The sequence below is a fragment of the Kitasatospora sp. NPDC058162 genome (genome assembly GCF_042884005.1).
Lineage (GTDB): Bacteria > Actinomycetota > Actinomycetes > Streptomycetales > Streptomycetaceae > Kitasatospora.
This window is the reverse complement of record NZ_JBHVUS010000001.1, coordinates 1-90,443: the sequence shown is the minus strand read 5'-3', so window position 1 is coordinate 90,443 and position 90,443 is coordinate 1. Positions and strand designations below refer to the sequence as shown.

Below are 90,443 nucleotides of genomic sequence, written 5' to 3'. Positions count from 1 at the left end.
AGGGCTTGTGGAGGCGGACGATACGCTTTATGGCAACTTCTGGCGGTCGTCGGCGTTCTATGGGTCGGTGTACGGGGGGGTGTCGCCCGGGGGCCCGGGGGGCGCCCCGGAGCGACCGTGGGTCACTTGGCCTTGGGTTCCGGCTTCGGCTTCGCCTTCCCCTTGAGGGCAGGCGCGACCGCTGCGGCCTTGGTGAGGTCGAGCGTGAAGTTCTGGACTATCACGGCGCCCCGGTCACGCTCCGGGGTGCTGATCGGGTCGTTCTGAATGCTGCGTCGCTTCATGGATGTTCACCTCCTTCCAGCGGATCGGCGGGTACCCCGGGGCGGTCGCCCCGGGTCGACCGGGGGAGCGGTGCCGGCCAGGCGCGCCCGGCGAAGCGGACCATCGCGGCCAGCACCGATCGGTGGTCGGCGGTCCGGCGGCTGTAGTGGCCGCCGTCCACCCAGAGCAGTTCGTGCGGCAGCGCCAGCCGGCGCAGGTCCGCGGCGTACCGGGCGACCTGGTCGGGTGGGCAGCGCTCGTCGGTCCGCGAGGCGACCAGCAGGACGGGTGAGCGGACCTGGTGCACGTACGATCGCGGGTCGGCCGCGCGGTAGCGCTCGGGGACCTCCTCCGGAGCCCCGCCGAAGAGCTGCCGGTCGACCTCGCGCAGTGCGGGGGTGGTGGTGCGGTAGGCGGCGGGATAGTCCGCGATCGGCTGGGCGGCCATGCCGAGCGACCACAGCTCCGGCTGCGCGCCCATCGCCAGCAGGGTCAGGTAGCCGCCCCACGAGAATCCGCAGAGGCCGGTGCGCTCCGCGAGCGCCGTACCGTCGGCGACCAGCTCCGCGCGGACGGCCGCAAGGTCCTCGATCTGGGCCAGCCCGACCCGGTGGCCGTACTCGTGCTGCCAGCCGGCGCCGTAGCCGGTGGAGCCGCGGTAGTTGGTGCGCACCACCGCGTAGCCGTGGCCCACCAGGGCGTTCACCCGCGGGTCGAAGGAGTCCCGGTCGTGGGTGGCGGGGCCGCCGTGGACCAGGAAGAGGGTCGGCCACGGGCCGTCACCGGCCGGGGTGCTGACGAAGCTGTGGATCCGCCCGTACGGCCGGGCGGTCCAACGCCGGCTGCGGGAGGTGTCGCCCCGGTCCGGTTCGGGGTGGTCCGCCGCCGCCGTGTCGGGGCGCAGCAGCAGTGGGCGGGGCGGTGTCGACTCCCGGCTCCAGACGCAGTGCAGGGTGCCGTCCGGGGCGCAGGACAGGTCGTGGATCGTGCCGCCGGGCGTGGGGATCTCCCGGGTGGGCGGGACTTGCTGTGCTGACTTCTGTTCGGCTGGCCCCTGCTGGTCCGACTCGTCAGTGAGGAGGTCGGCGAGGAGGAGCCGGCTCCGCCCGGCCCGTTCGTGCTGGATCAGCACCTCGCGCGGCCCCCGGTACCAGCCGGTCGAGATCTCCGAGTCGAACGACAGCCCCGGGTGTCTTCGCAGGCCCGTGTCCGCCCGCCAGGTCGCGAGGGTGTACCGCTCGTCCTCCTCGACCACCAGGAGCAGTTCCGGTTCGCGCACCGCGAGCGGGTTGAACTCGATCGGCCAGAGCCGCAGCCGCTGGCCGCCGGCGAGCTGAACCGGGGGACCGTCCGTCCGGGCGTCCGTCGGCCACAGGACCACCGCGTCGTCCCCGTCGGGGCGTCCGCCGAGGGCGAGCAGCCGACCGTCCGGCGACAGGTCGGCCAGGCTCAGGTACCCCGGCGCCGAACCGACCAGCCGCGCCCCGCCCGCGGGCGGGCCGACGTAGCAGTGCGAGGCGTCGTCGACGCCGACGGCCACCGCGGCGAGCGCGCCCGTCCGGTCGAAGGCGACGCCGTAGGCCCGCCCGCGCGGCACGCCGTGCAGCGCCGCGCCGCCCGCGCCGCCCTCGAAGGGCTCCCGCCACCACCGGCCCTCCCCGGCGCCGTCGGCGTCGAACCACCAGATGGCGCCGCCGTCCGGCTCGATCTCGCTCAGGTGGACGCCCTCCGGCCGGTCGGTGACCACCCGGCGTTGATCCGTCCCGAGGTCCCAGGCCACCGCCTGCCAGCGCTCCTCGACGAGCCGCGTCTCGACCGCGCGGTCACCCGCCAGTGCGGCGAAGCCGGGGGACTGGAACGACTGCGTCATGGACCCGGCCCTTCCGGCTCGATGGTGGGAACAGACCGTGCTGAGCATCCCGGGCCGGTCGATCGGCGTGAAGGTCCGGTGAATCCACGTGAAGAAAAGGTCACTTGTGGAGGATCGCGGCCACTCTAGGAGGGCGTCGCGGCCGCGAACAGACCTTTCGCACAGATGGCCGAAATGCAGCTGAGATGAATGCCGACGGCTGTCCGCCCACAGGCCCGCTCCGACCCCGGCGGCGCGGGTGCACCCCTGGGGATGCGAGGGTGGGCCCGTGAACGAGACGATCATGGCAGCCGCCCGCGAACGAGCCGCCGGACACCGGCGCCGGTTCGACCTGCGCTTCGAGGCCTACTTCGACGCCCTGCCGGAGCGCCTCGACACACCGCCGCTCAGCCGCTTCACCCCGCGCTGCCTGGAACTGCTGCGGGACCTCTCACTGCGCGGCGGCAAGCGCTTGCGGGTCGCCCTGCTGTACGAGGCCGCCCGGCTGGTGACCACCGACCCGGTGCCCGGCCTGGCGGAGGCCGCGCTGAGCATCGAACTGCTCCAGACGCACGGGCTCGTCCACGACGACATCATCGACGACGCGCCGGTACGCCGGGGCGGCCCGTCCACCTACTACGCCTACCGCCGGGAGTTCCCGGCGGCGGAGCGGACCGCGCTCGGCCTGGCCGTCCTGGCCGGGGACCTCGCCGCCTTCCTGTCCATGCGGGTCCTGCTGGAGGCGGACGTACCGGCCGAGCTGCGCCAGGCGATGCTGGAGGTGCAGCTCAACGCCGGCGCCGAGACGGTGGCCGGCCAGATCGTCGACCTCGAGCGCGACTTCCGGCCGCTCCCGGACGAGGAGTTCCTGCACACCGTCTGCGAGTACAAGTCCACCCGGTACTCCGTGCTCGCCCCGCTGCGGCTGGGGCTGCTGGCCGCCGGTGCGGACCTGGCCGGGCACGACGCCCGGCTGCGTCGGTACGCGAGCCTGGTCGGCATCGGCGGCCAACTGCGCGACGACTACCTCGACCTGTTCGGCGACGACGACGCCACCGGCAAGTCCACCGGCGCCGACCTCCGTGCGGGACGCCGCAGCTACGCCGTGACCGCGCTGCTCGCCCGCGCGGACGAGGCGCAGCGGGCCCTGGTGGAGTCGGCGCTCGGCGACCCGCACTGCCCGGCCGGGACGGTCGAGCGCGTCCGCGAACTGGCCCGGCTGCTGGGCGTCGACGCGAAGCTCCGCGCCGACATGCGCCGCTGCGCCGAGGCGGCCCGCACCGAAGCCGAGGGCTGGCGCGCGCACTGGCGGGAGGAGGCCGTGGCCTTCTTCGAGGGCCTGCCGTTGGCGAACGTGATCCGGGAAGGGTGACCGGGCGGCGCTGAAGGGCTGGTCGGCGAGCTCCTCGACCGAGGCCGGTGGACGGCGGGTGGACGCGGGTGGACGGTGCTGCTGGACGCGCGTTGATCGCTCGTCTACCGGGGGACCCTACGGTCGGGGCGTTCGGCAGTTCCGTACCGCTCAGAAGGATTCCCATGATCGACCCGGCCGCACCGTCGCGCGGTGACACCCCCTGGATCGGCGACGATCCGCGCTTCACCGAGTTGCGCGCCAGCTACCGCAGGTTCGTGTTCCCGGTGACGGCGGCGTTCCTGCTCTGGTTCCTGACCTACGTCCTCTGCTCGGCCTACGCCCGCGGCTTCATGGCGACCAAGGTCGTCGGGAACATCAATGTGGCGCTGGTCTTCGGACTGCTGCAGTTCGTGTCGACCTTCGGCATTGCCCTGGCCTACGGCCGGTTCGCCGCCCGGCGGCTGGACCCGCTGTCCGGGGCACTGCGCGAAGAGGCGGCTGTCCGGTCGGGCAGCGAGCAGGAATTGACGGTGAGTCAGGCATGAGACAGCACCTTTCGGCCGCCGCGGCGGCGAAGTCGGCCTCGCACCAGGGCCTGACCATCGGCCTGTTCGTCGCCCTGGTGGCGGTGACCCTGGTCATCACCCTCTGGGCGCGCCGGAGCACCCGGGGCACCGGCGGCTTCTACACCGGTGGCGGCCAGTTCTCCGCGCTGCAGAACGGGATCGCGATCTCGGGCGACTACCTGTCCGCGGCGTCCTTCCTGGGCATCGCCGGGATCATCGCGCTCTCCGGCTACGACGGCTTCCTGTACTCGATCGGCTTCCTGGTCGCCTGGCTGGTCGCGCTGCTGATGGTCGCCGAACTGCTGCGCAACACCGGCCGGTTCACCATGGCCGACGTGCTGGCGGCGCGGCTGCGCAGCGGGCCGATGCGGACCGCCGCCGGGGTGTCGACCATCGTGGTGTCGATCTTCTACCTGATCGCGCAGATGGTCGGCGCGGCGACGATCGTCGGGCAGCTGCTCGACGTCAAGGGCGCCTCCGCGCAGATCTGGACCATCCTCGGGGTCGGCGCCCTGATGATCGTCTACGTCGTGGTCGGCGGGATGAAGGGCACCACCTGGGTGCAGATCGTCAAGGCGGTGCTGCTGATCGCCGGCGCGGCCGTGATGACCCTGTGGGTGCTGGCGAAGTACGGGTTCGACCTCAGTCACCTGCTCGGGGACGCCGCCTCGGCGTCCAAGAAGGGTGACGCCTTCCTCCAGCCCGGCCTCAAGTACGGGGCGACGGACGGCTGGTCGAAGCTCGACCTGGTCAGTCTGGGCGTCGCCCTGGTGCTGGGCACCGCGGCGCTGCCGCACGTGCTGGTGCGCTTCTACACCGTCCCCACCGGCCGGGACGCGCGGAAGTCGGTGAACTGGGCGATCGGCATCATCGGGGTCTTCTACCTGATGACCCTGGTGCTCGGCTTCGGCGCGGCCGCGCTGGTCGGCACGGCGACGATCAAGGCGAAGGACCCGTCCGGCAACACCGCGGCCACCCTGCTGGCCGAGCACCTGGGCGGGGGCGCGGGCACCACCGGGGGCTCCCTGATGCTCGCCTTCATCGCGGCGGTGGCGTTCGCCACCATCCTGGCGGTCGTCGCCGGGCTCACCCTGACCTCCTCGTCCTCGTTCGCCCATGACCTGTACGCCAGCGTCATCCGCAAGGGCCGGGCGACCGAGCGGCAGGAGCTGGTCACGGCGAAGATCGCGGCGGTGGTCATCGGCGCGGTCGCGGTCGCCCTGTCGATCTTCGCCCGGGACCTCAACGTGGCGTTCCTGGTGGCCCTGGCCTTCGCCATCGCGGCCTCGGCCAACCTGCCGGCCATCCTGCTGACCCTGTTCTGGAAGCGCTTCACCACCTTCGGCGCCAAGTGCGGCATCTACGCGGGTCTGGTCGCCTCGATCGGCCTGGTGCTGCTCTCGCCGATCTGCTGGGGCGGCGCGAGCAGCACCGTCCCCGCCGTGAAGCTGACGGCCGCCCAGGCGAAGGACTGCGGGGTGGACGCGGCCAGCAAGCAGGTCGGCAACGCCACGGCGCTGATCTCCTGCACCGCCACCGCGCCGGTCCCGCTGCAGAACCCGGGCGTGCTCTCGATCCCGATCGGGTTCGCGGCCGCCGTCCTCGGCTCGCTGGCCGGCGGCCGCCGGCGTCGGGACGAGGAGGCGGAGCGGCGCAGCTTCGAGGAGCTGGAAGTCCGCGCGCTCACCGGGGTGGGGCGGTAGCCATGACGACCGGATCCAACCTGGACGAGTTCCTCGCCGACCTCGAGCGCTACGCCGCCGCCGACGTCCTGACCGCCCAGCTCACCGCGGACACCCTGCGCAAGTACCTGCGCGCCGGGCTGATCGTCCCCGGCGACCTGTGCGCCGGTGACACCGAGGGCTATTCGCAGCGGCTGTTGTACGCCGGGCGCACCCACTCCGTGGTGGCCCTGACCTGGCTGCCCGGGCAGTTCACCCCGATCCACGACCACATCGCCTGGTGCGTGTCGGGGGTGCTGGAGGGCGTCGAGGTGGACGAGTCGTACCGGCTGTGGCGGCTGCCCAAGTCCGGCCGCAAGGTGCTGGCACCGGTCGCCCGGACGACCTGTTCGGCCGGCCGGGTGCAGTTCCTGGTCCCGCCCGACGAGGACATCCACCGGGTGTCGAACGGCGGCACCGGGCGGGCAGTCTCGCTGCACGTCTACGGCGCGGACATCTCGCTCAACATGGGCACGTCGATCAACCGGATCTTCGGACAGGAGGTGGTGGACCGCCCGCCGGACGGGGCCCGCCTGGTGAGCTGGCGGAGCCCGGAGGCCCTGGCCCCCTGACCGACGCCCGACCCCCGACCCGCGACCCGCGACGCGCGCTGACGACCCGTCGGCGCGCGTCGCCGTGCGCTCGCCCGTCTGCCGTCTGCCGTCTGCCGTCTGCCGTCCGCCCGTCCGTCCGTCCGTCCGTGGTGCATCATGTCCTCGATCCCAGGGGGTGTGATGGCGCTGTTCCCACCGAAGTGTCCGGTCGGTCCGGAGGAACGGGTCTGGATCGAGGAGTCGATGGCCTGGCTGGCGGCCGAGTTCGGCCTCGGGGTGCTGGAGCGCGCCCCGGTCCTGCCGACCGCCGAGTTCTTCCCGGGGCCCTACCGGGGCGACGAGGAGTCCGTCCGGGCCGTGATCGCCCGGCTCTGCGGCTATTTGGAGGTGGCGCCCGACCGTCTGACCGTCGAGATCGAGCCGGACGACGGCGAACAGGCCATGGTCGACGGCCTCCGCCTCAACCACAGCTCCCGCTCCGCCGCCGGGCACTACCGGCGCGAGAACGGGCGCCCGGTGATCGCCGTCGCCCAGCGCCAGGCCGCCCGCCCGGTCGCCCTGGTCGCCACCGTCGCCCACGAGTTGGGCCACGTCCGGCTCCTCGACGAGCAGCGGATCTCCCGGGGCCGGCGCGACCACGAACCGCTCACCGACCTGCTGACGGTGCATTTCGGCCTCGGCGTCTTCACCGCCAACTCCGCCTTCAACTTCAGCCGGAACGAACGGGGTTGGTCGTACTCCCGGCTCGGCTACCTGACCGAGCGGATGCTCGGCTACGCGCTGGCCTGCTACGCCCACCGGCGCGGCGAGACCAAGCCCGCCTGGTCCCGGCACCTCACCACCAACCCGCGGGCCCACCTCAAGCAGGGCCTGCGCTACCTGGGGGAGCACCCGCCGATCTCCTGACGGGGGCGGGATCCGGCCGTCTTGCGGCCGGGCCGCCGGCGGCGGTGAGCAGGGTGCGGCGGTTCGGCCGCGTGGCCGGTCCCTCGCTGTGACCCGTCGTCAGCCCCCGTGCCGTGACGGCTGGTTGCCCGCTCAGGATGCCCCGCCCCCGCGGGGCCGCGCCCGGGTTTTCGGCCGGACGGCCGGAAGTGTCGGTGGCCGAGACCTACGGCTTCCTCGCAGCCGGTCGGCCGGGGATACTGGGCGGAGGCGGAGCCTCCGGGCGCCCGGCGGAGGGGCGTCCTCACAGGTCACGCCACGGATTCCGGTCCGCGGGCAACCCCCGGGAGGGCACCGCCCGTTGGGCCCGATTTCAAATCTCGAGCACGTGTTTCACACATCCCCCTCATCGGGCGCCTCCGATGCTCTACATTGATTTTCGCGCCGCACCGTCGGCGCGAGGGGCGACACATGACGATCTACAGATCCATCGTTGCGCACTGCCGGTAATCGCGATTTCCGGCGGCAGGCGTGGGGTGTCCGAATCTCGGCACCCGTGCAGAAGTTCTGAGTGTGAAGAGCGCAACCGTCGACGTTTTCCCGCGCACTTCGGGATTCCGGTCGGACGTCAGGGTCCGTCGGTTCCCGGTGGGATGTTCACGCAGTGCTGGAATGGCCGGTTCGGCATTTCCGGGGGGTGCTGCCGTGTGCGGGTAGGAACAGTGCGGCGCGGGAGGCATGACCTCCCGAGGGGAGGAATCAGGTGCGGGAGGCAGCCGCCTTCCGGGGGGAGGAACCGTGTGGAGCGAGCACGTCGAACCCACTGACGACCTGGCAGGGGCGGGGGCTGTTGAGCAGAAGAAGGAGGAGGGAGAATTAGTCGGCCCGTTTCCGTCGGCGCGGGTGCGCCGCCCGAGGGGCGGGAAATTCAGCCGGTCCGAGATCGACTGGGAGCAGCAGTACCGCCGTACGGTGATGGTCAGCGATACCGTGGCCACCGCCTTCGTGGTGGCGGCCATCGGCGGATTCTTCGGGGTCCGGGACGCGGCCAACTGGCACGAGAAATGGGGAATTCTCGCCTTCGGCACCGAACTGCTGGTGCTGGGCGCGCTGGGGACGACCCGGGCGTGGGCACCGGCGGTTCTCGGCCAGGGGGCGGAGGAATTCCGCCGACTCGGCCGTTCGCTGTTCACGGCGGCCGTGGTCCTGGCGCTCGGCGGGATCGCCCTCTCCTCGCACAACATCAGGCTCTGGATCTTCGTCGCGATCCCGGCGATCACGATGGTCACCATGACCGAGCGCTATGTGCTGCGGCTGTGGCTGCACAAGCAGCGCAACCAGGGGCGGTGCCTGCGCCCGGTGCTCGCCGCCGGGAGTCCGGCCACGGTGCGCGACCTGATCGCCCGGACCCGCAAGTTCCCGCACCTGGGCTGGCGGGTGGAGGCGGTCTGCACGCCGTACGCGCTGGGGCCGAACGGTGACCGGCTGGACGGCGTGCCGGTGGTCGGCCGGCTGACGGACGTCGCCAACCACGTGCGCCGGGACGGCTACCGGGTGGTCGCGATCACGCCGGACCCGCACTGGTCGCCGGACCGGCTGCAACGGCTGGCCTGGAACCTCGAGGGCGGCGACGCCGAGATGGTCGTGGCGCCGGTGCTGATGGAGGTGGCCGGCCCGCGGCTGCACGTCGACGCGGTGCTCGGGATCCCGATGCTGCGGGTCAGCATGCCGGCCTTCACCGGCGCGCCCCGGGCGGTCAAGGCGGTCGTCGACCGGCTGGGCGCGGCGCTGCTGCTGGTGCTGTTCTCGCCGCTGATGCTGGGCGTCGGGCTGCTCGTCGCGCTGGACAGCCGCGGCGGGGTGTTCTACCGGCAGCACCGGGTCGGCAAGGACGGCCGCGAGTTCACCCTGGTCAAGTTCCGCACCATGGTGGCCGGGGCGGACCGGGCCAAGGCCGGGCTGGCCGACCGCAACGAGGGCGCCGGCCTGCTGTTCAAGCTCCGCCGGGACCCCCGGATCACCAGGGTCGGCGGAGTGCTGCGGCGGTACTCGCTGGACGAGCTGCCGCAACTGCTCAACGTGCTGGCCGGCTCGATGTCGCTGGTCGGTCCGCGGCCGCCGCTGCCGGAGGAGTCCGCCGCCTACGGCCCGGACATCCGCCGGCGACTGCTCGTCAAGCCCGGGCTCACCGGCCTGTGGCAGATCAGCGGGCGCAGCGACCTGCCGTGGGAGGAGGCGGTCCGGCTGGACCTCCGGTACGTGGAGGACTGGTCGCTCGCGCTGGACACGGTGATCCTCTGGAAGACGCTGCGTGCGGTGCTCCAGGGGCAGGGGGCGTACTGATGGCCATTGCTGGGGGGCGTCGTCCCATCGACGCGCGGACGGGCGGCCGCAAGGGCCGGCCCGAGGGGAGGAACGGGTCATGAGGGTCAGCGTCCTGGGGCTCGGCTACGTGGGCTGCGTGTCGGCCGCGTGCCTGGCCAGCCTCGGTCACGAGGTCATCGGCGTGGACGTCAACCAGGTGAAGGTCGACCTGGTCAACGAGGGCAAGGCCCCGGTGGTCGAGGAGCGGATCGGCGAGATGATCGCCGAGGTGGTGTCGTCCGGGGCGCTGCGCGCCACCGCCGACGTCCGCGAGGCGGTCCTGGGCAGCGACGTGTCGCTGGTCTGCGTGGGCACGCCCTCGGAGGCCAACGGCAGCCTGTGCACCACCTACCTGGAGCGGGTCACCGAGCAGATCGGTGCGGCGGCGGCCGAGAAGGGCGGGCGGCACACCGTCGTGTTCCGCAGCACCATGCTCCCGGGCACCTGCCTGGACCTGCTGGTGCCGATCCTGGAGAAGCACCTCGGCGGCACCGCCGGGGTGGACGTCGGGGTCGCGGTCAACCCGGAGTTCCTGCGCGAGGGCACCAGCGTGCGGGACTTCTTCGACCCGCCCAAGACGGTGATCGGCGAGCTCGACGCGGCGAGCGGCGACGTGGTCGCGGCGCTGTACGAGGGCCTGCCCGGCGAGGTGTTCCGGGTGCCCGTCCCGGTGGCCGAGGCGATCAAGTACGCGGACAACGCCTTCCACGGCCTCAAGATCGGCTTCGCGAACGAGCTGGGCGCGGTCTGCCAGGCGCTGGGCGTGGACTCGCACCAGGTGATCGACGTGTTCCTGGCCGACCGCAAGCTCAACATCAGCCCCGCCTACCTGCGGCCCGGCTTCGCCTTCGGCGGCTCCTGCCTGCCCAAGGACCTGCGCAGCCTGGTCCACGCGGCGCGCCGGGCCGACGTCTCGGTGCCGATCCTCTCCCACGTGCTGCCCTCCAACGCCGACCACCTCCAGCGCGCGGTCGAGCTGGTCGAGCGCACCGGCAAGCGCCGGGTGGGCCTGTTCGGCCTGTCCTTCAAGCCCGGCACCGACGACCTCCGGGAGAGCCCGCTCGTCGAGCTCGCCGAGCGGCTCTTCGGCAAGGGCTACGACCTGCGGATCTACGACCCCAACGTGCACCTGTCCCGGCTGCTCGGCGCGAACCGGGAGTACATCGAGACCAGGCTGCCGCACCTCGCGCAGCTGCTCGTGCCGTCCGTCGACGAGGTCCTGGAGCACGCCGAGGTGTGCGTGGTCGGGACCAAGGACGAGGCCGTGCTCTCGGCCCTGCCGCACGGCGACGGAGCGGTGATCGTCGACCTCGTCCGCCTTCCCGACGCCGAGGCGCGCCGGACCGAGCGGGGGTACGTGGGCCTTGCCTGGTGACGCATCGTTCGAGGACACGTCGGTTGATGACACGTCGTTTGATGACGCGGTCGGCGCCGACGGCCGGGGCCGGCGCGCGCTGATCCTGGTGGAGAACCTGTCGGTGCCCTTCGACCGGCGGGTCTGGCAGGAGTGCACCACGCTGCGCGACGCGGGCTGGACGGTGGACGTCATCTGCCCGCAGGGGACCAAGCGGGACACCGAACCCGAGGCGGTGATCGACGGGGTGCGGATCCACCGCTACCCCCTGCGGGCGGCCACCGGCGGGCCGGCCGGCTACCTCCAGGAGTACGGGGCCGCGCTCTGGCACACCGCCCGGCTGGCCCGCAAGGTCGGCCCGGTCGACGTCGTCCACGCCTGCAACCCGCCCGACCTGCTGTTCCTGCCCGCCCTGTGGCTGAAACGGCGCGGCGCGCGGTTCGTCTTCGACCAGCACGACCTGGTGCCCGAGCTGTACCTGTCCCGCTTCGACCGCGGCGAGGACCTGCTCTACCGCGGCGTCTGCGCGCTGGAACGGAGGACCTACCGGGCCGCGGACGTGGTGCTCTCCACCAACGAGAGCTACCGGGACGTCGCGCTGCGCCGCGGCGGCAAGCGACCGGAGTCGGTCTTCGTGGTGCGCAGCGCGCCCGACACCGACCGGTTCCAACCGGTGCCGCCCGAGGCGGAGTTGAAGCGCGGCAAGCCCCATCTGCTGTGCTACCTCGGGGTGATGGGCCCGCAGGACGGCGTCGACTACGCCCTGCGGGCGCTGGCGAAGCTGCGCGACGAGCAGGGGCGGACCGACTGGCACGCCGTGTTCGTCGGCGGCGGCGACACCTTCGACGCGATGGTGGAGCTGTCCCGGCAGCTCGGCCTCTCCGAGCAGGTGCAGTTCACCGGGCGGGTGCCGGACGCCGACCTGGTGCGCTACCTGTCCAGCGCGGACGTCTGCCTCTCCCCGGACCCGCGCAACCCGCTCAACGACGTGTCGACCATGAACAAGGTCCTCGAGTACATGGTGATGGGCAAGCCGATCGTCTCCTTCGACCTCCGGGAGGCGCGGGTCTCCGCCGGTGACGCGGCGCTCTACGCGCCCGCCAACGACGAGTCCGAGTTCGCCCGGCTGGTCGCGCTGCTGATGGACGACCCGGAGAAGCGGGCCCTGATGGGCAAGCTCGGCCAGGAGCGGATCAACGGGCCGCTCGCCTGGCGCAACTCCCAGCGCTCGCTGCTCGCCGCCTACGCGGCGGCCTGCGGGGACGGTGCTCCCGCGTCCGGGGGCGCCCGGCGCGGGGCGGGGAGAAGGCAGCGCCGTTGAACGAGGACACGATTCGCCTGGCCACGATCGGCCGGATCCTCCGTCGGCGGTGGCGGCTGCTCGCCGTCCTCGCCGCGGTGGGTGCGCTGGTCGGCTTCGGCAGCTCCCTGCTGTTCCCGCCGAGCTACACCACCTCGGCGTCGGTGCTGCTGCCGGGGGTGTGGCAGGAGCGCGAACTGATGACCCAGGCGGAGATCGCGACCAGTTCGGTGGTGGTCGACCGCACGGCCGCCGCGCTCAACTGGAGCGGGGTGAACGGCGTCAAGCTGCAGGACCGGGTCAGCGCCAGCGCGGCGGACGGGAACATCATCAAGCTCTCGGGCACCGCCGAGACCCCGGAGCGCGCCCAGCAGCTCGCCGACCAGCTGGCCAAGCAGTTCGTCGCCTTCGCCGGGCGGATGGCCGGCGACGGCACCGACCCCGGGTCGGCGCAGCCCGACCAGCTGCGCCAACTGGTGATCCAGACCGGCCAGCGGATCACCGACCTGGCCAACGCGGTCGGGCCGGGGCAGACCGTGGAGAACGTCCAGCTCCGCACCGAGCTGGAGAAGCTGCGCACCGCACTGCAGGACGCCGTCAAGAAGCTGGACCAGGTCGACCCGGCCGCCAACAAGGCCAACATGGTCGTCATGGGCTCGGCGGCCCGGCCGACCGGCCAGGCGCCGCCGACCAGGACCCAGCTCGTCGCCGCCGGGGCGCTGGTGTTCCTCCTGCTCGGCGTCATCGGCCACCTCACGGCGGCGCGGATGAGCCGTCGGCTGCGCACCGAACCGGAGATCGCCGCGGCGCTCGGCTCGGAACTGCTCGGCACCGTCGACGTCCCCGGCGGGCGGTCCCTGAGCCGCCCGGCGGCCGGTGGCCCGCGGGGCTGGATCCGCCGACTGCTGGGCACCGACGTCCGGTGGGACCTGCCGACCCCGCACGCCTCCGGCGACGAGGCCGGCCGGCAGCTCCGCTACCGCCGGGTGTGCTCCCGGATCCGGGAGCAACTGCCCGCCTCCCGAGGGCTGTTGGTGGTCGTCCCGGAGGGCGACGAAGCGGCCCGCCGGGCCGCGGACCAGCTCGCCGCCGAGGCGGGCAGCGATCCGCGGCTGCGGGTGGTGGGGGTGCCGGTCGCCCGGCCGCTGCTGCCGGACCGGGACGCGGAGTCCGGCGCGCTGGTCGTGCTCAGCGCGGGCAGCTGGACGGCGGGGGAGCTCGCCGACCTGGCGGGGGCGTGCGCGGACGCCGAGCACGAGCTCCTCGGTGTCGTGGTGGCCGGTCTGGTCCAGGACCGGCCGAAGCGCTCCGCCGGCCGCCGTCCGGGCACCGCCGAGCCGGTGCTCGCGGGCGCCGTCGCGTCGGGGGCCGCAACCGGTGAGGGTGACGAGGCGAGGAGAGATCCGGGGTGACGACGAGTACCACGGGGGAGTCGTCGACGGCCGCTCCACTGCTGGACCTCCACGCGCTGGTGGTCGCGGTGCGCAGGCGCCGCCGCCTCTGGTGCACCCTGGCGCTGCTCGGCCTGCTGGCCGGCGCGGCACTGGCGGTCCTGCGGCCGGCACCGCCCAGCGCGACGGCCAAGGTGCTGGTCGCCCACGCGGCGGACCAGCCCAACGACCCCGGCACGCTGATCCGCACCGACGCCGCCCTGCTCCAGACCACCGGGATCGCCGCCCAGGCCCTGCAAGCCCTCGGGTCCGCGGAGAAACCGGAGGACTTCATGAAGGAGTACGCCGGGACCGGCCTGACCAACAACCTCCTGGAGATCACCGTGACCGGCCACAGCGACGCCGAGGCCCAGGCCCGCGCCAAGGCGCTGGCCGAGGCCTTCGTCGCGGACCACGTCAAGCGGCTCCAGGACGCCGCCGACGCCGAGTCCAAGGCCCTGCTCGACCAGCGCGACCGGATGCGGCAGGAACTCGCCCAGGTCAACCAGCAGATCGGTGACGCCACGCCGCAGAGCGTGGCGAAGGGCGCGGCGAACCTGGTGTCGCTCTACGCCAGCCGGGACGAACTCACCGCGCGCATCAACGACTTCGGCCAGCGCGCCGCCGAGGCCAAGGTCGGCGCGCCCCGGCTGGTGGCCGGCACCCAGATCGTGGACGCCCCGCACGCGGTGAAGCTGTCCCTGGCCAAGACCGCCGCCACCGACGCCGGGATCGGGCTCGTCCTCGGACTGTTCCTCGGGATCGCCGTGGCCGCGGTCGGCGCGGTGGTGGCGGACCGCCCGGTGCTGCGCCGGGAGATCGCGGCCGGCCTCGGCGCCTCCGTCATCGCGGAGCTGAACCGGGTGCCCCGCCGCTCGCTCGGCCGCTGGCAGCTCCGCCGGACCAAGGCGGCCCGGGCGAGGGTCACCGCGACCCTGGCCCGTACCGTGCGCGGCTCCGCGGAGGCGGTGTCGCTGCTGGAACTGGGCTGCGCGCACAGCACCGGAGCGATCGCCCTGGACCTCGCCCGGGTCCTGACCGAGGAGGGCGGGCCGGTGGTCGTGGTCGACGGGCTGCCCGGACCGCAGCTCGCCAAGCGCGGGGCCGGGCCGGGGGAGCCGACCGTGGTCCGCGGCGAGGACGCCGAGGCCGTGCCCCCGCCGCAGGAGCGCCGGGTCGGCGTCGGCTCGGTGGCGCCCGGCACGGCCTGGACCGACCTGCGCCACCTCGGCGCCCGGACGGTGCTGGTCGTCCGCGCCGGGGCCGGCAGCGCCGCCTGGCTGCACACCGTGGCCCGGCAGCTCGCCGAGCAGCGCATCCCGGTGCTCGGCGTGGTGCTGATCGACCCCGATCCGCGCGACCGGACCGACGGCACCCGGTGGGACGGGCCGCCCGCCGCGCCGCCCGACCGCGACGAACGGCCCGCCCGGCTGATCCGGCTGGGCCGACGACGGACCGAACGACTACCGATCTGGACCGCACCGGTCCCGGACATCGACCAGGAGGCGAGGTAGGACATGTGCGGCATCGCGGGAACGTACCGGTGGCCGGACGGGAAGGCCGTCACCGACCTGCTCACCGACACCCTCGCCCACCGGGGCCCGGACGGGGCCGGCCGGTACAGCCACCCCCTCGGCGACGGCGAGGTGCACCTCGGGCACCGGCGGCTGGCCATCGTCGACCTGTCCGAGACCGGCGCCCAGCCGATGGCCAAGGACGGCCTGGTCCTGACCTACAACGGTGAGCTGTACAACGCCCCAGAGCTGCGCGCCGAACTGGCCGCCGCCGGGGTGCGCTTCCGCGGCACCTCCGACAGCGAGGTGCTGCTGGAGGCCTGGCGGCGCTGGGGCACCGACTGCCTGCCCCGGCTGCGCGGCATGTTCGCGTTCGGGGTCTTCGACGAGCGGACCGGCGAGCTGGTGCTCGCCCGCGACCAGCTCGGCATCAAGCCGCTGTTCCTGATCCGGCGCGGTGAGGGCCTGGTGTTCGCCTCCGAGCTCAAGGCGCTGGCCGCCGCCACCGGCGGGTCGCTGGAGGTGGACCACGGCGCGATGGTCGCCTCGCTGCTCTACTACTGGGTGCCGGACTCCCGGTGCGCGTACCGCGAGGCCGAGAAGCTGCCGCCGGGCAGCTGGCTGCGCTGCCGGCCCGACGGCCGGGTCGAGCGCGGCCGGTACTGGCACCTGCGGGAGGTCGCTGCCGAGGGCCGGGAGCGGGCCCGGGCCGGCGAGCTGCCGGACCTCGCCGCCATCGTCGAGGAGTCGACCCGGCGTCACCTGCTCTCCGACGTCCCGGTGGCGACCTTCCTCTCCGGCGGCCTGGACTCCAGCTACCTGACCGCGCTGGCGGCCCGCGACCACCCCGGGATCTCCGCCTACACCATCGGCTTCCGCGCCGAGGACGCCAAGTTCGAGGCGATGCCGGACGACCTGCGCTACGCCCGGCAGGTCGCCGAGCGCTTCGGCGTCGACCTGCACGAGATCGAGATCGCCCCGGACGTGCTGGACCTGCTGCCGCGGATGACGTACCACCTGGACGAGCCGATCGGCGACCCGGCCGCGATCAACACCTTCCTGATCTGCTCGGCCGCCCGGGAGGCCGGGGTCAAGGTGATGCTCTCCGGGATGGGCGCCGACGAGCTGTTCGCCGGCTACCGCAAGCACCTGGCCAACCAGCTGGCGCTGCGCTACCAGCGCGTCCCGCGGCCGCTGCGCCGCGGCCTGTCCGCCGCGGTGGACCGGCTGCCGGTGGCCACCGCCAACCGGGGGCTGCGCTCGGTGCGGTTCGCCAAGCGCTTCCTGTCCTTCGCCGACCTGCCGGAGGAGACGGCGTTCCGGCGCAGCTACACCATGTACGACCGGGCGGAACTGCTCGACCTGGTCGACCCGGACCTCGCCGGGACGGTCCAGGACGTGCTGGACGAGCACGCGGACGTCTACCAGGACAACGACCTCGACGACTTCGTCAACCGGATGTGCCTGGGCGACGCCCGGATGTTCCTGCCGGGCCTCAACCTCGCCTACACCGACCGCTCCAGCATGGCCGCGTCGACCGAGGTGCGGGTGCCCTACGTGGACGTCGAGGTGGTCAAGGCCGCGTTCACGGTGCCCGGCGACCGCAAGATCGTCGGACGCCAGGGCAAGGCCGTGCTCAAGGAGGCGGCCACCTCGATCCTGCCCCCGGAGATCGTGTACCGGCCCAAGGGCCTGTTCAGCGCGCCGCTGCGGGCCTGGATGAGCCGGGACCTGGCGCCGCTGGTGCGCGAGGTGATCAACGACGGCGAGCTGGTGCGGTCCGGGCTCCTGCGCCGCGACGCGCTGGCCCGGCTGGCCGCCGAGGACGCCGCCGGGCAGCAGGACTACTCCAAGCACCTGTGGCACGTGCTGACCCTGGAGTACTGGTACCGCGGCGCGACCTCCGGCACCGCCGCCCACTGAACTGCTCGGCGCTCACTGAACGGCTTAGAAGCTTAGAAGCAAGGGGACTTCCGGTGAAACAGGTTGTGCAGAACTACAAGAGCGGCGAACTGTCGGTGCTCGACGTGCCGGTGCCGGGGTGCAAGCCGGGCGGGGTGCTGGTGCGCAGCGCCTTCTCGCTGATCTCCACCGGGACCGAGATGATGAAGGTGTCCGAGGCCGGGATGTCGATGGTGGGCAAGGCCCGCTCGCGTCCGGACCAGGTGGCCAAGGTGATGCAGAGCGTGGCCACCAACGGGCTGCCCGCCACCTACCGCAAGGTGATGGGCAAGCTGGACTCCTACACGCCGCTGGGCTACTCGCTGTGCGGGGTGGTCGAGCAGGTCGGCGCCGGGGTCGACGACGTCAAGGTCGGCGACCTGGTGGCCTGCGCCGGCAACGAGCACGCGCTGCACGCCGAGTTGAACTGGGTGCCGAAGAACCTCTACACCCCGGTGCCGGACGGCCTCGCGCCGCAGCACGCGGCCTTCGGCACCGTCGGGTCGATCGCCCTCCAGGGCGTGCGCCAGGGCGAGCCGCAGCTCGGCGAGGTGGCGCTGGTGATCGGCCTCGGGCTGATCGGCCAGCTGGTGGTGCAGCTGCTGACCGCCGCGGGCGTCCGGGTGGTCGGGGCCGACCCCGACCCGGTGCGCTGCGAACTCGCCGAACAGCTGGGCGCGGTGGCCTGCGGCGACCCCGGTTCCGCGGTGGTGGAGACCGCCGTCGCCGAGCTGACCGACGGCCACGGCGTCGACCAGGTGTACCTGGCGGCCGGCGGCGGCAGCAACCAACCCGTCGAGCTGGCCGCGCAGTTGAGCCGGGACCGCGGCCGGGTGGTCGACATCGGCAAGTGCCGGCTCGACCTGCCGTGGAACGCGTACTACGAGAAGGAGCTGGACGTCCGGTTCTCCCGCTCGTACGGCCCCGGGCGCTACGACCCGGAGTACGAGCTGGCGGGCCGGGACTACCCGATCGGCTACGTGCGCTGGACCGAGCGCCGCAACCTGGCCTGCTTCCTCGACCTCGCCGCCCGCGGCCGGGTCGACGTGGCGCCGCTGATCTCCCACATCGCCGACTTCGACGACGCCGTGGAGACCTACCGGCGCCTGAAGGAGGGCGAGTTGAAGGCCGTGGCGGTGCTGTTCCGGTACGCCGGGGCCGAGCCGGAGCGGCCGGTACAGGCCCCGACGCTGACGGTGCCGGCGGTGCTGCGCCCCGGCAAGGCCGCCACCCCGGTCCGGCCCGCCGGGACGCCGGTGCGGCTGGCGTTCGTCGGCGCGGGGAACTACGCGTCGTCGATGCTGCTGCCGCACCTGGCCCAGCGCGAGGGCGTCGCCCTGTCCACGGTCGTCACCACCACGGCGCTGTCAGCGGCCAACGCCCAGCGCAAGTTCGGCTTCGACCAGGCGACCACCGACCTGGACGCCGTGCTCGGCGACGACTCCATCGACGCGGTGTTCGTGGTCACCCGGCACAGCTCGCACGCCGAACTCACCAAGCGGGCCCTGCTGGCCGGCAAGACGGTGTTCGTGGAGAAGCCGCTGGCCCTCACCGAGGACGAACTGGCGGGCGTGCTCGCGGCGGTGGAGGAGTCCGGCAACGACCGCCTCCAGGTCGGCTTCAACCGCCGGTTCGCGCCGCTGCTGCGGGAGGCCAAGGGCCGCTTCGGCACCCGCAGCGGCCCGGCCAGCCTGCGCTACCTGGTCAACGCGGGCCGGCTGCAGCACGGCAGCTGGTACCTCCAACAGGGCACCGAGGGCTCGCGGTTCGCCGGTGAGGGCGGGCACTTCATCGACACCGCGAGCTGGCTGCTGGGCGCCGACCCGGTCTCGGTGTACGCCGTCGCCCCGGCCGGCAACGAGGACCTGCAGATCGTGCTGCGCTACCCGGACGGCTCCACCGCCACCCTCAGCTACGTCACCACGGGTGCGTCGAGCTTCCCCAAGGAGACGCTGGACCTGGTCGCGGACGGCAAGGTGCTCAAGCTCGACGACTTCGTCCGCGCGTCGGTGTACGGCGGCAAGCGGTGGGTCAGCTCCCGGCTGCCCAAGGCCCGGGACAAGGGCCAGTCCGCCGAACTGGCCTCGTTCATCAAGGCCGTGCGGACCGGCGGCCCGATGCCGGTGCCGCTGGAGTCGCTGGTCGCCACCACGGCGGCCACCCTCGCCGTGCAGGCCGCCCTGGTCGGCGGCGCGCCGGTCACCCTGGCGAGGTCGCTGTGACCATGAGTCCGGGCTGGTACCTGCGACGGCTGTCCCGGATGGGACCGCAGGAGGTCGGCGGACGGGCGGCCGACGCGCTGCGCCGTCGGCGGTGGCGCTCGGCGCCGCCGCCCGGCCCGGTGGTGACGGGCGCCCGGTTCACCGCCGTGCTGCCCGCCGGGGCGCTCGCCGCCGTCCCGGCGGACGCCGCGAAGCGCCTGGTCGCCGAGGCCGACCGGCTGATGGACGGCCACGCCGAGTTCTTCGGGGTGGAGCGCCACGACCTGGCCGCCCCGGACTGGTGGCTCGACCCGAAGACCGGCCGCCGGGCCCCGGACGGCTACGCCTTCGACGTGCCGTACCGCAACGAGGACGCGGTCGGGGACATCAAGCAGATCTGGGAGCCCTCCCGGCACCAGTACCTGACCGTGCTCGCCGCCGCGTACGCGCTCACCGGCGACGAGCGGTACGCCGAGCGGGTGGCCGAGCACCTGCGGTCCTGGTGGGAGGCCAACCCGCCGCTGCGCGGCGTGCACTGGATCAGCGGCATCGAGCTGGGCATCCGGCTGCTGTCCTGGGTGTGGATCCGCCGACTGCTCGACGGCTGGCCGGGCGCGGCCGGGCTGTTCGAGGGCAACCCGGTGGCGCTGGAGCAGATCCGGCACCACCAGCGCTGGCTGGCCGCCTTCCCCAGCCGGGGCTCCTCGGCGAACAACCACGTGATCGCCGAGACCGCCGGGCAGTTCGCCGCGGCCTGCGCGTTCGACTGGTTCCCCGCCTCGGAGCGCTGGCGCGCCGACGCGCTGCGCTCGCTGGAGCGGCAGCTGCGCGCCAACACCTTCCTGTCCGGCCTCAACCGCGAACTGGCCACCGAGTACCACGGGCTGGTCCTGGAACTCGGCCTGGCCGCGCTGGCCGAGGCGGACGCCGCCGCCGTGCCCGTCCCCGGGACCGTCCGGCTGGTCCTGCTGCGGATGACCGACGCGCTCGCGGCCGTGGTGGACGAGCGGCTGCGCCCGCCCCGCCAGGGCGACGCGGACGACGGGCACGGCCTGGTCCTGGACGGCGCGGGCACCGACCGCTGGGGCTCGCTGCTGGCCACCGGGGAGGCCGTGTTCGGCCGGCTCCCCTGGTGGCCGGCGGTGACCGGCACCGACGTGCGCACCCCGCTGCTGGCCACGCTGCTGCGGCCGTACGCCAAGGACGGCACGGTGACCCGCCCGGCGGCCCGGCCGGTGCACTTCCCGGACGCCGGCATGACCGTGCTGCGCGGACCGGGGCAGGACGGACAGGGGGAGATCTGGTGCCGCTGCGACGGCGGCCCGCACGGGTTCCTGTCCATCGCCGCGCACGGCCACGCCGACGCGCTGTCCGTGGAGGTCCGCTACGAGGGGGTCGACGTGCTCGCCGACCCCGGGACGTACTGCTACCACGGGCAGCCCGAGTGGCGGCGGTACTTCCGCTCGACCCTGGGCCACAACACCCTGGAGCTGGACGGCGGCGACCAGTCCCTCTCCGGCGGCCCGTTCCTGTGGACCAGGCACGCCCGCACCCGCGTCCTGGTCGCGGACACCTCCGACCCGGCGGTGGCCCGCTGGTGCGCCGAGCACGACGGCTACCAGGACGCGGTGCACCGCCGCCGGGTGGAACTGGCGGCCCCGAGCCGGGAGTTGCGGATCGTCGACCAGGTGCGCGGCCCGCGCCGGGCGGTCCGGCTGGCCTTCCACCTCGGCCCGGCGGTCACCGCCGAGCTGACCGGCCACCGGGCCGTGCTGACCTGGACCAAGGACGGCGAGGACCGCTCCGCGGTGCTCGACCTGCCTGGGGAGCTGAGCTGGCGGGCGCACCGCGGCGAGAGCGAGCCGCCGCTGGGCTGGTACTCGGCCGGCTTCGGCCGCAAGGAACCCGCCACCACGCTGATCGGCAGCGGCTCCGCCGACGGCGGGCGGGAGTTCACCACCGTCCTCGGGTTCCGGGGCTAGCGGGTGATGGGGACGGTGGGGATCACGAGGTGGCGCCGGGCGGCGTCGGCGGCATCGGTACTGGTGCTGGCCCTGCTGGCGGCGGCCGGATGCACCAGCACGTCGGACGCCCCGCCGGAGCCGACCGCCGCGCCGTCCGGGGCCGTGACGGTGGCCCAGGTGTGCGCCCACCCCGAGGCCGGGCCGGCCACCGCGCCGGCCGGCGCGGTGACGGTCGACCCCGCTGTGGTCGGCGACCTGACGGCGAAGACCAAGAGCAGCCCCCCGAACACCACGTTCTGGCTCGCGCCGGGGACGCACACCCTCGAGGCGGACCGCTTCGCCCAGGTCGTCCCCAAGGAGGGCGACAGCTACCTCGGCGCGCCGGGCGCGGTGCTCGACGGCCACAAGACCAACCAGTACGCGTTCGGCGGCGGCGCCGGCAACGTCACCATCCGCTACCTGACCGTGCAGGGCTTCGTCGCGCCGCAGAACGAGGGCGTGGTCAACCACGACTCGGCCGACGGCTGGGTGGTCGAGCACGCGACGATCCAGCACAACTCCGGCGCCGGGCTGATGGCCGGCGCCCACCAGAAGGTCCGCGGCAGCTGCCTGCGCGCCAACGGGCAGTACGGCATGAACGCCTACAAGTCCGGCGCCCCGCTCGGCGACCTGCTGGTCGAGGGCAACGAGATCACCGGCAACGACACCGACCAGTGGGAGAAGCAGCAGCCGGGCTGCGGCTGCACCGGGGGCGTCAAGTTCTGGGCCGTCAACGGCGCCGACGTGCGCGGCAACTGGGTGCACGACAACCGCGGCACCGGGCTCTGGGCGGACACCAACAACAACGACTTCCGCATCGAGGACAACCTGCTGGAGGCCAACGACGGTGCCGCGCTGATCTACGAGACCAGCTACAACGCGGTCATCCGGAACAACACGATCCGGCGCAACGACTGGGTCGAGGGCCGCCGTTCCGCCGACCGCGGCGACTCCTTCCCGTTCGCCACCGTCTACCTGTCCGAGTCCGGCGGCGAGCCCCGGATCAAGGCCCGCACCGACAAGATCGAGATCGACCGGAACGTCCTGGAGGACAACTGGTCCGGCATCACCCTGTGGGAGAACGCCGACCGGTTCTGCAACAGCCCGGCCAACACCTCCTCCGGCGACTGCACCCTGCTGGTGAAGGACACCGGGCGCTGCGCCCAGCCGACCATCGCCAGCGCACCGCTCTACGCCGACTGCCGGTGGAAGACCCAGCGGGTGGACATCCACGACAACCGCTTCACCCTGGACCCGTCCGTCGTCGACTGCACCGACAAGTGCGGCCGGATGGCCGTGCTGGCCAACTACGGCACCTTCCCGGACTGGTCGCCGTACAAGGGCGAACCGGTGGCCGACGCGATCACCGGCAAGCAGCAGAACCGCTGGCACGACAACACCTACGTCGGGCCGTGGAGCTTCGTCGCCCACGACCCGAGCCACAGCCTCGACTTCGAGCAGTGGCAGGGCACGCCGTACCAGCAGGACCAGGGCAGCACCCTCAAGCCCCGGAACGGGGGGTGAGATGGGACGGGAACCCGCCCAGGAGGCGCGGCCGGCCGGCCCGCCGAAGACCGTCGAGCTGATCTGGGGGCTGCTGATCCTCAACACGCTCGGCTCCGCCGGCGCGCAGACGATCATCCCGCTGCCCCGCTCGCTGATCCAGATGGCCACCATGGGCGCGCTGGTCTCCGCCTTCGCGCTGGCGCTGCTGTTCAACCTGCGGCTGCGGCTGCGGGCCAGCGCCTTCCTGTCCCTGCTCACCGTGCTGCTGGTGCTCAGCGTGATCTCCAGCGCCAACCTGCAGTCCGGCTACGGCGCGCTGTTCCGCTGCTTCCGGCTGACGCTGTTCGTCGGCACCCTGTGGCTGCTCAGCCGCTGGTGGGACGGCAGCGGGACGTTCGTCCGGTTCCACATCCGGATGTACTTCGTGGTGCTGGTCTCGGTGGCCGCCGGGCTGGTCGCCTCACCGGGCGCGGCCTTCCCCGACGTCTACGGCGGGCGGCTGGTCGGCGCGCTGTGGCCGCTCACCCCGCCGCAGATCGGGCAGTACGCGGCGGTGATCATCGGGCTCACCGTGCTGCTCCTGCTGGACGGCCGGACCACCCGGGCGAGCGCGGCGGCGATCATCGTGCCCTCGCTGGTGCTGCTCGCGCTGACCCACACCCGGACGGCCACCCTCGGCCTGCTCATCGGGCTGGTGCTGGCGATCGGCTCGCTCGTCATGACCAGCGCCGCCGCCCGCCGGTTCTTCAGCTGGGCGGTGCTGGTCGCCACCGTGGTCGGGGTGGGCCTGAGTTCGCTGCTCCAGGCCTGGTTCCTGCGCGGGCAGAGCCAGGAGAACTTCTCCAACCTGACCGGCCGGGCCAAGGTCTGGGACGCCCTGCTGGCCGCGCCCCGGACGACCATCGAGCAGGTCTTCGGGATGGGCCTGGGCGACAAGTCCTTCGGCGGGCTGCCGATCGACAACAGCTGGCTGGCCGTCTACAACGAACAGGGCCTGGCCGGGGTCACCGTGGTGGCGCTGGTCTTCGTCGCGCTGGGCGGCGTGGCGCTGCTGCGGCCGCCCTCGCCCGCCCGGGCCGCCGCGATCTTCCTGATCAGCTACTGCGCGATCGCCTCGTACACCGAGGCCGGGCTCGGCGACGCCTCGCCGTACCTGCTGCACCTGACCGTGGCCGCCTCGCTGCTGGCGGCGCCGGCCCGGCCCGCGGGGCTCCCGGCGCCCGCGGTCCTCCCGACACCCGCCGCCCGTCCGACACCCGCTGACCGTCCGACACCTGCCGCGCTGCGGCGGGGCACCGCGCCCCGCGCCCGGCGAACGGAGCTCACCTGACATGCACGTCCTCGTGGTGCACAACCGCTACGCCTCGGCGCAGCCGAGCGGGGAGAACAAGGTCGTCGACCAGGAGGTGGGCCTGCTGCGGGAGGCCGGCCACCGGGTCGAGCTGTTCGAGCGGCGCAGCGACGACATCGCCCGCCGCTCGCTGCCGGGCAAGGTCGCGGTGCCGCTGCTGGTGCCGTGGAACCCGGCGGTGCGCACCGAGTTGGCCGCCAGGCTGCGGGCCGAGCGGCCGGACGTGGTGCACGTCCACAACGTCTTCCCGCTGCTGTCGCCCGCGGTGCTGGCCGCCTGCGCCGACGCCGGGGTGCCCGCCGTCGCCACGCTGCACAACTACACCCAGATCTGCCCGCCGGGCACCCTGCAGCGGGACGGCCGGCCGTGCACCGAGTGCGTCGGCGGCTCACCGCTGCCGGCCGTCCGGCACGGCTGCTACCGCGGCTCCCGGCTGGCGACGGTGCCGCTGGCGGTCAGCCTGGCGGTCAACCGGCGGCGCTGGTGGTCCGGGGTGGAGCGGTTCTTCTGCATCTCGGCGGCGCAGCGCGACGTCCTGGTGCGGGCCGGACTGCCGGCCGAACGGCTCGCGGTGAAGCACAACTTCGTGCCCGAGCCGGGGGCCGTCCGGACGGGCGAGGGGGAGCACCTGCTCTTCCTCGGCCGGCTCGCGGAGGCCAAGGGCGTGCGGCTGCTGATGGCCGCCTGGGACCGCCTCGCCGCCGAGGGCGGGGTCGGCGTGCCGCTGGTGATCGCGGGCGCCGGGCCGCTGGAGGCGGAGGTACGGGCCTGGGCGGCGGGCCGCACGGACGTGCGCCCGGTCGGCCTGTACGACCAGGAGCAGTGCCGGGAGGCCATCGCCCGGGCGGTCGCCGTGGTGGCCCCCTCGACCTGGCTGGAGGCCTTCGGCCTGGTGGTCGTGGAGGCGATGGCGGCCGGGGTGCCGGCCGTCGCGGCCGGGCACGGCGCCTTCGTCGAACTCGTCGAGGACGGGGTGACCGGGCTGCTGCACCGGCCGGGCGAGGCGGACTCGCTGGCCGACTGCCTGCGCCGGGTCACCGCCGACCCGGCGGTCAACCGGGAGCTGGGCCTGGCGGCCCGGCTCCGGTACGAGCAGGGGTTCAGCCCGACTGTCGGGCTGGACCGCCTGGTGGAGGGGTACCGGGCCGCGATCGCGGCCCGGTCCGGCGGCGCGGTCGGCGCGCCGCCGATGGGGAACGGAAACGCTGGCCCGCGGCGGGGCACCCGCGCGGGCAGGAATGGGAGCAGTCAATGACACGATGCCGACTGTGCGGCTCGACGGCGATGGGGAGCGTCGTCGACCTGGGGGCGACCCCGCCGTGCGAGAGCTTCCTCGCCGCCGACCAGTTGGACCGGCCGGAGCCGGCGTACCCGCTGCACCTGCGGGTCTGCACCGACTGCTGGCTGGCGCAGATCCCGCCGCTGATCACGCCCGAGGAGACCTTCACCCAGTACGCCTACTTCTCCTCCTACTCGACCTCCTGGGTGGAGCACGCCCGGACCTTCGTCGACGGCGCCGTCCAGCGGCTGGGGCTGGGCGCCGACTCCTTCGTGGTCGAGGTCGCGAGCAACGACGGCTACCTGCTGCGGCACGTGGTGGACGAGGGGATCCGCTGCCTGGGCGTCGAACCGTCGGTGAACGTCGGCGCCGCGGCCCGCGAGGCCGGGGTGCCCACGCTCACCGCCTTCCTGGACCCGGAGACCGGCGCCGCCGTCCGCGCCGAACACGGCCCGGCGGACCTGGTGGTGGCCAACAACGTGTACGCCCACATCCCCGACGTGGTCGGCTTCACCCGGGGGCTGCGCGCCCTGGTCGCCGACGACGGGTGGGTCTCGATCGAGGTGCAGCACCTGCTGACCCTGATCGAGGAGAACCAGTACGACACCATCTACCACGAGCACTTCCAGTACTACACGGTCGCCTCCGCGATCCGGGCGCTGGCCAGCGGCGGACTCACCCTGGTCGACGTCGAGCTGCTGCCGACCCACGGCGGCTCCATCCGGCTGTGGGCCCGCCCGGACGCGGCGGCCGGCGAGCCGACCGCGCGGGTGACCGAGGTGCTGGCCCGGGAGAAGGCCGCCGGACTCCAGGAGCTGTCCGGCTACACCGAGTTCTCCGCCCGGGTCGCCAAGGTCCGCCGGGACCTCCTGAAGTTCCTGATCGAGGCGGCCGAGCGCGGCGAGACCGTGGTCGGCTACGGCGCCCCCGGCAAGGGCAACACCCTGCTCAACCACTGCGGCATCCGGCCCGACCTGCTCCCGTACACCGTCGACCGCAACCCGTACAAGCACGGCCGGTTCACCCCGGGCACCCGCATCCCGATCCTGGCGCCCGAGCAGATCGCCGCCGACCGGCCGGACTACGTCCTGGTCCTGCCGTGGAACCTGCGGACCGAACTGGTCGAGCAGCTGTCCTTCGTGCACGAGTGGGGCGGCCGCCTGGTCTTCCCCATCCCGGAACTGAGTGTTGTCGAGGTGAAGGCATGAAGGTCGTCCTGTTCTGCGGCGGTTACGGGCTGCGGATGCGCAGCGGAGCGTCCGACGACGTGCCCAAGCCGATGGCGATGGTCGGGCCCCGGCCGTTGATCTGGCACGTCATGCGCTACTACGCGTACTTCGGGCACACCGAGTTCATCCTGTGCCTCGGGTACGGGGCGCACCACATCAAGAACTTCTTCCTCAACTACGAGGAGACGACGTCCAACGACTTCGTGCTGAGGGGCGGCAAGACCGAGCTGTTGTCCACCGACATCGCCTCCTGGACGATCACGTTCGCGCAGACCGGCATCGAGTCGCCGATCGGCGAGCGGCTGCGCCGGGTGCGCCACCACCTGGACGGCGACGAGATGTTCCTCGCCAACTACGCCGACGTGCTCACCGACGCCCCGCTGCCGGAGATGATCGACCGCTTCGCCGCACGGGACGCCGGCGCGTCGATGATGGTGGTGCCGCCGCAGTCCTCCTTCCACTGCGTGGACCTGGCCGAGGACGGCCTGGTCGGGGGGATCACCGCGGTGAGCGACATGCCGCTGTGGGAGAACGGCGGCTACTTCGTGCTCCGCCAGGAGATCTTCGACCACATCCCGGAGAACGGCGACCTGGTCGCCGACGGCTGCACCGAACTCGCCAAGCGCGGCCGCCTGGTGGCCCACCAGCACCGCGGCTTCTGGAAGCCGACCGACACCGTGAAGGAGCGGGCCGCGCTGGACGCCGCCTACGCCCACGGCGACCGCCCCTGGGCCGTCTGGGAGCGGGGGACCTCGTGATCCGGCTCGGGGCCGGTCCGCTGGACCGGATCGCCGCGGTCGGCGCGCACTGCGACGACATCGCGATCGGCGCCGGCGGCACCCTGCTGACGATGTGCCGGGCGCGTCCCGGGCTGCGGGTGGACGCGCTGGTGCTCTCCGGCGGCGGCGGCGAACGGGAGCAGGAGGAGCGCGCCGCGCTGGCCGCCTTCTGCCCCGGCGCCGACCTGCGGCTGACCGTGCTCAAGCTGCCGGACGGCCGGCTGCCCGCGCACTGGGAGGAGGCCAAGGCCGCCGTCGAGGAGCTGCGCGGGCGCACCGAGCCGGACCTGATCCTCGCCCCGCGCACCGCGGACGCCCACCAGGACCACCGCGGCCTGGCCCGGCTGGTCACCACCGCGTTCCGCGACCACCTGGTGCTCGGCTACGAGATCGTCAAGTGGGACGGCGACCTCGGCCGCCCGACGGCCTACCAGCCGCTGACCGCGGAGACCGCCGAACAGAAGGTGCGGCTGCTGCAGGAGCACTACCCCTCGCAGCGGCACCGCCCCTGGTACGACCGGGAGGCCTTCCTCGGTCTCGCGCGGATCCGCGGCATCGAATGCCACGCCCGCTACGCCGAGGCCTTCGACACCGCCAAGGTCACGCTCGACCTGGGCACGCCCGACCTTGCCACGCCCGACCTTGCCACGCCCGATCTCGGCACGCCCGATCGCGGCGCGCTCGACCTGGAGGGATGAACCTTGCGCGTACTGCTGACCGGACACCAGGGCTACCTGGGCACCGTGATGGCCCCCGTCCTCGCCGCCGCCGGACACGAAGTGGTCGGCCTGGACGCCGGCCTGTTCGCGGAGTGCGTCCTCGGCCCCAAGCCCGCCGACCCGCCCGGGCAGCGGGTGGACCTGCGGGACGTCACCGCCGAGCACGTGGCCGGGGTGGACGCCGTGATCCACCTGGCCGCGCTCTCCAACGACCCGCTGGGCTCGCTCGCCCCGGACCTCACCTACGACATCAACCACCACGCCTCGGTGCGGCTGGCGAAGCTGGCCCGCGAGGCCGGGGTGCGGCGCTTCCTGTACGCCTCGACCTGCTCCGTCTACGGCGCCGCCGGCGGCGACGAGCTGGTGACCGAGGACGCCCCGCTGCGCCCAGTGACCCCGTACGCGGAGTCCAAGGTGCGGGTGGAGGACGACCTGCACGAACTGGCCGACGGCGACTTCAGCCCGGTGTACATGCGCAACGCCACCGCCTTCGGCTACTCGCCCCGGCTGCGCGCCGACATCGTGCTGAACAACCTGGTGGGCCACGCGCTGCTCTCCGGCGAGGTGCTGGTGCTCTCCGACGGCACCCCCTGGCGCCCGCTGGTGCACGCCGCCGACATCGCCCGGGCCTTCACGGCCGCGCTGGAGGCGCCGCGCGAGGCGGTGCACGACCGGGCCTTCAACATCGGCAGCGAGGCCAACAACGTCACGGTCGCCGAGATCGCCGAGCAGGTCGCCGAGGCGGTGGCCGGCGCCCAGGTGGTGATCACCGGGGAGAACGGCGCCGACCCGCGCTCCTACCGGGTGGACTTCTCCCGGTTCCGGGCCGCCCTGCCCGGCTTCGACTGCGAGTGGAGCGTGAAGCAGGGGGCCGTCGAACTCGCCGAGGCCTACCGGAAGTTCGGGCTGACCCGGGAGGACTTCGAGCGGCGCTTCACCCGGCTCGCGGTGCTGCGCGAGGCCACCGGCGCCGGCGCCGTCGACGACACCCTGCGGTGGCGCCGGTGACCGGGGTCGGCGAGCAGATGCACGCCCTGGTGGAGCGGCTGTACCCGCTCTGCCGGAGCATCACCGGCGACGGGGTGCGCGCCACCCTGGACATCGTCGGCGAGTACCTCCCGCTCCAGGTGCACGAGGTGCCGACCGGGACGCGGGTGCTGGACTGGACGGTGCCGCAGGAGTGGAACATCCGGGACGCGTACGTCGCCGACAGCGCGGGCAACCGGGTCGTCGACTTCGCCGCGTCCAGCCTGCACGTGCTCGGCTACAGCGTGCCGGTGGCGGCGACCATGCCGCTGAGCGAGCTGCGCCCGCACCTGCACACCCTGCCGGAACACCCGAGCTGGGTGCCGTACCGCACCAGCTACTACACCCCGGAGTGGGGGTTCTGCCTGGCCCAGGAGACCCTGGACGGGCTGCCCGAGGGCGACTACGAGGTGCGGATCGACTCCACCCTCGCGGACGGCCACCTCACCTACGCCGAGCACGTCGTGCCCGGGCAGGTCGCCGACGAGGTGATCGTCTCCTGCCACGTCTGCCATCCCTCGCTGGCCAACGACAACCTGGCCGGCATCGCGGTGGCGGTCTTCCTGGCACGGGAGTTGGCGGAGCGCGAGCCGTACTACACCTACCGGTTCATCTTCGCCCCCGGCACCATCGGGGCGATCACCTGGCTGGCCCGCAACGCGGAGCGGGTGGAACGGGTCAAGCACGGCCTGGTGCTGGCCTGCGCGGGCGATCCGGGGCAGCTGACGTACAAGCAGAGCCGGCGCGGCGACGCGGAGATCGACCGGGTGCTCCGGCACGTCCTGCGCACCTCCGAACGCCCGCACCGCGTCACCGAGTTCACCCCGTACGGCTACGACGAGCGGCAGTACTGCTCACCCGGGTTCGACCTCGGCGTCGGCTCGCTCAGCCGGACCCCGTACGCCGGGTACCCCGAGTACCACACCTCGGCGGACGACCTGGACTTCGTCAAGCCGGAGGCGATGGCGGACACCCTCGCGGTCTGCCGGGAGGCCTTCGCCGTGCTCGACCGCAACCGCAGCTACGTCAACCTCAGCCCGTACGGCGAACCGCAGTTGGGCCGGCGCGGACTGTACGACTCGCTCGGCGGGCGCAGCGACGCCAAGCAGGCGCAGCTGGCCATGCTGTGGGTGCTCAGCCTCTCCGACGGCGAGCACAGCCTGCTCGACGTGGCCGAGCGCTCCGGGCTGCCGTTCGACACCGTCGCCGTCGCGGCCGCCGCCCTCCAGGGCGCCGAACTGATCAAGGCGTGACGCCGATGACCACCGAGGGGGTGAAGACGACGACCCCGGCCGGCCCGGCCGGGGAGCCGGCGCAGGCCCGGCCCGCCAGGCGGGGTGTGCTCGGCCGGGTGTCCTGGGGGCTGGCCGACCAGGCGGTCACCAGCATGATCAACTTCGCGGTGGGCATCTACGTCGCCCGGGAGCTGGGGGTGCACGCGTTCGGCGTGTTCAGCCTGGCCTGGCTGACCTACGGCGTGGTGCTCAACGTCTCCCGCGGGCTGGCCACCGACCCGCTGATGGTGCGGTTCAGCGGCGTGCCGGAGGCGACCTGGCGCGCCGCGGCGGCCCGGTCCTCCGGCACCGCGCTCGCCGTCGGCGGCGCCCTCGGCGCCGTCTGCCTGCTGGTCGGGCTCGGCCTCGGCGGCGACGTGGGGCCCGCGTTCGCGAGCCTCGGCGTCGCGCTGCCGGCGCTGCTGCTCCAGGACTCCCGGCGGTTCGCGTTCTTCGCGGCCGGCACCGGGCAGAAGGCCTTCGCCAACGACCTGGTGCAGGGCGTCGCCCTCGTCCCGGCCATGGTGGTGGCGGCCCGGGTCGGCACCGTGCCCGCCTTCCTGCTGGCCTGGGGCGCCGCCGCGGCGGCCGCCGCCGGGTACGGCTTCCTCCAGTCCGGCGTCCGGCCCCGGGTCACCGAAGCCCGCGGCTGGCTGCGCGAGCAGCGCGACCTCGGCAGCCGCTACCTGGTCGAGAACGTCAGCCTCAGCGGCGCCGGCCAGCTACGGGCGTACGGGCTCGGCGCGATCGTCGGGGTCGGCGCGGTCGGTGCCGTCCGGGGTGCCGAACTCCTCCAAGGGCCGTTCCTCGCCCTGCTGATGGGCCTCTCCCTGGTCACCGTGGCGGAGGCGGCCCGGGTCCTGCGGGAGGCGCCGCAGCGGCTCGCCCGGTTCTGCTTCCTGCTCGGCGGCGGACAGGCCGGCGCCGCGCTGCTGTGGGGCTCGGCCCTGCTGCTGATGCCCGACCGGGCCGGGCAGTTCGTCCTCGGCGACGTCTGGCACTCCGCCTCCCAGCTCATCCTGCCGGCCACCCTCGGCGTCGCCGGCGCCGGCCTCGGCAGCGGCGCGGCCGCCGGGCTGCGCGCCCTCGCCGCGGCTCGGCGCAGCCTGCGCTGCCAGCTGTTCGCCTCCGCCTGCTACCTGGGCGGCGGGCTCGGCGGCGCCGCCGCGGCCGGCACGGTCGGCTCCGCCTGGGGCGTCGCCGCCGCGACCGGCTGCGGCGCCGCCGTCTGGTGGCTCCAACTGCGCGCCGCCCTGCGCGAGCACCACCGCACACCCACCCCCGAAGTGAGGACCCCTTGACCGCCGTTCCCCGATTGAGCATCGGCCTGCCCGTCTACAACGGCCAGGAGTACCTCGCCGAGTCGCTCGACGCCCTGCTCGGCCAGACCTACGAGGACTTCGAGCTGGTCATCTCCGACAACGCCTCGACCGACGCCACCGAGTCCATCTGCCGGGAGTACGCCGCGCTGGACCCGCGGATCCGCTACCTCCGGCTGCCCCGCAACGTCGGCGCCGCGCCCAACCACAACTACGTCTTCACCCAGTGCCGCGGCGAGCTGTTCAAGTGGGCCTCGCACGACGACCTCTACGCCCGCGACCTCCTGCAGCGCTGCGTCGAGGCGCTGGACGAGCGGCCGGAGGTCATCCTCGCCCACTCCGGCCAGGCGGTCATCGACGAGCACGGCCAGGTGAAGGTCCCCTACGAGTACGGGCTCGCCACCGACTCGCCGCGCGCGCCCGAGCGCTTCCGCAGCCTGCTGTTCGAGCCCGGCGGTGACGACTTCTACGGGGTGATGCGGGCCGACGTGCTGCGCCGGGTCAAGCCGCACGACAGCTACCACCACGCGGACCGCACCTTCGTCGCCGAGATCACCCTGCACGGCCCGTTCCACCAGGTGCCGGAGCTGCTCTACTTCCGCCGCGACCACCCCACCCGCGCCGAGCGGGCCAACCCCTCCAAGCGCTCCCGCTGCGTCAACCTGGACCCGCGCCGGGCCGGCCCGCTGCACCCGACGCCCCGGCTGCTCGCCGAGTACGTCTGGGGCTTCGCCGCGGCCGTCCGCCGGGCGCCGCTGTCCACCGCCGACCGGCGGGCCTGCTACGGCCACCTGGCCTCCTGGATGACCAGCCGGGTGCGGCCGGGCGCCGGCGAGCGGGTCGAGGACCGCGCCCCCGTCGAGCCGGAGCTGCGCACCGTCTCGGTCGACGACCTGGTGGCCGGACGCGGCGGGAGGCGGCGATGACCGCTGCCGGAACCCCGGTGCGCGTCGGGGTGTTCGGCCTGCTCGGCTCCGGCAACCTCGGCAACGACGGCTCGCTGGAGGCCGTGCTCGGCTACCTGCGCGCCGAGCACCCGGACGCCGTGGTCGACGCGCTGTGCGGCGGACCGGAGGTCGTCACCGCCCGCTACCGCATCCCCGCGACCCGGCTGCACTGGTACCGCGGCGAGTACCGGACCGCCTCCCGGGCGGGCGCGGTCGTCGGCAAGGGGCTGGGCAAGCTCGTCGACGCCGTGCGCACCGCCGCATGGGTGCGCCGGCACCAGGTGGTCATCGTGCCCGGCATGGGTGTCCTGGAGGCCACCCTGCCGCTGCGGCCCTGGGGCTTCCCGTACGCGCTGTTCCTGCTCTGCGCCTCCGGCCGGCTGTTCGGCACCAAGGTGGCGCTGGTCGGCGTCGGCGCCGGCCCGATCGGCAACCCGGCCACCCGGGCGCTGGTGCGCTGGTCCGCCCGGCTGGCCGCGCACCGCTCCTACCGGGACGAGCTGTCCCGGGACGCGATGCGGGCGATGGGCGTGGACACCGCGCGGGACGAAGTCCACCCGGACATCGCCTTCGCCCTGCCCGCACCGCCCGCCCCGGACACCCCGGACAGGCGGGTCTGCGTCGGCGTCATGGACTTCCACGGCGGCGACGACGACCGCGCCCGGGCCGAGGAGATCCACCGGTGCTACCTCGACGGGACGACCCGCTTCGTCCGCGCGCTGGTCGAGGACGGCCGGCCGGTCCGGCTGCTCACCGGCGACGAGGTCGACGCCCGGGTGGTCACCGCGATCGTCGAGGCGGTCGGCTCCCCGCTGGTCACCGTCTCGACGGCGGCCTCGCTGGCCGAGCTGATGGCGGAGACGGCCGCCGCCGACGCCGTGGTGGCGACCAGGTACCACAACCTGGTCTGCGCGCTGAAGACCGGCACGCCCACGCTCGCCCTCAGCTACGCGGCCAAGAGCGACGCCCTGATGGCCCGGATGGGGCTGGACGCCTACTGCCACCCGGCCCGCGAGGTCGACGCCGACCGGCTGATCGAGCAGTTCCGGGAGCTGGAGAAGCACGCGACGGAGCTGCGGCAGACCCTCGCCGAGCGGAACCTGGCGGCCACCAGGAGCCTCGACCACCAGTTCACCGCCCTGACCGCGGCCGTCTTCCCGACCGGCCACCGCGTTACCGCCGACGTTACCGCCGACCACGCTCCATGGGAGACCTCATGAAGGTGACCGAAGTCCCGGCGATCGCCGGCGCCTACCTGTTCACACCGACGCCGTACGCCGACGAACGCGGCTTCTTCTGTCGCACCTTCGACGCCGAGGTGCTCCGCTCGGTCGGCCTCGACCCCGAGGCCTTCGTCCAGCACAGCGTCTCCCGCTCGGTCCGGGGCGTGCTGCGCGGAATGCACCTGCGCTCCGGCGCCGGCGAGGCCAAGCTGGTGCGCTGCTCGCACGGGGAGGTCTTCGACGTCGTCGTGGACCTGCGCCCCGGCTCGCCGACCTACCGCAACACGGCCTTCTTCGAGCTCTCCGGCGAGACCCAGGCCAGCGTGTACGTCCCGGCGGGCTGCGCTCACGGCTTCCAGGCGCTGACCGACGCCGACGTCTCGTACCGGATCGACCGCCCGCACGACCCGGCCGAGGACGTCACGATCGCCTTCGACGACCCGGAGCTCGCCATCCCCTGGCCGCTGCCGGCCACCTCGATGTCCAAGCGGGACCGGGAGGCGCCCGGCCTCGCCGAGGCCCTCCGCCACCAGGAAGGGTGAGTTCGGGATGGAACCCCAAGTGACCACCGAGCGCGAGGAGTTCGAGCTGCCCCGGTCGCGGGCGGCGAACGAGCGGCTGCACGCCCTGATCCCCGGCGGCGCGCACACCTACGCCAAGGGCGACGACCAGTACCCCGAGCACCTCGCCCCGGTCATCAGCCACGGCCACGGCGCCCACGTGTGGGACGTCGACGGCAACCGCTACGTCGAGTACGGCTCCGGCCTGCGCTCCGTCAGCCTCGGTCACGCCCACCCGCGGGTGCTGGAGGCCGTCCGGCGGGAACTCGACCGCGGCAGCAACTTCGTCCGGCCGTCCATCGTGGAGGCCGAGGCCGCCGAACGCTTCCTGGACACCGTGCCGACCGCCGACATGGTGAAGTTCGCCAAGAACGGCTCCGACGTCACCACCGCCGCGGTGCGCCTCGCCCGCGCCGTCACCGGACGCCCCAGGGTGGCCGTCTGCGGCGACCAGCCGTTCTTCTCCGTCGACGACTGGTTCATCGGCACCACGCCGATGTCCGCCGGCATCCCGGCCGCGATCACCGAACTGACCGTGGCCTTCCCCTACGGGGACCTCTCCGCCACCGAGGAACTGCTCACCCGCTACCGGGGCGAGATCGCCTGCCTGATCCTCGAACCCGCCGGCCACGCCGAACCGCCGCCCGGCTACCTGGCCGGCCTGCGCGAACTCGCCGACCGGCACGGCTGCCTGCTGGTCTTCGACGAGATGATCACCGGCCTGCGCTGGTCCGCCGCGGGCGCCCAGGGCCTCTACGGCGTCGCCCCCGACCTCTCCACCTTCGGCAAGGCGCTGGGCAACGGCTTCGCCGTCTCCGCGCTGGCCGGGCGCCGCGACCTGATGGAGCTCGGCGGGCTGCGCCACCCCGGCGACCGGGTGTTCCTGCTCTCCACCACGCACGGCGCGGAGACCCATTCGCTGGCCGCCGCGATGGCCGTGCAGACCACCTACGTCGAGGAGGGCATCACCGCCCGACTGCACGCCCTCGGCGAGCAGTTGGCCGCCGGCGTCCGCGAGGCCGCCGCCGCCGCGGGCGTCGCCGACCACGTCCTGGTCCGGGGCCGGGCCAGCAACCTGGTCTTCGCCACCCTCGACGAACTCGGCCAGCCCTCCCAGGAGTACCGCACCCTGTTCCTGCGCCGACTCCTCGCGGGCGGGGTCCTCGCCCCGTCCTTCGTGGTGAGCAGCGCCCTCGACGACGCCGACATCGCCCACACCGTCCACGCGGTCGCCGAGGCCTGCACCGTCTACCGAAAGGCCCTGGACGCCGGCGACCCCACCCACTGGCTGGGCGGCCGACCGGTGAAGCCGGTCTTCCGGCAGCGGGCCTGAGCTCTCCCCTCCCCGCTACCCGATCGACGAGCCAAGCGGCCACCGGCACCACCGCCAATGCGGTGCACGAGCCGCCCGGTGTGTCGGTCGGGTAGCGCGCACTCGGCGTCACCTGCGCCCACCCCATGTCAGCCCCGCCCACTGGCCAGGGGCCGTACGCTATGCGGATGGAGCGAGCAGCGGTGACTTCGTTTCGTGCGGTGGTCTTCGATTTCTTCGGCGTCCTGACGTCGAACATGGTCGAAGTCATCACGTGGTTCGAGAACCGGGAGCGGATCGCCCCGGGGACGTTCCTGCGCGCCTGGTCCGACCCCCGGGGGCAGGACCTGTTCCGGAGTCTTGAACTCGGCCGAATCAGCCAGGAGGACTGGAACACCGGGTTCGCGGCCCTGATGGGTGTGAAGCCGGACAACCTGCTGGCGAGGTACCTCCACGACGCGTTCCCGGCGTATCAGGTTCTTCAGATCGCGCGGCAGGCCCGTGCGGCGGGGGTGCGGACGGCGGTACTGTCCAACAGCCTCGGTCGGCAGCCCTACGACCCGTACGCCGGCTTCGACCTGCACGGCACCTTCGACGCCGTGGTGTTGTCGGCGGAACTCGGTGTCCGCAAGCCCGAACCCGAGGCGTTCCAGGTTGTGCTGGACCGCCTCGGCGTGAGCGCCGAGGAGTGCCTGTTCGTGGACGACAGCGAGGAGAACCTGATCGCCGCCCAGCGGCTCGGCTTCACCCCTGTGCTCGGGCTGGACGAGGACGTGGTCGCCCGGCGGCTACGCGAGCTTCTGCGCCTGCCCGGCCTCTAGGAAGTCGCGGACCGCCGCGTGGGCGGTGTGCGGAGCCAGCTTCTCGCGCAGGCCCCGCAGTTGGGACGCGGAGCGCGCGGAGTCGACCGCTCCGAGGCAGGCCGCCGCGTGCCGCCCCGTGGCCACGGCCGCGTCCAGGTCGTGCAGTGCGAGGTGCGCCTCCGCGGCGCGGGCGAGGTAGATGGCGTGGCTGCGAGGGTACTGTTCGTCACCCGGGTACGCCTGCATGCCGGCCTCGAAATGCCGCAGGGCCCCGGCAGGGTCTCCCAGTTCCAGAGCGGAGGAGCCGGCGATCATCTCGATCTCGCCGTAGTCCACCCAGTACAGGAAACCGGGGTCCTCCTCACGCCGTCCCTTGTCCAACGCGGCGCGTGCGAGGTGAAGCTGGTGCTTGGTCTCCTCCTTCGCCCCACCCTTCGACCACGCGCGGGCGGCACGGGCGGCGAGCATCGCCTCCATCCGCGGGGTGCTCCGGCCGCGAACCTGCGTGCGGGCCGTGTCCACGAACGACACCGCCCGCCCGGCCAGGCCGGGGGAGGAGTAGCACTGAATGGCGGCGAAGGACAGCGTGTAGGCCCCGGCGACCACATCGCCGCACTCGGCGGAGGCCCGCAAGGAGGCGTCGAAGTAGGACTGGGCAACCCCCACTCGTCCCTGATCGAAGGCCGCCCAGCCGACCTGGCGGGCGGCCTCGGTGGTGATCGCGTACAAGCGCGACAGCTGATCGCCCTTGTACCGTAGGGACTTGATCGCCGCCACCGCCAGGGCAAGGTCGCTGCGCGCGGCCGCGAAAACCTCACCGCTGCCGAGTTCGTCGTCCACGTGGCGCAGGAGCTGGAGTCGGCCCTCCAAACCCGCCAGCACGGACGAGCCGTCCACAGGCGTGGCCCGTGGCTCGAGGAGAGTGCGCCCGATGGCCGTGACCCAGTTGTTCGTCGACGCTGACAGGGCAACGCCGGCAGCAAGGAACCCTCGGCGATCCACTCGTCTTCCCTCCATCAGGCTTGTGAGAACCGCCAGAGTCGCCCCGGCTCGGTTCCAAGAAACGTCCACAGGCCCGGCGTCGGCAAGAGCCGCGGCAAATCTTCCGCCGGTGTCGAGGACCCTGTCGTAGGCAGCGGCCACCGACTCGGTCACCCGGCGATTGCCGTTCTCCACGTTGCGCAGGTACGCCACGCCGAACCCGCTGACACGAGCGAACTCGGTCCAGCCCGTACCGGAAGCGCGGCGGGCTTGCCTCATATCGTGGCGCAGTTGATCGGGCATCAAGGCGCTCCTCCGGGATGGGATCGCTTCTGGATCGCGCCACATCATTGTCACCAGGGCGCTGGCGGTGTGTGATCGGTTCCGTACAGATCGCAGTGGTCGCCGTCCGGTCATCAGGAGCAGAAGCGTTGACCCCGGCGCGCGCCGGCCTGTCCACGCCTTCCTGATGTCACGTCAGCGGGGGGTCTGGACAGCCTCCCGTTCGATCCCGTTCCGAGGTATTCCGCCATGCTCGAAACCTGCTCCACGCCCCGCCGCCCCCGCGCGTTCGCGGCCCGCCTCGACTCCCTCGTCGAGGCGGCCCCCCACGCCCGCCACCTCCTCCGGGCCTACCTCTCCGGCCTTCCCGGCGGCCTCCTCTACTCCGACATCGCCGAACTCCTCCTCGGCGAACTCTTCGCCAACGCCGTCCAACACTCCGACGCCCCCGACGACCGGCGCATCGAGATCCGCTTCGCCCTGATCAACAACCTCCTCCGCATCGAGGTCCACGACGCCGGCAGCGGCCGTCCTACCCTCCGACCTTCCACCACCACCGACGAACACGGACGCGGCCTCCACCTCGTCAACGAACTCGCCGAACGCTGGGGCTGCTGTCCCCGCGCCGGCGGCATCGGCAAGTTCGTCTGGATCCTCATCGCCCCCGCCCTCGTTCCTGCCGTCTGAAGGCGCGCCATCGATGCAGCCGCCTCCCGTCGACTTCTGCACGCACTCGCCGGACTGCCGGTCCCAGATCGGAGCGGCCCTGTGCCTCACTACTTCTTCCAAGGGAGCACGTTGAGTACGACGAAGGTTCAGATGCGCATCACCCCCGGAAGGACCCCGAAGCCGTGACCAGTTCACTTCCCGCTCCCGCCGACCGCCTCGAAGTCCTCGAAGCCGCCACGCTGTGCCTGGTGGAGACGGCCGCGCCGACCCTCGCACCGGAGCACCGCGCCGCCATGGAGCAGGCGTGGGCGAAGGCCGTTCAGGCGAACCCCGACCTGTTCGACGGCCCGGCGGTGGTGTGCACCGCCACCGGGTACGACGGCGACACCCTCGTCCTGTCCTGGGCCCCGGTGACCTACCGGTACTTCGCGCTGCGCCGCGTTGCGGGGGCGCCCCAGGTGTCGTCGGTGTTCGTGACCGTCGCCCAGCCGACCGACGAGGGCCGCCTGGTCGTGGGCCGCATGTCCGCCTGGACCGCCGCGCCCGGACGCTGGCAGCTTCCCGGCGGGAACGTGGAACCGCCCGTCGGCACCGGAGTCCTGGACGAGGCCGAGTTGCGCAACCAGGCGTGCCGGGAGCTGGCCGAGGAGATCGGTGTGCCCTCGACGCCCCGGGACCTGACGCCGTGGGCGGTCACCTGCGGCGAGAACGGCAACATCGGCGTGCACTACGAGGCGCCGCCGCTGCCGCAGCAGGCCGTGCGCGAGCGGTACGAGGCGCTGGTGCGGGCGGAGACCGTCGCCGGCCGCGCACCGGAGCTGGACCGGATCGCTCTCGTGGACGGTGCGGCCGGCGAGTTGGAGGGTCCACATGCGGACTACCTCGACGTCCTGCTCCATCGTTACAAGGCGAGGACCCATGGATGACACCCGCGCCCCACGGTGGCTTCTGGAGGCAGCGGCGCAGCTGCGGGCGGCCGAACAGTCCAGCCTGCCCGCCGCCCCGCTGGCCCAGAGCTGCCCCGGGCTGACGCTGGAACAGGCGTACCGCGTTCAGACGGCGGCGATCAGCAGCCGCCTGGCCGGCGGAGCCCGCCTCGTCGGCCACAAGATCGGCCTGACGTCGGCGGCGATGCAGGGGCAGATGAGGGTGAGCGAGCCGGACTCCGGCGTGCTCCTGGAGGACATGGCACTGCCGAGCGGCGGCGATCTGCCCGCGGCCGGCCTGCTCGCTCCCCGCATCGAGGCTGAAATCGGCCTCAGACTCGGCCGTGACCTCCGCGGTGACGACACCGACGACCAGACGGCGCGCGCCGCCGTCGCGGAAGTGTTCCTCGCCCTCGAAGTGATCGACACCCGGTACGGGAACTGGGCGATCACCCTGGAGGACAGCGTCGCCGACAACGCCTCCGCCGCCCGCTTCACCACCGGCGAACCCATCCCCTTCCACCCCGACATGGACCTGGGCCCGGTCTTCGTCACCGTCCGCGTCGACGACCAGCCGACCTGCGCCGGCTACGGCCGGGACGTCCTCGGCGACCCGATCAACGCGCTCCTGTGGCTGACCCACCGCCTCCACGGCCTCGGCACCGGCCTGCGCGCCGGTGACCTCGTCCTACCCGGATCGGTCCACGCCAGCATCCCGCTGCGCCCCGGCACGCTGGTCGAGGCGTCCTCGCCCCAGCTTCCAGCCGTTCTGCTGCGCGCGACCTGACCCACGGCCCGCTCCGTCACACACCATCGCACCACGTCTTTGGAGCACCCCCATGCCTTCGCACCGCACGATCGGCGTCGCCGTACTCGGCGCCGGCCTGATCGGCCTCGACCTGCTGGACAGGATCCGCCGCTCGCCCTGGCTGGGGTGCCGCCTCGTGGCGAGCCACCGCCAGAACCTCGGCCTGATCCGAGCGGCGGAGACGGGCCTGCCCACCACGACCGGCGGCATCACCGCGCTGATGGACGCAATCGACGGCATCGACGTGGTCTTCGACGCGTCCAACGCCGACTCCCACGCCAAGCACTGGCAGCACCTGGAGCCCACGGGCGTTCTGCTCGTCGACCTGACCCCCAGCAACCTCGGCACGGCGACCGTTCCCACCGTCAACGGCGCCGACGTGCCGTCCGAGCGCCACATCGGCCTGGTCAGCTGCGGCGGCCAGGCCGCGATCCCGCTCCTGTACGCCATCGCCCAGCACCGCACCCCGCGCTATGTCGAGCTGGTCTCCACCGGCGCGAGCCGAAGCGCCGGCCGGGCGACCCGGCTGAACCTGGACGAGTACATCGACACCACTCAGCGGGCTGTCTGCCACTTCTCCGGAGCCCCCACGGCGAGGGTGCTCGTCAACCTCAGCCCGGCGACCCCGCCGCCGCCCTTCCGGGTCACGCTCACCGCCCTTGTCGACGCTCCCGACTCCGAGGTGATGCACCAGCTTGTGCAAGCCGCGGCCCAGCGGGTTCAGGCGTTCGTTCCCGGCTACGCGGTGACCGCCCTGGAGACGGGCCACGACCGTGTGACGGTCACGGTGGAGGTCACGGCGACCGGAGAGCGCATCCCGGCCCACGCCGGGAACCTGGAGATCATCAACGCCGCGGCGATCCAGGTGGCCGAGCTGCGCGCAGACGCCCTGCACCCGGAAGGAGCCCGCTCATGACCAGCATCCTGCTGCACGATCCCACCCTGCGCGACGGCCATCACGCGGTGGGCCACCAGCTCTCGCGTGAGCAACTGTCCGCCTACGCCGCTGCCGCCGACCGAGCCGGCGTGCCCGTCATCGAGGTCGGCCACGGGAACGGGCTGGGCGCCTCGTCGCTGCAGATCGGCCTGGCCGAACTGAGCGACGCCGAGATGCTCGCCGCTGTGCGAGACGTCCTCACCAACGCCCGCATGGGCGTCTTCATGGCCCCCGGCTGGGGCACCGGCGACGACCTGCGCCTGGCTGTCAGCGCAGGCGCGCAGGTCGTACGGCTGGCTGCGCACTGCACCGAAGCCGACGTCACCGAACGCCACCTCGGCCTCCTCGCAGAGTGGGGCGTCGAGGCGCATGGCGTCCTGCTGATGAGCCACATGGCCAGCCCCGGCCGACTCGCCGAGCAGTGTGCCCTCCTGGCCCGCTACGGCGCGCAGGCGGTCGGGATCTACGACTCCGCCGGTCACTACCTTCCCCACGACGTGGCCGAGCGCATCAGCACGATCACCGAGGCCGTCGACGTGCCGGTCATCTTCCACGGCCACAACAACCTCACGCTGGCCACCGCGAACTCGGTCGCTGCTGTCCAGGCGGGAGCGACGATCATCGACGCCTGCGCTCGTGGGTTCGGTGCCGGAGCGGGCAACACCCAGATCGAGGCGCTGGTCCCGGTCCTGGAACGTCTCGGATACACCACGGGCATCGACCAGCACGCCCTGTTCGAGGCCGCCGACCTCGCCGAGCAGCGGCTGATGAAGGCCCCGCCGACCACCGACTCCGTCGCGGTGATGAGCGGCCAGGCCGGCGTCTTCTCCGGCTTCAAAGCCCGAGTTCTCGAGGTCGCCGCCCGCGAAGGCATCCACCCCGGCGACCTGTTCGCCGCACTCGGCCGCCGCCAGGCGGTCGCCGGACAGGAAGACCTGATCCCCGAAACGGCATCCCAGCTCAAGGAGCACCGCATGCCCGACCACAACCAGCCCGCCCCGGCGATTCACCCCCACCTCCGTAACCTCCTGGTGCGCGAACTGCGCATCGATCCCGACCTCTTGGTCCCGGCCTCGACCCTGGACGCGATCGGCCTGGACTCCCTGGCCGTGGTGGAACTGTCCGTGCTGCTGACCGAGCAGTTCGAGACGCCGGTCACCGAGGACCGGATCACCGGCCTGCGCACCCTGGAGAACCTGAACCGCTTCTTCACGTCGACCAGCCAGAAGGGCTGACCAAGGCCATGACCCTCTTCCCACACCGGCGCCTCGGACCGGCCTGGTTCATGACCCCCGCCACCCGAGTCGACCGGTACGCCTCCGCCCTCACCCTCGGCGCCGACGTCGCGCTGGTCGACCTCGAAGACTCCGTCGCCGCCGACGCAAAGGACCGGGCCCGGCGTGACGCCCGAGCGTTCTTCGCCCAGGACGCCGGGCCCTGCGTCCTGGGGATCCGCGTCAACGCCCTGTCCACCCTGAACGGCACCAAGGACCTCGTCGCCATCGCCGCCTACCCCCGCAAGCCCGACCTCATCCTCCTTCCCAAGACCGAGACGTCCCGCGACATCGCCCTCCTGGCCGCCATTCTCGACACCCCCGCCTACACCCCGATCCTGTTCGCCCTGATCGAGACACCCCGCGCCGTCGATCACCTCCCCGGGATCCTGGCCGCGCCCCGCCTGTCCGGCGCCGTCTTCGGCTCCGCGGACTACGCCCTCGAACTCGGCACCCACACCGGGTGGGAAGCGATGCGCCACGCCCGGCACACGATCGCCAACAGCTGCGCCGCGGCCGGCCTCATCGCCGTCGACACCCCGTACTTCGAACTCGACGACACCGTCGGCCTCAGTGCCGAGGCCCATCGCGCCAAGGAGATCGGCTTCCATGGCAAGGGTGCCGTTCACCCCCCGCCAACTGCCCTTCATCACCGAGGCGTTCCGCCCCACCGACGACGAGATCGCCGAGGCCCGGGCCATCGTCGCTGCCGCCGAGCACGGCGGCGGCCACGTCACGTCCGTTGACGGGCACATGCGCGGCACACCCTTCTTCGCCCGGGCACGCCGCCTCCTCGCCGGTCTCGACGAACCGCAGGAGCTGCGGTGAGCGCCAGTTTGCCGCAGGGTTTCCGCTGCATCGGCGCGAACCGGGTACGGGAAGTCGTCGGACTCGGCTACCAGGACCTCACCGAGGGCCTGACCATCGAACACCGCCCCGGCCGCACCGTCACCGAGGCCGACAACACCCTCATCACCATGCTCAGCGGCAACGACGCCCCGATCCACCTCGACGCCGCCTATGCCGCCCGCACCGACTGGGGCCGCATCCTTGTGTGCAGCGCACTCACCCTCGCCATCGTCGGCGGCATGTCCGCCCGCTCCGTCAGCGCCCTCACCACCGCCAACCTCGGTCTGAGCGACGTGCAGTTCACCCACCCGGTATTCGTCGGTGACACCCTCTACGCCGAAACCGAGATCACCAGCCGACGGCCGTCCAAGAGCCGCCCGGCCAACGGCGTCGTCACCTGCCGCACCCTCGGCCTCAACCAGGACGGCAGGCAGGTCACCTCCTTCACCCGTGCCTTCCTGCTGCCCATCGATCCCCACGGCATCCGCACCCTCACCAACTACTAGACGGGCGTGCCATGAACACCGAACCCACCTTCGTCCAGGCCGACGACAGCCTCACCGAGGAGTACGACGAGGTGGCCGCCCGCAGCTTCGGCCACCCCATCGGCGACATCACCCACCTGCACGGTCATGCCGACCTCCGCGTCGCCGTCCGCTCGGGCAAGGTCGTCGCCGGTGGCCTCGGCCTGCTCATTCCGCAGTACTTCGGCGGCTCCCCGGTACCCAGCGCACTCCTCGCCGCCGGCTGCGTCGCCCCCGAGGAACGCGGCGACCGCCTCGCCGCCCGCATGGTCCACGAACGCCTGCGTCCCCTGCGTGAACGCGGCGCCGTCATCTCCACCATCTCCACCCTCTCCAACGGCTACGCCCGGCACCTGGGCTGGCAGGCCCCCGCCCCGGTCCACGCTCACGCCGTACGCGCCGACGACCTCAAACGCTCCTTCACCGCCGGGGACTTCCACATTGAACACGGCGACGGGCCGGGTACCCACGCCCTGCAACGGGACCTCGCCCGCCGCTGGAACGCTCCCATTGAACGTCCCACCTGGTGGCAGGACTGGAAGATCGCCAAGAACAACCTGACCACCTACCGCTTCCACCGCAGCGACCACACCATCGCGGGATGGCTCTCCCTCACCACCGGCCGCCGAGACCGCCACGGCACCGACCTCACCGTCCACGACTTCTGGGCCGGCGACCACGACTGCGCCGCCGCGATGCTCGGCTTCCTCGGCCGCCACCACAGCCGCACCGAGACCATCCACTTCCGCCGCGGCGCCCTCCCCCCAGCACCCCTGCTGCTGCACAAACTCCACCGCTACCAGGTCACCACCCAAGCCTGGCACCCCTGGATGCTGCGCGTCCTCGACCCCCAGGGCGCGGTACGGCTACGCGGCTGGCCCCACGACATCGACCTCGAACTGCCCATCGAGATCGCCGAACCAACCCCACGCCGCTACCTCCTGCACATTTTCGCGGGTACGGGCGACCTCACGCCGACCCGGGACGAAGGCCACGCGACCCTCACCACCGGCCAGTTCGCGGTGTGGTACGCCGGAGGCTGGCGCAGCCCCGAGGCGGCCCGACTCTCCGGAGTCCACACCCGTTGCGACGCTGCCCTCGCCAGGCTTCTCCGTGCGACCTACGGAGACGCCCCCTGGCTGCCCGACCACTTCTGAACCCACGGAGGAAGGCGGGACGGGCTGCCCGCTACCAGGACCTCCGCCCCCTCACGGCGTCGAGGTCCGAGGCGTCTCGGCGGCCGACGGTGTGAGGCTCCCGAGCCAGAGGGTGTCGCGGGCGCGGGTCATGGCGACGAAGAGCTGGCTCCGGGCGAGTTCCGCTCGTTCCGCCGCCACTTCCCCGCTGTCCTCGGCCTGGTACCGGAGGGCCTGGTCGTGGCACGGCAGGTAGACGTGCTTGAACTCCAGCCCCTTGGCCTTGCGATAGGTCCCGACCTTCACCGCTGCGACAGCGCGGCCCTCGTACTGTTCGAGCGAGACGACGGGCACTCCTGCCCCGATGAGAAGCTGCCGGTAGTGCTGGAGTTGCTGCCTGGTCGAGCAGAGAAGGGCTGCATCGCCCCAGCTGCCAGGGGAGTTGGCGTGGTTCTCCGGCGGCCCCGCCGCCGGCCCGCCGAGGTCTCGTCGCAGCGCCGTGAGCAGGGCCGCGTCGTGCTCGCCGTGGGTCCGGGCATTTACCCGTACGACCCGGCCGGCCCGGTAGGACTGTTCGACGTCGCGTTTTCCCGGTGTGCGCTCCCCGTCGAGGTCCTCGAAGTCGTCGCCTTGGACGATGCCGAGGGCGGCGTCCAGGATCTCCTTCGCGTTGCGGTAGTTGGTGCGCAGCACCTGACCCCGGTCGCCCCGGATGTCGATGCCGGCGTCGCTGAGACGGAATCCTCCCGGGTAGACCGTTTGCTGGCCGTCGCCGATCAGCAGCAGGCCGTTGGAAACGTCCCCGGCGAGGTGCCGCAGGACGCGCAGGCCGATGAGCGGCAGGTCCTGGATCTCGTCGGTGATCACCGCGGCGTACGGCGGCGGGGCGGCGGTGGCGCGCAGCTGCTCGGCGGCCAGTGTGAGGACGTCGTTGAAGTCGTGGATCCCGCGCTCGACGCGCAGCCGTTCGTACTCCTCGTACAAGGCCCAGACGGCTTCGCGGTGGTTGCGGCGCAGTACGGTCCGCCGGCGGCGGCGCGGCAGGACGGCGTACTCGTCGAAGCTCGTGATTCCACGGCCCTTGATGACGTAGTCGATCTCGTCGCGCCAGTAGTGGGACGTCGCGTCGAGGGAGGCCAGCACGGTGTCACGCCCGGCCCGCACCCAGGCGAGGCTATAGGCGGATTGAGCACGCTCCCCGTGCAGGCGTGTCGCGATGCCGTGCGCGCGCAGGTACGACTGGACCCAGCCGTGCAGGCTGCTGAACTCGACCCGGTCGGCGATCGCCGGGGCCATCGCCCGGAGGAAGGTGCGTTGTACCCGGGGGAGGTTGTTGGCGAAGGTGACGTAGAGGATCCGCCCGGTGGTGCGCTGGGCGAGGTAGGCGGCACGGTGCAGGCCGACGACGGTCTTGCCGGTGCCCGCAGGGCCGGAGATGCGTGCCGGGCCGCCCCAGTTGCGGCGGACCAGTGCCGCCTGGTCCGGGTGGAGGAAGGTCATCCACTGCTCGATGGGAGCTTGCCGCGCGGCGACCATCTCCGCCTCGCGCAGGGCCTCGCCGTCGAAGAGGGTGTCCGGCTCGGACGGAACCTGCGGCGGGTCGGCTGCGCCGGCAGCGGGAATCTCCGCGGACTCGTACGCGGGGAAGACACGGGACAGGTGGTCGGAGAGCGCCCGCACCTCGGCGGGTCTCAGCCGGGCGGGCTCGGAGGCCAGGACCGGAGCCACCTCCGGTTCGCCCAGCAGGTGCACGACGCCGAGCCGGAGGTTCACCCGGTGTCCGGCGAAGACCATGACCGGCCGGACCGCCACCGGGGACAGGCCCCGCTCTCCCACGGCCCGTTCGGCCACCTGCGCGACGGCGAGCAGCTTGGCCACCTCGTTGTCCCGGTTCTGCCCGGCCGCGCACAACCGGCCGTTCACCAGGGCGGGTTCGGCTCGCCAGTTCTTGACGTCGATGACGAACACACCACCGGGTCCGACCAGCAGCATGTCCACGTTCGCCGTTCGCGTCCCGGGCCAACGGCGGTCCACGAGCAGCCGCCACCCGCGCTCGGTGAGGAACAGCAGCCGTGCCGCGACCTGTTGCTCACCCTCGCTCGCCGCCTCCCACCGGCCCGCTTCGCGCCGGGCGGCCTGCCATTGTTCACGCAGGTCACGTTCCCGCCGCCGAGCGTCGTGCGCCCGCCTCGCCGCCGATCCACCCGCAGCCATGCACATCCCCCCAATCGACACGCAGCGTGACGATCATAGTGCGAAGTGCGAGATTGAACAGGGTGCGAGGGCGAACGAATCCCCCGCTGCCACAGTCGCTGCCGAGGGTGCACGCGCCAGAGGTTCCCAGGGTCCCTACTCCGAGGTGAGAGGCACCGGGGGCCGGTCGGGACAGCGGGTGGGCCCGGAGGGTGACGGCCTGGTGGCCGGCGCGCGCCGGAGCGGCCGGGCCTCGATCGTGTCGTACGAGCACGTCGGAGTGGGTGGTGATGATCCAATACTGCCTGTGGGAACACCGTGCACGCGGTGGCTGAGGCGTGCGCGGTGTACCGCAAGGCGCTGGATGCAGGGGATATGACCCCCTGGATGGGCGGGCGGCCGGTGAAGCCGGTGTTCCGGCGCGGCGTCTGATGCTGCGTCAACTATGGGGTGCCGACCGGCCCGCCAGCCGGTCGGCCGTCCGGTCGACCAGCCAGCCGGTGGCCGGAGTCAGGGCCAGCGCGGTGCACCCGCCGGCCAGGGTGTCGGTGGCGTAGTGCGCGCCCAGGGCGACCTGTGCCCAGGCCATGGCCGCTCCGGCGGCCGCCGCCACGGCGAGCACCGGCAGTGGGCGGGGCCTCCCGCCGGCTGCGAGCAGCGCCAGCACGAGGGCGACGGCGGTCAGGAAGGCGGTGTGCCCGCTCGGGTAGGACAGGTTGTCGCCGTGGATGGTGCGGCCCACCACGTGTTTGAGCAGCGTCGCCGCCACCACCGGCAGGGCGACGCCGACGACCGCGAACACCGCCGCGCGCGGCCGCCGGAGCAGCAGGCAGGCCGCCACCACGGCCCCGACCAGCAGCGTGGCCCCCAGCGGTTCCCCCAGCGAGTCCAGGCCGCGGGCGGCGTAGCGCCACGGCGGCTCCACCCCGTACACCGCGTCCTGGATCCGGCCGTCCACCCGGCCGGGCTGGCCCTCCCCGGCGAGCCGGAGCCCGAGCACCAGCACCAGCAGTGCCGCGAGACCCGAGGTCAGTCCTAGCCACCCGCGGAGCACCACGAGCGCGGGCTCGCCGCGCCGGGTCGGACCCGGGGCCGACTCGAGTCGGGCGCCCTCCCGCGTCACGCCGGTCCTGCTTCCCAAACCGCTGCGGCCGGCCGATCCCACGCGCGCCCCCGTCGTGTCCGGAGGTCCGTCCGCGAAGAGTCGCTGACAGACCGTCAATTCACTTGAACCACGGCCCCCCGAAGCCGGAGCCAGGATACGGGCGCACGGCAGCGGCCGGGCGGGAGACGGCGGAACCCGCGCCCTCCGGCGGGGCCACCGTGCGCCCGGCGGGGTTCGGTCAACAGTGCTGCGGGGGAGCCGAGTTCGGCGCCGTGTCGCCGGCCGGATCGGGGGAGTCCCCGTCCAGCCTGGTGAGGGCGTCCCGCAGGGCGGCCCTGGTGGTGACGCCCAACTTGGGGAAGATGCGGTACAGGTGGGCGCCGACGGTCCGCGGCGACAGGCGGGTCTGCTCGCCGATCTCCTTGTTCGTCAGGCCGCCCGCGGCCAGGTCGGCGATGCGGCGCTCCTGCCAGGTCAGGGCGGCCGTGGTGCGCGTCGATGCCCGGCTCGGGATGCCGCTGACCCGCAGTTCGGCCCGGGCCCGCTGCGCCCAGGACGCCGCGCCGAGCCGCTCGAAGGCGTCGGCGGCCGGGGCGAGGAACTGCCGGGCCGCGGTGGCGCCCCGGGCCCGGCGGACCCGGCTGCCGTGCGCCAGGCGGATCCGGGCCAGTTCGAACGGGAAGTGCGCCGCGGCCGGGTGGGCGGCGGCGTGCGCGTAGGCTGCGGCGGCCTCCTCCCCGTCCTCGGCCGTCATGGCCAGGGCGCCGTGGGTGACCAGGTCCAGTCGGGGGGAGACGGCGGGCAGGCCCGCCTCCCGGGCGGCGAGCGCGTGCGCGCGGGCCTGCTCGGTGCGGCCGGAGTGGACGGCGGCCTCGACGAGGTCGAGCAGGGTGCGGGAGGCCTGGTGGGCGTAGGGCTGGAAGGTCCCCGGCGAGGTGATGCCGATGGCCTGGAGGTACGCGCCCTCGTAGTCGCCGTCACTCAGGGCGGCCGTGGTGCCGGCCGCGTCGGCGAGTTGGGTGAGGAAGCCGATCCCGCGCGGGCGGGCCCAGGCGTCGACCACTGCCTGGAGTTCGCGCGCGGTCGCCGTCTGCCCGCGCAGCGCGGCGAGTTGGGCAAGGTAGGCGCGGGTCTGCTGGGCGAACAGCTCGTGCCCGTGCTCCTCGGACCGCCGCAGGGCCCGCTGTCCGGTGCGCTCGGCGGCCTCCCACTCCCCGACGGCCAGCTGGTCCAGCATGATCAGGTGCAGCATCACCATGCCGGTGGACACCGCGCCGGTCTCCAGCTCGCGGGCGACGACGCGCTGGAGGTGCGGGCGGAGCGGGCTGAGGACGTCGAGGTGGTAGGCGGAGACGGCCAACCGGGCCACGTCCCAGGGGTCCTGGCCCGGCAGGTCGGCCGCGGCCCGCTCCACCGGCCCGGTCCAGCCGGCTCCGTGCCGGACGACGTCGCTCCAGGTGGCGCTGTAGATACGGGCCCGCTCGCTGACCCGGTCGCCGAGCCCGGCGAGCAGGTCGTGGGTGCGTTCCCACAGGGTCCGGTCCGCGGCGAACTGGCTGGTGGCGAGCAGCAGGGTGACCAGCCGGTCGAGCTCCTCGGGGTCGCACCCGGTCCTGGCAGCGGTCGGCCGCGCGACGGTCGGTCGTCCGACGGTCGGCCGCGCGACGGCCAGCCGCTCGATCGCGGCGGCGGTCTGCCGGTGGGTGGAGCGCACGTCGCCGTCGTGGTAGAGCCCCTGGTAGCCGGCGGCCAGGACGGCGGCCGGGGACCGGTGCGAGCCGGGGTCGGGGTCGGCCTGGACGAGCCGGCGGGCGTGGCCGAGGCGGGCGGCGTGTCCGGCGATGAACGCCGCGTCGCCGCGCCGGCGGGACCGGTCGGCCTGGTGCTCGCTCAGTTCGGCGGCGCGGGTCAGCCAGGTCACGGCGGTGAGCGCGCCGCCGCGCCGGGTCGCGGACTCGGCGGCGGCCTCCAGGACGGCGGCCACCTCCTCGTCCGGGTCCAGGGTGGCCTCGGCCAGGTGCGCGGCCCGGCGTTCGAGGTTCCCCCGGTGCAGCCGCGCCAGTGCCCGGTGGGCCTCGCGCCGCTGTTCGGGCGTTGCCAGCTGCACGACGCTGGAGCGCACCAGCGGGTGCCGGAAGGCGAATTCGCCGGTGGCCGGCTCGATCACCAGCAGGCCGCGGGCGACGGCCTCGTCGGCGTCGCGCATCCGGTACCGGCCCGCGGGCACCGCACCGTCGCGGGGTCCGGCCGCGACGCCGTCGAGGGCGCCCTTGAGCAACTCCGCCCGGACGGTGGCGTCCAGGCCGGCGATCCGGGTGCCGTAGAGGTGCTGGAGGCGACGGGACGGCGAGGCGCCGCGCAGGGCCCGCGGATCGGCCGGGGGCCGGTCCCCGTGGCGGCCGGTCGGGTGGGCGGGCAGTTCCAGCAGGGCGAGCGGGTTGCCCTGGGCCTGGCCCAGGACGACGCGGCGCAACTGCCGGTCCAGGGTCGGGTAGTGGCCGTCCAGCAGGAGGGCGGCGTCCTCGTCCGTGAGGGTGCCGATCGCCAGTTCGGGCAGTGCGGCGGTGTCGAAGGGGGAGGCGATGTCGGAGCGGACCGCGAGCAGCAACTTCAGCCGGCTGCCGGTCAGTCGGCGGCCGACGAACCCGCAGACCGCCGCGCTGGAGTCGTCCAGCCACTGGCCGTCGTCCAGGACCAGGAACAGCGGCTGTTCGACCGAGGCCGAGGAGAGCAGGCCGAGCACCGCGATGCCGAGGGTCATCAGCGACGGCGGCGTGCCGCCGGTTCCGGCGTGGCCGAAGACGGCGTCGAGGGCCGCGCGGGAGTTGTCCTCCAGCTCGGCGGTGTGCGGCAGCAGTGGGTAGAGGAGCTGGTGCAGCCCCGCGTACGGCAGCTCCGACTCCGCCTCGACCCCGGTGGCCCGGATCACCAACCGCCCCTCCTGGAGCGCCAGTTCGGCGGCGAAGTCGAGCAGGGTGCTCTTGCCGACCCCGGTCTCGCCCCGGAGGAGCAGGGTCCGGCCCTCCGCGGACCGGGCGAACGCGGCCAGGTGTTCGCGTTCGCCGTCCCGGCCGAGCATCGACACGGCTGATCCCACGGTCCAGTTCCCTCCCCATCGAACCTGCAGGCCGTCTTCAACGCTGTGTAGCCTTTTAGCTTTCAACTACCCGGTTGGTTGATTAGACCCGGACAAGGAACCGACTGTCAACCAACCGGTTAGTCGGTGCTGGGCTAAGGTCTGCGCATGCAACGCGACGCCGAAGCCACCAAGCAGAGACTCATCGCGGCCGGGCGGGCCGAATTCGCCGCCCACGGGCTCCACGGCGCCCGGGTGGACCGCATCGCCGAGGTCGCGCGGAGCAACAAGGCGCAGATCTACCACTACTTCAAGAGCAAGGTGGGCCTGTTCGAGGCGGTCTGGAACGCCGCGGTCGAACAGATCATCGGCAGCCTGCCGTTCGACGGAGACGACGACCTCCGCGAGTTCGCGGCCCGGCTCAGCGACATCTACGCCGAGCACCCGGAGATCCCCCGGCTGATCACCTGGCAGAACATGGAGCGCGGCAGTGTGCTGCCCAACGGCTACGCCGTCGACGACGTCCGCCGGCGCATTGCCGTGCTCACCGACGCCCAGGCCCGGGGCGTGGTGTCGGACCGGTTCGAGGCCCGGCTCCTGTTCGCCCTGATGCTCCACCTCGCCATGCTGTGGCCCGCCATCGCCCCCGAGGTGCTGACGGTGGTGGACGTCCACGACGCCGAGGAGCGCCGCGAGCTGGTCCGGCGGGTGGCCGCCTCGCTGCTGGACTGAGCCCGGCCACGGACCGGGTGCGGCGGGCCGGTTCGGACGTACGGAGTCATCCGACCGACCCCGCGTCCGACTCGGCACCGGCGATCGCAGTCGGATGACCGATGCCGTGCCGACGGCCCCCGCGGCACTGTGGAGCCGACGTCAAGGAGGCCCCGCCGGCGTCCGAACCGGTGTGGCACACCCACGAAAGGCGGCTCACCCATGTCCACCTCGAAGACGATTCGCCGCGGCTCGGCCGCCGCGGCGACCGCGGTCGCGGCCCTGATCACCCTCGGCGCCGGACCGGCCCAGGCCGCCGGCTGGCCGCCCCTGCAGCCGGGCGCTCACCTCTACCCGGGCACCACCGGGAGCGGTACCGCGACCACGGTCGACCTGGCCGACCTCGGCACCTGCCACACCCTCCCGACCCCCGTCCGCTCGGTCCAGGTCGCCACCGGCTCCACCTCCATGGTCCTCTACCCGGCCCCGGCCTGCACGGGCCCGGTCCCGTGGGCCACCGGCTCGCTCGCCCGGTCCAACACGCCCTGGCCGATGCTGAGTTACCGCGTCGTCCCGGCCTGACGCCAGCGGCGGCGACGCCGGACGCCGGCGCCGGGGTGCGAGCCGATCGGCTCACACCCCGGCGCTGGCATTTCCGGAGGGGGCAGAGCACCCGTGCCCGGGTCCGGAATCCCGACCGTACGGTTCCGGCCAACTGCGGTGCGGGCGACGGGGAGTTCTACGGCTCAGTTCGGGGGCGCCCGGGAGTCCCTTCTTGAACATGTCCCTGACAGGGCGAGGTGGCGGTGACGGACTGCCCGTGGGGGCGGGCCTTCCGCAGGGGGCCCGGCCGTTCGGTGAATCCGGCCAAGGTGTAGACCACCTGTTCCCTGGGGCCCGCCAGTCGCAGAGGATTCCAGTCTCCGCCCAGGCCTTCCGGCCGGGAGTGGAAGAGAGCGGACCCGCGTCCTGCCATGTCTCGGGTTCCGCCGGACGTCGACGGCGTTGGAGGGGCCTTGTCCGGAGGCGGCGGGGGAGCGCGGTTGTCCGCGTGGTCATGGCTGCGGTGGATCGTGACCGCGGTGGCGACGGTGCTGGTGGTCTCGCTGACCCAGGCGGGAGGCCTGCCACCGGCGCAGGCGTCCGCGCCTGCGTCCGCTGCACCGTCCACGCCCGTGTCCGCGGCATCGAGGACGGTACCGCGGGATCTGCCGATCCTCTCGGTCCCGTCGGCGTCACCGGCCGAGCAGAAGCCGCCGGCCGAACTGAGCCAGCCGGAGGCCGACTTCGCGCCCTTGGTGGCCGGCGAGCACCCGCGGCCCGACGCGCGCAGATCCGCGCGCGCCGCAGCCGCAGCCCCGGCGGCGCCGCAGACCAGCCCGGTCTCCCCGGTCGACGGTGCCGTGGTGGGTTCGGAGACTCCGGCGCTGCAGGTGGCCGCGGCCGGTGACGGCGTCCTGTACTGCTTCAAGATCTCCACCGGGTTCGACGGTCGTTCGGGCAGCGTGGTGGACTCCGGGTGCCTCGACCAGCCGCAGTGGACGGTCCCCAAGCACGTGTTGCACGACGGCGGCCGTTACACCTGGACGGCGGCCACCGCGATGTCCGGCGATACGACCGCGACGCCGCCGCAGTGGGTCGGGCACTTCACGGTCAACCAGCGGGTCGGCGACCCGGGACCGGCGCCGACCGACCACCTGGGCCCGGTGACGGTGAACCTGTTCAACGGCAACGCGCACGTCGAAGCCGCCGGGCCGGCCTTCCAGACCGTCGGCGGATCGGCCGGGGTGAACCTCGCCTACAACTCCCGGGAGGGCGCCCCGCACGGTGTCCGCACGTCGTACTTCAACGACTCCCGGCACGCGGGCACCCCGGACGCGATCCCCGTGATGGTGCGCGGCGAGTCACAGGTCAACCTGGACTGGGGCATCCCGTGGACCGGCAACCCGGACAACCTGCCGTGGCGTGACAACCCGATGCCGCCCGCCCTGGACAAGAACTGGTTCGTCGTGCGCTGGGAGGGCCAGTTCAAGGCCCCGGTCACCGGGGACTTCCGGTTCGCCGGCTCGCACGCGGACGGCGCTCGGATCTGGCTGGGCGACAAGCTGGTCTACGACAACCCCGGGCCCGCCGACCCCGGCGACGACTTCCTGCTGCCCGGCCCGCGTCAGGACCACGACACCGCGTTGAAGGCCGGCCAGCTGCTGCCGATCCGCGTCGAGCTGTACCACCACTCCGACCAGCGTCCGCGCATGGTGCTGTGGGCCAAGAGCAGCACCGGCACCGATGACCAGCGCAGCCACAACCTGACACCGAGGATCGTGCCGACGGAGTGGCTGTTCTCCTCGGACTCCCAGGCGCTCCCGGCGGGTTGGACCCTGTCGGCGCAGTCCAGCGGCTACAGCCATGCCGAGATGCTGGACGGCTCGGTGGTGCTCACCGACGGCGCCGGCGGCAAGCACACCTGGGCCAAGGTCTCCACGGGCGGCTACACGCCGCCGGTGGGTGAGGACGGCGTGCTCGCCTTCGACACCTCGGGCCGGATCACGCTCACCGAGGGCGACACCGTGTCGCTGTTCAACCCCGACGGCACGCTGGCGGCGGTGGAGTCGGTGCTGGACGGCAAGAAGCCGGCCGCACTGCAGTACGTCTACAGCGGGACGCCACCGCGGCTGACGCAGATCAAGGACCCGGTCTCCGGCCGGTCGCACCAGCTCTTCTACAACACCGATGGCACCGACGGCTGTTACGGCGGAGTGTCCCGTCCGCCGGGCTCCGACCCGGCACCGCCGCAGATGCTGTGCCGCATCCGCTACTGGGACGGCAGCGAGACCAGGCTCTGGTACCAGATGGGCACCCTGGCCCGGGTCGAGAACCCCGGCGCGGTTATGCAGGACTTCGACTACGTGGGCCGGGCCTCGGCCAAGCAGCGCTACGACGAGGCCGGGGACAACGAGGAGGAGAAGCAGAAGGCCCTGGACAGCATCGGGCCGCTGGCCACCCTCCGGGGCAGCCTGGCCTACGACTGGGTGGCGCACCAGGCCCCGTCCGCGGCGAACGGGTGCACCAACACCGGTGACATCGCCGCCGCTTGTACGGTGATCGGCTACGACTCGGTGACCGAACAGCCCCAGGAACCGCCCGCCCTGCGCGCGGTGCAGGTGCTGGCGCCGGCCCCGGACGGCCGCTCCGGCGACAAGCGCGCCGAGCACTTCTACCAGTACTACCTCGAACGCAAGCAGGCCACCGTGGCCCTGGCCGGGGTGTACGACTCCACCCGCTCCCGCACCGTGACCTACGACGACGCCGGACGCACGCTGGTCACCACCGACTTCACCGGCGCCAGCATCGCCGCGGAGTGGAACACGAAGGACCAGGCCACCGCAGCCGTCGACAGCGCCGGCCGACGCTCCACCACGGTCTACGACCACGCCGACCGCCCGGTCGACAAGTACGGGCCCGCCCCGGCGGCCTGCTTCACCGGCCAGACCCCGACACCCGCGTGCGCGGCGAAGATGCCGCACACCCACACCACCTATGACGAGGGCTTGGTGGGGCTGTCGGCCGCCTTCTACGACAACCCGGAGCTGGCGGGTGTCCCGACGCTGTTCTCCACCGGGGTCGGCGCCGCCGACGGGGCGCTGTCACGGTCCTGGGGAGCGAGCCCGCCGGTGGCGAACACCGGTGGCTGGTCCGGGCGTTTCACCGGTGAGCTGCAGTTCCCGGCCGCCGGGGAGTACGGCCTCGGGTTCACCGCGGTCGACGGAGTCCGCCTGTGGGTCGACGACGTCCTGACCGTCGACAGCTGGGGCGACAAGGCCTCCGCCACGGTCGCCGGAAAGTACGTCAACACCACGGCCGGCAGCCGGCACCGCGTCCGTGTCGACTACTACAACCGCTCCGGCACGACCGGCGCACTGGCCTTCACCTGGACCCCGCCCGGCGGCGGCGCCCCGGCCCCGGTGCCCGGGACGAACCTCGCGCCCCGGTACGGGTGGGCGACGGGCACGGTCACCGAAGACACCTCCGGGGGCGACCAGGAACGGGCGCCGTCCAAGCGCAGCTTGAGCAGTTACTCCGACCCGGCGGCGGGGATCGACCCGGTGTACGGGCTCATCGTGTCCCGGACGGCTGATCCCGACGGACTGGGCCTGACCGCCCGTACCACCTACGAGCGGCCGGGCGAACACTACCTGCGTCGACTCACCACGGCCATGCCGGCCGGTGAACTCGCCGACCCCGACAAGCGTGCCACGACCACGTACTACGGGGACACCGAGACCCGCGCCAATCCCTGTGACCCCAACGCCCCGGCCGCCAACCAGGGCGGGATGGCCAGGACAGCCGTCGGAGCCAAGCCGGCGAACGGCCCGGCGCTCACCGGTGAGACGGTCTACGACGAGACGGGTCGGGTCGTCGCCGAACGCGTCAACGACGAGGCGTGGGCGTGCACCGGCTACGACGCACGCGGACGGATGGTGAAGAAGAGCGTTCCGGCCTACGGCGCCCAGCCGGCGCGCACCGTCGTGGTCGACTGGGCGGTCGGCGGTGACCCGCTGACCTCGAAGGTGACCGACGAGAACGGCTCGATCACCACGGTGATCGACCTGCTGGGCCAGGAGGTCGGCTACACCGACGCCAACGGCGCCACCTCCACGTCCGTCTACGACCAGGTCGGGCGTCTGATCACCGACACCGCCACCGTCAAGGGCGTGGCCAGCACCGTGGTGTACGCCTGGAACGACGCCAACCAGTTGACCAACGTCAAGGTGGACGGGACCACCGTCGCCACCCCTTCCTATGACGCAGCCACCGAACTGGCCGGAGTCGCCTACGGCAACGGATCCCGCCTGGACTCGCTGGCGCGCAACGGCTCGGGCAAACCGACGGCGCTGACGTGGAAGACCGCCGCGTCCACCGTGGTCGACACCGTCACCCGCTCCCGCGACAACCGCATCACCGACGACGCGGTGACCGAGGACGGTCGGAACACCGCGACCTACTCCTACACCTACGACCCGGTCGGCCGGCTCGTCGCCGCGACCGTCCCGCACCACCGGCTCACCTACCGGTTCGACCCGGTCAACGGTTGCGGAACGGCCAAGGCAGCCGGATCGAACTCCAACCGCACCAGGTCCACCGACAGTTTCGACGGCGCCCCGCCGGTTGCCACCGACTACTGCTACGACGGCGCCGACCGGCTGGCCTCCACCAGCGGCGGCCTGACACTGGCCGTCAGCTACGACACCCACGGCGACACGGTCAAGCTCGGGGGCGACACCCTGGCCTACGACTCCTCCAAGCGGCACATCAGCACGACCGCCGCCGACGGGACGACGATCGCCTACACCCGCGACCCGGCCGACCGGCTGACGGCCCGCACGGTGACCGGCAGCCCGAACGGCGCGGCGAACGGGACCACCCGCTACTCCTACACGTCCAAGCACGACGACGCGGACCTCGTCCTGGACCAGGACGGCCGACTGCTGCAGCGCATCGTGGCACTGCCCGGCGGGGTGCTGCTGACCAAGAACTACGACAAGGCCGCCACCACCAACTGGTCCTACCCCGACATCCACGGCGACGTCCTGTTCACCGCTGACGGCACCGCCGCCCGCACCGGTGCCCTGCATCTGTACGACCCGTTCGGGCAGAACATCGATCCCGTGACCGGCGCGTTCGCCGACATTCCGGTCCCGGCCACCGCGGCCGGCGGCATGGACTTCGGCTGGTTGGGCCAGCACGAGCGGCCGGTGGAGCATCTGGCCGGCCGGCAGGCCATCGAGATGGGCGCTCGCGTGTACCTGCCGGTGCTGGGCCGCTTCCTCCAGGTGGACCCGGTGCCGGGTGGATCGGCCAACGACTACGACTACGTCAACGCCGATCCGGTCAACGGGCTGGACCTGGCCGGGACGTTCTCCTGGAAGTCGGTGGTGCACGTGGCGACCACCGCGGCCGAAGTGGTGGCCTACGTACCCGGCCCGGTCGGAACAGTCGCCTCCGGGGTGGCCGTGGCCGGGCAGCTGGCGCAGGGCAACAAGAAGGCCGCCGCCGAGGACGCACTCGGCATGATTCCCGGCGGAAAGCTGGCGGGCGCCGTCGCCAAGACCGCCGCCAAGGAGGCCTCGACCCTCGGAAAGGCCGCCGAGGCCGTCGAGAAGGCCTGCAACTCCTTCACGCCCGACACCCTGGTCGTGCTCGCGGACGGCACCACCGAACCCATCGGCGCCATCCACGAGGGCGACCGAGTCCTGGCCACCGACCCCGCCACCGGTCACACCGAGGCCGAACCCGTTGCGGAGGTCATCACCGGTCACGGCACCAAGCACCTGATCGACATCGGTGTCGAGGGACCACGACCGGCGACGATCACTGTCACGGCCGGCCACCCGATCTGGGTCCAGGGCCACGGCTGGACCGAAGCCGGGGACATCAGGACGGGTGACCTCGTCCGTGGCGAGTCCGACTCCGCAGCCGTGCGGGTCACCGCCGTCCACGACCGCGGCGAGGTCGCCGACCAGACCGTCCACAACCTCAGCGTCAGCCGCATCCACACGTACTACGTCGAGGTCGGGTCGGTCCGGTTCCTGGTGCACAACGACTCGTGCGGCCGCCCGTACATGGATTTCACCCGGGCCGGCAAGCGGGATGTCGTCGCGCTCAACGCCGAGAAGTACAACGGGATCAACCTCTGCGAATGGTGCGGCCGGGAAGTCACCAAGCCGCAGAAGTCGCAGCGCGGGGTCACCCCTTCCAACGACGAGTGGCAGGTCGACCACATGGAGCCGAAGTCCCAGGGGGGCTCCGGGACCGCTGACAACGGCCAGTTGCTCTGCCGCTGGTGCAACCGGTGGAAAGGGGACAAGTGACAACTTCCGGTACACCGTCCCACGTTGGGCAGCCGGGCCTCCGCTGAGTGCACGACGGAAGAAGCAGGCCGGTGACCACAGCGGAACGCGGTCCAAGCCCCGGCCGTCTGTCGTTCGACCAGGACACACCTCATGAAAGGACCACACACGTGGCCAGAACCGGAGTCAGGAAGAGAAGATCGTTGTGGCGGGTGGTGACCGTCATCGCCGCGATGCTGGGCGCAGCCGTGGGGGTCGGCGCTGCTCCGGCCACCGCCGCGCCCCCAGCGGACATGACCCCGATGGCGCTGATCCAGCTGACGTTCACCAACGTCAGTAACGGAACACTGCTGGACGTCCAGGACGGCAACTACGACGACAACGCGGCCATTTCCGTCAGCCAGGCGCCTGGGTCCGCCACGACGTGGCGCATCAACACGGGCAGCAGCTTCGGCTCGGGGTTCGCCATCGTCAACACCACCACCGGCAAGTGCATGGACCTGACCACCGCCCGCTACCAACTGCGGCAGCAGCCCTGTGACGGGCGGGCGACCGAGCAGTGGTACTTCCAACCGATCTCCGGATCGGCGCAGAAGGCGTTCAGGATCCGCCAGGTCGGCGACAACTCCTGCCTGACCGTCCAGATACCTCCCGCCAGCGACAGCTGGGCGTACACCTACCGCTGCGACAACACGCCGTACCAGCAGTGGACGCTGCCCACCGAGGTCTACCAGACGGCGTGGAACACCGCCGTGGACTACGCGGCCGCCCGGTGCAACAAGGACACCGCGACCTGCTCGTGGTCCACGAGCAGTCAGACACCGCCGTTCACGCTGCCGGAGGCGTGCGTCTCGCCGATCTGGTTCAACGACACCTCGACTACGATCCCGTGGGAGTTCTCGCTGAGCACCACCACGGGGTGGAGCAACATGATCGGCTTCAAACTGGGGGGAACCCTGCAGGTCGGTGGCGACATCGGTCTCGCGAAGGTTCAGCTCCAAATCATCGGCGAGATCAACGGCTCGACCACGGTGGACCTCAAGCAGGAGTTGGGCAGCAAGCTGACCGTGAGCGTGCCCCCGCGCCAGTACGGCTGGGTCACGTTGTCCGAACTGGCCACCAAGGCCACCGGAACCTGGACGTTCGACACCCAGGGCTTCCCGTGGACCGCCGACGACACCATCACCGTGCCCCTCAAGTACGACACCAAGGGCGGCGCGAGCATCTACAGCGCACGGACCAGGCCCACGTTCACCAACTGCGCGGGAACCGCGTAGCAGCGCCCGGTCGGTCCTGGACGCGGCGGCCCGGTCGAGCCGGGGGCCGTCGCGTCCAGGCCGGCCGGTCAGACGGACCAGAAGGGATCGTCGTAGCGGGGGAGGACGTCGAGGTTGCCGTTGGCCGTGACGGGCTCGGGGGTGGGGATGCCGAAGGGGTCGCGGTCGCGGATCACCGGGATGGGGCCGACCGAGGCGGTGAAGGTGATGTTGCCGGGGGCGCCGAAGGTGATGGCGATCTCGGAGCCGTCCGGGGTGGAGGCGAAGATGGCGGGCTGCCGAGGGTTGACCGCGGTGATGGTGTAGCCCTTGGCCTGCCAGCTGCGTTCGACCACGCCCAGCAGGGCGCCGTACTTGGCCCGGGTCACCTTGGTCATGATGTAGCGGTCACGGGCGGCGGTGGCGTAGCCGAGGGACTCCTCGTAGTAGCCCTCCGCGGACTGTTCGGTGGAGCGGGGCCAGCCGTCCCAGTACAGCAGCGGCGGGCGGATGCCGGACATGGAGTCGTCGAGCAGGGCGTTGAGCTGCTGGACGGCCTGTTCAGGGGTCATGGGGGCCTTCAGTTCGACCAGAAGGGGTCGTCGTACTTGGGGACGTCGTCCGGGTTGCCGTTGGACATGGTCGGAACGGGGGTGGGGGTTCCGAAGGGGCCGTGGACCACCGGGACGGGGGAGACGTGCGCCGTGATCTCGATGAGCCCGGAGGGGTAGAAGGTGATCCCGACGCCCGCGCCGTCCGGGGCACTGGCGACGCTGCCGGGCGGGTTGGCGGCGCTCCGGGTGACGGTGTACCCCTTGGCCTTCCAGCCGCGTTCGATCATGTCCAGCAGGGTGCCGTACTTGGCCGGCGCGATCCTGGTCATGATGTGGCGTCGGCGGTCGGCGTCCGCGTAGTTGAGGGAGTGCTCGTCGAGGCCCTTGGAGTACTGCTCGACCGCGTCGGGGTTGTCGTCCCAGTAGCGCAGCGCCGGCTGGACGTCGGCCAGCGACTCGTTGAGCAGGGCGTCCATCCGCTGGAGGGCCTGGTCGGCCGGTACGAGCTGCTTGGGCGCCCCGGTGCCGGATGCCCCGCCGCCGGACGCGCCGGTGCCGGCCGAGCACGCGGTCAGGGCGAGCGCCAGCGCGGCGACCGCGGTGCCCAGGCCCAGTCGGCGGGTGCCCCGCCGCGACCCGCTCATCGGCCCTCCTGCTTCGTCACGTTGTCGTACTTGCCCGCCACGATCTGGCCGATGTTGTTGATCGACTCCAGCTCCGCCTTCTTGGCGGGGTCCTTCGAGACGTCCATGTTGGGATCCTCCATGTAGTTCGAGTGGGAGTCGAAGGAGAGCGGCGCTCCGTCCGCGACGGCGAACCGGTTGGCGCCGAAGTCCTTGGCGGCCGGGTCCTTCCCGAAATAGAGGTCGTTGGTGTCGCCGAAGTCGTCGTAGAGCTCGTTGGCGACCTTGCCACCGGTCCAGGCGCCCAGCGGTCCGGCGATGTACCCCCCGATGGCCGCCCCCGAGCCGTCGGCCGCGACCCGCTCCTTCGCGGGCAGGTGGCTCACCGGGTCGTTCTGGGCGTCGCCGACCCAGACGTGCTTCGGGTCGATGTGGAGCTGCGAGGCCTTGTCCGCCCCGGTGCCGGGGCTGCCGACCAGGATGATGTCGTCGGCGCCGGTGCCGCCGCCCTGCCCCGCCGCCATGCCCACCGTGGTCGAGCCGTAGCTGTGGCCGAGGGCGACGAGGTGCGCCGGGGCGCCTTCGTGGCTGGCGCGCAGGCCGCTCATGAACTTGTCGTAGTTCTCGCCGCCCTTCTGGGCGCGGTCGGGGAGCATCACCTCGAGGACCTTGGGGTCGCCGTCCAGCGGGCCCGGCGGGGGGTCGTACCCCAGCCAGACCATGGAGGCGGTCTCCGCGGTCGGGTCGGCGTTGTGGGCGGCCTGCCACACGTTGCGGGCGCGGTCGGCGTCCTTGCCGCCGACGTCGGAGAGCTTGGTACCGAGCCCGGGCACGTACGCGCTGACGTTCTTCGCGGTGTCCGGGTTGCCCCAGGATAGGCAGCCCCGCCCCTGGCCCTCGTCGCTGACGGCCATCAGGAAGGCGGGTGGCGGCTCCTTGGTCTTCGCCTGGTCGAGCTTGGTCTTGATGGCGCGGAAGCCCGCCAGCTTCTGCTTGTCGGCGTCCGAGGGGTTGGGCTTGTTCTCGTACTCCTTGGTCAGCCGGTCCAGGTTGAGCAGGTTGGCCTGGTTGCGGGCGACCGCGGGGATGCCGTCGCGGTTGCCGAGCAGGTCCGGATGGGCCTGGATCAGGCGCTGCTGCTCGTCCGGGGTGAGGCCCTTCCACCAGGAGTTGACCTCGGTGGGCTGGGCGTCCTTGGGCGGGAAGCCGGCGTCGAGCAGGTCCTTGCCCAGTTGGCCGACGTTCTTCTGGTCGGCGGCGGCGTTGTCGAGGTTGAGGCCGGCGCCGGTCTTGGCGCGCGCGGTCAGGTCGTCGAGCGCCTTGGAGATCTTCTGGTCGGCGGTGTCCGCCTCGCTGATCGCTTGGGCTATCCGGTCCGAGACGGCCTTCGCCTTCTGCGGCGTGTCGTAGTCCGGGTCGTGGCGTTCGGCCGCGCTCGGGGCCGGCCAGGTGACCTTCCCGTCCTCGGCCACCGTGAGGCCCAGGGTCTTCGCGTCCGCGAGTGCCTGCTGCAGCTTGGACTGCGCCAGCCAGAAGCTCTCCGAGGCCTCGCGCAGCAGACCCGACATGCAGGACAGCTCGGTGTGGGCCGCGTCGAGGCGGGTACTGGTCGTCTCCATCGCCTGGTTGGCCACGCCGGCGGCGTTGCCCACCCACCGGCCGTCGAAGAGGTGCTTGAGGACCTGGGTGTTCAGGTCGTCGGCGTGCTTCTTGAAGTTGTTGGAGAGCGTGTCGTAGGCGGTCGCCGCGGTGTCCAGGGGATCCATGTGGGCGTCGCGCAGCTGGGCGAGGTCGACCATCAGCTCGCCTTGGGGGAGTACGGGCCGTACGGGCCGGTTCCGACGCCGTTCAGGCCGTTCGCCCCGTTGTGGTCGGCGTTGCGGTAGTTGGTCGCGGTCGCCGAGAACTTCGTGCTGATGCCGTCGACCTCGGTGCCCAGCTTGCGCAGGCACTCCTCCCAGGCTGCCGAGCAGGCCTTCAAGGAGGCCGCGGTCCGCCAGCCGGCGAGCCCGGCGACCGCGTCGTCGGAGGGCTGGTAGATGTGCTTCAGCTCCTCCGGCATGGCCTGGCCGACGTTGTGGGCGAGGGTCGACGCCGCGTCCAGGTCGGCCGGGTTGACTCCGAAGGACGGGCCCGGCACGGCCGGCGGGGCGTAAGGACCCGCCGGGCCGTAGATGCCGCCGGGGCTGTATATGCCCGGGCCGTCGGCGCTCGCGTACGCGTTGATGGTTTCCCCCTGTGGTCGATCAAGCGATCGGTGCCGGGGCCAGGACACGTACAACAGCAGGTCACACGCCTCGCACACAGGCACCAAGGTCGAAAAAGTAGCAGATCGCGATTCCGCTTCCGATCACCGGTGCCGGGTGCGGTGGCCGACGCCGCCCCTCGGAGTTCGGGATCGTCCCGGGGGAGGACGGCGGGGTGCGGGCGGGGCGTCCGGGCGCTGTCCCTACGGGCTGAACGCTCCCTGTACCAACGAGCCCGAAGCGGCATCGACTTGGTACGAGGCCGGCCTCGCGCCGGGGCCCGCGCCGGGGCTCAGAACGACTGTGACAGCCCAGCACGGTCGCCATTCACCGTCGACCTGCGCGAGCTGGGGCTCCGGCACAGGAACCGGGCCCGCGCCCCGGACGCGGGGTGCGGGCCCGGGACCAGGCTGCCATGTTCAGTACGCGTGGACGGGCGGAGTCCGGGAGCTCTTCGGCTCAGGCCGTCGGCAGCGGCTGCGGGGCCGTGGGGCCGGTGTAGCGGGCGGCCGGGCGGATGATCTTGGGGTCGGCGGCCTGCTCCAGGATGTTGGCGCTCCAGCCGATCGCCCGGGCCGCGGCGAAGGTGGGGGTGAACATCTCCCTCGGCAGGCCGCAGAGGTGCATCACCACGCCGGCGTAGAACTCGACGTTGGTGTGCAGTTCGCGGCCCGGCTTCAGCTCGGCCAGGATCGCCTCGACCCGGGCCTCCACCTGGACGGCGAGGTCGACCAGCTCGCCGCCGAAGGACTTCGCGACGCCGCGCAGCATGCGGGAGCGGGGGTCCTCGGTGCGGTAGACGGCGTGGCCGAAGCCCATGATCCGGTCGCCGGCGAGTACGTGCTCGCGGATCCAGCCGTCGATCCGCTCCGGGGTGCCGATCGCGTCCAGGGTGTCGAGTGCCCGGCTGGGCGCGCCGCCGTGCAGCGGCCCGGAGAGCGCGCCGAGACCGCCGACCAGGCAGGCGACCAGGTCGGCCCCGGTGGAGGCGATCACCCGGGCGGTGAAGGTGGAGGCGTTGAAGCCGTGGTCCACCGTGGAGATCAGGTACTGCTCGACCGCCCGGGCCTTGGTCGGCTCGGGCTCCTCGCCGGTCAGCATGTAGAGGTAGTTGGCCGCGTAGCCGAGGTCGTCGCGCGGTTCTATCGGCTGCTCGCCCTGCTGCAGCCGGTGGAGCGCGGTCAGGACGGTGGGTACCAGCGCGGTGGCGAACAGCGCGTCCTCGATCCGCTGCTCGGGTGCGGTGTCGTAGAGCGGACGGACGCCGCGGTCGGCGCCGGCGATCGAGAGCGCGGCGCCCAGGGCGGCGAGCGGGCCGCCGTTCACGGTGCTCGCGGCGAGCGCGGGCAGGAGCGGGCGCAGCGCGTCGGGCAGGCGGCGCAGCGGGGTGGTGCGGGCGAGGAAGTCGGCGCGGCCGGGCGCGTCCGGCAGCTCGCCGAGGAGCATCAGGTGCCAGACGTCCTCCAGGGTGCGCTGCTCGGCGAGGTCGATCGCCGAGTACTGGCGGTAGCGGTAGAAGCCCTCCAGTCCGCGGACGTCGCCGAGTTCGGTCTCGGTGACCACGACGCCCTTGAGGCCGCGGGGGACCTCGATCTCGGTGGTGCTCGGCATGGCAGTGGCCTTTCTCGTGGATCTCTCCGGCTGCGGCTGCGGCTCCGGTTGCGTGCTGCTGGCTTTCGGTTTCCGGCTGCCGGCGACGTTCTTCACTCTCCGACTGTTGATCCATGTTGTCAACGTTGATTGAAATCAATGTGTAATACTGAGGTCCATCAAGACGCGGAGGCACCACAGGCGGAGGCGTCACAGGAGGATGAGGGCGGACGATGGCCGAACGCTTGACCACCCAGCAGGTCGCCGAGCAGCTCGGCGTGAAGGTGGAGACGGTGTACGCCTACGCCAGCCGCGGGCAGCTCAGCAGCGAGCGCGCCCCGGGGGGCAAGGGCAGCACCTTCGACGCCCGGGAGGTCGCCGAGCTGGCCGCCCGCGGCCGTCGCACCCCCGTACGACCGGCGGCGGGCGAGCCGTCGGGCGGCGGGGCGGGGTGGGCGAGCGAACCGGTCAGGGTCCGGACCGGACTGACCCTGATCGAGCACGGCCGGCTCTACTACCGCGGCCGCGACGGCGTCGAACTGGCCGCCCGGCACGGCTTCGAGGCCGCGATCGGCTGGCTCTGGGGGCTGGGCACCGAGGCCCCGGTGGAGCTGCGGGTACCGCCGGCCACCGCCGAGGCGCTGGCCCGTACCGCCGCCACGCTGCCCGACGGGACCAGGCTGCCCGACCGGCTCCGGATCTCGGCCACCGTCGCCGCCGCGCTCGACCCGCTGCGCTTCGACCTGCGCGAGCAGACCGTCCGGGCCGCCGGGGCGGCCCTGATCGCCGGGATGGTGGAGGCGCTGCCGCGCACCGCGCCCGACCCCGGGCCCGACGCCCCGCTGGCCGCGCGGTTGTGGAGCCGGCTGGCCACCGCCGCCCCCACGCCCGAGGCGCTGACCTGCCTGGACCGGGCCCTGGTGCTGCTGATCGACCACGAGCTGGCGGTCTCCACCGTGGCGGCGCGGCTGGCGGCCTCGGCGCGGGCGGATCCGTACGCGGTGGTCTCCGCCGGACTCGGCGCCACCGACGGCCCGCTGCACGGCGCGGCCAGCCCGCTGGCACACCGGATGCTCGCCGAGGTGCTGGCCGACGGCGCGGTGCCGGTGGTCTCCGACTACCTGCGCACCGGCCGACCGATCCCGGGGCTCGGCCACCGGCTCTATCCGGACGGCGACCCCCGGGCGGTCGCGCTGCTCGACGCGGTCCGTCAACTCGACGGCGGCGCAGCCGTGGTGACGGCGGTCTCCGACGTGGAGGCGGCCGCCGGCCCGGCCGGGCGGCCGGCCCAGCGGGCCAACATCGACCTGGCGTTGGCCGCCATGGCACTGGCCGCCGGGATGCCGGCGGAGTCCGGCGAGGTGGTCTTCGCCGTGGCCCGCACCCCGGGCTGGCTGGCCCACGCGATGGAGGAGTACCGCGAGGAGCCCCTACGGATGCGGGCCCGGGCCACCTACACCGGGCCGCGCCCGCGCGGCGACGAGGCCGATCCGCCCTCCGGCGCGGGTGGCGGGCCGTCCTCACCGAACTGAGCGGACGAGTGGAGGGGTCGGCCAGGTGGGCGGCCCCTCCACTCGTCTGTCACTCAACAGGGTGAGAGCGTGGCCCGCCGACCGGTCGGCCAGGGTGTCCGGTGACCCCCCCGGGGGGGCTCAGGCCAGGAAGCCCCGGAGCAGGGAGGCCGTCGCGGCGAGGTGTTCCTCGGTGGCGCGGCGGGCGGCGGCGCCGTCGCCGTCGAGGATGGCCCGGACCATGGCGCGGTGCTGCTCGGCGGCGTGTTCGATGTTGCGGTCGAGCATGGGGATCGCGTTCAGCAGGTCGTTGAGGCGCATCCTGGCCTCGGCGATGGCCGCGGCGAGGGCGGGGGAGCCGGTGAGTTCGCCGATGGCGAGGTGGAAGCGCGAGTCCAGCTGGCGGTACTGCTCCGCCGGGGCGGCGTCCAGCTCGGTCAGCCGGTCCACCAGGTGAGCGCGCTGTTCGGGGGAGAGGGTGCGCCGGGCGGCGGCCTCGGCGGCGCCGACCTCCAGGACCTGCCGGTAGGTCAGCGCGTCCTCGAGCGCACCGCCGAGGTCGCGGGCGGCGCGGCGCAGGTCGGCGACGTCCGGTTCGGGCATCCGGTAGGTGACGAAGGTGCCGCCGTAGCGGCCGCGGCGGGGCTCGACGCAGTCGGCCTGCTGGAGCGTGCGGAGCGCCTCGCGCAGGGTCTCGCGGCTGACGCCGAGCCGGGCGGCGAGGTCGCGTTCGGCGGGCAGCCGGTCGCCGGGGCCGAAGACGCCGAGCTTGATCGCCTGGAGCAGCCGTTCGACGGTCTCCTCGAAGGCGTTGCCGGTTCGGATCGGGCGGAATATCGCCCCGGCCTCCCAGTCGAGCAGCGCCTGCTCACGTGTTACGTCCACGTCCACGCCGGAATCGTACCTGCGATCGGATCTCCCGCACTCGTTCGCGTCCCGCTCTTGACGTGGCCACCGTCCAGCCGGAACGATGCTGCTCACCCACCCAATGGTCTGACTTTAGACCATTGAAGAGCCGTTCGACCGTCGAAGCCGCCGGGGGAGTGCGCCACGCCGTCGTGGCCGCGCGCACCCCGGCACACCCTCAACCCCCAGGGGTGCCCATGACCGACGCACGCTCACCCGACCACCCTGGCCCCGCCGTGTTTCCGGTGGACTCCTCCCCCGTTTCCGCCGACGAACAACGCCTCCGCGAGCTCGGCTACACCCAGGAGCTGGCCCGCTCGATGTCGGGCTTCTCCAACTTCGCCGTCTCCTTCTCCATCGTCTCGATCCTGTCCGGCTGCCTGACCCTCTACGGGACGGGGATGAAGACCGGCGGCCCGGCCCTGATCATCTGGGGCTGGCCGGTGGTCGGCCTGCTGACGCTCTGCGTCGGCCTCGCGATGGCCGAGATCTGCTCCAGCTACCCGACGGCCGGCGGGCTGTACTACTGGTCCGCCAAGCTGACCCGCAGCCGGAGCAGCGGCCCGGCCTGGAGCTGGTTCACCGGCTGGTTCAACTTCCTCGGCCAGGTCGCGGTGACCGCCAGCGTCGACTACGGCGCCGCCTTCTTCACCAACGCGTTCCTCGAACTCCGCTTCGGCGTCGCGGCCACCCCCGCGCACACCATGGAGATCTTCGCGGTCATCCTGGTGGCGCACGGCCTGCTCAACACCTTCGGGGTGCGCCTGGTCGCCGTCCTCAACAGCGTCTCCGTGTGGTGGCACCTGGTGGGCGTCGCGATCATCGTCGGCGCGCTCGCGCTGCTCCCCGAGCGGCACGCCTCCGTCTCCTTCGTCCTCACCGAGTTCGTCAACCGCACCGGCTTCCACAGCCAGTTCTACGTCGCGATGCTCGGCCTGCTGATGGCCCAGTACACGCTCACCGGCTACGACGCCTCCGCGCACATGACCGAGGAGACCCAGGACGCCGCCCGCTCCGGCCCGCGCGGCATCGTCAACGCCATCACCGTCTCCCTGGTGGCGGGCTGGATCCTGCTGCTCGGCATCACCTTCGCGATCCGTGACTACGACGGCGCGCTCAAGAGCGACACCCAGGTCCCGCCCGCGCAGATCTTCATCGACGCGATCGGCTCCGGCGGCGCCCAGTTCCTGCTGCTCATCGTCATCGGCGCCCAGTTCTTCTGCGGGATGGCCTCCGTCACCGCCAACTCCCGCATGATCTACGCCTTCTCCCGCGACGGCGCACTGCCCGGCTCCCGCCTCTGGCACCGCATCTCCCCGCGCACCCAGACCCCGACCAACGCGGTCTGGCTGGCCACCGGCGGCGCGCTGCTGCTCGGACTGCCCGCGCTCTGGAACAACACCGCCTACACGGCGGTGACCTCGATCTCCGTCATCGGCCTCTACATCTCCTACGTCATCCCGGTGTACCTGCGGCTGCGCCAGGGCGAGGACTTCCCGCGCGGGCCGTGGCACCTGGGGCGCTGGAGCCGGCCGATCGGCGTGGTCGCCGTCGCCTGGACAGCGGTGATCACCGTCCTGTTCATGCTGCCCACCGCCAGCCCGATCACCGTCGACACCTTCAACTACACCCCGGTCGCCGTGGCCGTCGTGGTCGGCTTCGCCGGCGTGTGGTGGCTGGCCTCGGCCCGGCACTGGTTCACCGGGCCGCACGTCGGCGCCGCGCCGTCCTCGCTGACCGAGCCGTCCGCACTGTCCGCGCCGACCGTACTGTCTGCGCCGACCGCACCGCCCACGCCCGACGCCCTGGACACCGAACAGGAGACCCGATGACCACCCCCCGGCTCACCCTCGACGAGCTGCGCACCCGCGTCGCCGACGGGTCCGTGGACACCGTCGTGCTCGCCATGACCGACATGCAGGGCCGCCTCCAGGGCAAACGCGTCGCCGCCGAGTACTTCCTCGACGACGTCGTCCCCGGCGCCGCGGAGGGCTGCGGCTACCTGCTGGCCGTCGACGTCGACATGAACACCGTCGACGGGTACGAGGTCTCCTCCTGGGAGAACGGCTACGGCGACCTGACGCTGCGCCCCGACCTCGCCACCCTGCGGTCCGTCCCCTGGCATCCCGCCACCGTCATGGTCCAGTGCGACGTCGTCCAGCACGACGGCACCCCGGTCGCCGTCTCCCCGCGCCAGGTCCTCCAGCGCCAGCTCGACCGGCTGGCCGGCTACGGCTGGCAGGCCCAGGCCGCCACCGAGCTGGAGTTCATCGTCTTCCGGGACAGCTACGAACAGGCCTGGGACAAGGACTACACCCGGCTCACCCCGGCCAACCAGTACAACGTCGACTACTCCATCCTCGGCACCGGCCGCATCGAGCCCCTGCTGCGCCGCCTGCGCAACGGCATGGCCGGCGCCGGCCTCACCGTCGAGTCGGCGAAGGGCGAGTGCAACCTCGGCCAGCACGAGATCGCCTTCAAGTACGCCGACGCCCTCACCACCTGCGACAACCACGCCGTCTACAAGACCGGCGCCAAGGAGATCGCCGCCCAGGAGGGCTGCAGCCTCACGTTCATGGCGAAGTACGACGAACGCGAGGGCAACTCCTGCCACATCCACCTGAGCCTGCGTGACGAGCAGGGCGCCCCGGTGTTCGCCGGGGACCGTCCGTACGGCTTCTCCCGCACCATGGAGCACTTCCTGGCCGGCCAGCTCGCCTGCCTCGCCGACTTCGCCCTGCTGTTCGCCCCCACCGTCAACTCCTACAAGCGCTACGTCCCCGGCAGCTTCGCGCCCACCGCCATCGCCTGGGGCCGGGACAACCGCACCTGCGCGCTGCGCGTCGTCGGCCACGGCCCATCGCTGCGCTTCGAGAACCGCGTGCCCGGCGGCGACGTCAACCCGTACCTCGCGGTCGCCGCCCTGATCGCGGCCGGACTGCACGGCGTCGAGCAACAGCTCGAACTCCAGCCGGAGTTCACCGGCAACGCCTACGCCTCCGACGCGCCCCGGGTGCCCGCCACCCTGCGCGACGCGGTCGACGCCTTCGAGCGCAGCGCCGTCGCCACCGAGGCCTTCGGCAAGGACGTCGTCCGGCACTACACCCACGCCGGGCGCACCGAACTCGCCTCCTACCAGCGGGCGGTGACCGACTGGGAGCGGCGCCGCGGATTCGAGCGGCTGTGACCCGCGTGACCAAGGGAACCCACATGACCGACATGACCGACGTGACGGACGTGACCGACGTGACGGACGTGACGGAGGTGACCGACGTGACCCGCGAAGAAGGCCGACGGCCCCTCATCGGCATCAGCAGCTACCAGGAGGACGCCGCCTGGTCCGTCTGGAACCAGTGCGCCTCCCTGGTGCCCCAGACGTACGTCGACGCCGTCGTCCGCGCCGGCGGCACCCCGGTGCTGCTGCCGCCGCAGCCCGGCGGGGCCGGCCACCTGCTCGACGCCCTGGACGGACTCGTCCTCGCCGGCGGATCGGACATCGACCCGGCCCGCTACGCGGCGGCCCCCGACCCGCGCACCGGCCCGCCGCAGCGCGGCCGCGACGACTGGGAGAGCCGGCTGCTCGGCGCCGCCCTCGCCCGGGACCTGCCGGTGCTCGGCGTCTGCCGCGGCATGCAGTTGCTCAACGTCGCACTCGGCGGCAGCCTGGTCCAGCACCTGCCCGACGGCAGCCACCAGACCGTCCCCGCCCGCTTCGTCCGCCACCGGGTCGGCCTGGCGGACGGCAGCCGGCTCGCCGCCGTCCTGGGGCCCGCCACCGAGGTCTCCTGCTATCACCACCAGGCCGTCGACCGGATCGGCACCGGCCTGCGGGCCACCGCGCACAGCGCCGACGGCACCGTCGAGGCGCTCGAACTGACCGGCCACCGCTTTGCGTTGGGCGTCCAGTGGCACCCGGAGACCGACCCCGACGACGACCGCCTGTTCCACGCGCTCATCACCGCCAGCCGGACCGACAGTCATACCGCCAGCCAGGCCACCAGCCATCCCGTCAGCCGGACCACCAGCCGGACCGCTACCCAGAGGGAGACCACCCGATGACCGAACCGGACCTCTTCGAGGTCGTCAACCCCGCCACCGAGGAGGTGATCACCACCGTCGAACTGGCCGGCCTCGCCGAGACCGACGCCGCCGTCGCCCGCGCCCGCGCCGCCTTCGACACCTGGCGCCGGGTGGCCCCCGCCGACCGCGCCCGGCTGCTGCGCGCCTTCGCCGCCGCCGTCGACGCCGACCGCGAGCACCTCGCCGCCCTGGAGGTCGCCAACGCCGGCCACACCATCGGCAACGCCCGCTGGGAGGCGGGCAACGCGCGGGACGTCATCGAGTACTACGCCGCCGCCCCCGAGCGGCTGTTCGGCCGGCAGATCCCCGTCGCCGGCGGCATCGACGTCACCTTCCAGGAGCCGATCGGGGTCGTCGGGGTCATCGTGCCCTGGAACTTCCCGATGCCGATCGCCGCCTGGGCCCTCGCCCCGGCGCTCGCCGCCGGCAACACCGTCATCGTCAAACCGGCCGAGCTCACCCCGCTCACCGCCCTGCGCCTCGGCGAACTCGCCCTGGAAGCCGGGATCCCCGAGGGGGTGCTGCAGATCCTGCCCGGCCGCGGCCCGGTCGTCGGACAACGCTTCGTCACCCACCCCGACGTGCGCAAGGTCGTCTTCACCGGCTCGACGAGGGTCGGCAAGGAGATCATGGCGGGCTGCGCCGCCCAGGTGAAGCCCGTCACCCTCGAACTCGGCGGCAAGAGCGCCAACATCGTCTTCGCCGACGCCGACCTCGCCAAGGCCGCCGCGACCGCGCCCTACGCCGTCTTCGACAACGCCGGCCAGGACTGCTGCGCCCGCTCCCGGATCCTCGTCGAGGCCTCCGCGTTCGACGACTTCATGGCGCTCCTGGAACCGGCCGTGCGCGGCGTGCGGGTCGGCGACCCGACCGACGAGAAGACCGAGATGGGCCCGCTGATCTCCGCCGCCCACCGTGATCGGGTCTCCTCGTACGTCCCGGACGGCTCGGCCGTCGCCTTCCGCGGCAGCGCCCCCGACGGGCCCGGCTTCTGGTACCCGCCGACCGTCCTCGCGCCCGTGCGGCACGACGACCGCGCCTTCACCGAGGAGGTCTTCGGCCCGGTCGTCGCCGTCGTCCCGTTCCGCGACGAGGAGGACGCGCTGCGCATCGCCAACGCCACCGAGTACGGCCTGTCCGGCTCCATCTGGACCAGGGACCTCGGCCGCGCGCTGCGCGTCTCGCGCGGCGTCGAGGCCGGCAACCTCTCCGTCAACTCGCACTCCTCGGTGCGCTACACCACGCCGTTCGGCGGCTTCAAGCAGTCCGGCCTGGGCCGCGAGCTCGGCCCGGACGCCCTCGACGCCTTCACCCAGACCAAGAACGTCTTCATCTCCACGGAGGAATGATCAGCATGACCCAGCGACTCGACGGCCGCGTGGCCGTCATCACCGGCGCCGGCAGCGGCATCGGCCTGGCGACCGCCCGCCGCTTCGCCGCCGAGGGCGCGAAGGTGGTCTGCGTCGACCTCGACCCCGAGACCGGCGCCAAGGCCGCGAACGAGGTCGGCGGCCTGTTCATCCAGGCCGACGTCACCGACGAGGCCGCCGTGCGCGACCTCTTCCAGCGGGCCGTCGACGAGTACGGCCGCCTCGACATCACCTTCAACAACGCGGGTATCTCGCCGCCGGACGACGACTCCATCCTCACCACCGGCCTGGAGGCCTGGAAGCGCGTCCAGGAGGTCAATCTCACCAGCGTCTACCTGTGCTGCAAGTACGCGATCCCGCACATGCAGCGCCAGGGCAAGGGCTCGATCATCAACACGGCGTCGTTCGTCGCCGTGATGGGCGCGGCCACCTCGCAGATCTCGTACAGCGCCTCCAAGGGCGGCGTGCTGGCCATGTCCCGCGAGCTGGGCGTGCAGTTCGCCCGCGAGGGCATCCGCGTCAACGCCCTCTGCCCCGGCCCGGTGAACACCCCGCTGCTGCAGGAACTGTTCGCCAAGGACCCGGAGCGGGCCGCCCGCCGTCTGGTCCACATCCCGCTGGGCCGGTTCGCCGAGCCCGAGGAGATCGCCGCCGCGGTGGCCTTCCTCGCCTCCGACGACTCCTCGTTCATGACCGCCAACACCTTCCTCGTCGACGGCGGCATCTCCGGCGCCTACGTGACCCCGCAGTAGCCGCGACGGCCGGACCCCTGAGTTCGGACTCCAGACCCCGGATTCCGCTGCGCCCGTACCGCGAATCGTGAAGACTGAGTGAAGTTCCCGTGTGCCGGACGGTTCCGGCGCACGGGAACTCCCCATGCGCACCATGACACAGCATCAGCACAGTGCCATTCCGCAGAAGTCCACGAGACGAGGAACGCACGTCATGAGCATCGGCATCCGAGCCCTGCGGTCCGCAGGCGCCGCCACCATCGCCCTGGCCACCGTCGGAGCCCTCGCGCTGGGCACGGCCGGCAGCGCGACGGCCGACACCGGTCCGACCGACCCGGCGGCCAACACGGCCATCGACCTGCCCCTCCCGCCCGGCGCCGTCCTGAGCGATCCCGCCGCGGTCAACGACAAGGGGGTGATCGTCGGCTACGTCACCGATCCGACCAACCATGATCTGCCGGTCCGTTGGGACGCGGACCTCACCCCCACGGCACTCCCGCTGCTGCCCGGGGACGGGGACGGCCGCGCCGTGGCCGTCAGCGACGACGGCAGCGCCGTCGGCTACTCGGGGAACCACACGGTGCGCTGGGCCCCCGACGGCACGGTCTCCGTGCTGCCGCTGCTGCCCTCGGACACCGCCGGCTGGGGCTACATCTACGCGATCAGCCGCACCGGCACGGCGGTCGGGCACTCCGCGGCCGGCCAGGCCTCCCACGCGGTGAAGTGGGGCCCGGACGGCCGGGCCGTCCCGCTCGCCGCGCTGAGCGGTGACGTCAACAGCACCGCCGTCTCGGTCAACAGCTCCGGCGCGGTCGCCGGGCTGTCCTACTCGGCGTCCGGCGTCGCCCACCCCGTGAAATGGGCTCCGGACGGCACCCCCACCGCCCTCGACCCGACCTCGGCCTACCAGGACGTCTGGGTCGTCCAGATCAACGACGCCGGCACCGTACTCGGGAAGGCCACGCCGACCGGCGCCGCCAACGACCAGTGGCGCTCCCTGACCTGGAACACCGACGGCACCGTCACCGACCTCGGCCGGCACTCCACGGCCATGGCCCTCAACGCCACCGGCACCGTCGTCGGCCAGCAGGGCGGAGCGGACAACATCGACTACACCGCCACGAGTTGGAGCCCGGACGGCACCGCCACGACGATCGGCGCCGACTACGACTACACCACCGCCGTCGCCGTCAACGACGCCGGCCTCTCCGTCGGCTACACCGGCACCAAGGTGCCGTCGGCCCAGGAGCGCCACGCCCTCCGCTGGGCGCCCGACGGGACCCTGACCGAACTGAACGAGGCCCCGGGAAGCTACTCCTACCCCGTGGCCGTCAACAACCCCGGCCTGACCGTCGGCGTCCGGATCACCTACCCGACACCCACCAGCCCCACCCGCACCGCGGTGATCTGGCGCCCCTAGCCCCCACCCGCCCGTTGTCGAAGCTGGTGAGGGAACCGCGGCGATCGCCCGGGATCCACGAGTGGGTGAGCGGACGGTGGCGCGATCGTCTTGGTGCGGGAACGCACGGCCCCCGGGCGGCGGGCGTCTGATCGAACGGGTGAAACACCTTGAGGTGACATGCCAAGTCCCTGTGGTGCGGGAACTCCTCCGCAGACGCACGGATGCTGTCCAGGATCGTCCCGGATGCCTTGTGCTGCGTCCAGAGGAGCTATTTCGTGTCCATGATCCGCACCGCGCAGGGGCGGGCGTTCCCGTTCGCCCTCGCCTCCCTCACCACCCTTGCGACCGTCGCCGTCTTCCTCGGGGGTGCCGCTCCCGCTCACGCGGCGCAGGCCGGCACCACAGACGTGGAGTGCAAGAGCGGCAACCTCACCCTGAACATCGCCGACGACGGCACCGTGACCGGCAGCGCCACCCTGACGAACTGCGCATCACCGATCGATCCGGGCATCACTTCCGCGACCGTCTCGATCAGCGGCCACTCCTCCACGCTCCTCAACGGGGCGACACTTGTCACCAGCACAGACACCACCACCTGGAACACCGGTGAGAGCACCACGGTCAACGAGACCCGCACCATCGTGGGCGGGAACAACGTCACGGAGGTGGGCGTGGGCGAATCGCTGAGCGGTCTGTTCCATCCATCGACGGAGTCCGAATCCGGGCACGGCACGCGGAACTCCACGCAAGCCCGGGAGACCGAGATCATCTTCGTTCTCGAAGGAGTACTGGAAGTCGGTTTGCACGCCGTGGGGCGCGCAGCTGAGCCAGCTGGAGTGGGCCTCCAACGAACTGGATCCCGCGGTCAACGACAGGGGTAAGTCCAGTCTCAAGTACCGGCTGTACAAGGCGCCATACCATTCCTCCACCAAGGATGGGGTGCGAGGGGTCCTGTACTACTTGAAGATCCTCGACAGGTCGGAATGGGGAAACTGGGCCGACGGGGACGGGGGCCCTGCGGACGACCCCGACACCGGGCGCAACTCGCAGAAATCGATGGCGATCTGGGTCCGTGAGGAGCTCGCGCCCGTGACCGACAAGGATGACAGAGACCGCCTCGACATCGTGACGCCGACCGTGGAGAACAACAGGTGGGTCACGTCCCGTCCTGCGTTCGGCATCCAGGTCGGCGGCACGTGGTACTTCGACATCCACGCCGCGTCGATGCGCGTCGGGGAGGCGGTCAATCCCCACACGCGTGCCCTCGTGAATGCCGTCCGCACCGAGAAGCAGGGCAAGGCGTGGCAGATCATGGGGGACTTCAACAGTGTCCCCAACACCCTCGCGCCGCTTCCGGGCCAGGGTGACCCGTACAACACGTTCTACGCCACCAGGAACCAGGTTCCCTACGGCCCGCCGGCGCCGACGCAGTTGAGCGGATACGCCCTGGACTACGTGGTCGCCCACGACCAGCTGCGGAACCTGAGGGTGTCCGTCAAACGCGGCACCAACTCGGACCACCTACCGGTTCGGTTCGAGCCTGACAGTGAGCCGCGGTGCAATGCGAATCTCTGGACCAACAGCACGGTGTACAACCCGGTACCCCGCACGGCCCGGGCGGCAGCGGTGGGAAGGTGCGGGGACTCGGGCGCGGTCGTCGCGATGGGCGACAGCTACATCTCGGGCGAGGGCGGCCGGTGGGCGGGCAACGCCAACACCTCTTCCGGCGGCGACTCGTGGGGCACCGACCGCAAGGCGGACTGCCCGGACGGGAAGGACTGCGTCTACGGCGACACGTCCTACGAGGGCGGCAACCGCTGCGACCGTTCGGACACCTCACCCGTCAACAGCGCCGTGCTGGACGGAATCCCCGGGGAGCGCCGCTTCAACATCGCCTGCTCGGGGGCCAGGACCGAGCACATCATTTCGCAGAGCTACCAGGGTGAGGCGCCGCAGGCGGAGCAACTCGCGCAACTCGCGCAGGACAACGACATCAAGATGATCGTGGTGTCCATCGGCGGGAACGACCTCGGCTTCTCCGGCATCATCCAAGACTGCGTCCGGCGCTACTGGGTGCGGGCGTTCAGCGGCAGCTGCAACCCCGGCCCCTCCGACACTTCGCTGAAAGAGAAGTTGGCGACGACCCAGGACAACGTCTCCAAGGCCTTGCAGAAGATCCGCTCGGTCATGACGGACGCGGGATACGGGAACGATGACTACGAGCTCGTGTTGAGCACGTATCCGAATCCGCTGCCCCGCGGCTCGCAGATGCTGTACGGCTACCCCACCCGCTACACGACCGGGGGATGTCCCTTCCGCGACGCCGACGCGGACTGGGCCCGCGACGAGCTGATGCCAGGGCTCACCGACGCGCTGGTCAAGGCGTCGTTCACGGCCAACGCATCCCTGCTGAACGTACGGGACGCGCTCGCCGGGCACGAACTGTGCAGCCGGAGCGCCGAGCAGGCCACGAGCGCCAACTCGCGTGCGAAGCCGCTGCCGGAGGCGGCCGCCGAGTGGGTCCGCTGGATCCCCTACCAGCTCGACGCGACCAAGGACTTGGCGTGGGGCTCCCAGGGGGACAAGCAGGAAGCGATCCACCCCAACGCGTACGGGCAGCGGGCCCTCGCCGGCTGCCTGACGGCCTTCGCCGCGAAGCCCCGGCGGCCTGGGCAGCCCAGGGCGTTCAGCTGCGCGGGAACTCCCGGCAAGGGGATTGACGGCATGCGGCGGCAACAGGTGGTCACGATTGTTCCGGGGGCCAGGGGCACTGCCACGGGCAACCTGGGCCCGCTCCAGCGGGCCGGAGTCGACTCCAAGTGGGTGTCCACCAAGTGGGACGCTACCGACCTGACCAACTGGGCGATCAACGGCGAGCTGCCCCAGCCCGGCGAGCGGCTGGAGACCACCATCCAGAACGGGAGCGGGTGGTACCTGCAAGGAAACGGTGGCACGTTCTGGCAGTGGGCCTCGGTCTCCGGTGAGCCCCGGACGTGGACGATCGAACGTCAGAAGGGGAACGAAGCGTTCTTCCGGATCTCGACCGACGGCGGGAAGCTGTGCCTGGCCAGGGACGGGGAGTGGGGCGCGCTGGTGCCGTGCGTCACTGAGGGAGCGGTGGGCGACGACCAGCTGTGGAAGGTGATCGACTGGAGCCCTGGCGTCATTCCGCGCCCCGCGCCGATCGACCGGGCCGGCCCGCTCAAGTCCGCGAAGGGCGACCTCGTCGCCGACGTGGACAACGCGAACCCGGCGCCGGGGACCCGGGTGAAGGCACTCGCCCCGAACGGCGGTACCGCGCAGAAGTGGCGGGCGCGCCCCACGCCCGGCGGATGGCAGCTCGTCAGCGCCCTGGACGGCGGGCCCGTACTGGCCCAGGACACCGGCCGGCACGAGGCGCGGCTGGCCACGGACGACGGCGGGGGAGCGGACCAGGTCTGGCAGGCCGAGGACGCGGGCGGCGGATGGGCGCGCCTGCGCAACGGTGGCCTGTGCCTGACGGCCGGCGGCCCGGACGAGACGCTGACCCTCAAGGACTGCGCCGCCGACGACCCCGGGCAGCGGTGGCAGGGCGGCATGTTCGCCCCGCCGAAGCCGGTGGAGGTCGGTGACGCCGGCTCGCCCTTCGACGACTCCGCAGATGACCGGGGAGCGAAGCCCACGTCCTCGGGCGACTGCCGTCCCGAGGGCATGACGCCCACCGCGGGCGTCTCGGCCCGCTACTGCGACGTCTACGACGGCAACGGCCGCGAGTGGGTCGGCAACGACCGCACCCGGCGCACGGTCGGCTACTTCACCGGCTGGCGCTCCGGCGCCAAGGGCGACCCCGCGTACCTGGTGTCCAACATCCCCTGGTCGAAGGTCACGCACATCAACTACGCCTTCGCCCGCGTGGAGGACAACCGGATCAGCATCGGCGACCCGAACGACCCGGCCAACCCGGCCACCGGTATGACCTGGGACGGCGACCGGAACGCCATGGACCCGTCGCTGCCGTACAAGGGTCACTTCAACCTGCTGAACACGTACAAGAAGAAGCACCCGGCCGTGAAGACGCTGATCTCGGTCGGCGGCTGGGCGGACACCCGGAACTTCTACGCGATGGCCACCAACGCCGACGGTTCGGTCAACCAGGCGGGCATCGACGCGTTCGCCGACTCGGTCACCGAGTTCCTGGACCGGTACGGGTTCAACGGCGTCGACATCGATTACGAGTACCCGACCGCGCTGCCCAACACCGGCAACCCACAGGACTGGGACGTCTCCGACCCGCGCCGCAAGGGCCTCCAGCAGGGCTACGCCGCCCTGATGAAGACCCTGCGGGAGAAGCTGGACCGGGCGGGCGCGGGCAAGGGCCGCTACTACCTGCTGACCTCGGCCGGATCCGCGTCCGGCTACCTCGTCCGCGGGCTGGACGCCGGCCAGGCGCTCCAGTACCAGGACTACGTCAACGTCATGAGCTACGACCTGCACGGCTCCTGGAACAAGTACGTCGGCCCGCAGGCCCCGCTCTACGACGCCGGGCAGGACAACGAGCTGGCCGACGCCGGGATCTACAACGACCAGGACGCGAAGACCAAGGACTACCAGAAGAACGGCTACTTCAACATCGACTGGGCCTACCACTACTACCGCGGCGCCCTCCCACCCGGCCGGATCAACCTCGGCATCCCCTACTACTCCCGGGGCTGGCAGAACGTCCAGGGCGGTACGGACGGCCTGTGGGGCACCTCCGCCATGCCCGATCAGTCAAAGTGCCCGAAGGGCCTCGGCGGCCGGGGCCCGGCCAACGCCCAGAACTGCGGCCTCGGCGCGACCGGCATCGACAACGTCTGGCACGACACCGAGGACGGCCGCGAGGTCGGTGCCGGGTCGAACCCGCTGTGGCACACCAAGAACCTCCAGGACGGCCGCACCCCCGGCTACCTCAAGTCCTACGGCGTCGACCCGGGCACCGACGCCGGCAAGCTGACCGGCGGCTACGCCGAGAAGTACTCCGACCCGCTCCAGGCATCGTGGCTGTGGAACGACGCCAAGAAGGTGTTCCTGTCCACGGAGAACGACCGGTCGGTCGACGCCAAGGCGAAGTACATCGCGGACAAGGGCATCGGCGGGGCGATGATCTGGGAGCTCGCCGGTGACTACACCAAGCGCTCCAACGGCGAGTGGGGGATGGGCTACGACCTGACCACCCGGCTGGACAACGCCCTCAGGGGCGCGGGCGCCCCCGGCAACGCGACCGGCGGCGGCAAGACCCTGCCCGCCCAGGTGATCGACGTCAAGGCCGAGCTGGTGGACTTCCCGACCGCGGTCGCGGACATGTGGCCGATCCAGCCGAAGCTGCGGATCACCAACAACTCCAAGGTCGCCCTCGCCCAGGGGACGGAGATCTCCTTCGACCTCCCCACCTCCACCACGCCGGTGGTGAAGGACGGGGCCTGGAAGGAGATGAGCGGCATCGTCCCCGGTCACACCGGGCCCAACGCGGGCGGGTTGAAGGGGGACTTCCACCGGGTGACCGTCAAACTCGGCTACTGCGAGGACGTACCGGCGGGCAAGTCCAAGGACATCGACGTCAAGTACTACCTGCCCGTCACCGGCCCCGCGAACGTCACGTTCAGGATCGGCGGCACGGACTACGGCTCCACCGGCGACAAGCGCCGCGCGGTGACGACGGTCGATCCCCCGGCACCGGCCTCCGGGGCGCAGTGCCAGGCCGCGCCCTGGCAGGCGCACGCCTACAACCCCAACCCCTCGTTCGCGTTCTGGCAGACCGGCGACAAGTGGATCATCGAGGACCGCAACAGCGGCAACGTCCTCGACCACCCGGGGAGTTGGACCGACGCCCACCTGGTGGAGAAGCAGGCGGGCAATGCCAACCAGCTGTGGACGGTGAGCGAGGCGGACCCGGGCTGGTACCACATCAAGTCCTCCTCCAGCGGCCACGACCAGTGCCTCGGTGCCACTACGGCCAGGGGGACGCTCACCGTGCGGGACTGCGACGGGAAGGTGGACCAGTGGTGGCGCCTGGTACCGCTCAGCACGGACCAGGCCACCGCGGGCAGGCCTCAGCTGGACAAGTGGGTGACCGGCGGCGCCAAGCACGGCGGCGCCTACGCGCTGGGCAGCTTCGCCGGCGGGAGCGACGACTGGTGGAAGACACCGGCCTACCTCGCCGCGCCCGGCAACAGCGCCACCGCCCCCGGCACGAAGGTCATCGCCGGGGACACCGACGGGGCCTGGGCCTCGACGGTGTCGTGGAACGGCTTCTACTGGCGCGCCAAGTGGTGGAACAAGGCGACGGACGAGCCCGGCAGGAGCGACGCCTGGCAGAAGCTCGGCCCCACACCGTGACGGCCCCGGACTCCGGCCGGAGTTGATCACCCGGGCCCCGGGACGGCGGCGACGCTCTCCCGGGGCCCGTACCCGCCACCCCCCCCTGAGCCGTGTGCACCCTTCGTCAGCCGGGTGCACGCGGCTCGGTGGGTTCGTGTGCTGTCCGGTGTGATGGTGTGTGGCATGCCGCTGTCGGAGCAATCGGGGCAAAAGGGATGTTCGGTCGTCAGGCTGGGCCTGTTGATCTCGCTCGGGGCCGGGGATGCCAACGCGGCACGGGCCGCGTGATCCAGCACCCCGAAGCTCACCTCACGCCATCACATCGGGAGACAGCAGTGATCAGACAGCACGCCCCAGGACAATCCGTCGCCGAAGGAGAAGAGGCGGGCGTCCACGTTCGTGCGCGGTGGTGGCAGGCCGGGGTCGTGGCTGGGGTGTGCGTGGCGCTGGCCGGTGCCGGGCTGGTGCCGGCGGCCGCCGCGGCGACGGGGTCCGGTCCGGCGCGGACCCGAGGGGCTGACCCGGTGTTCACCTTCGCCTTCACCGGGGCGCCGCAGAGCCTCACCATCCCGGCCCGGGCGGTGGTCACGATCACCGCCGACGGTGCGGGTGGCGCGGACAACACCGGCACCTCGTGTTCCGTCACGGGGACGGGCGGGACGGGGGCGCGGGTTGTCACCACCCTCCCGCAGACCACCGCCCCGACGACGGTCACCGTCAAGGTCGGCGGCACGGGCGGCAAGGGCTGCAACGCCACGGGTTCGGGGGGTGCCGGCGGGTTCAACGGCGGCGCTCCGGGCGGGGGCATCGCGGTCACCGGTTTCCGGGCGGAGGGGCCGGGTGGGGGTGGGGCTTCCAGCGTCAGTGTGGGCTCCCTCCTGGTGGTCGCCGGCGGCGGCGGTGCGGCCGGGGGCACCGGTGTCAGCCTGACGGGTGGGAACGGGGGCAACGGCGGGACGACACCCGATGCCACCGGCGGTACCGCGGGAAGCGCCACCGGCCCCGGGGCTGCGGCAGGGCAGGGCGGGGGCGGCGGCAGCACCAGCACGAGCACGGGTGGTGTGGGCGGGGCGGCCGGCAACGTCCCGTTCTGCAGCGCCGCGCCGGGTGCGTCGGGAATCGGGTTCGCCGGTACCGAGGTCGGCGTCGGCGGCACCGGCGGAGGGGTCGACGGCGGCTGTGCCGCCACTGCCACCGGTGCGGGCGGTGGCGGTGGCGGCGGGTACTTCGCGGGCGGTGGCGGCGGCAGCGGCGCCGTCAACAGAACCGGCACCTTGGCGAGCGGCGGCGGTGGCGGTGGGGGAAGCAGCTTCGCTACCCCGTCGGGCACCGGGACGACCTATGCGGCCTCGACGGTCGGGACGGCCAACCACAACGGCCAGGTGATCATCAGCTACACCGTGGGCAAGCCGGTCACCACGACCATGACCGCGATGCCCCAGAGCACCCGGATCGGCTCGCCGGTCGTGCTCGGCGACATCGTCTGCCCCGGCGCGGGCTCCACGACCAGGCCCACCGGAACCGTCACGTTCACCGACACCACCACCGGGACGACCCTCGGTACGGGGCAGCTGTTCCTCCCGCTCGGCAGGTGCGCCGCCGCCGGGACGGTCACCTCCTTCCGCACCGCGGGCACCCACGTCATCACCGCTGTCTACAGCGGCGACTCGGTGTACCAGGACAACGCCGCCACCCCCGAGACCATCACCGTGACGGTGAGCCCCTGAGCAGACCGCCGCAGCAGCAACGAGCACGGCTGCCGGCGCGGGTGACAGCGTGATACCGGGCGGGGCTCGCGAGGATGAATCGCGGGCTCCGCCTCTTCCACGGCGCGGCCGGTCCGTGGCGCGGTCCGGAGGGAGAGTGACGGGGTCGGTCAGCCGATCGGTGGTGCGAGGTATTCCAGTGCGTAGCCGTCGCCGGAGGGGGTGACGCGGGCGATGCCGGGTGAGTCGAGGTGGGCGCCGGCGACGAAGTGGTGCGGTCGGGTGAGTCGTTCGAGGAGGGCCGCTCGTGCGGCGCGGGCCTGGGACTGGTCGCCGTCGTACTCCCAGGAGACCTTCGGCTGCTCGAACTGGAGCGTGGGGACGTGGACGGTGTCGCCCCAGACGAGGAGGTGGCCGGTGCCGCTCCTGATGTCGTAGACGGTGTGGCCGGGGGTGTGGCCCGGTGTCGGGAGCGCGGTGGTCCAGTCGTTGAGCGCGACCTGCTCCGACACCGGTACGACCCGGTCGCGGATCGGCTCGAGCCGCCCGGTGAACACCGAGGTGTCGTCCGCGCCGATCCACACGCGCTCGAGTCCGCCGAACGCCTCCGAACCGTCCGGCGCGATCAGGCCGCTGACGTGGTCCGGGTGCCTGTGGGTGATGGCCACGTCGGTGATGTGGGCGCGGTCGATTCCCGCTTCGTCGAGCGCGTCGTGGAGCAGTCCCATGGTGGGGTCGTGCCAGGCGTCGGACGCGCCGGTGTCGATCAGGACCGACTGGGTGCCGTCGGTGACGAAGAAGGCGTTGACCGACAGCCGCAGGTTGTCGCCGACCAGCGGGACGGCCGTCGGCAGCGCATCGAGGGCGCAGCCGTCCTCGTCGCGGAGCAGGGTCGGCGGCATGTCGATGTAGCCGTCCCGCAACGAGACCACGTGCAGGTCGCCGAACTCGAACGTGGCGTGGTGCCGGCCACTTGAGATCAAACGCATGGAACCTCCGTCATGTTGGGAGCTGGTCATGCTGATCGTCCGTCACGATGCCATGCGCACACCGATGTTGTCCTGGGGGTATTTCGGCGACGTCGAGACCGGTGAACACCACCTGTTCCCGGGTGGGGTGACTCCCGGACTCGGCGCCTACTAAGGGTTGCCTTGCCATGGGGCCGGGCCCGCCCCTAGGGTGAAGTCCTCAGAGGACCTGAGGATCTGAGGACTAAGGGGAGTGATCATGACAGAGCTCCATGCCCTGACGCTGGCCGAGCAGGCCGAGGCGGTCCGCGAGCGCGCCGTCTCGCCGACCGAACTGGTCGACCACCACCTGCGCCGGATCGAGGAATTGGACGGCGTACTGGGCGCGTACCGGACGGTCGACGCGTCCGGTGCCCGCCGGGCCGCCCGTGCGGCCGAGGCCCGGCTGGCCGTCACCGGGGAGGACGGTGACGGGCTGCCGCCGCTGCTCGGTGTGCCGCTGTCGGTGAAGGACACCTGGCCGGTCCGCGGGCTGCCGTTCACCGCGGGCTCCGCCGCCTTCGACGACCGCGTCGCTGCGGAGGACGCCGCCGTGGTCGGTGCCCTCCGGGCGGCGGGCGGCGTGCTGCTGGGCACCACCACGGCGGCCGAGTTCGGCTGCTCCGCCTACACGGAGACGGTCCACGCGACCGCGCGCAGCCCGTACGACCCCGGCCGCGGTGCCGGGGGTTCCAGCGGCGGGGCGGCCGCGTCGGTCGCGGCCGGGCTGGCGGCCGGGGCCCTGGGCAGCGATGGCGGGGGCTCGGTCCGGATCCCGGCCGCCGCCTGCGGGGTGGTCGGCCTCAAGCCCAGCCGGGGCCGGGTGACGACCGCCCCGGGCACGGATGCCTTCGGGCTGGCCACGGCCGGTCCGCTGGCCAGGACGGTGCTGGACGCGGCCCTGCTGCTGGACGTGATGGCCGGCAGCGTCCCGGGGGACGGCAGCACCCTGCCCGCCGTCCCCGCCGGCCATTTCCGGTCCTGCGCCGAACACGAGCCCGGCCCGCTGCGGATCGGGGTCCTGCCCCGGACGGACGGGTGGCACCCGGAGGCCGCGCTGGCCTGCCACCGCACCGCCGAGCTGCTCGCCGGTCTCGGCCACCACGTGGAGGAGGCCCCGCCGTTCGACCCGGGCGAGTACCTGCCGGACTTCACCGTGCTGTGGAGCGTGCTGGCCGCCGCCGTGCCCGTCCCGCCGGAGCGGGAGGACCGGCTGCTGCCGCTGACCCGCTGGCTGCGCGCCCGGGGCCAGGAGCACAGCGCGGTCGGGCTGGCCGCGGCGATGACCTCGCTGACCGCCGTCGCCCGGACGGTCTGCCACCGGTACGACCGCTTCGACGCGGTGCTCAGCCCCACGACGGACCAGCCGCCGTTGCCGGTCGGCACGTTGGCCGATCCGGACGACCCGGAGCAGACCTACGCCCGGATGCTCGCCGTCACCCCACGCACCCCGGTGGCCAACCTCACCGGACGGCCGTCGATCAGCCTGCCGCTGCACTGGACCCCGGACGGACTGCCGATCGGCGTGATGCTGACCGCCCGGCTCCACCAGGAGGGCCTGCTGCTCTCCCTCGGCGCCCAGCTGGAACGGGCCCGGCCCTGGCAGCACCACGCCGCCCGGCAGGCAGCCGTACTGCAGCAGGCGACCCGGCGGGCGACGACTCAGCCCGAGCGGAGGGCCCGATGAAGCGCGGACAGCTGGCCTTCCTGACCGGCACCCACATCGTCAACGACCTCTACCAGGGCGCCGTCCCCGCACTGCTGCCCTTCCTGATGTCCCAGCGGCACTACAGCTACACCGCCGTTTCCGGCATCGCCCTGGCCGCGAGCGGCCTGTCCAGCGTGGTCCAGCCGCTGTTCGGCCTGCTGGTCGACCGCCGCCACCGCGGCTGGCTCATCCCGGCCGGCTTCCTCACCGCCGCGGCCGGGATCACCGGTGCGGCCATGGCCGACAGCTACCCGCTGACCTGGCTCTTCGCCGCCCTGGCCGGCATCGGCATCGCCGCCTACCACCCGGCCGCCACCAACGGGGCCCGGGCCGCGGGCGGGCAGTCCCAGCGGGCGATGAGCCTGTTCTCCGTCGGCGGCACCCTCGGCGCCTCGCTGGCACCGGCCCTGGTCACCCTCGTGGTCGGCTCGTACGGCCTGGGCGGCAGCTGGCTGCTGGCCGTCCCGGCGCTGGTGACGGCCCTGCTCTGGGCCGCGCAGGGCCGATGGCTGCGGCACCGCGGCCACACCCCGGCGACCCCGTCGACCGCCCGGGGCGCGGCGACGAGCACCCACCGCGCCGACTGGCGGGCGTTCGCACGCCTGGCCGCCACCACCGTCGCCTGGTCGATCCCCTATGTGACGGTCACCTCGATGCTCGCCCTCCACATCCAGCGCGACCTCCACGGCTCGACCGGGATCGGCGCCACCGCGCTGACCCTGCTCACCCTCGCCGGGGCGGCCGGCACCCTGCTGGGCGGCTGGCTGGGCGACCGGCACGGACGGATGACCCCGATCCGCACCGGCTACCTGCTGGCCGTCCCCGCCCTGGCCGCCGTGGCCTTCGCCCCCTCCGTCGCGGTCGCCATGGCCGGCGCGGTGGCGTTCGGACTGGCCATGTTCCTGCCCTTCGCCCCACAGGTGACACTCGCCCAGGACTACCTGCCCACCCGCCCCGGCACCGCCAGCGGGCTCACCCTCGGACTCGCCATGTCCGTCGGCGGCCTCGCCGCACCCGCACTCGGCCGCCTGGCCGACGCCCACGGGCTGCGCACCGTGCTCGCGCTGGTCCTCGGGGTGCTGGCCGTCGGACTCGGCTCCGCGCTGCGCCTGCGGGACCGCGTACTGCCGGAGGCGGAGGCGGGGGCGGCACCGGTCCCGGAGCGGGCGCCCGAGCCCGTGAGCCCGTAAGCCCCGTAAGCCCGTGAGCCCCGTAGGCCCGTGAGCAGGGGTCCGGCACCGGAACGATAGGGTCGTCCCCATGACTGTTCGCCCAGTACGCCATCGCTCGATGGTCGAGGAGGCCACGGCCGAGCTGCGCCGACTGATCGGCACGGGCGAGTGGCCGGTCGGCAGCAAACTGCCCGGTGAGGTGGAGCTGAGCCGACTCCTCGGCGTCGGCCGGACCACCTCGCGCGAGGCGGTCCGGGTGCTGATCGCCGACGGCCAGCTGCGCGCCCGTCAGGGCTCGGGCACCTACGTGGCCGCCGCCGCCCCGGTCTCGGAGTTCGACCGGGAGCTGCGCCGCTCGGAGGTCTTCGACGTGTACGAGGTCCGGGCGGCGCTGGAGGTGGAGGCGGGCCGGCTGGCCGCGCAGCGGCGCACCGAGGCGGACGTCGCCGCACTCCGGGCGGCGCTGGCCGCCCGCGACGCGGCCGCAGGCCCCGACGAGCTCGTCGAGGCGGACCTGGAACTGCACCGCCTGGTCGTACGGGCGGCGCGCAACCCGGTGCTCATCCGCCTCTTCGACTCCTTCGTGGACGCGCTGCGCGAGGCGGCCGGCCATGTGGTGGCCGACAGCCGGCTGCACGACGGCGCCGAGGAGGAGGGCATCACCCACGCGCACCTCACCCTGGTCGAGGCGATCGCCGCGGGTGACCCGGACGCCGCCGTCGCGGCGACCCAGGCGAACCTGGGCCGCACCCTTGACCGCCTCCGCGCCCCGGGGACCGGACCGCGCTGAGCCTAGGGCCGCTGGTCGCGGCTGCTTCGGAGGTCGGTGCCGGGGTGCAAGGAGCCGATCGGCTCTCCGCGTCCCCGGCACCGGCGTTTCGCCGGAGGCGTCAGCGGGACTGGGCCCAGTCGTAGAGGCGGTGGGCGCTGCCGGCGAAGCGGGTGGCGTACAGGGTGCCGGGCTGTCCGCCGCCGAGGTCGTCGCTGGTGGTGGTGACGCCGACGAGGGTGCCGGAGCCGGTCCGGGTGTCGAAGCGGGCGAAGTGCGGGCCGCCGCTCGCGCCGTGGCCCATGTCGCAGGACTCGCCCCACAGCAGGGGCGCCTTGGGGGCGGGGCGGTCCGGGCCGGCGCAGTGGATCATGCGTGAACCGGCGTACTTGGCGGTGGGGTCGTTGAGCCGGTCCTTTGGGTAGCCGAAGGTGTGGATGAACTCGTCCGCCACGGGCTCGGTGAACGCGATCCGCTGGCTGCCGGTGACGTCCGCGACCCGTCGCCCCTCCGGTGACGGGTTCGCCACCAGGACCCCGGTGTCGTAGCCGGCGATGACGACGTCGTTGGGGGTGGTGCTCTTCGGATCGGCGTCCCAACGGGAGGACGTGGCCATGGACTTGATGCTGAACCCGCCGAGCGGCTTGGTGCCGTTGCGGTAGCCGGGCACGAAGTAGAGGTTGTGCCGCCAGGTGTCGTCGGCGGAGGCGGCCCCGACGCCCCGCAGGCAGTGCGCCGCGGTGACGACGGTGCTGCGGTTCGCGCTGGTGACGACAGTCGCGGTGCAACTGCCGTCGTAGCCGTCGGAGAAGGTGAAGAAGAGCCGGCCGACGTTGCGGTCCACCGCGCCGCCGTGGGCCCAGACGCCCCCGGGGTCGGGCGTGTTCGGCGGGAGCGGACGCGGATCGTCGGGCGTGGTGTCGTCCGCGGGCACGGGGGTGATCTCGGGCACCATGGCGCCCGCCAGCTTCATCCGGGCGGCGGTCCAGTAGGCGTCGATCCGGCCGGTCTCCTGCGCGGTGGTGGCACCGGAGTGCGAGGTGACGGAGTCCGGTTCCGCGGCGAGGGCCGCGCCGGGCAGCAGCACCACCGCCGCGGTGGTCGCGCTCAGCAGGAGGGCTCCCGCGGTGGAGAGGCGGCGGTGGGGGAGTGCTCGGGGAGTGGCTGACATCGTTGCCCATCTCGGTCGGGTGCAGTCGCGTGCAGTCGAAGGCAGGCGCATGCAGTCGGGTGCGGTCGATGCGCAGGGGCGGCCGCGGTCCGCCCCTGCGCATCGGGATGTCCCGCACTGTAGGAACCGAACATCAGCTCCAGGTCTGGAGCGCGTTTCGCTCTTCCATCGGTCCCGTCAGGTTCCGGTAACGGTGTCTCAGCCCCGTAGCGGTGCCGACCGGTTCCCCCTCGGTGGGCCGGCCGGCCTCCCGGTCAGGGCTGACGCCGGTAGCGCCGCTTGGCAGTGACGGCGTTCGGGCCGTAGAGCATCGCGTCGAAGCCCTCGTCATCGATGCTGTACACGGTCGTGGCCTCGATCGTGCCCGCCTTCCGCTGCAGGATGATGCGGTTCCCGTCGCGGCGGGCGATCCCCTTGGCTGTGCGGTCGTCGCCGTACCCGAAATCCCCGACGTACTCCTGGCCGAGGGTGAGCTGTGAGACGAACGCCTTGGCGGCGACGGTGCTCTTGAACGTGTAGTGGTCGCTTTCCTGCAGGACCTCCACCGTCTGCGGATCCGAGGTCAGCAACTTCCGGGTTGCCGCGTCGACCCCGATCGACTCCAGGTACTTCTCGTACCCCTCGCTGCTGACCAGCTCGTACGTGCCGGAGAAATCAGTGAAAGCTCCGCCTGCCATGTGGCCCCTCCATCGTGATCATCAGAGTGCGGCGCCCGGCCCGGGCACCGCACTTGTCATGATCCAGGAAGGCCAGCTGAGTCCGGGCGGAAACAGCCATACGCTGAGTCATTTGACCGAAGCCCTGGTCCGCGCCGGTGCGCCACAGTGGCACCGGTGACCGACGGACAACCCATGCGTCGATCGACAGGAAACCGACGGGAAAGAGGGGCCGCATGGCCAGGTCGGACATCCGTTTCGAGAGTTCCTGGCCTGGGAGAGCGTCGACCGGATGGCCTGTTACGACGCCTTCTTCGCCGTCCCGCTGATCGGCCCCCGCCCGATTCTGCAGATCGTCGGCGAGCGCGCCGTCACCGCCTGGATGGCCGTCGAGGCCCACCAACGCGCCACCAGCCCGAAGGAGTTGCACCGGATCGCGGGTGCGAGCCACGTCGACCTCTCCGACCGGAGGGAGTACATCGACCCGGCCGTCGACAAGCTGGCCGACTTCTTCACCGCCCACCTGGGTGCCGCTTAAGGGTGTTGAGGCGTGACGGCGCGGTGGTGCGGGGCCGTCCCCCGCACCACCGCGCCGTTACGGCCAGGCGGGGATGCTCTTATGGATGTCAAGCAGCGGTGATGAGCTGCTCGGCGGTGGTGTTCGGTGTGGTGGGTGCGGTTAGGACCCGGTAGATCTCGCGGG

Annotated in this window: 68 protein-coding genes and 3 pseudogenes; 56 read left to right on the top strand and 15 right to left on the bottom strand. The window is 72.4% G+C overall.

The window, feature by feature from the left end; all coding sequences use genetic code 11:
- Positions 1 to 122: 122 nt before the first annotated feature.
- A complete protein-coding gene (locus tag ACFVXG_RS00355; RefSeq protein WP_387922816.1) occupies positions 123 to 284 on the bottom strand; it encodes a hypothetical protein in 162 nt (53 codons plus the stop codon).
- Positions 281 to 2,134 carry an alpha/beta hydrolase family protein gene (locus ACFVXG_RS00350; RefSeq protein WP_387922814.1) on the bottom strand — a complete coding sequence of 618 codons (1,854 nt, stop codon included), beginning with the start codon at positions 2,132 to 2,134 and terminating at the stop codon, positions 281 to 283. Before ACFVXG_RS00350 ends, ACFVXG_RS00355 begins: the two co-directional genes overlap by 4 nt.
- 283 nt (positions 2,135 to 2,417) lie before the next feature.
- Here ACFVXG_RS00350 and ACFVXG_RS00345 point away from each other — a divergent pair, with 283 nt between their 5' ends.
- The 27 genes and pseudogenes from ACFVXG_RS00345 (at position 2,418) to ACFVXG_RS00215 (ending at position 36,645) form a co-directional block, all read left to right on the top strand.
- Positions 2,418 to 3,485 (top strand): polyprenyl synthetase family protein, encoded by a 1,068-nt coding sequence (locus ACFVXG_RS00345; RefSeq protein WP_387923835.1) that lies wholly within the window; start codon positions 2,418 to 2,420, stop codon positions 3,483 to 3,485.
- 164 nt (positions 3,486 to 3,649) lie between these two features.
- A complete protein-coding gene (locus ACFVXG_RS00340) occupies positions 3,650 to 4,012 on the top strand; it encodes a DUF485 domain-containing protein (RefSeq protein WP_387922813.1) in 363 nt (120 codons plus the stop codon).
- On the top strand, positions 4,009 to 5,736 hold the full coding sequence (locus ACFVXG_RS00335; RefSeq protein WP_387922811.1) for a cation acetate symporter: 1,728 nt from the start codon (positions 4,009 to 4,011) through the stop codon (positions 5,734 to 5,736). The genes ACFVXG_RS00340 and ACFVXG_RS00335 overlap by 4 nt, the downstream gene beginning before the upstream one ends.
- Before the next feature lie 2 nt (positions 5,737 to 5,738).
- Positions 5,739 to 6,326 carry a cysteine dioxygenase gene (locus tag ACFVXG_RS00330; protein WP_387922809.1) on the top strand — a complete coding sequence of 196 codons (588 nt, stop codon included), beginning with the start codon at positions 5,739 to 5,741 and terminating at the stop codon, positions 6,324 to 6,326.
- A 162-nt stretch (positions 6,327 to 6,488) separates the two neighbouring features.
- The gene (locus ACFVXG_RS00325) at positions 6,489 to 7,214 is read left to right on the top strand and encodes a hypothetical protein (RefSeq protein ID WP_387922807.1); all 726 of its coding nucleotides are present in this window, start codon (positions 6,489 to 6,491) and stop codon (positions 7,212 to 7,214) included.
- A gap of 717 nt (positions 7,215 to 7,931) precedes the next feature.
- The gene (locus ACFVXG_RS00320; RefSeq protein ID WP_387922805.1) at positions 7,932 to 9,536 is read left to right on the top strand and encodes a sugar transferase; all 1,605 of its coding nucleotides are present in this window, start codon (positions 7,932 to 7,934) and stop codon (positions 9,534 to 9,536) included.
- A 79-nt stretch (positions 9,537 to 9,615) separates the two neighbouring features.
- Entirely contained in the window at positions 9,616 to 10,932 is a 1,317-nt protein-coding gene (locus ACFVXG_RS00315; protein ID WP_387922803.1) for a nucleotide sugar dehydrogenase, read from the top strand.
- Positions 10,922 to 12,232 carry a glycosyltransferase family 4 protein gene (locus tag ACFVXG_RS00310; protein WP_387922801.1) on the top strand — a complete coding sequence of 437 codons (1,311 nt, stop codon included), beginning with the start codon at positions 10,922 to 10,924 and terminating at the stop codon, positions 12,230 to 12,232. The genes ACFVXG_RS00315 and ACFVXG_RS00310 overlap by 11 nt, the downstream gene beginning before the upstream one ends.
- Positions 12,229 to 13,623, top strand: a complete 1,395-nt coding sequence (locus ACFVXG_RS00305; RefSeq protein ID WP_387922799.1) for a Wzz/FepE/Etk N-terminal domain-containing protein — start codon at positions 12,229 to 12,231, stop codon at positions 13,621 to 13,623. Before ACFVXG_RS00310 ends, ACFVXG_RS00305 begins: the two co-directional genes overlap by 4 nt.
- Positions 13,620 to 15,155 (top strand): Wzz/FepE/Etk N-terminal domain-containing protein, encoded by a 1,536-nt coding sequence (locus tag ACFVXG_RS00300; RefSeq protein WP_387922797.1) that lies wholly within the window; start codon positions 13,620 to 13,622, stop codon positions 15,153 to 15,155. The genes ACFVXG_RS00305 and ACFVXG_RS00300 overlap by 4 nt, the downstream gene beginning before the upstream one ends.
- A 3-nt stretch (positions 15,156 to 15,158) precedes the next feature.
- A complete protein-coding gene (gene asnB / locus ACFVXG_RS00295) occupies positions 15,159 to 17,078 on the top strand; it encodes an asparagine synthase (glutamine-hydrolyzing) (RefSeq protein ID WP_387922795.1) in 1,920 nt (639 codons plus the stop codon).
- Positions 17,079 to 17,131: 53 nt separating this feature from the next.
- Positions 17,132 to 19,318 carry a bi-domain-containing oxidoreductase gene (locus ACFVXG_RS00290; RefSeq protein ID WP_387922793.1) on the top strand — a complete coding sequence of 729 codons (2,187 nt, stop codon included), beginning with the start codon at positions 17,132 to 17,134 and terminating at the stop codon, positions 19,316 to 19,318.
- A gap of 2 nt (positions 19,319 to 19,320) precedes the next feature.
- Entirely contained in the window at positions 19,321 to 21,279 is a 1,959-nt protein-coding gene (locus tag ACFVXG_RS00285; protein WP_387922792.1) for an alginate lyase family protein, read from the top strand.
- Positions 21,280 to 21,294: 15 nt separating this feature from the next.
- Positions 21,295 to 22,824: a right-handed parallel beta-helix repeat-containing protein gene (locus ACFVXG_RS00280; RefSeq protein ID WP_387922790.1), complete on the top strand. Its 1,530-nt coding sequence runs from the start codon at positions 21,295 to 21,297 to the stop codon at positions 22,822 to 22,824.
- 1 nt (position 22,825) lies between these two features.
- Entirely contained in the window at positions 22,826 to 24,136 is a 1,311-nt protein-coding gene (locus ACFVXG_RS00275; protein WP_387922789.1) for an O-antigen ligase domain-containing protein, read from the top strand.
- 1 nt (position 24,137) lies between these two features.
- Positions 24,138 to 25,412, top strand: coding sequence for a glycosyltransferase (locus tag ACFVXG_RS00270; protein WP_387922787.1), 1,275 nt, complete (start codon positions 24,138 to 24,140; stop codon positions 25,410 to 25,412).
- Positions 25,409 to 26,644 (top strand): class I SAM-dependent methyltransferase, encoded by a 1,236-nt coding sequence (locus ACFVXG_RS00265; protein ID WP_387922785.1) that lies wholly within the window; start codon positions 25,409 to 25,411, stop codon positions 26,642 to 26,644. The genes ACFVXG_RS00270 and ACFVXG_RS00265 overlap by 4 nt, the downstream gene beginning before the upstream one ends.
- Positions 26,641 to 27,423 carry a glucose-1-phosphate cytidylyltransferase gene (locus ACFVXG_RS00260; protein WP_387922783.1) on the top strand — a complete coding sequence of 261 codons (783 nt, stop codon included), beginning with the start codon at positions 26,641 to 26,643 and terminating at the stop codon, positions 27,421 to 27,423. The genes ACFVXG_RS00265 and ACFVXG_RS00260 overlap by 4 nt, the downstream gene beginning before the upstream one ends.
- A pseudogene (locus ACFVXG_RS00255) lies at positions 27,420 to 28,061 on the top strand (PIG-L deacetylase family protein); the annotation flags it as partial. The gene ACFVXG_RS00260 and the pseudogene ACFVXG_RS00255, both read left to right, overlap by 4 nt.
- Before the next feature lie 84 nt (positions 28,062 to 28,145).
- The gene (locus ACFVXG_RS00250) at positions 28,146 to 29,171 is read left to right on the top strand and encodes an NAD-dependent epimerase/dehydratase family protein (protein WP_387922781.1); all 1,026 of its coding nucleotides are present in this window, start codon (positions 28,146 to 28,148) and stop codon (positions 29,169 to 29,171) included.
- A complete protein-coding gene (locus tag ACFVXG_RS00245) occupies positions 29,159 to 30,442 on the top strand; it encodes a DUF4910 domain-containing protein (protein WP_387922780.1) in 1,284 nt (427 codons plus the stop codon). The genes ACFVXG_RS00250 and ACFVXG_RS00245 overlap by 13 nt, the downstream gene beginning before the upstream one ends.
- Before the next feature lie 5 nt (positions 30,443 to 30,447).
- A complete protein-coding gene (locus tag ACFVXG_RS00240) occupies positions 30,448 to 31,764 on the top strand; it encodes a hypothetical protein (protein WP_387922778.1) in 1,317 nt (438 codons plus the stop codon).
- Positions 31,761 to 32,708, top strand: coding sequence for a glycosyltransferase family 2 protein (locus ACFVXG_RS00235; RefSeq protein WP_387922776.1), 948 nt, complete (start codon positions 31,761 to 31,763; stop codon positions 32,706 to 32,708). The genes ACFVXG_RS00240 and ACFVXG_RS00235 overlap by 4 nt, the downstream gene beginning before the upstream one ends.
- Positions 32,705 to 33,949: a polysaccharide pyruvyl transferase family protein gene (locus tag ACFVXG_RS00230; RefSeq protein WP_387922775.1), complete on the top strand. Its 1,245-nt coding sequence runs from the start codon at positions 32,705 to 32,707 to the stop codon at positions 33,947 to 33,949. Before ACFVXG_RS00235 ends, ACFVXG_RS00230 begins: the two co-directional genes overlap by 4 nt.
- Positions 33,946 to 34,494 (top strand): dTDP-4-dehydrorhamnose 3,5-epimerase family protein, encoded by a 549-nt coding sequence (locus tag ACFVXG_RS00225; protein WP_387922773.1) that lies wholly within the window; start codon positions 33,946 to 33,948, stop codon positions 34,492 to 34,494. The genes ACFVXG_RS00230 and ACFVXG_RS00225 overlap by 4 nt, the downstream gene beginning before the upstream one ends.
- Positions 34,495 to 34,513: 19 nt before the next feature.
- A complete protein-coding gene (locus tag ACFVXG_RS00220; protein WP_387922771.1) occupies positions 34,514 to 35,845 on the top strand; it encodes a glutamate-1-semialdehyde 2,1-aminomutase in 1,332 nt (443 codons plus the stop codon).
- Positions 35,846 to 36,027: 182 nt separating this feature from the next.
- A complete protein-coding gene (locus ACFVXG_RS00215) occupies positions 36,028 to 36,645 on the top strand; it encodes an HAD family hydrolase (RefSeq protein ID WP_387922770.1) in 618 nt (205 codons plus the stop codon).
- Here ACFVXG_RS00215 and ACFVXG_RS00210 read toward each other — a convergent pair.
- The gene (locus tag ACFVXG_RS00210) at positions 36,613 to 37,911 is read right to left on the bottom strand and encodes a helix-turn-helix domain-containing protein (protein ID WP_387922768.1); all 1,299 of its coding nucleotides are present in this window, start codon (positions 37,909 to 37,911) and stop codon (positions 36,613 to 36,615) included. The genes ACFVXG_RS00215 and ACFVXG_RS00210 overlap by 33 nt on opposite strands.
- 228 nt (positions 37,912 to 38,139) lie before the next feature.
- On the opposite strand from ACFVXG_RS00210, the gene ACFVXG_RS00205 reads away from it, so the two are divergent.
- The 9 genes and pseudogenes from ACFVXG_RS00205 (at position 38,140) to eis (ending at position 45,034) form a co-directional block, all read left to right on the top strand.
- On the top strand, positions 38,140 to 38,577 hold the full coding sequence (locus ACFVXG_RS00205) for an ATP-binding protein (protein WP_387922767.1): 438 nt from the start codon (positions 38,140 to 38,142) through the stop codon (positions 38,575 to 38,577).
- Positions 38,578 to 38,741: 164 nt separating this feature from the next.
- Positions 38,742 to 39,485: an NUDIX domain-containing protein gene (locus ACFVXG_RS00200; protein WP_387922765.1), complete on the top strand. Its 744-nt coding sequence runs from the start codon at positions 38,742 to 38,744 to the stop codon at positions 39,483 to 39,485.
- Positions 39,478 to 40,272: a 2-keto-4-pentenoate hydratase gene (locus ACFVXG_RS00195; protein ID WP_387922763.1), complete on the top strand. Its 795-nt coding sequence runs from the start codon at positions 39,478 to 39,480 to the stop codon at positions 40,270 to 40,272. Before ACFVXG_RS00200 ends, ACFVXG_RS00195 begins: the two co-directional genes overlap by 8 nt.
- 52 nt (positions 40,273 to 40,324) lie before the next feature.
- The gene (locus ACFVXG_RS00190; RefSeq protein ID WP_387922762.1) at positions 40,325 to 41,209 is read left to right on the top strand and encodes an acetylating acetaldehyde dehydrogenase; all 885 of its coding nucleotides are present in this window, start codon (positions 40,325 to 40,327) and stop codon (positions 41,207 to 41,209) included.
- Positions 41,206 to 42,192: pseudogene (gene dmpG / locus ACFVXG_RS00185) on the top strand (4-hydroxy-2-oxovalerate aldolase); the annotation flags it as partial. The gene ACFVXG_RS00190 and the pseudogene dmpG, both read left to right, overlap by 4 nt.
- Positions 42,193 to 42,204: 12 nt before the next feature.
- Entirely contained in the window at positions 42,205 to 42,465 is a 261-nt protein-coding gene (locus tag ACFVXG_RS00180; RefSeq protein ID WP_387923833.1) for an acyl carrier protein, read from the top strand.
- Between the two features lie 8 nt (positions 42,466 to 42,473).
- On the top strand, positions 42,474 to 43,250 hold the full coding sequence (locus tag ACFVXG_RS00175; RefSeq protein ID WP_387922760.1) for an HpcH/HpaI aldolase/citrate lyase family protein: 777 nt from the start codon (positions 42,474 to 42,476) through the stop codon (positions 43,248 to 43,250).
- 78 nt (positions 43,251 to 43,328) lie between these two features.
- Positions 43,329 to 43,859 (top strand): MaoC family dehydratase, encoded by a 531-nt coding sequence (locus ACFVXG_RS00170; protein ID WP_387922758.1) that lies wholly within the window; start codon positions 43,329 to 43,331, stop codon positions 43,857 to 43,859.
- Between the two features lie 11 nt (positions 43,860 to 43,870).
- Positions 43,871 to 45,034, top strand: a complete 1,164-nt coding sequence (gene eis / locus ACFVXG_RS00165; protein ID WP_387922756.1) for an enhanced intracellular survival protein Eis — start codon at positions 43,871 to 43,873, stop codon at positions 45,032 to 45,034.
- A 51-nt stretch (positions 45,035 to 45,085) separates the two neighbouring features.
- On the opposite strand, the gene ACFVXG_RS00160 is transcribed toward eis, so the two are convergent.
- From ACFVXG_RS00160 to ACFVXG_RS00150, 3 genes are all read right to left on the bottom strand, one after another.
- Complete coding sequence (locus ACFVXG_RS00160; protein ID WP_387922754.1) at positions 45,086 to 47,227, bottom strand: UvrD-helicase domain-containing protein; 2,142 nt, start codon at positions 47,225 to 47,227, stop codon at positions 45,086 to 45,088.
- Positions 47,228 to 47,645: 418 nt separating this feature from the next.
- On the bottom strand, positions 47,646 to 48,329 hold the full coding sequence (locus ACFVXG_RS00155) for a phosphatase PAP2 family protein (protein WP_387922752.1): 684 nt from the start codon (positions 48,327 to 48,329) through the stop codon (positions 47,646 to 47,648).
- A gap of 220 nt (positions 48,330 to 48,549) precedes the next feature.
- The gene (locus ACFVXG_RS00150; protein ID WP_387923832.1) at positions 48,550 to 51,390 is read right to left on the bottom strand and encodes an AAA family ATPase; all 2,841 of its coding nucleotides are present in this window, start codon (positions 51,388 to 51,390) and stop codon (positions 48,550 to 48,552) included.
- 165 nt (positions 51,391 to 51,555) lie between these two features.
- Here ACFVXG_RS00150 and ACFVXG_RS00145 point away from each other — a divergent pair, with 165 nt between their 5' ends.
- The 4 genes from ACFVXG_RS00145 to ACFVXG_RS00130 all read left to right on the top strand — a co-directional run bounded on the left by ACFVXG_RS00145 (position 51,556) and on the right by ACFVXG_RS00130 (position 60,223).
- Entirely contained in the window at positions 51,556 to 52,119 is a 564-nt protein-coding gene (locus ACFVXG_RS00145; protein ID WP_387922751.1) for a TetR/AcrR family transcriptional regulator, read from the top strand.
- 201 nt (positions 52,120 to 52,320) lie between these two features.
- A complete protein-coding gene (locus tag ACFVXG_RS00140) occupies positions 52,321 to 52,680 on the top strand; it encodes a hypothetical protein (protein WP_387922749.1) in 360 nt (119 codons plus the stop codon).
- A gap of 593 nt (positions 52,681 to 53,273) precedes the next feature.
- Entirely contained in the window at positions 53,274 to 58,967 is a 5,694-nt protein-coding gene (locus ACFVXG_RS00135) for a PA14 domain-containing protein (protein ID WP_387922747.1), read from the top strand.
- Between the two features lie 191 nt (positions 58,968 to 59,158).
- Positions 59,159 to 60,223 (top strand): RICIN domain-containing protein, encoded by a 1,065-nt coding sequence (locus ACFVXG_RS00130; protein WP_387922745.1) that lies wholly within the window; start codon positions 59,159 to 59,161, stop codon positions 60,221 to 60,223.
- 68 nt (positions 60,224 to 60,291) lie between these two features.
- On the opposite strand, the gene ACFVXG_RS00125 is transcribed toward ACFVXG_RS00130, so the two are convergent.
- The 5 genes from ACFVXG_RS00125 to ACFVXG_RS00105 all read right to left on the bottom strand — a co-directional run bounded on the left by ACFVXG_RS00125 (position 60,292) and on the right by ACFVXG_RS00105 (position 65,236).
- Positions 60,292 to 60,774: a hypothetical protein gene (locus ACFVXG_RS00125; RefSeq protein WP_387922743.1), complete on the bottom strand. Its 483-nt coding sequence runs from the start codon at positions 60,772 to 60,774 to the stop codon at positions 60,292 to 60,294.
- 8 nt (positions 60,775 to 60,782) lie between these two features.
- Positions 60,783 to 61,400, bottom strand: a complete 618-nt coding sequence (locus ACFVXG_RS00120) for a hypothetical protein (protein ID WP_387922742.1) — start codon at positions 61,398 to 61,400, stop codon at positions 60,783 to 60,785.
- Positions 61,397 to 63,178: an alpha/beta hydrolase gene (locus ACFVXG_RS00115; protein ID WP_387922740.1), complete on the bottom strand. Its 1,782-nt coding sequence runs from the start codon at positions 63,176 to 63,178 to the stop codon at positions 61,397 to 61,399. The genes ACFVXG_RS00120 and ACFVXG_RS00115 overlap by 4 nt, the downstream gene beginning before the upstream one ends.
- Complete coding sequence (locus tag ACFVXG_RS00110; RefSeq protein WP_387922739.1) at positions 63,178 to 63,519, bottom strand: type VII secretion target; 342 nt, start codon at positions 63,517 to 63,519, stop codon at positions 63,178 to 63,180. Before ACFVXG_RS00110 ends, ACFVXG_RS00115 begins: the two co-directional genes overlap by 1 nt.
- Before the next feature lie 565 nt (positions 63,520 to 64,084).
- Positions 64,085 to 65,236, bottom strand: coding sequence for a citrate/2-methylcitrate synthase (locus ACFVXG_RS00105; protein WP_387922737.1), 1,152 nt, complete (start codon positions 65,234 to 65,236; stop codon positions 64,085 to 64,087).
- Here ACFVXG_RS00105 and ACFVXG_RS00100 point away from each other — a divergent pair.
- On the top strand, positions 65,235 to 65,369 hold the full coding sequence (locus ACFVXG_RS00100) for a hypothetical protein (protein ID WP_387922735.1): 135 nt from the start codon (positions 65,235 to 65,237) through the stop codon (positions 65,367 to 65,369). The two genes, ACFVXG_RS00105 and ACFVXG_RS00100, sit on opposite strands and share 2 nt — an antisense overlap.
- A gap of 79 nt (positions 65,370 to 65,448) precedes the next feature.
- On the top strand, positions 65,449 to 66,747 hold the full coding sequence (locus ACFVXG_RS00095; RefSeq protein WP_387922734.1) for a citrate synthase: 1,299 nt from the start codon (positions 65,449 to 65,451) through the stop codon (positions 66,745 to 66,747).
- A gap of 120 nt (positions 66,748 to 66,867) precedes the next feature.
- Here the strand turns inward: ACFVXG_RS00095 and ACFVXG_RS00090 are convergent, their stop codons facing one another.
- Complete coding sequence (locus tag ACFVXG_RS00090) at positions 66,868 to 67,617, bottom strand: FadR/GntR family transcriptional regulator (RefSeq protein ID WP_387922732.1); 750 nt, start codon at positions 67,615 to 67,617, stop codon at positions 66,868 to 66,870.
- Between the two features lie 212 nt (positions 67,618 to 67,829).
- On the opposite strand from ACFVXG_RS00090, the gene ACFVXG_RS00085 reads away from it, so the two are divergent.
- The 9 genes from ACFVXG_RS00085 to ACFVXG_RS00045 all read left to right on the top strand — a co-directional run bounded on the left by ACFVXG_RS00085 (position 67,830) and on the right by ACFVXG_RS00045 (position 83,278).
- Positions 67,830 to 69,464 carry an amino acid permease gene (locus ACFVXG_RS00085; RefSeq protein WP_387922731.1) on the top strand — a complete coding sequence of 545 codons (1,635 nt, stop codon included), beginning with the start codon at positions 67,830 to 67,832 and terminating at the stop codon, positions 69,462 to 69,464.
- On the top strand, positions 69,461 to 70,819 hold the full coding sequence (locus ACFVXG_RS00080; RefSeq protein ID WP_387922729.1) for a glutamine synthetase family protein: 1,359 nt from the start codon (positions 69,461 to 69,463) through the stop codon (positions 70,817 to 70,819). The genes ACFVXG_RS00085 and ACFVXG_RS00080 overlap by 4 nt, the downstream gene beginning before the upstream one ends.
- 23 nt (positions 70,820 to 70,842) lie before the next feature.
- Positions 70,843 to 71,691 carry a gamma-glutamyl-gamma-aminobutyrate hydrolase family protein gene (locus ACFVXG_RS00075; protein WP_387922727.1) on the top strand — a complete coding sequence of 283 codons (849 nt, stop codon included), beginning with the start codon at positions 70,843 to 70,845 and terminating at the stop codon, positions 71,689 to 71,691.
- On the top strand, positions 71,688 to 73,061 hold the full coding sequence (locus ACFVXG_RS00070; RefSeq protein ID WP_387922725.1) for an aldehyde dehydrogenase family protein: 1,374 nt from the start codon (positions 71,688 to 71,690) through the stop codon (positions 73,059 to 73,061). Before ACFVXG_RS00075 ends, ACFVXG_RS00070 begins: the two co-directional genes overlap by 4 nt.
- A gap of 5 nt (positions 73,062 to 73,066) precedes the next feature.
- Complete coding sequence (locus ACFVXG_RS00065) at positions 73,067 to 73,834, top strand: 3-oxoacyl-ACP reductase (protein WP_030557237.1); 768 nt, start codon at positions 73,067 to 73,069, stop codon at positions 73,832 to 73,834.
- A 193-nt stretch (positions 73,835 to 74,027) separates the two neighbouring features.
- A complete protein-coding gene (locus ACFVXG_RS00060; RefSeq protein ID WP_387922724.1) occupies positions 74,028 to 75,233 on the top strand; it encodes a hypothetical protein in 1,206 nt (401 codons plus the stop codon).
- A gap of 257 nt (positions 75,234 to 75,490) precedes the next feature.
- The gene (locus ACFVXG_RS00055; RefSeq protein WP_387922722.1) at positions 75,491 to 76,096 is read left to right on the top strand and encodes a hypothetical protein; all 606 of its coding nucleotides are present in this window, start codon (positions 75,491 to 75,493) and stop codon (positions 76,094 to 76,096) included.
- A 208-nt stretch (positions 76,097 to 76,304) separates the two neighbouring features.
- Positions 76,305 to 81,569 carry a glycosyl hydrolase family 18 protein gene (locus ACFVXG_RS00050; protein ID WP_387922720.1) on the top strand — a complete coding sequence of 1,755 codons (5,265 nt, stop codon included), beginning with the start codon at positions 76,305 to 76,307 and terminating at the stop codon, positions 81,567 to 81,569.
- A gap of 506 nt (positions 81,570 to 82,075) precedes the next feature.
- Positions 82,076 to 83,278 (top strand): Ig-like domain repeat protein, encoded by a 1,203-nt coding sequence (locus tag ACFVXG_RS00045; protein WP_387922719.1) that lies wholly within the window; start codon positions 82,076 to 82,078, stop codon positions 83,276 to 83,278.
- Positions 83,279 to 83,427: 149 nt separating this feature from the next.
- Here ACFVXG_RS00045 and ACFVXG_RS00040 read toward each other — a convergent pair whose 3' ends face one another.
- The gene (locus ACFVXG_RS00040; RefSeq protein ID WP_387922717.1) at positions 83,428 to 84,246 is read right to left on the bottom strand and encodes an MBL fold metallo-hydrolase; all 819 of its coding nucleotides are present in this window, start codon (positions 84,244 to 84,246) and stop codon (positions 83,428 to 83,430) included.
- Between the two features lie 28 nt (positions 84,247 to 84,274).
- On the opposite strand from ACFVXG_RS00040, the gene ACFVXG_RS00035 reads away from it, so the two are divergent.
- The 4 genes from ACFVXG_RS00035 (at position 84,275) to ACFVXG_RS00020 (ending at position 87,934) form a co-directional block, all read left to right on the top strand.
- Positions 84,275 to 84,400: a hypothetical protein gene (locus ACFVXG_RS00035; RefSeq protein WP_387922715.1), complete on the top strand. Its 126-nt coding sequence runs from the start codon at positions 84,275 to 84,277 to the stop codon at positions 84,398 to 84,400.
- Positions 84,401 to 84,484: 84 nt separating this feature from the next.
- Complete coding sequence (locus ACFVXG_RS00030; RefSeq protein ID WP_387922714.1) at positions 84,485 to 85,951, top strand: amidase; 1,467 nt, start codon at positions 84,485 to 84,487, stop codon at positions 85,949 to 85,951.
- On the top strand, positions 85,948 to 87,162 hold the full coding sequence (locus tag ACFVXG_RS00025; RefSeq protein WP_387922712.1) for an MFS transporter: 1,215 nt from the start codon (positions 85,948 to 85,950) through the stop codon (positions 87,160 to 87,162). The genes ACFVXG_RS00030 and ACFVXG_RS00025 overlap by 4 nt, the downstream gene beginning before the upstream one ends.
- A 70-nt stretch (positions 87,163 to 87,232) precedes the next feature.
- Positions 87,233 to 87,934, top strand: coding sequence for a FadR/GntR family transcriptional regulator (locus ACFVXG_RS00020; RefSeq protein WP_387922710.1), 702 nt, complete (start codon positions 87,233 to 87,235; stop codon positions 87,932 to 87,934).
- Positions 87,935 to 88,034: 100 nt separating this feature from the next.
- On the opposite strand, the gene ACFVXG_RS00015 is transcribed toward ACFVXG_RS00020, so the two are convergent.
- A complete protein-coding gene (locus tag ACFVXG_RS00015) occupies positions 88,035 to 89,084 on the bottom strand; it encodes a trypsin-like serine peptidase (protein ID WP_387922708.1) in 1,050 nt (349 codons plus the stop codon).
- A 254-nt stretch (positions 89,085 to 89,338) separates the two neighbouring features.
- Entirely contained in the window at positions 89,339 to 89,761 is a 423-nt protein-coding gene (locus ACFVXG_RS00010) for a lipocalin/fatty-acid binding family protein (RefSeq protein ID WP_387922707.1), read from the bottom strand.
- A 244-nt stretch (positions 89,762 to 90,005) separates the two neighbouring features.
- Between ACFVXG_RS00010 and ACFVXG_RS00005 the strand changes: the two are divergent.
- Positions 90,006 to 90,278 (top strand): annotated as a pseudogene (locus ACFVXG_RS00005) (alpha/beta hydrolase); the annotation flags it as partial.
- Between the last annotated feature and the right edge of the window lie 165 nt (positions 90,279 to 90,443).

What these genes read in the sequence shown, in the direction of transcription:
- ACFVXG_RS00015 (WP_387922708.1), bottom strand. Translation starts at nt 89,084, where the DNA reads ATGTCAGCCACTCCCCGAGCACTCCCCCACCGCCGCCTCTCCACCGCG.
- ACFVXG_RS00120 (WP_387922742.1), bottom strand. Translation starts at nt 61,400, where the DNA reads ATGAGCGGGTCGCGGCGGGGCACCCGCCGACTGGGCCTGGGCACCGCG.
- ACFVXG_RS00020 (WP_387922710.1), top strand. Translation starts at nt 87,233, where the DNA reads ATGACTGTTCGCCCAGTACGCCATCGCTCGATGGTCGAGGAGGCCACG.
- ACFVXG_RS00085 (WP_387922731.1), top strand. Translation starts at nt 67,830, where the DNA reads ATGACCGACGCACGCTCACCCGACCACCCTGGCCCCGCCGTGTTTCCG.
- asnB (WP_387922795.1), top strand. Translation starts at nt 15,159, where the DNA reads ATGTGCGGCATCGCGGGAACGTACCGGTGGCCGGACGGGAAGGCCGTC.
- ACFVXG_RS00195 (WP_387922763.1), top strand. Translation starts at nt 39,478, where the DNA reads ATGGATGACACCCGCGCCCCACGGTGGCTTCTGGAGGCAGCGGCGCAG.
- ACFVXG_RS00225 (WP_387922773.1), top strand. Translation starts at nt 33,946, where the DNA reads ATGAAGGTGACCGAAGTCCCGGCGATCGCCGGCGCCTACCTGTTCACA.
- ACFVXG_RS00070 (WP_387922725.1), top strand. Translation starts at nt 71,688, where the DNA reads ATGACCGAACCGGACCTCTTCGAGGTCGTCAACCCCGCCACCGAGGAG.
- ACFVXG_RS00010 (WP_387922707.1), bottom strand. Translation starts at nt 89,761, where the DNA reads ATGGCAGGCGGAGCTTTCACTGATTTCTCCGGCACGTACGAGCTGGTC.
- ACFVXG_RS00160 (WP_387922754.1), bottom strand. Translation starts at nt 47,227, where the DNA reads ATGGCTGCGGGTGGATCGGCGGCGAGGCGGGCGCACGACGCTCGGCGG.
- ACFVXG_RS00080 (WP_387922729.1), top strand. Translation starts at nt 69,461, where the DNA reads ATGACCACCCCCCGGCTCACCCTCGACGAGCTGCGCACCCGCGTCGCC.
- ACFVXG_RS00335 (WP_387922811.1), top strand. Translation starts at nt 4,009, where the DNA reads ATGAGACAGCACCTTTCGGCCGCCGCGGCGGCGAAGTCGGCCTCGCAC.
- ACFVXG_RS00340 (WP_387922813.1), top strand. Translation starts at nt 3,650, where the DNA reads ATGATCGACCCGGCCGCACCGTCGCGCGGTGACACCCCCTGGATCGGC.
- ACFVXG_RS00190 (WP_387922762.1), top strand. Translation starts at nt 40,325, where the DNA reads ATGCCTTCGCACCGCACGATCGGCGTCGCCGTACTCGGCGCCGGCCTG.
- ACFVXG_RS00260 (WP_387922783.1), top strand. Translation starts at nt 26,641, where the DNA reads ATGAAGGTCGTCCTGTTCTGCGGCGGTTACGGGCTGCGGATGCGCAGC.
- ACFVXG_RS00060 (WP_387922724.1), top strand. Translation starts at nt 74,028, where the DNA reads ATGAGCATCGGCATCCGAGCCCTGCGGTCCGCAGGCGCCGCCACCATC.
- ACFVXG_RS00265 (WP_387922785.1), top strand. Translation starts at nt 25,409, where the DNA reads ATGACACGATGCCGACTGTGCGGCTCGACGGCGATGGGGAGCGTCGTC.
- ACFVXG_RS00115 (WP_387922740.1), bottom strand. Translation starts at nt 63,178, where the DNA reads ATGGTCGACCTCGCCCAGCTGCGCGACGCCCACATGGATCCCCTGGAC.
- ACFVXG_RS00275 (WP_387922789.1), top strand. Translation starts at nt 22,826, where the DNA reads ATGGGACGGGAACCCGCCCAGGAGGCGCGGCCGGCCGGCCCGCCGAAG.
- ACFVXG_RS00145 (WP_387922751.1), top strand. Translation starts at nt 51,556, where the DNA reads ATGCAACGCGACGCCGAAGCCACCAAGCAGAGACTCATCGCGGCCGGG.
- ACFVXG_RS00345 (WP_387923835.1), top strand. Translation starts at nt 2,418, where the DNA reads ATGGCAGCCGCCCGCGAACGAGCCGCCGGACACCGGCGCCGGTTCGAC.
- eis (WP_387922756.1), top strand. Translation starts at nt 43,871, where the DNA reads ATGAACACCGAACCCACCTTCGTCCAGGCCGACGACAGCCTCACCGAG.
- ACFVXG_RS00025 (WP_387922712.1), top strand. Translation starts at nt 85,948, where the DNA reads ATGAAGCGCGGACAGCTGGCCTTCCTGACCGGCACCCACATCGTCAAC.
- ACFVXG_RS00140 (WP_387922749.1), top strand. Translation starts at nt 52,321, where the DNA reads ATGTCCACCTCGAAGACGATTCGCCGCGGCTCGGCCGCCGCGGCGACC.
- ACFVXG_RS00035 (WP_387922715.1), top strand. Translation starts at nt 84,275, where the DNA reads ATGCTGATCGTCCGTCACGATGCCATGCGCACACCGATGTTGTCCTGG.
- ACFVXG_RS00320 (WP_387922805.1), top strand. Translation starts at nt 7,932, where the DNA reads ATGACCTCCCGAGGGGAGGAATCAGGTGCGGGAGGCAGCCGCCTTCCG.
- ACFVXG_RS00355 (WP_387922816.1), bottom strand. Translation starts at nt 284, where the DNA reads ATGAAGCGACGCAGCATTCAGAACGACCCGATCAGCACCCCGGAGCGT.
- ACFVXG_RS00040 (WP_387922717.1), bottom strand. Translation starts at nt 84,246, where the DNA reads ATGCGTTTGATCTCAAGTGGCCGGCACCACGCCACGTTCGAGTTCGGC.
- ACFVXG_RS00315 (WP_387922803.1), top strand. Translation starts at nt 9,616, where the DNA reads ATGAGGGTCAGCGTCCTGGGGCTCGGCTACGTGGGCTGCGTGTCGGCC.
- ACFVXG_RS00230 (WP_387922775.1), top strand. Translation starts at nt 32,705, where the DNA reads ATGACCGCTGCCGGAACCCCGGTGCGCGTCGGGGTGTTCGGCCTGCTC.
- ACFVXG_RS00350 (WP_387922814.1), bottom strand. Translation starts at nt 2,134, where the DNA reads ATGACGCAGTCGTTCCAGTCCCCCGGCTTCGCCGCACTGGCGGGTGAC.
- ACFVXG_RS00210 (WP_387922768.1), bottom strand. Translation starts at nt 37,911, where the DNA reads ATGCCCGATCAACTGCGCCACGATATGAGGCAAGCCCGCCGCGCTTCC.
- ACFVXG_RS00285 (WP_387922792.1), top strand. Translation starts at nt 19,321, where the DNA reads ATGAGTCCGGGCTGGTACCTGCGACGGCTGTCCCGGATGGGACCGCAG.
- ACFVXG_RS00095 (WP_387922734.1), top strand. Translation starts at nt 65,449, where the DNA reads ATGGCCGAACGCTTGACCACCCAGCAGGTCGCCGAGCAGCTCGGCGTG.
- ACFVXG_RS00175 (WP_387922760.1), top strand. Translation starts at nt 42,474, where the DNA reads ATGACCCTCTTCCCACACCGGCGCCTCGGACCGGCCTGGTTCATGACC.
- ACFVXG_RS00065 (WP_030557237.1), top strand. Translation starts at nt 73,067, where the DNA reads ATGACCCAGCGACTCGACGGCCGCGTGGCCGTCATCACCGGCGCCGGC.
- ACFVXG_RS00270 (WP_387922787.1), top strand. Translation starts at nt 24,138, where the DNA reads ATGCACGTCCTCGTGGTGCACAACCGCTACGCCTCGGCGCAGCCGAGC.
- ACFVXG_RS00240 (WP_387922778.1), top strand. Translation starts at nt 30,448, where the DNA reads ATGACCACCGAGGGGGTGAAGACGACGACCCCGGCCGGCCCGGCCGGG.
- ACFVXG_RS00075 (WP_387922727.1), top strand. Translation starts at nt 70,843, where the DNA reads ATGACCGACATGACCGACGTGACGGACGTGACCGACGTGACGGACGTG.
- ACFVXG_RS00100 (WP_387922735.1), top strand. Translation starts at nt 65,235, where the DNA reads ATGGCAGTGGCCTTTCTCGTGGATCTCTCCGGCTGCGGCTGCGGCTCC.
- ACFVXG_RS00125 (WP_387922743.1), bottom strand. Translation starts at nt 60,774, where the DNA reads ATGACCCCTGAACAGGCCGTCCAGCAGCTCAACGCCCTGCTCGACGAC.
- ACFVXG_RS00205 (WP_387922767.1), top strand. Translation starts at nt 38,140, where the DNA reads ATGCTCGAAACCTGCTCCACGCCCCGCCGCCCCCGCGCGTTCGCGGCC.
- ACFVXG_RS00150 (WP_387923832.1), bottom strand. Translation starts at nt 51,390, where the DNA reads ATGCTCGGCCGGGACGGCGAACGCGAACACCTGGCCGCGTTCGCCCGG.
- ACFVXG_RS00180 (WP_387923833.1), top strand. Translation starts at nt 42,205, where the DNA reads ATGCCCGACCACAACCAGCCCGCCCCGGCGATTCACCCCCACCTCCGT.
- ACFVXG_RS00330 (WP_387922809.1), top strand. Translation starts at nt 5,739, where the DNA reads ATGACGACCGGATCCAACCTGGACGAGTTCCTCGCCGACCTCGAGCGC.
- ACFVXG_RS00325 (WP_387922807.1), top strand. Translation starts at nt 6,489, where the DNA reads ATGGCGCTGTTCCCACCGAAGTGTCCGGTCGGTCCGGAGGAACGGGTC.
- ACFVXG_RS00105 (WP_387922737.1), bottom strand. Translation starts at nt 65,236, where the DNA reads ATGCCGAGCACCACCGAGATCGAGGTCCCCCGCGGCCTCAAGGGCGTC.
- ACFVXG_RS00030 (WP_387922714.1), top strand. Translation starts at nt 84,485, where the DNA reads ATGACAGAGCTCCATGCCCTGACGCTGGCCGAGCAGGCCGAGGCGGTC.